At 31.2% G+C, this 85,330-nt stretch carries 88 protein-coding genes (1 of these 88 running past the window's edge); 5 read left to right on the plus strand and 83 right to left on the minus strand.

The genetic code is table 11. The features are described 5' to 3' along the window. On the plus strand, positions 1–504 hold the 3' end of the coding sequence (locus RR409_RS06280; RefSeq protein ID WP_332556878.1) for an NFACT RNA binding domain-containing protein. Its footprint begins 1,242 nt before the window's first position; the window shows 504 of its 1,746 coding nt (coding positions 1,243–1,746); the start codon falls outside the window, past its left edge; the stop codon is at positions 502–504. Between the two features lie 495 nt (positions 505–999). Here the strand turns inward: RR409_RS06280 and RR409_RS06285 are convergent, their stop codons facing one another. The 25 genes from RR409_RS06285 to rsmH form a co-directional block, all read right to left on the minus strand. Further along, a complete protein-coding gene (locus tag RR409_RS06285; RefSeq protein ID WP_332556879.1) occupies positions 1,000–2,112 on the minus strand; it encodes a class I SAM-dependent RNA methyltransferase in 1,113 nt (370 codons plus the stop codon). An 11-nt stretch (positions 2,113–2,123) separates the two neighbouring features. Then, entirely contained in the window at positions 2,124–2,663 is a 540-nt protein-coding gene (gene pyrR, locus RR409_RS06290) for a bifunctional pyr operon transcriptional regulator/uracil phosphoribosyltransferase PyrR (protein WP_332556880.1), read from the minus strand. Between the two features lie 116 nt (positions 2,664–2,779). Then, complete coding sequence (locus RR409_RS06295) at positions 2,780–3,694, minus strand: RluA family pseudouridine synthase (protein WP_332556881.1); 915 nt, start codon at positions 3,692–3,694, stop codon at positions 2,780–2,782. Then, on the minus strand, positions 3,694–4,146 hold the full coding sequence (lspA, locus tag RR409_RS06300; RefSeq protein ID WP_332556882.1) for a signal peptidase II: 453 nt from the start codon (positions 4,144–4,146) through the stop codon (positions 3,694–3,696). The genes RR409_RS06295 and lspA overlap by 1 nt, the downstream gene beginning before the upstream one ends. Positions 4,147–4,352: 206 nt before the next feature. Next, on the minus strand, positions 4,353–4,967 hold the full coding sequence (locus tag RR409_RS06305; RefSeq protein ID WP_332556883.1) for a TraR/DksA C4-type zinc finger protein: 615 nt from the start codon (positions 4,965–4,967) through the stop codon (positions 4,353–4,355). Between the two features lie 75 nt (positions 4,968–5,042). Continuing rightward, the gene (gene aroA / locus RR409_RS06310) at positions 5,043–6,350 is read right to left on the minus strand and encodes a 3-phosphoshikimate 1-carboxyvinyltransferase (protein WP_332556884.1); all 1,308 of its coding nucleotides are present in this window, start codon (positions 6,348–6,350) and stop codon (positions 5,043–5,045) included. A gap of 18 nt (positions 6,351–6,368) precedes the next feature. After that, positions 6,369–7,169 (minus strand): 3-deoxy-7-phosphoheptulonate synthase, encoded by an 801-nt coding sequence (gene aroF, locus RR409_RS06315; protein WP_332556885.1) that lies wholly within the window; start codon positions 7,167–7,169, stop codon positions 6,369–6,371. A gap of 10 nt (positions 7,170–7,179) precedes the next feature. After that, on the minus strand, positions 7,180–7,872 hold the full coding sequence (locus tag RR409_RS06320; protein ID WP_332556886.1) for a 5'-methylthioadenosine/adenosylhomocysteine nucleosidase: 693 nt from the start codon (positions 7,870–7,872) through the stop codon (positions 7,180–7,182). 7 nt (positions 7,873–7,879) lie between these two features. Then, positions 7,880–8,965, minus strand: coding sequence for a 3-dehydroquinate synthase (aroB, locus tag RR409_RS06325; protein WP_332556887.1), 1,086 nt, complete (start codon positions 8,963–8,965; stop codon positions 7,880–7,882). Positions 8,966–9,190: 225 nt separating this feature from the next. Further along, entirely contained in the window at positions 9,191–9,802 is a 612-nt protein-coding gene (locus RR409_RS06330; RefSeq protein WP_332556888.1) for a DivIVA domain-containing protein, read from the minus strand. A gap of 16 nt (positions 9,803–9,818) precedes the next feature. After that, positions 9,819–10,592, minus strand: a complete 774-nt coding sequence (locus tag RR409_RS06335) for a YlmH/Sll1252 family protein (RefSeq protein ID WP_332556889.1) — start codon at positions 10,590–10,592, stop codon at positions 9,819–9,821. Between the two features lie 15 nt (positions 10,593–10,607). Next, on the minus strand, positions 10,608–10,871 hold the full coding sequence (locus RR409_RS06340; RefSeq protein WP_332556890.1) for a YggT family protein: 264 nt from the start codon (positions 10,869–10,871) through the stop codon (positions 10,608–10,610). 9 nt (positions 10,872–10,880) lie between these two features. Beyond that, positions 10,881–11,348, minus strand: coding sequence for a cell division protein SepF (gene sepF / locus RR409_RS06345; RefSeq protein ID WP_332556891.1), 468 nt, complete (start codon positions 11,346–11,348; stop codon positions 10,881–10,883). An 18-nt stretch (positions 11,349–11,366) separates the two neighbouring features. Next, on the minus strand, positions 11,367–12,029 hold the full coding sequence (locus RR409_RS06350) for a YggS family pyridoxal phosphate-dependent enzyme (protein WP_332556892.1): 663 nt from the start codon (positions 12,027–12,029) through the stop codon (positions 11,367–11,369). Between the two features lie 201 nt (positions 12,030–12,230). Further along, a complete protein-coding gene (locus RR409_RS06355; RefSeq protein ID WP_332556893.1) occupies positions 12,231–12,941 on the minus strand; it encodes a DUF881 domain-containing protein in 711 nt (236 codons plus the stop codon). Between the two features lie 9 nt (positions 12,942–12,950). Further along, positions 12,951–13,292 carry a small basic family protein gene (locus RR409_RS06360; protein ID WP_332556894.1) on the minus strand — a complete coding sequence of 114 codons (342 nt, stop codon included), beginning with the start codon at positions 13,290–13,292 and terminating at the stop codon, positions 12,951–12,953. Positions 13,293–13,302: 10 nt separating this feature from the next. Then, a complete protein-coding gene (locus RR409_RS06365) occupies positions 13,303–14,016 on the minus strand; it encodes a DUF881 domain-containing protein (protein WP_332556895.1) in 714 nt (237 codons plus the stop codon). An 11-nt stretch (positions 14,017–14,027) separates the two neighbouring features. Next, complete coding sequence (locus tag RR409_RS06370; protein ID WP_332556896.1) at positions 14,028–14,831, minus strand: FtsQ-type POTRA domain-containing protein; 804 nt, start codon at positions 14,829–14,831, stop codon at positions 14,028–14,030. A 239-nt stretch (positions 14,832–15,070) separates the two neighbouring features. Further along, positions 15,071–16,177 carry a stage V sporulation protein E gene (gene spoVE, locus RR409_RS06375; protein ID WP_332556897.1) on the minus strand — a complete coding sequence of 369 codons (1,107 nt, stop codon included), beginning with the start codon at positions 16,175–16,177 and terminating at the stop codon, positions 15,071–15,073. A 21-nt stretch (positions 16,178–16,198) separates the two neighbouring features. After that, positions 16,199–17,155: a phospho-N-acetylmuramoyl-pentapeptide-transferase gene (mraY, locus tag RR409_RS06380; RefSeq protein WP_332556898.1), complete on the minus strand. Its 957-nt coding sequence runs from the start codon at positions 17,153–17,155 to the stop codon at positions 16,199–16,201. Positions 17,156–17,168: 13 nt separating this feature from the next. Then, positions 17,169–18,545, minus strand: a complete 1,377-nt coding sequence (murF, locus tag RR409_RS06385) for a UDP-N-acetylmuramoyl-tripeptide--D-alanyl-D-alanine ligase (RefSeq protein WP_332556899.1) — start codon at positions 18,543–18,545, stop codon at positions 17,169–17,171. Beyond that, positions 18,546–19,994, minus strand: a complete 1,449-nt coding sequence (locus RR409_RS06390) for a UDP-N-acetylmuramoyl-L-alanyl-D-glutamate--2,6-diaminopimelate ligase (RefSeq protein ID WP_332556900.1) — start codon at positions 19,992–19,994, stop codon at positions 18,546–18,548. Between the two features lie 293 nt (positions 19,995–20,287). Continuing rightward, positions 20,288–22,486 (minus strand): stage V sporulation protein D, encoded by a 2,199-nt coding sequence (locus tag RR409_RS06395; protein WP_332556901.1) that lies wholly within the window; start codon positions 22,484–22,486, stop codon positions 20,288–20,290. 146 nt (positions 22,487–22,632) lie between these two features. Further along, positions 22,633–23,124 carry a septum formation initiator family protein gene (locus RR409_RS06400; RefSeq protein WP_332556902.1) on the minus strand — a complete coding sequence of 164 codons (492 nt, stop codon included), beginning with the start codon at positions 23,122–23,124 and terminating at the stop codon, positions 22,633–22,635. Between the two features lie 27 nt (positions 23,125–23,151). Further along, the gene (gene rsmH / locus RR409_RS06405) at positions 23,152–24,084 is read right to left on the minus strand and encodes a 16S rRNA (cytosine(1402)-N(4))-methyltransferase RsmH (RefSeq protein WP_332556903.1); all 933 of its coding nucleotides are present in this window, start codon (positions 24,082–24,084) and stop codon (positions 23,152–23,154) included. Between the two features lie 606 nt (positions 24,085–24,690). On the opposite strand from rsmH, the gene ychF reads away from it, so the two are divergent. Then, positions 24,691–25,788: a redox-regulated ATPase YchF gene (ychF, locus tag RR409_RS06410; protein ID WP_332556904.1), complete on the plus strand. Its 1,098-nt coding sequence runs from the start codon at positions 24,691–24,693 to the stop codon at positions 25,786–25,788. A gap of 107 nt (positions 25,789–25,895) precedes the next feature. Here ychF and RR409_RS06415 read toward each other — a convergent pair whose 3' ends face one another. Further along, entirely contained in the window at positions 25,896–28,277 is a 2,382-nt protein-coding gene (locus RR409_RS06415) for an AAA family ATPase (RefSeq protein WP_332556905.1), read from the minus strand. A 383-nt stretch (positions 28,278–28,660) separates the two neighbouring features. On the opposite strand from RR409_RS06415, the gene RR409_RS06420 reads away from it, so the two are divergent. Further along, positions 28,661–29,083 carry a hypothetical protein gene (locus RR409_RS06420; RefSeq protein WP_332556906.1) on the plus strand — a complete coding sequence of 141 codons (423 nt, stop codon included), beginning with the start codon at positions 28,661–28,663 and terminating at the stop codon, positions 29,081–29,083. A gap of 358 nt (positions 29,084–29,441) precedes the next feature. Here RR409_RS06420 and RR409_RS06425 read toward each other — a convergent pair whose 3' ends face one another. Beyond that, a complete protein-coding gene (locus RR409_RS06425; protein WP_332556907.1) occupies positions 29,442–31,985 on the minus strand; it encodes a cation-translocating P-type ATPase in 2,544 nt (847 codons plus the stop codon). 342 nt (positions 31,986–32,327) lie between these two features. Here RR409_RS06425 and RR409_RS06430 point away from each other — a divergent pair, with 342 nt between their 5' ends. Further along, positions 32,328–33,971: a putative manganese-dependent inorganic diphosphatase gene (locus RR409_RS06430; RefSeq protein WP_332556908.1), complete on the plus strand. Its 1,644-nt coding sequence runs from the start codon at positions 32,328–32,330 to the stop codon at positions 33,969–33,971. Between the two features lie 157 nt (positions 33,972–34,128). Here RR409_RS06430 and RR409_RS06435 read toward each other — a convergent pair whose 3' ends face one another. The 30 genes from RR409_RS06435 to RR409_RS06580 all read right to left on the minus strand — a co-directional run bounded on the left by RR409_RS06435 (position 34,129) and on the right by RR409_RS06580 (position 61,354). Next, entirely contained in the window at positions 34,129–34,926 is a 798-nt protein-coding gene (locus RR409_RS06435; protein ID WP_332556909.1) for a hypothetical protein, read from the minus strand. A gap of 343 nt (positions 34,927–35,269) precedes the next feature. Then, positions 35,270–36,055, minus strand: coding sequence for a flagellar hook-basal body complex protein (locus RR409_RS06440; protein WP_332556910.1), 786 nt, complete (start codon positions 36,053–36,055; stop codon positions 35,270–35,272). A gap of 20 nt (positions 36,056–36,075) precedes the next feature. After that, positions 36,076–36,867 (minus strand): flagellar hook-basal body complex protein, encoded by a 792-nt coding sequence (locus RR409_RS06445; RefSeq protein WP_332556911.1) that lies wholly within the window; start codon positions 36,865–36,867, stop codon positions 36,076–36,078. Between the two features lie 196 nt (positions 36,868–37,063). Beyond that, entirely contained in the window at positions 37,064–37,699 is a 636-nt protein-coding gene (locus RR409_RS06450) for a hypothetical protein (RefSeq protein ID WP_332556912.1), read from the minus strand. 8 nt (positions 37,700–37,707) lie between these two features. Continuing rightward, on the minus strand, positions 37,708–38,442 hold the full coding sequence (locus RR409_RS06455) for a FliA/WhiG family RNA polymerase sigma factor (RefSeq protein WP_332556913.1): 735 nt from the start codon (positions 38,440–38,442) through the stop codon (positions 37,708–37,710). Positions 38,443–38,453: 11 nt separating this feature from the next. Further along, a complete protein-coding gene (locus RR409_RS06460; protein WP_332556914.1) occupies positions 38,454–39,107 on the minus strand; it encodes a flagellar brake domain-containing protein in 654 nt (217 codons plus the stop codon). Between the two features lie 9 nt (positions 39,108–39,116). After that, positions 39,117–39,986, minus strand: coding sequence for a MinD/ParA family protein (locus RR409_RS06465; RefSeq protein WP_332556915.1), 870 nt, complete (start codon positions 39,984–39,986; stop codon positions 39,117–39,119). Beyond that, on the minus strand, positions 39,980–41,032 hold the full coding sequence (flhF, locus tag RR409_RS06470; protein WP_332556916.1) for a flagellar biosynthesis protein FlhF: 1,053 nt from the start codon (positions 41,030–41,032) through the stop codon (positions 39,980–39,982). Before flhF ends, RR409_RS06465 begins: the two co-directional genes overlap by 7 nt. Beyond that, positions 41,032–43,050, minus strand: a complete 2,019-nt coding sequence (gene flhA, locus RR409_RS06475) for a flagellar biosynthesis protein FlhA (protein WP_332556968.1) — start codon at positions 43,048–43,050, stop codon at positions 41,032–41,034. Before flhA ends, flhF begins: the two co-directional genes overlap by 1 nt. 245 nt (positions 43,051–43,295) lie before the next feature. Next, positions 43,296–45,137 (minus strand): fused FliR family export protein/FlhB family type III secretion system protein, encoded by a 1,842-nt coding sequence (locus RR409_RS06480; RefSeq protein ID WP_332556917.1) that lies wholly within the window; start codon positions 45,135–45,137, stop codon positions 43,296–43,298. Positions 45,138–45,148: 11 nt separating this feature from the next. Then, on the minus strand, positions 45,149–45,418 hold the full coding sequence (gene fliQ / locus RR409_RS06485) for a flagellar biosynthesis protein FliQ (RefSeq protein ID WP_332556918.1): 270 nt from the start codon (positions 45,416–45,418) through the stop codon (positions 45,149–45,151). A gap of 12 nt (positions 45,419–45,430) precedes the next feature. Then, on the minus strand, positions 45,431–46,240 hold the full coding sequence (gene fliP, locus RR409_RS06490; RefSeq protein ID WP_332556919.1) for a flagellar type III secretion system pore protein FliP: 810 nt from the start codon (positions 46,238–46,240) through the stop codon (positions 45,431–45,433). Then, the gene (gene fliO, locus RR409_RS06495) at positions 46,237–46,623 is read right to left on the minus strand and encodes a flagellar biosynthetic protein FliO (protein WP_332556920.1); all 387 of its coding nucleotides are present in this window, start codon (positions 46,621–46,623) and stop codon (positions 46,237–46,239) included. Before fliO ends, fliP begins: the two co-directional genes overlap by 4 nt. A gap of 8 nt (positions 46,624–46,631) precedes the next feature. After that, positions 46,632–47,117, minus strand: a complete 486-nt coding sequence (locus tag RR409_RS06500; RefSeq protein ID WP_332556921.1) for a flagellar basal body-associated FliL family protein — start codon at positions 47,115–47,117, stop codon at positions 46,632–46,634. Positions 47,118–47,130: 13 nt separating this feature from the next. Then, positions 47,131–47,838 carry a flagellar motor protein MotB gene (locus tag RR409_RS06505; protein ID WP_332556922.1) on the minus strand — a complete coding sequence of 236 codons (708 nt, stop codon included), beginning with the start codon at positions 47,836–47,838 and terminating at the stop codon, positions 47,131–47,133. Then, positions 47,831–48,640 (minus strand): motility protein A, encoded by an 810-nt coding sequence (locus RR409_RS06510; RefSeq protein WP_332556923.1) that lies wholly within the window; start codon positions 48,638–48,640, stop codon positions 47,831–47,833. Before RR409_RS06510 ends, RR409_RS06505 begins: the two co-directional genes overlap by 8 nt. Positions 48,641–48,651: 11 nt before the next feature. Next, positions 48,652–48,843, minus strand: a complete 192-nt coding sequence (locus RR409_RS06515; RefSeq protein ID WP_332556924.1) for a flagellar FlbD family protein — start codon at positions 48,841–48,843, stop codon at positions 48,652–48,654. Between the two features lie 289 nt (positions 48,844–49,132). After that, complete coding sequence (locus RR409_RS06520; protein WP_332556925.1) at positions 49,133–50,161, minus strand: flagellar hook-basal body complex protein; 1,029 nt, start codon at positions 50,159–50,161, stop codon at positions 49,133–49,135. Positions 50,162–50,508: 347 nt separating this feature from the next. Next, positions 50,509–51,132 (minus strand): flagellar hook capping FlgD N-terminal domain-containing protein, encoded by a 624-nt coding sequence (locus RR409_RS06525; RefSeq protein WP_332556926.1) that lies wholly within the window; start codon positions 51,130–51,132, stop codon positions 50,509–50,511. A 12-nt stretch (positions 51,133–51,144) separates the two neighbouring features. Beyond that, the gene (locus tag RR409_RS06530; RefSeq protein WP_332556927.1) at positions 51,145–52,593 is read right to left on the minus strand and encodes a flagellar hook-length control protein FliK; all 1,449 of its coding nucleotides are present in this window, start codon (positions 52,591–52,593) and stop codon (positions 51,145–51,147) included. Positions 52,594–52,598: 5 nt separating this feature from the next. Then, positions 52,599–53,039: a flagellar export protein FliJ gene (fliJ, locus tag RR409_RS06535; RefSeq protein WP_332556928.1), complete on the minus strand. Its 441-nt coding sequence runs from the start codon at positions 53,037–53,039 to the stop codon at positions 52,599–52,601. A gap of 19 nt (positions 53,040–53,058) precedes the next feature. Continuing rightward, positions 53,059–54,369, minus strand: a complete 1,311-nt coding sequence (fliI, locus tag RR409_RS06540; RefSeq protein ID WP_332556929.1) for a flagellar protein export ATPase FliI — start codon at positions 54,367–54,369, stop codon at positions 53,059–53,061. A gap of 51 nt (positions 54,370–54,420) precedes the next feature. Continuing rightward, the gene (locus RR409_RS06545) at positions 54,421–55,200 is read right to left on the minus strand and encodes a flagellar assembly protein FliH (protein WP_332556930.1); all 780 of its coding nucleotides are present in this window, start codon (positions 55,198–55,200) and stop codon (positions 54,421–54,423) included. Further along, positions 55,148–56,161 carry a flagellar motor switch protein FliG gene (gene fliG, locus RR409_RS06550; protein ID WP_332556931.1) on the minus strand — a complete coding sequence of 338 codons (1,014 nt, stop codon included), beginning with the start codon at positions 56,159–56,161 and terminating at the stop codon, positions 55,148–55,150. The genes RR409_RS06545 and fliG overlap by 53 nt, the downstream gene beginning before the upstream one ends. Before the next feature lie 3 nt (positions 56,162–56,164). Then, positions 56,165–57,736 (minus strand): flagellar basal-body MS-ring/collar protein FliF, encoded by a 1,572-nt coding sequence (gene fliF, locus RR409_RS06555; RefSeq protein ID WP_332556932.1) that lies wholly within the window; start codon positions 57,734–57,736, stop codon positions 56,165–56,167. A 15-nt stretch (positions 57,737–57,751) separates the two neighbouring features. After that, entirely contained in the window at positions 57,752–58,060 is a 309-nt protein-coding gene (gene fliE / locus RR409_RS06560) for a flagellar hook-basal body complex protein FliE (RefSeq protein ID WP_332556933.1), read from the minus strand. Between the two features lie 10 nt (positions 58,061–58,070). Continuing rightward, entirely contained in the window at positions 58,071–58,502 is a 432-nt protein-coding gene (gene flgC, locus RR409_RS06565; protein ID WP_332556934.1) for a flagellar basal body rod protein FlgC, read from the minus strand. Positions 58,503–58,504: 2 nt separating this feature from the next. After that, entirely contained in the window at positions 58,505–58,906 is a 402-nt protein-coding gene (gene flgB / locus RR409_RS06570) for a flagellar basal body rod protein FlgB (RefSeq protein WP_332556935.1), read from the minus strand. 513 nt (positions 58,907–59,419) lie between these two features. Continuing rightward, complete coding sequence (locus tag RR409_RS06575; protein ID WP_332556936.1) at positions 59,420–60,244, minus strand: flagellin; 825 nt, start codon at positions 60,242–60,244, stop codon at positions 59,420–59,422. Between the two features lie 915 nt (positions 60,245–61,159). Further along, on the minus strand, positions 61,160–61,354 hold the full coding sequence (locus RR409_RS06580; RefSeq protein ID WP_332556937.1) for a hypothetical protein: 195 nt from the start codon (positions 61,352–61,354) through the stop codon (positions 61,160–61,162). 368 nt (positions 61,355–61,722) lie between these two features. On the opposite strand from RR409_RS06580, the gene RR409_RS06585 reads away from it, so the two are divergent. Continuing rightward, complete coding sequence (locus RR409_RS06585; protein WP_332556938.1) at positions 61,723–61,863, plus strand: hypothetical protein; 141 nt, start codon at positions 61,723–61,725, stop codon at positions 61,861–61,863. 116 nt (positions 61,864–61,979) lie between these two features. On the opposite strand, the gene fliB is transcribed toward RR409_RS06585, so the two are convergent. The 26 genes from fliB to RR409_RS06715 all read right to left on the minus strand — a co-directional run bounded on the left by fliB (position 61,980) and on the right by RR409_RS06715 (position 85,246). Continuing rightward, the gene (gene fliB, locus RR409_RS06590) at positions 61,980–63,221 is read right to left on the minus strand and encodes a flagellin lysine-N-methylase (protein ID WP_332556939.1); all 1,242 of its coding nucleotides are present in this window, start codon (positions 63,219–63,221) and stop codon (positions 61,980–61,982) included. A 282-nt stretch (positions 63,222–63,503) separates the two neighbouring features. Continuing rightward, complete coding sequence (locus RR409_RS06595) at positions 63,504–63,698, minus strand: hypothetical protein (RefSeq protein ID WP_332556940.1); 195 nt, start codon at positions 63,696–63,698, stop codon at positions 63,504–63,506. Positions 63,699–63,839: 141 nt separating this feature from the next. Next, positions 63,840–65,090 (minus strand): flagellin, encoded by a 1,251-nt coding sequence (locus tag RR409_RS06600; RefSeq protein ID WP_332556941.1) that lies wholly within the window; start codon positions 65,088–65,090, stop codon positions 63,840–63,842. Between the two features lie 131 nt (positions 65,091–65,221). After that, positions 65,222–65,551, minus strand: a complete 330-nt coding sequence (locus RR409_RS06605; RefSeq protein ID WP_332556942.1) for a flagellar protein FliT — start codon at positions 65,549–65,551, stop codon at positions 65,222–65,224. Positions 65,552–65,558: 7 nt separating this feature from the next. Continuing rightward, on the minus strand, positions 65,559–67,628 hold the full coding sequence (gene fliD, locus RR409_RS06610) for a flagellar filament capping protein FliD (RefSeq protein WP_332556943.1): 2,070 nt from the start codon (positions 67,626–67,628) through the stop codon (positions 65,559–65,561). Between the two features lie 15 nt (positions 67,629–67,643). After that, complete coding sequence (gene fliS / locus RR409_RS06615; RefSeq protein WP_332556944.1) at positions 67,644–68,030, minus strand: flagellar export chaperone FliS; 387 nt, start codon at positions 68,028–68,030, stop codon at positions 67,644–67,646. A gap of 67 nt (positions 68,031–68,097) precedes the next feature. Next, positions 68,098–68,445, minus strand: a complete 348-nt coding sequence (locus RR409_RS06620; RefSeq protein WP_332556945.1) for a flagellar protein FlaG — start codon at positions 68,443–68,445, stop codon at positions 68,098–68,100. A 23-nt stretch (positions 68,446–68,468) separates the two neighbouring features. Further along, complete coding sequence (gene csrA / locus RR409_RS06625) at positions 68,469–68,684, minus strand: carbon storage regulator CsrA (protein ID WP_332556946.1); 216 nt, start codon at positions 68,682–68,684, stop codon at positions 68,469–68,471. A gap of 4 nt (positions 68,685–68,688) precedes the next feature. Continuing rightward, entirely contained in the window at positions 68,689–69,114 is a 426-nt protein-coding gene (fliW, locus tag RR409_RS06630; protein WP_332556947.1) for a flagellar assembly protein FliW, read from the minus strand. Positions 69,115–69,223: 109 nt separating this feature from the next. After that, positions 69,224–70,165, minus strand: coding sequence for a flagellar hook-associated protein FlgL (gene flgL / locus RR409_RS06635; RefSeq protein WP_332556948.1), 942 nt, complete (start codon positions 70,163–70,165; stop codon positions 69,224–69,226). Between the two features lie 14 nt (positions 70,166–70,179). Further along, a complete protein-coding gene (gene flgK / locus RR409_RS06640; protein ID WP_332556949.1) occupies positions 70,180–71,949 on the minus strand; it encodes a flagellar hook-associated protein FlgK in 1,770 nt (589 codons plus the stop codon). A gap of 11 nt (positions 71,950–71,960) precedes the next feature. Then, positions 71,961–72,371, minus strand: coding sequence for a flagellar protein FlgN (locus RR409_RS06645; RefSeq protein ID WP_332556950.1), 411 nt, complete (start codon positions 72,369–72,371; stop codon positions 71,961–71,963). A gap of 3 nt (positions 72,372–72,374) precedes the next feature. Continuing rightward, the gene (locus tag RR409_RS06650; RefSeq protein WP_332556951.1) at positions 72,375–72,662 is read right to left on the minus strand and encodes a flagellar biosynthesis anti-sigma factor FlgM; all 288 of its coding nucleotides are present in this window, start codon (positions 72,660–72,662) and stop codon (positions 72,375–72,377) included. Positions 72,663–72,832: 170 nt separating this feature from the next. After that, positions 72,833–74,008: a flagellar motor switch phosphatase FliY gene (gene fliY, locus RR409_RS06655; protein WP_332556952.1), complete on the minus strand. Its 1,176-nt coding sequence runs from the start codon at positions 74,006–74,008 to the stop codon at positions 72,833–72,835. Further along, on the minus strand, positions 74,001–74,996 hold the full coding sequence (gene fliM / locus RR409_RS06660; RefSeq protein WP_332556953.1) for a flagellar motor switch protein FliM: 996 nt from the start codon (positions 74,994–74,996) through the stop codon (positions 74,001–74,003). The genes fliY and fliM overlap by 8 nt, the downstream gene beginning before the upstream one ends. 27 nt (positions 74,997–75,023) lie before the next feature. After that, complete coding sequence (locus RR409_RS06665; RefSeq protein WP_332556954.1) at positions 75,024–75,422, minus strand: chemotaxis protein CheW; 399 nt, start codon at positions 75,420–75,422, stop codon at positions 75,024–75,026. Between the two features lie 11 nt (positions 75,423–75,433). Continuing rightward, complete coding sequence (locus RR409_RS06670; RefSeq protein WP_332556955.1) at positions 75,434–75,793, minus strand: response regulator; 360 nt, start codon at positions 75,791–75,793, stop codon at positions 75,434–75,436. Positions 75,794–75,806: 13 nt separating this feature from the next. Then, the gene (locus tag RR409_RS06675) at positions 75,807–76,406 is read right to left on the minus strand and encodes a chemotaxis protein CheC (protein ID WP_332556956.1); all 600 of its coding nucleotides are present in this window, start codon (positions 76,404–76,406) and stop codon (positions 75,807–75,809) included. Between the two features lie 11 nt (positions 76,407–76,417). Beyond that, positions 76,418–78,520 carry a chemotaxis protein CheA gene (locus RR409_RS06680; protein WP_332556957.1) on the minus strand — a complete coding sequence of 701 codons (2,103 nt, stop codon included), beginning with the start codon at positions 78,518–78,520 and terminating at the stop codon, positions 76,418–76,420. 11 nt (positions 78,521–78,531) lie between these two features. After that, a complete protein-coding gene (locus RR409_RS06685) occupies positions 78,532–79,296 on the minus strand; it encodes a protein-glutamate O-methyltransferase CheR (RefSeq protein WP_332556958.1) in 765 nt (254 codons plus the stop codon). A 1-nt stretch (position 79,297) separates the two neighbouring features. Continuing rightward, positions 79,298–80,434, minus strand: coding sequence for a chemotaxis response regulator protein-glutamate methylesterase (locus RR409_RS06690; RefSeq protein WP_332556959.1), 1,137 nt, complete (start codon positions 80,432–80,434; stop codon positions 79,298–79,300). Positions 80,435–80,458: 24 nt separating this feature from the next. Continuing rightward, on the minus strand, positions 80,459–80,947 hold the full coding sequence (locus tag RR409_RS06695) for a chemotaxis protein CheD (protein ID WP_332556960.1): 489 nt from the start codon (positions 80,945–80,947) through the stop codon (positions 80,459–80,461). 14 nt (positions 80,948–80,961) lie between these two features. Next, entirely contained in the window at positions 80,962–81,405 is a 444-nt protein-coding gene (locus RR409_RS06700) for a chemotaxis protein CheW (RefSeq protein ID WP_332556961.1), read from the minus strand. Between the two features lie 14 nt (positions 81,406–81,419). Next, a complete protein-coding gene (locus tag RR409_RS06705; RefSeq protein WP_332556962.1) occupies positions 81,420–83,420 on the minus strand; it encodes a FapA family protein in 2,001 nt (666 codons plus the stop codon). A 256-nt stretch (positions 83,421–83,676) separates the two neighbouring features. Then, complete coding sequence (locus tag RR409_RS06710) at positions 83,677–84,495, minus strand: aminotransferase class IV (protein WP_332556963.1); 819 nt, start codon at positions 84,493–84,495, stop codon at positions 83,677–83,679. A 112-nt stretch (positions 84,496–84,607) separates the two neighbouring features. Next, the gene (locus RR409_RS06715) at positions 84,608–85,246 is read right to left on the minus strand and encodes an HAD-IB family hydrolase (RefSeq protein WP_332556964.1); all 639 of its coding nucleotides are present in this window, start codon (positions 85,244–85,246) and stop codon (positions 84,608–84,610) included. Positions 85,247–85,330 lie beyond the last annotated feature (84 nt).

Consider the following 85,330-nt stretch of genomic DNA (forward strand, 5'->3'; position numbering starts at 1 on the left):
GATCAATATCTTCAATCTGTATTATCAAATATTTTAAATGCTGATAATTATACTGAAATTCAAGATATTAGAAACGAGCTTATAGAAACAGGGTATATTGCCTTTAAGAAGGCTGCAAAGGATAAAAAAGCAAAATCCTCAAAACCCCTACATTTTCTTTCTACTGATGGCATTGAAATTTATGTAGGAAAGAATAATATTCAAAATGATTACTTAACACTAAAATTTGCAACTAAAAATGACCTTTGGTTTCATACAAAAAACATTCCTGGATCTCACGTTATTGTTAAAAGTAATGGAGAGATTCCTGAAAGAACACTACTGGAAGCAGCTACTCTAGCCGCTTATTATAGCAAAGCAAAAAATTCTTCTAATGTACCAGTGGATTACACCGAAATTAAAAATATCCGTAAAATGTCTGGGGCTAAGCCTGGAATGGTTATTTATTATACTAATAAAACTATCTATGCTACCCCTGAAGAACTTAACTTAAAGACAATTTAAATCTTATATTTTGCATAACTATCACTGATAATTTTATAGTGTGATTTTGCAATATATGTAATTTTATTAATGGCATAATTTATTTTGCCTCAAAATATTAATTACTTAATCATTAATGTAAGTATTAAATCCACAATGTGAAAGATAATTAAGCTTATAAATGTTTTTGAAAGTTTCAAAATTACTATAATACAGCTTAATATATAGAACACTATAATATTATTAAAAATTCAAAGAAATATTAGATAATCCTACAATTTCTTAGTTTTTCTTGCAAATAATAAGAACCTATAAATATTATTTAGAATAATATTTATAGGTTCTTATTATTTTAGAATACGTTAACTTTGATTTTGAAAACAAATCTTACAATAAAATCCTTATAATCTATTTTATCTTATACATATCCCTTATAATGCTTGAAAATTCTTTGAAATCTTTATAGACATCATAGAAGCATTGAAACTTTGTATCTTATGACCTTTTTCAATGAAGTTATTTTACATTATATTGATAGTAATAGCATTGAATTCTTCCATTGTATAACTTTCTGTTTTTATCGGCTTTTTTACCGAAGGTCTTCTCAAATTCTTCAAAGGAAGTCAACACGTAACAAGACCAATCATCTAGCTTGGAGTACATAGTTGAAAACTCTTTATATAAAGTCTTAATTTCTTCACGTTCTCCTAATCTTTCTCCATATGGTGGATTAGTGATTATTAATCCATTTTTCTTTTTCGAACTAACACTTTGCATTGGAAGCTTTTGAAAATTTATATAATCACTCAATCCAGCTTTTTCAACATTATTGTTAGCAGTTCTTAATACCCAACTATCAATATCTGAGCATTGAATTTTAAATTCTTTATTATTAATTGCTGCTTTAGCTCCATCTCTCACTTGCTCCCAAGTTTCCTTATCCATAGTTGGCCAAGTTTCACTTATAAAGGTTCTATTCAATCCTGGTGCTATATTTTTTGCAATCATCGCAGCCTCAATTGCTATAGTTCCTGATCCACAAAATGGATCAATAAGCTGTCTTGAACCATCAAACTTTGTTAAAAGTACTAACGCTGCTGCTAGTGTTTCTTTTAGTGGTGCTTCTCCTGAATGTTCTCTATAACCGCGTTTATGTAATCCTGTTCCTGAGGTATCTATAGAAAGAGTAACTACATCTTTTAAAAGAGCTACTTCTATCTTGTATACTGGTCCCTCTTCAGTAAACCAGTCAGTCTTATATTTTTCCTTCATTTTTTCAACAATAGCTTTCTTAACAATTCCTTGACAGTCTGGCACACTATGTAATTGAGATTTTATTGATTTTCCATTTACATGCATTTTACCATCTACAGGTATTAATTCTCCCCAGTTCACAGCTTTTGTCCCTTGAAATAATTCTTCAAAAGAAGTTGCCTTAAACTCAGCCATTTTTATAAAAACTCTCTCAGCAGTTCTAAGATGAATATTGCATATTGCTATATCCATTTCATCCCCCTGAAAGATCACTCTCCCATTTTCCACTATTAAATCTTCATAACCTAAATTTTTAAGTTCTTTAGCAGTTATTGCTTCAAGACCAAAAGTTGTAGTTGCAATTAAATTATACATATATTAATCTCCTAATTACTCTCATATAAGTTTACTAAGTCTTTACCATCAACCTCTTCAAGTTGCACAGAAATTATTTCTTTTTTCGAAGTTGGTATATTTTTTCCCACATAATCTGCTCTAATAGGTAGTTCTCTATGCCCTCTATCTACTAGTACTGCTAACTGAATCATTTCAGGTCTTCCCACATCGATGATAGCATCAATTGCCGCCCTTACAGTTCTTCCAGTATATAATACATCATCTACTAAAATAATCTTTTTGCCTTTTATTTCTATTCCAAGTTCTTTACTATTTAGGGTAGGCTGCTCTCCTAGAGTGGTTAAATCATCTCTATATAAAGTTATGTCTACACTTCCTACTTCTAATTTTTTCTCCTCAAATTGCTCGATTAAATCTGCAATTCGGTTAGCAAGAGGAACTCCCCTACTTTTTATTCCAATAAGGACTAAATTTTCTGTTCCCTTATTTTTTTCTATAATTTCATGAGAAATTCTAGTTAAGGTTCTTTTTATTGCTTTATCATCTAACAAAACTGATTTTAATTCCATATTAATTTTCACTCCTAAATTCAATACAATAATAATTAAAATTTATCAAATCATTTTTTACATCTAAAACTACTTTCAAGTCTTAAAATGTAATATATTAATTACATAGAATGTTTTTACAGCTTATTTCTAAGTTTGTCTAAAAGATCTTGAAAGTATTCTGGAAGCTCTGAATCAAACTCAATATATGCTCCTGTTGTTGGATGCATAAACCCTAGTTTTCTAGCATGAAGTACTTGGCCTAAAACCTTGAATTTTTGTTTTTTACGGCCATAAACATTATCTCCCACTAGTGGATGTCCAATATGCGCCATATGGACTCTTATCTGATGAGTTCTTCCTGTCTCTAAATTACATTGAATTAAAGTATATTCACCAAATCTTTCTAAGACCTTGAAGTGAGTAATAGCCTCCCTCCCATCTTTTATAACAGTCATTTTTATTCTATCTGATGGATGTCTACCTATAGGGGCATCTATTGTTCCTTCATCAGATTTCACATTACCTTCTACCAATGCATAATAGGTTCTTGTCATGGAGTGATCTTTTAATTGTAGTGCTAACTTATTGTGTGCATTATCATTTTTAGCAATTACAAGTATCCCTGTAGTATCCTTATCTATTCTATGAACGATCCCTGGACGAATTACTCCATTTATTCCAGATAGATCCTTGCAATGATAAAGTAATGCATTTACTAGGGTTCCATTATAATTCCCAGGTGCAGGGTGCACCACCATATCCTGTGGTTTGTTAACTACTATAACATCACTATCTTCATAAACAATATTAATAGGAATATTCTCAGGCTCCACTTGCAATTCTACTGGACTAGGAATATCTATACTAATTTCATCATTAAGTTTCATTTTATAGTTGCTTTTTTTTTGCTTCCCATTAACTCTAACCGCATCTTTCTCTATAATTCCCTGGACATAAGATCTAGACATTCCCTCTAAGTTCTCACTTAAAAATAAATCTAATCTTTTATCAATGTCTAATTCACTAACCAAAAATTTTTCTATTGCCATTAAATCTCATCCTTTAATATACAAATTATTAAAAAGAAGGTTCCTACACTTACTAATATATCTGCTACATTGAAGGTAGGAAAATAATAAACCTCTTTATAGTGAAATAAGATAAAATCCACTACAAAATTGTAATTTATTCTATCTATAAAATTTCCTATAGCACCAGATATAATCATAGCGAGCCCAATTCTAAGAATTTTGGATTTAGGTTTGTGTTTAATTAAATAATAAACCATGCCACCAGCTACTAACACAGTAGTAATAACTAAAAACCAAATTTTGTTTTGAAGCATTCCAAAGGCTGCTCCTCTATTCTCAAGATACTCAAAAGCAAAAATATTTTTAATGACTTCAATTCCTTCCGTACCTTTTAAGCTGCCTAAAGCCCACAACTTACTTATTCTATCTAATATTAATCCTAAAATTATTATTACCAATTCAAGTAACATATTTATCCCCCTACCACAATAAATAAATTTCTGACATAAAAACTGTCAGAAATTTTTTATATTTAAAATAAATAATCTGATTTTTCATTAATAGTTGTTAAAGAATTCTATTTTAATACTAAATTAAAATTATGGAAGGAAACTCCTATCTGTTAAGATAGGAGGCTTTTCCCTTTGTGCTGCTTTATAATTTTATTTACCTTTTGCTAATCAGGAAGCTGACTCTTATATTGATCATTACTAATTAGTTCAACAGGCTCTACGTATCCGCTTTCAAATTCATCATCATCATAGCCATCATAATACTTTGAGTTATAACTTGCCACTGCTTGATAGCTATCTTCTGCATCAAATCCCACATAATCTGTGTGGTCATTAAAGCCCCTTCTAAATGGCCTTCCTAAAACCTCTTCTTCTACAGGTCTACTTGCATCGGAAATATCCTCTGGCATAGCTGCATTAATGCCATTTTGGCAACCAACACAATGCTCAGCATAAGGTATAAATTCTAGTCTCTCTTGAGGTATTTCCTTGCCACAGATTTTACATACTCCATAATCTCCATTTTCAATGTCTCTTAAAGCACGGTCTATTTTGCTTCTTATAGATTTTTCATTTCCTTCTAGTGCAAGGCCTCTCAATAAATCGTTTAATTCTCCTCCATTTTCAGCACCGTGATTGTCATAGTATGAGAGCTCCGTATTTCTTTCAACAAGAGGAGTAGTGGTATCATTATCGCTCATTTGCTTAATTAAGTTATTAACATCATTCTTTTCTTCTAACAATTTTTCTTTAAAGTAATTAAGTTTATTTTTATTCATAAAAACAACTCCTTAAATTAAGGTTAATATTTATGTTACCTAATTATTTTCTACCTTATAGAAAAATTTATTACACTATTCTAAGAAATTTATAAATTTGTTGAAATATTCCTTTGCATCTGGGAAAGATATTTTAGTACACTCCCAATTATCAATAACCAATTTATTATTTAACTTCATTGCAGCTATAGAAAAAGCCATGGCTATTCTGTGGTCATTAAAAGTATTTATTTCAATAAACTCATAGTTTAAATTTATTTTTGAGCTGCCTATTCCTTTAATCGCTAGATTATTATCTTTATACAATACTCTAATATTTAATTTTTCAAAGTTTTTAACTAATGCCTCTATCCTGTCACATTCCTTAACCTTTAGTTCCTCTACTCCTTCAAATAAAGTGTTTCCTTCGCTAAATGCCGCTACTATACTAAGTACCGGAATTTCATCAATAATTCTTGGAGCTATATCCTTGGATATTTTTATACCTCTCAACTTACTACTTTTAACTATAATATCACCAATAGGTTCGTTATTCTTCTTATCCTTAGAAATTATTTCAATATCTCCACCCATATCCTTTAGCACTTTTAAATATTCAATTCTGCCATGATTTAAAAGCATATCCTTTATAGTAAGCTTTATATTATCTCCTAGCAATGCACAACCTACCAAAAAACACGAGGAGGAACTATCCCCTGGTACAAAAATATCTTTACACTGAATTTTAGAGTTAGAAATAGTAATTTCATTATCTAAAGTATCTATTTCAGCCCCAAGAAACTTGAAAAGTCTTTCTGTATGATCTCTAGTCGGCATAGGTTCAATAACTTTAGTTATGCCCTTAGCTAAAAAACCAGCAATTAAGATTGCAGATTTAACTTGAGCTGAAGCTACAGGAAGTTTGTATTCTATCCCATTTAAACCATTATTTTTTAAGAATGCAAGAGGTAAGGTTTCGTTGGAATGAGCAATATTACCTCCCATTCTCTTTAGGGGATCAATTATTCTTCTCATAGGCCTTTTACTTAAGGATTCATCTCCAGTCAAACTAGTAATTATATTTGCACCACAAATAAGCCCACTTATTAGCCTAGCAGTGGTTCCAGAATTTCTACAATCTAATTCTTTAACTTTGCTACTGAATTTGCATACACCAGGAGAATTTACCATTAATTTGTTTTCATGTGAAACAATGGAAACCCCTAACTTTTTTACTACCTCAATGGTTGCTTTACAATCTTCTCCCATAGGATAGTTTTCTACGGTATAACTTCCTTTTGGCATAGCTCCAATAATTAAAGATCTATGAGCTATAGATTTATCTCCCGGTAGGGTAAGTTCCACATTAAAATTGCTTTTACACCCTCTCAAAACTACCTTCATAAGCTTCCCTCAAAACTTTTAAATTATTTCTCTAATAATTTTTGATTTATTAACTATTCTTTCCAAGGTATCCATGTTAATGGTTTGTCTTGCATCCGATATAGCATTATCTGGAGTAATATGACTTTCAATCATTAAACCATCTGCACCACAAGCAATGGCTCCCATACTCATAGCTTCCACAAGTTCTCTTTTCCCTGTGCCGTGGCTTGGATCTACGATTATGGGAAGTCGATAATTTTGTTTAATAACAGCCACAGAATTTAGATCTAAGGTGTTTCTAGTATAAGTTTCAAAAGTTCTAATTCCTCTTTCACATAATATTACTTTTGAATTTCCCCCACTCATTATATATTCTGCGGCATAAAGCCACTCTGAAAGGGTAGCGCTCATTCCTCTTTTTAAAATGACTGGAACATCATATTTTCCTAGTTCCTTCAATAATGTATAGTTATACATATTTCTCGATCCTATTTGAACTATGTCTATATAGGGAATACATTGTTCAATATCTCTAGCATCCATAATTTCAGTAACTATGGGCATGTCGTATCTTTTTCCCACTTCATGAAGAATATGAACTCCTTCCATTTTTAGCCCTTGGAAGTCATAGGGTGAAGTTCTTGGTTTAAAAGCCCCTCCCCTAAGAACATGAATTCCAATCTTTTTTAAATCATGTCCTATAGCCATCATCTTATCATAATCTTCCACGGAACAAGGTCCAGATATAAAAACACTTTCACCTTGACCTATTGTAATTCCTTTAATATTAATAGTAATTTTAGGTCCACTATTATTATCAACTAGTAACCTTTCCATATAACATCACCTACATTGATTTTAACATACTTCGTAAAATAATATTAGAATTTTTAACCGCAATATGCTTAAATTTTTCATAGTCCATATGAGCACCGTTATTTGCATTATCTGATATTGACCTAATAATTATGAATGGAATATCATTAAGGTATGCCACATGAGCTATGCTGGCTCCTTCCATTTCACAAGCCAAGGCATTAAATTCTTTACCTAACCATTTAATCTTATCTCCACTTGCAATAAATTGATCTCCTGATACAACTCTTCCTACAAAAGTATTTACTTCACTTAATTCAGCACAGGCAATTTTAGCATGTTGAAGTAAAGTTTTATCGCATTTAAAATCAAATATATCCATTCTAGGAATTTGGCCTAACTTTTCACCAAAAGCTGATGTGTCTACATCGTGTTGAATTAATGTGTTTGCGATTACAATATCTCCTGGATAAATATCTTCGCCAATTCCTCCAGCAATACCAACATTTATAACATAGTCTACTTTAAACTCATCTACTAATATTTGAGTGCAAACAGCAGCATTAACTTTTCCAATGCCACTAGTCACTATAACCACTTCTTTATTAAAAATATTCCCTGAATTAAAAACCATTTTAGCTTTAGCAATTTTATGGTTTACTTCCATTTCATCTATTAAAGATGTTACTTCTTCTTCCATAGCTCCAATTATTCCAAATTTCATAAGTTTTTTATCTCCTCTCAATGCTTTCCCTTATTGATTCTCTAATAACTTTATCACTAACAATTACCTTTGTAATAGGTTTTTCCACATCTTCTAATAAGGAAAAGTTTATGTTGTTATTCGTATTTTTCTTATCATGGTTAATAGCATACATAAACATATTCATATTGTCAACTTTGTACTTAGTTGGAAATCCTATGGTATGAAAAAGCTTCTCCATCTCATTGTAGACTTCTTCATCCAAATCCATCATATATTCTGATATTTTTAGTTCCACAAGAATCCCCAACGCTACTGCATAACCATGAGAAATCTGATGATTCGATATCACTTCGATACCATGACCTATAGTATGTCCGAAATTTAAAACATTTCTAAAATCATTATCTTTGTAGTCTCTTTTCACAATTTCATTTTTTATATCTATACAACGTTCTATAATATAAATCAATTTATCATTTTTTACCGCAACAATCTCATTTAAGTTATCCTTACAATACTTAAGGAGATTTTTATCCTTAAGTAACCCATGTTTTATTACTTCAGAAAACCCATTTATAACTTCATTTCTAGGTAGGGTTTTTAAGAATTCAACACTTATAAAAATAAATATTGGATTGTAGAAAGTTCCAATGAGATTTTTGATACCATTAAAGTTATAGGCTACCTTTCCACCAATAGAACTATCCACCATAGACATCAAAGTAGTAGGAATATTTATATACTTAATTCCCCTCATATAGGTGGCAGCTACATAGCCAGATATATCACCAACTATTCCTCCCCCAAAAGCAATAATTATACTATTTCTATCACCATCATTTTTCAGTAGAAACTCATAGATATCTTTTACAGTTTCATAACTTTTATAATCTTCACCATGTTTCATAATAAAAATCTTATAATTATATTTTTTCAATATACCTTCCAGCTTTTCCTTATAAGCCCCATAAATATTATCATCAGTTATTACAAAAAACTTATGATTAGTTGTTATTTTATGTTCACCTAATGCACTTTCAAGAGTTTCAATATTATGATCTAAGTATATCTTGCATGAGCTATTGTCAGCATTTACAATTAATTCTTTCATCTTATTCTCCTTATAAATAATGGATTTCATTTTCTATTATGCACTACATTAGAAACTTTTAAATGAAAAATAAAAAACCTCACTCCAAGAGTGAGATTTTTGGGTATTTCCTTTAAACATCTTGAAAAAACAACAAATTTTCACCATACCATATCAACAGAACACATCTTAACTTTCGATGCAAAACATCCGTGGCTTTTTTAACTCATTATTTTGTTTCTAAGGCTAATTTGACTCTGTTGCGAAGAAACTTTTAATTTCTTCAAGTTCAGCTGTATTATAATCAAATTTTTCTATTTCTTTTACCTTTTTATCATTTAACTTTGTATTTAAAATTGCTGCATTATTTGTTTCTTCTACAACCGTTGAAATATTATAGTTTTTGTCAAAATCTTTTTCTAAAGCTTGAAACATCTCCATTTGGCTTAGCATGAAATTTCTAAACTTACTTCTGAATTTCGCAAATTCTTGTTTTGTTCTTTCATATTCATCATTTATATGTAGTACATCACTATGAGCTTTATCAATTATTCTTTTAGCACTATCATTAGCATTTCTAACAATTAATTCTGCTTCAGTCTGCGCACTTGCTTTAGCTTGCTCTGCTGCGTTTTGTGCTAGTAATAATGTGCTTTGAATAGTATTTTCTATCTTTGAATAGTGATCCAATTTATCTTGGAATACACTTAGTCGTTCTTTTAATGTAGTATTTTCTTTATATATTATCTCATAGTCTTCTGCAACTTTTTCTAGGAATTCATCAACTTCATCTGCACTATAACCCCTCATTACTCTTTTGAATTCCTTATTGTTAATATCCATTGAAGTTATTTTCATACTAATCACCCCTATATTAAATATATTTCTTTATAGCAATCTTCAACCTATTTTTCTGAGTTTCACCAACAATCTCTTCTATTTTATACTTTCCGTATCCCCTAACTGTAACTATATCTTGGGGTTTAACTAGCTTATCTCTTTTCGAAGATTGCACATGATTTATCATAATAGATCCATTATTAATCAATGTATTTACTTCGTTTCTAGATAGATTACAAATCCCACTAATAGTATTATCCAATCGCAGAGAAGTAATAATTATAACTTTTTCCTCATACTTCACTTTAGGAATATTATCAGGATTTTTATCTAAGATTTCTATTTCGCAGGGACAATTTCCTATGGTCTCCAAATTATTAAATATGTAGCTTGTTATGTCCTTTATTACTGGCACATAACAATAGTCATTTTCAACTAGTAGATCTCCTAAGACTTCCCGTTTCACCCCAAATGACATTAGAGTTCCAAGAAAATCCCTATGAGTTAAAACCTTGAATTTTGATTTATTTACGATTTTTATTAAATCAATAGGATAATCCTCAGGTTCTTCATACAAATCAAAAGCTAACATTTTTCTTTCAGCTTCTTCAAAAACTCCATAGCAAAAGGTTTTTACCCCTAATTCATGTTCCATCAACATCAATTTATTATAAATATAAGGTGAAACAAATTCCTTTGTAAAAATAGTCCTACGAATCTTTTTACAAAGCATTATGTTATCATAAATATTAGATATATAATTTTTATCCCATTGTGGAAAGGAATTAATGAATGAATTTTTTTCCATATCCAAATACCTTTTTTATATATTTCCCAATATGCCTAAAATAATTCTTTGTAAGAAAGAAATTATAAAGTAAGCAATTATAGGTGAAAAATCAATTGGAGCACCAGAAAAAATTTTATTATTAATTTTTTCACAAGGTTCCATTATAGGTGCAGTAAATGCCCTTATAGCATAGGAAATCTTCGATTGCCTTCCACTTGGCACCCATGAAAGTATTACTTCAATTAAAATTGCCATCTTTAGTACTTCAATTAAAGTATTAATAATTCTTATAACCATTAGATCCTCCTATTTAGACCAACTAAAAATCCCTTTATTAGTTAACTCAGTTTTTAATTCACTCGTAACTTCTACATTAGATGGAGTTAGTATAAAAACGCCCTTCTCAACTTGTTGCAATCCACCCTCTAAAGCATAAATTGCACCTATAAGGAAATCTAAAATTTTATGTCCAACCTTTTGTTCTACGGCATTAATATTAACGATAGCTATTCTTCTATTTTTAAGATTGTCTACTATAGCAGTTCCTTCGTCATAATTCATCGGCTTTATAATTACAACCTTCGCAGATGATGCAGTATGAATGTTTACAATCTTATTTTGCTTTTTCACATTTGCCATAAAAGGTTCAATTTCTATATCATCTTGCGCTTGTTCATCTTTTTCAGCTTCTTTTTCAAGTACTTCATCATCTTCATAATCATCTTCATCAAATCCAATAATCTTTCCTAAACCCTTTATAAACTTGTTTTCCATAATTTATCCTCCCAAAAATTATTTATTATAATTTCTTTTTCCAAAGATACCTTCTCCAATACGAATCATATTAGATCCTTCTTCAATGGCAATAGTATAGTCTCCAGTCATTCCAATTGACAAAAATTCCATATTAATATTGTCGAAGTTCTTTTCACTTAATTTATCGTATATTTTTTTCATTTCTTTAAAATAAAATCTACAGCTTTCCTCACCACCAATTGGTATTGTAGCCATAAGCCCTTTAACCTTCACAGCGATGCATTTCTCACAGGAATTTAATAATTCTTCTAACTCGTCTAAATGGATTCCTGTTTTTGAGGATTCATTTCCAATATTAATTTGAATCAATACATTTGCAATTTTATTCTTTGCTGCAAACTGCTTTTCTATTTCTTCCAAAAGTTTTATGCTGTCAAGAGAATGAATTAAATGCACTTTACCAACTAAATATTTAACTTTATTTCTTTGTAGATGACCAATTAAATGCCATTTAATATCTTTCGGTAATTCATCATATTTCATTGTAAGTTCCTGAACTTTATTCTCTCCAAATTCTCTTGCTCCAGCGTGGTATGCCTGTAACACTTCCTCTATACTTCTAGTTTTTGATACAGTCACTAAATTAACCTGACTTGGAATTTGCTTCAATATGATTCTGTAATTTTCTTCAACTGACAACTTTACTCCTCCTTGCATACCCTAACATCTGTAGATTGGTATACATAAGTTATTCCAGGAGTTAGGGTACTTTACATTATTCTTCACAAGTTTATGAAATTCCTTCAATAATTAGCAAATATTTTAACATTATTACAGATTTTCACTTTTAATTTTCGTTACTTTAGCAAATAAAATTCACTAACTAAAATGCTATCTCCTTTATGTGTCTGGAAATAAATATTTATTTTCTAAACTTCCATTGTATGCAGGAATTATTAATTCCGAAAGTGACTCCACTTCAACATAGCATTTTCTCATCTTTAATCTTTTAACTTGATTTTCTTGAGTTTCTAAAAAGTTTTCTAACACATTTTTATTCCCAATTGCAGTAATATAAAAAGGTGCAATTACTTTTATTCCATCAAAATCTATAGTTGTCCCCCAACATAGTCCTGCAGAGTTAAAAACTATTCTATGATCGTTTATTGCTATAGCTTCCGCACCAGCATTCCTTAAATCATTAATTACTCTGACTAAATCTTTATCATGGACTAACATATTATTAGTGTAATCGCCTCCAAACATTACTTCAGGAGCATCATTTAGTGTAATTTTAATTCCTTCCCCAATAACAGGGACAGAGCCTAAAATAATTCTATTTCTTTTTAGTTCATCTGTAATTTCTTTTAATACATCATTTTGATTTTTTGAATTTGTATCAAAACCATTAACTTTATTTTGTAATTCCAAATATTCCTTTTGAAGTCCTGAAATTTCACCTTGAAGCTTAGTTCTCTCACTATAAGCAACTTCGTACTGTTCTACGTCTAAAAGCATAGCTCCCTTTCCTAAATCCATATTCATTGCTATTAAAAGCCCAATAATAATGGAAGCTATAAATAAAAATATATTTGCCTCATTGGTTTGCATCTAATCACCTCAATGACGGAACTTTGTTCGTTCCATAAGTAATCTTCTTATTATTGCGAAATTTGTAAATACCCTTCCTCCAAAAACTATAATGGCGGCTAAGTATATTGGAATACCTAATTTATCACCTAGGTAAACCATAAGAGCTGCTAATACTGCATTTCCGAAAAAACCAGAAATAAATATATCTGGTCTAAAATCCTTATTTAAGGTAGACCTAACAGCCCCTAGCATAGAGTCTATACATGCAAATATTGCCACAGATATATATGGCGAAAATTTTAAAGGTATATTAATGTTCCAAACAAGACCTAAGACAATTCCAAGGATAAGTCCAACAAACGCAACCATTTAAACACCTCTATTCACTAACTTGCTTAGCATATTCATACTTTAAAGTATTTTGTCCTTTTTTAATAACTATATTATCATTAGTTTCAATAACTACTTCACAACTGTTTGTAAGTCTTTCTGGTATTGTTCCTGGAAAGTTCATAGCTCCCTCCAAGTTCTTCTTACTTCCAATAGCTTTTATAGTAACTCTCTTCTGCGGAGAAATTCTTTCATTATTTATAATAATACTATTACCTGCGGTTCTAATACCACTTCTTCCCATTAATCTTATATCATTTATTGAAATAGCCTCAGCACTGGCTGCATTTAGTTCATTTACAATATTTAATAAATCTAAATCAATAATAGGTTGATTATCGATTGTGTTTCCAAATAGATTCGCTTTAGGTGTTATATAAATAGTAATACCCTCACCCTTTACATCAGATAATCCTGCTCTTAATCTAGTTTCTTGTAATTCCTGGAGTATTAAATTGGCTTCATCAGTTCTTCCCGCTGCAGCTGATTCAAACTCCTCAGTTTTTTTAGTAAGTTCATCTATTTTTTTCTTTAATTCATCTCTTTGCTTTTTTAATTGTTCATTCTCAACAAGAATTTCTGGGCTTTGCTTATTTTCAGCAGAAGCCACTTGTTTATTAAGCATGTTCATTTGAGATGTTATCATAAATCCAAATAATAAAAATATTAGTCCTATAGTCAATTGAGAAATAAACTTTTTCAATGTATTTCCTCCTATTCTTCTCTATAAATTACTGGATTACCATCAAAACTTACATCAACATAGCCCTTTATTCCAGCAAACTGTTCATCTTTTATAATGCTAAAAGCCCTTGTGAGCTTTTCCTTTACCTTTTCACTTGTTCCCAGCTTTACGGTTAAGTTATCTACCACAATATTTATATCTATAAAATCATTTAATTGTATCATTGAAATAACATGTTCCCCCACAGCATTATCGTTGTAAATAAACTCACATAGTTCTGTCAAAACTCTTTTCTTTTCTTCTCCATTTAGAGGTATAGATTTTCCAATATCAACTGTTGATAAATCAACACCTTCTAGTCTTACCAAATTCATTCCTTCAACTGTATCTCTTTTTTCCAAAATTATAGCATTGTTATCTATGACATAGAAGCTATCATTATATGAAATATAGAAGGTTGCCTTTCTTTCCACCACCTCAATATTTATGTTGCTCGGGAATACTCTATTTACTTTCAAGTCTAAAATGTATGGATTTTTTAGAACATTTTTTCTAACGTTGCTAACTTTAAATTTAAATATATTATCCCCTTTCTTTAACTGTGAAAGTGCAATTATTTCATCAGATGTAACATTGGAGTTCGCCGAAACCTTAATTTCAGTTGTGTTAAAATAGTCCAGATTAAAGCACAAAGTGACTAATATAGAAAATAAAACAACTAAGGTTAATATACTTCTTTTTATAGTTCTTAGTTTTCTTTTCTTTTTTAAAATTGCATCTTTATTTTGAAGTATATACTTTCCATACTCATTTTTCTTTTCAACTTTTTTCATTATTTCACCACCATAAATAACTTGTAAAAAATAGTACAATAATATATTACCATGATATCATTAAATGGAAGTAAATTCATTATAATTTACATAAATAAAATATTTTTAATTGTTTTTTTATTTATATTAAAATTACTGAAATTAATTCAAAAACTTCAAAAAACAAAATGATATGTTTAAAACATATCATTTTTGTTTAAAAGACTTTTTAAGTTGAAAATCTTTATTCTTAATAACTTTTATGACTTATTGTTGTTTTGCCTTGTTATATTTAGTAGTATTCCCATAAACATCATATTGATAACAAGCGATGAGCCTCCATAGCTAATAAAGGGTAGCGGCACACCTGTAACAGGCATTGATCCAGTTACTACGGCAATATTGATTAAGCTCTGTAGTATTACTACAGCGGTTATTCCAGTAGCTAAAAGAGAACCATATATATCCTTAGCTTTAGCAGCTGCCATTATTCCCCTCCATAGAAACACTATGAATAAAATAATAATGAAGATACAACCTATAAATCCAAGTTCTTCTCCTATTACTGAAAAAATAAAGTCATTATGTGGCTCTGGAATATAGAAACATTTTTGTCTCGACTGTCCTATTCCAACTCCAGTAAGTCCACCAGAACCGAGGGCCAAAAGAGATTGAACCAGTTGATATCCTGTAGCTTGAGAATCAGACCAAGGATCTAAAAAGCCTGTAATTCTTCTCATTCTATAAGGCTCTAAAATTATGGCTGCTACAACTAGTCCTATTAATCCTAAACCCATTTCAGCAATATAAGAAAACTTAGTTCCTCCAATAAACAACATTCCAACGGTAACTAGCATAATTACTGTTGCTATACTAAGATTTTTTTCTAAAATTACCATACCTGCAAAAAAACCAGCGAATGCAAGATGAGGTACAACTCCTTTAAAGAACAGCTTAATTTTTTCACCCTTTGATTCTATACTTTTAGCTATAAACAAAACTACAACATATTTTGTAATTTCTGAGGGTTGAAAGGATGCTGGTCCAAGTCTTATCCATCTTTGAGCTCCATTTACAGGTGGAAATGCAAATACAAGGCATAGAGCAATAAAAGTAAATATAATTAATATTTTTGTATATCTTTTAAATAAGTGATAATCTGTGTTAAGGGTAAAAATCATAGCTACAAGTCCTATACTGGCCCATAATAACTGTCTCCAAAGAAAGTATTCTGCATCATCATATCTAAAAGCTGCAAAATAGGAGCTTGCACTATAAACCATTACTACCCCAACAGTAACAAGCATTAAAATTGTTGCGAAAAGAATAAAATCTACTTCACCCAACTTCATTTTGGGTTTTTTCATATTTAATCCCCCTATTGTATGTTAATGAGTTATGGATAAGAAACCTATTAAACATAGTACAACTGTAGTTATTGAAAAAACTGCCACAATCTTGCTTTCATGCCATCCACTTAGCTCAAAATGATGATGAAGTGGGCTCATTTTAAAAACCCTTTTTCCTGTTAATTTGAAAGAAATAACTTGGATAATAACAGATAAAGTTTCTACCACATAAATTCCACCCACTATAAGAACCAATAATTCTAATTTTAAAATCATTGCTATAGCACCCAAAGCTCCTCCTAATGCTAAGGAACCTGTATCACCCATAAAGATTTGGGCTGGATAGGAATTATATCTAAGAAATCCTAATAATGCTCCTGCAAGAATTCCACAGAATATAGATAGGGTATAATATCCCATTCCAAAGCTTACAAGTGCAAAGAAAGTCATTATTAAAAGTGTGATAGAGCTAGCTAACCCATCAAGTCCATCAGTTAAATTAACGGCATTGGAAGCAGCAACAAAATAAATTATTATAAATGGTATAAATAGTTTTCCTAGATCAAAGGTTGTTGAAGTTAGAAACGGTATCATTATATCAGTACCAATTCTATTTGATGCGTAGTATCCTAGAACTCCCGAGGCTAATATCAAAAGTATCATCTTTTGATAACTCTTTAATCCCTCGTTTTTCTTTTTAATAATTTTAAGTGCATCATCTATGAGTCCGATTACTCCAAATGCAACTAAGGAATATACTGCAACCATAGCTTCATCATTGGGATTCCTAACAATAATTACCATGGTTATGCAAGTTGCGATTATAAAAATTATCCCTCCCATGGTAGGAGTACCTTGTTTCTTCTTGTGGCTCTCTGGTCCCTCATCTCTAATGTTTTGACCAAATTTAAATTTATGAAGCATTGGAATAAGAAATGGAGCTATTAACAGTGCCACTAAAAACGCAACTAAAACAGAATATACAACTTTACTCATACTCTACCCCTCCCTAAACAGTTATCTTTTGTATTCCACTCACAATATCTTCGAACTTCATGGATCTTGAAGCTTTTACTAAAACAACATCGCCATCCTCAATAATAGTGGATAAATAATTTAATAATTCCTCTCCAGTATGGAAGGTGAAAATATTCTCTTTTTCAAAACCCTCTCTAAAAGCTTCATTAAATTCTCCAGTAGTGAATAATAAGTCAATTTCACATTTCTCAGCATAACTTCCAACTCTTTTGTGAGCATTGAAAGCTTCTTCCCCTAGCTCTTTCATTGTTCCAAGCACTGCAATTTTCCTTTTACCTTGGTAGTTTTTCAGCACTTCTAAAGCCGCTTCCATTGAGTCTGGACTCGCATTATAGGCATCATTTATAATTATATAATTTCCACAATTAATAATGTCTAATCTCATAGAAGTAAATTCTAACTTTCTTATACCTCTGGCAATTTCTTCATAGCTTAAACCAAGTTCCCTAGCACAAGCAATAGCAAGAAGAGAATTTAGCACATTATGTTTACCTGGAATTCCAACCTCAATGACATTTGATATTTCCGCTCCATTTTCTACTACATTAAATTTAATATTGTCATTATTAATAATTATTCTGCTTCCCTTAAAATTATAATCCTTTTCTACACCAATTTTTATAATTTTGTACTCAATGGAATAAATTTGATTTAAAAGATCATTATCCCCGTTCAAAATCAACGTATTGTTTTCATTAAAAAGTGTGGTTATTTCCATCTTAGCTTTCAAGATATTTTCCCTAGTTCTTAAGTTTTCTATATGTGATAATCCTATATTAGTTATTATTGCTATATCTGGCTTTGCAACCTTTGCTAATTTTTCAATTTCGCCTAGGTTATTCATTCCCATTTCTAATACAGCAATATCGAAGCTATTATCTAGATTGAATATCATTAGAGGTAATCCAACTTCATTATTGAAATTTCCTAGAGTTTTAAATACTTTATATTTTTCCCCTAAAACTGCAGCTACTAAATCCTTCGTTGAAGTCTTTCCTGTAGATCCTGTTATTCCAACTACCTTAATATTTAAGCTTCTTAAGTAAAATTCACTTAAATCTAAAAGAGCTTTTCTCGTATCTTTAACCATAATAATGGATACTTCTTCATTATAGTTATTTATGTGTAAAGGTTCTTTATGAACTATACAGAGAGATGCACCTGATTCTATAGCTTTTTCTAAATAGTCGTGTCCATCAAAATTCTCTCCAGTTAAAGCAAAGAATATATCTCCATTGCGTACTTTTCTGCTATCTATAGAAACATTATTAAAACTAAAATTCTTTCCCTTTTTTATAATCTTTCCATGGACACCCTTTAGTACCTGTTCTAGACTTATGCTTTCCATCTATAGTCCCAACTCCTTTATAATCTCTGCTACAATTTTTCTCTCATCGAAATCTATTGTTTTGTCTTTTAATATTTGATAGGTCTCATGTCCTTTACCAGCAATAACAACAATATCCCCTTTTTGAGCCATTGAAATTGCTCTCTTAATTGCATCTCTTCTACTTTCAATTAATTCATAATTGTCCGTTTCCACACCTACCACAATTTCCTTTAAAATCTCATAAGGATTTTCTGTTCTTGGATTATCAGAGGTTATTATCGCAAAATCACTTAAATTTGATCCTATGTTGCCCATAATCGGTCTTTTAGTCCTATCTCTATCACCGCCACATCCAAAAACACAAATTAGGTTTCCTTGAGTAAACTCTCTAACGTTATTAAGTATATTTTCCAAACTATCTGGAGTATGTGAATAATCTACAATTATATCAAATCCTAAATGGTTATTTAAAGTAACAATTTCACATCTGCCAGGAACTGTTACCTTTTCAAGAGCAGTTTTTATCTTATATATGTCCACTCCTTCATTTAAGGTAGCACCAATACATCCTAGGGCATTATAAACATTATATTTTCCTGGTATAGATAACTTTATTTCTACCTTGTCTCCCTTATGATCTAAAGTAAATTCTATTCCTCTGGAGTGTAAATTCAAATTGTACCCCTGCAAATTACTAGAATTATTTAATGAATAGGTAGTAGCCTTATCTCCTACCATTTCCACTAATTTTAATCCGTAACTATCATCTACATTTATTATAGAGTTTCTACTCATTTTAAATAATTTAGACTTAGCATTAAAATAATTTTCAAAGGTTTTATGAAAATCTAGGTGATCTCTTGTAAGATTTGTAAAAATACTTTGTGAAAATTCTACGCCATAAACTCTCTGTAGATCTAAAGAATGAGAAGATACCTCCATCACACAGTAATCAACATTTTTATCTACCATCTCTTTAAATAACTTCTGTAACTCTAAGGATTCTGGTGTGGTCTTGTCAGTATGAATTTCAACATCACCAATGTAATTAGCTATGGTTCCTATCAAGCCTACTTTGTAACCACTTTCTTCCAAAATAGCTTTAATCATAAATGCTGAAGTGGTCTTACCATTGGTTCCAGTAATACCGATAATTTTCATTTTTTCACTTGGGTTACCATAATAATTTGCTGCCGCTATAGCTAAAGCTTTTCTACTATCTTCAACCTTAATAAAGGTTATACCTTCTAACAATTCCACATCTCTTTGAACTATTATCACAGTTGCGCCTTTTTCTATGGCCTTTTTAATAAAATCATGCCCATCCAAGTTAAATCCTTCGATAGCAAAAAAGGCATCTCCCTGTTTTATTTTCCTACTATCATATTGTACTGAATTTATTATAATACTATCTTCTCCACTTACTAAAGTATAGTTAATGTTCTTAAAAAGGTTTTTAAATTCCATTTTTCCACTCCTTTTATTAATTGAATTATTCGATGTCTATTAATAATCAATAATTTTATTTAAATTAATCATTCTTTACATAGCACTTTAACCTCTAAGATAATGTCTCAAATGCGAATGCCACTTAAATACAATTGTAATTTTCTACTTGCAAAACAATTATAAAATGTGCCTAAACATGGCAAATCCGGTAGCACAGTAAAAACTGTAAGCTACCGGTTTATAAATTTAAACATATTATATTTATACACCATATCGGTATGATGTGCAATAAGCCACAGTTCAGTATATTATTAATCTGCAATAATTTGTAGGTGACAAGTTACTACAGTTCCTTTTTTTACATGTTGCCCAGCCCCCACACTTTGCTCTGCTACTACACCCTCTCCAACAAATTCTACTGATAAACCCAAGTTTTGTAATAACTTTCTCACAGCCTCTGGGGTTGATCCTCTTAAATCGGGCACTACAACAGTTCTATCAATTTGGGACTGTTTGCCTGTGTAAAGAATTATTTCACTTCCTTCTTTAACCATGTATCCTGGTTTAGGACTAACGTCAACCACATACTCTCCGTCTCCTTCAATTCTGTAGTTTAATCCATTTTCCTTTAAAATCTTAATTCCATCAGCATTTTTTGAACCTCTAAACTCAGGAATTACAACATCCTTCTTTAAACTGTGTTGAATATCTTCTGCACTTGCATCTGGTTTTAAAGCATAGTAGTTAAATATATCATTGAATAAAACTTTTCCTACTGGAGCAGCAATTTGACCTGCATAGTATAATGAAGGATTCGGTTCATCAATGGATATAAATACAGTAACTTTTGGGTCATTTGCTGGAGCCATCCCCGCAAATGAGGAAATATACTTACTCGCTGCGTATCCACCATTAACAGGATCAATCTTCTGCGCAGTACCAGTTTTTCCTGCAATATGATATCCTGGAATATAAGTCTTAGAAGCTCCTCCACTACTAACAGTGGCTTCTAAATGACCCCTCATCCTTTCCATAGTTTCTGGTTTGATTTCAGCTCTCTTATTTAAATTAGAGAAGGTAGCATCTATTACTCTATTGCTATCTCCATCATAATGTATAACTTCCCTCATTAAATGTGGTGTAATTAGAGTACCTCCATTAGCAATACTATTAAAGGCTTGCATATATTGAATAGCTGATACCGTATTACTTTGTCCGAAGGATATAGTGGCTAAATCCGTAATAGATATTTGATCTGTAGGTTTAACAATTCCCTTTGCTTCACCTGGCAAATCTATACCTGTCTTTTGGCCGAAGCCATACTTATATATATATTCATTTAATGATTCTTTTCCCATTCTATCAGCTAAGATCATAAATCCTACGTTACAAGAGTTTTTAATAATTCCTTCAAAATCTAGTGGGCCGTGTCCTATGGTTTTCCAACAGTGAATTGTTCTTCCGCCAATGGTTAATCCTCCACCACAATTAAAGGTCTCACCTTCTTTTAAAATTCCTTTTTCGATTGCTGCTGTAGCCGTAACTACCTTGAAAATAGATCCTGGTTCATAAGCATCACTTACAGCTCTATTTCTCCAAGTTTTCTGTGTCTCTTCATCACTTAAATTTTCCGGCCATGGATTATTAGGATCATAATCTGGTTTATTAACCATAGCTAATATTTCACCATTTTTAGGATCCATTACGATGACAGAAACAGCTTTTGCATCATTATCTTTTAAGGCCTGTGAAGCTGCTTTTTCAGCAAAGTATTGTATATTCTGATCAATGGTTAAAATTACGTCTCTTCCATCTACAGGCTCTGTATACTCTGATATTTTATAAGGTAAATCTTCACTTTTTTGGTCTGTTTCTGCAATTTTGATTCCAGGTACTCCAGCTAAATATTTATTATATTGAAGTTCAATCCCTGTAAGCCCTTCCCCATCAGAGTTAGTATGTCCTAATATATGCGCAGCAAAGCTTCCATTAGGGTAATATCTCTTAGTATCCGGTGAAATTACAAGTCCTCGAAGTTCAGTTTCTTCAGAGTACTTTTTAATTGCATCAGCCATATCTTTTTCAATTCTTCTTTTTAATATGGCAGAACCTCTTAATTTACCATTTGGCAATGGTCTAGTCAAAATATCTAACACCTTAGCAGGATCCATTTGCAAAATTTCCGCAAGCTTAGGCGATATGCTTTCCATTTTTAATGTTTTGTCTTCTAGGGATTTTCTTAGAGCATTAAGGTCTAAGTCTACCCTATACACATTAGCACTTACTGCTAGTTCTTTTTCATTTCTATCTAGAATTCTTCCACGTTTTGCATTAATTTTAACATCACTTGTCCATTGTTGAGTGGCTCTTGCCTTATATGTATCTCCTTTAACAAACATAATAAAGCTAAGCCTTATCATTAATCCAATAAAGATTATAAATATTACACCAAGGACAAGTAGCATCCTTTTTTTCATAATTACTTTGTCTCTAAATTCTTTTTTCGCCACCTATACTCCCCCACTAACTAAAATTAAATAATCAACTAGTGATTTACTTACACCACTTCTTGGAAGGAGATTTAACCTTCATGAATATTCTCTTCAAGTTGAAACTCTAAAGAAGAACATCTTACACTTATACCCCAAAAACATGGCTAAAATAAAAAACCTTTTATCTTCTTAAACAAAGCTATTGATGTGCTTTCTGCCTTTTTTTCTTCAAGAGGTAATTCAATAGATTTTAAATTACAGTAAATTGCATTTCCAGCAATTGGATTCACCATTTTTAATTCCTTAGTAGCAACTTCCTCAATGTAACTAATATTATTGTACTTGATAAGTTGTACTTTGAGCGCCTCATTCTCTTCAGTTAAGTTATAAATAGCACTATTTACTTCACTAAGTTCCTTTTGCGTTGTATAAATTGCGCTGTATCTAAAGAGGATAGTAAATGCCAGGGTAAATCCAGTAGCTAGAGTACCTGCAAATTTTAACGCTCTAAAAAGCCTCTCCTGTTGCTCCTGTTTTTGTTGTTGTTTTTTCTTAACTTCTTCCTGTTTTTTAACTTTCTCTTTTGGCAAAGCACTTCCTTGAGATGCTAAAACCGTATTTCCATAAATTGAATTACTCTCATTCTCTAATAACATTTTACGACCCCCATACCATTTTTAGAACTAAATTTTCTCAGCGATTCTTAGTTTGGCACTTTTACTTCTAGAATTAAGTTCTAATTCTTCTCCAGATGCTTCAATCGGTTTTCTGTTTATAAGTTTTATTATTGGCTTTTTGTTGCACATACACATAGGGAATTCCTTTGGACAAGTGCAAGGATCTTGTAGATCTCTAAACTTATTTTTAACAATTCTATCTTCAAGTGAGTGAAATGTTATTATAGCCATTCTCCCGCCTGAATTTAATGAATTTATACCATCAGTTATCGTTTTATCTAAAATATGTAATTCTTTATTAACCTCAATTCTAATAGCTTGGAAGGTTCTTTTGGCTGGATGCCCACCTTCTCTTCTAAATTTAGCAGGTATTGATGCTTTTATTATATCCACAAGTTCAAAAGTAGTTTCTATTGGCTTTTTCTTTCTTCTATCCACAATTATCATGGCGATCTTCTTTGCGAACTTTTCCTCGCCAAAGCTCTTAATAACATCATGTAGTTCAGCTTCACTATATTCATTTACCACATTGTAGGCTGAAAAATCACTACTACGATTCATCCTCATGTCTAATGGTGCATCTTGCATATAACTAAATCCTCTTTCAGCTTCATCCAATTGGTAAGAAGAAACACCCAAGTCCATTAGTATTCCATCTACCTTATCTATATTAAGTTCTTGAAGAATTTCATCTATGTTATAAAAATTGTCATGAACAAAGGTTATATTCTCAAAAGAGTTTAATCTTATTTTTGCTGCATTTAACGCATCCAAATCTTGATCGATACCAATAAGCCTTCCTTCCTTAGACAATTTTTTTGCAATTTCTAAAGAATGACCTGCCCCTCCTAGTGTACAATCTACGTATATACCGTTAGGCTTAATATTCAAACCCTCAATGCATTCTTGAAGCATGACAGATATATGTTTAAATTCCATGTTCATCTTCTCCTTCTGCGAATAGTTCTGTGTATATTTTTAACATTTTTTCAAATTAATTTCATAAATCTAAAAATAATTGCATATATTATATATTCTATCATAATTATTCTATGCATGGTTAAAAATTCCTTCAAAAAGGTGAAGGATTTATTGCTTTTTTTTGTGATTTTATGTTTTATATTTCAACAGTGTTTTCGCTTACAAATATTGTAAATTGCTGTATTTCATAACCTTTTTATATTACAGCATATTTTTATTTATAAACCCCAATTTTGCAATTTTTTATTCATCTTTAACTAAACTTTATAAATTAATAAAACATGTCTTTTCGTGTATTCTTGAAATATATTAATTTGTAGAGTATAATTTAAAAGGATTAAATTGAAAATTATATTGTAACAATTAATATTATTTGCTCACAACGTGTTAGGTCTGTAAAATAACTTTTTAAAGTTTATGTTTTGCTTTGGTTATTCTGATTACAGATTTCATTAATAGATCTGTAATTAACAGAATCTAACCTTATAGTATTGCACAAAATAATTTACCATACTATGTAGTTATTTTACTTGAGATGCCTTATATAGAAAGGAAAGAAAACATATGAAATTGGGAATTGTAGGTCTACCAAATGTAGGCAAAAGTACGTTATTTAATGCTATTACTCAGGCTGGAGCAGAATCTGCTAACTATCCTTTTTGTACCATTGAACCAAACGTGGGTGTAGTAAGTGTACCTGATACACGTCTAGATGTACTTCAAAAAATTTATAACTCAAAAAAACAAGTTCATACCGCAATAGAGTTTTACGATATTGCAGGTCTTGTTAAAGGTGCAAGTAAGGGTGAGGGACTTGGAAACAAGTTTTTATCTCACATAAGAGAGGTTTCTTCTATTGTTCATGTAGTTAGATGTTTCGATGATGATAATATAGTTCATGTTGAAGGTTCTGTAGATCCAATAAGAGATATTGAAACTATAAACCTTGAGTTAATATTCTCTGATCTTGAGGTTCTTGAGAGAAGAATGGAGAAATCACTTAAACTTGTAAGATCAGGTGATAAGACTGCTAAGGCAGAATATGACATAATGGAGAAAGTTAAAAATCAGTTAGAAAACAATATGCCAGTTAGAACTTTGGAATTTACTGAAGAAGAGGACGCCTTTGTAAAAGGATTATTCTTAATAACTTCTAAACCAGTACTGTACAGTTGTAATGTAAGTGAAGAAGATTTGATGTCTGGTAATAGTGAAAATGAATTGGTTCAAAAGGTAAGAGCTTACGCTGAAGCTGAAGGTTCTGGTGTAATAATAGTTTGTGCAAAACTAGAGGAAGAACTTTCAACACTTGATGATGAGGAAAAAAAGGAATTACTTAGTGAGTACGGCTTGAATGAATCAGGATTAGATCAATTAATAAGAGAAAGTTATAGTCTTCTAGGACTTATGAGTTTCTTAACTGCTGGTGTTCAAGAAGTGCGAGCATGGACAATTAAAGTAGGTACAAAAGCACCTGCAGCAGCTGGTAAAATTCATAGTGACATAGAAAGAGGTTTTATACGAGCTGAAATAGTTTCCTATGACAAGCTTGTAGAATGTGGCTCTGAAGCCGCGGCAAAAGAAAAAGGTCTCTATAGACTTGAAGGTAAAGAGTATATAATGCAAGATGGAGATGTAGTTAACTTTAGATTTAATGTATAAAAAAAAGGGGGATACCCCTTTTTTTATTTAGTATTAAATTCTTAAGAATCACTTTTGGTAAAATTATTTTTCTTCAAAACTCTTACACTAGGTTATTTTGTTCAAATCTATTTTCTTGTTCTTCTTGTTTTTTCACCTTTTAACACATCAGTACATTTTTCTAGCTTAGAATTTTCTGCAGGAACTTTTTGAACCTTTGGTTTTTCAATGTATTTTTTGCTTTCTTTCTCAATTGTCTTAAGAACCTTTTCTAAGGAACAATCTTTCAAATTAAATAGAACCTGCATAGCATCTTCCACAGTTTCCATAGTATAAAGTTTCAATTGCCCTCTTAAAATTGCCTCTTCAACTTCCTCACAGAGAACTAAATCATCCTTGTTTGACGCTGGTATCAGCACTCCTTTGCCTTCAACTGAATCAAGCTCCTTACACACTCTAAAGAAACCTTCAATCTTCTCATTTACTCCACCAATAGGTTGAACCTCTCCAAACTGATTTATTGAGCCAGTAACAGCTATATTTTGTTTAATTGGCAATTTTGTTAGCGAAGATATCATACAAATAACTTCTGCCACAGAAGCACTATCACCATCAACAATTCCATAAAGTTGTTCAAAACTAATATGAAAATCTACAGGCAACTTTTTGTAGCCTCCATTTATAGAATTTATATATCCTCGCAAAATGCTTACTGCCTTATTATGAATTCTACCACTTAAGTTAGATTCTCTCTGAGTATCAATTATATGACCATCGCCCTTGTAACAAGTACAAGTTATTTTTAAAGGTTTACCGAAGCTCACGTACCCCGTATCTATTACTGAAAGTCCATTAATTTGTCCTACCCTACTTCCAGTTACATCAATGAGCATTTTCTTTTCTTTGTAGGTATTTAATATTTCTTCCTCAATGAGCTCTTTCTTATAAGCTACCTCTATTATATCCTCGGCATCAATAGTTTCTTTTTGCTTTTCTATCACTCTATCATTAGCTAAGATAATCATATTTGTTAGGTCATAATCATCGAAATAGATTTTATTTTTATTCTCAGCTTTTCTTGATAATATTTTTGCAATTTCCTTTATTGCCTCATTACTAAGGGGCTTAATCTTATTTTTAGTACAAAATCTATTTATTTCACTTACTAAAGTTCCCTTAATACTCTCATCAATATCCAATACAGTTTTATATTCTGTTCTCATTTTGAAAATCTTTTTAAAGTCATCATCATTGGTATATAGTAGATCATAGGTTTCATAATCTCCAATTAAGATGATTTTTTGATTAATTTTTATTGGTTTAGGTTTTAACCCACTTAGGGCTAAAAGTTCAAAGTAGCCTTTATTGTAGTCTAAATCAACCTTTTCAGTCATTAATACTTTTTTTAGATAATAGTATGATTGCACATTAGTTAAAAGGCTATTTACCCTAATGATCAAACATCCCCCATTAGCCTTTATCATACTACCAGCCTTAATTTGTGATACATCTGATACATAAACATTATTATGATTTTCATACTCTATATTTCCAAGAAGATTAGTTACACTTGGATCTTCTTCAAAAATCACTGGAGGACTTTCCAAATTACTATTATCTACAATCACATTAACCATATATTTGTATATTATTTCATTGATTTTCTCTTCATCATCATCATAATTAATAGTATAATTTTCCACTAAATTATTTTCTATAGCATTACAAATATACTCAAAATATTCTACTGCTTCTGGAGTGTTTCTAAATTTTGATCTAAACTCCTCTTTTTTAAATTCTATTTGGTCATTTAAGTACATTACCATAAGCTCTTTAATTTTTTTCAATTCATTTAGTTCCATGTTTTTTAGCTCTTCTAAAATGTCTTTTGCCTTAAGTTTTAGTTCATTAACTTTTGTGATCATATCATCTTTTTCATCTACATCTAATCCCTCATATTCTTCCTCTGTCATTTCTCTCCCCTCATTTAAAGGAATAAATGTAAATCCTCCATCGTTGGTTTTTATATCGAATCCATTAGTCTTTGAAACTTCAACTAAACTGTTTATTATTTCATTTCTGTTCTTTTGTATTTTATCCACCAAGCTATCTTTTTCCTTGTTACCTGAATCATTATAAAATTGAAAAGTATATTCAGCGTATAATCCTTGTAGCTCTTCTAATACTTCTTTAAAAGTATTCCCTAGCCCATTAGATAGAAAAATAGGTATGGGTTGTTTATCGTCATCCTTAATGACGTAGCAAATATCATCTGGAACCATCTTATCTTTAAAGATATCTTTTACATAGTCAATTATATGTTTAATTCTATCCTTAGAATAATCATCAACTAAATAAATGTTATATCCATCATTATCTATATGAAGAGCTGTTTTTATCTTTTTATATGCCTCTATATACTGAGGTAACATCCACTTTTCCTCAGTAGAAGATACTCTTTGAATATCAAAATCATAAATTATGTCCTTTGGAGTTAATTCTTTATACATACTCTCCTCCTTGAAAATCACTTATTATATTAATATTCTTTCAAAGTGGTTTTTGGAACAAAAATATAAAATTTTTAAATACCTTTCTTTTTATCAAAAATATCGAATTTATTTCTAATATATAAATCAAAAATTAAGTTATTTATAATGAGACATAAATAAATCTTTTAATATACAAGAAAACCTATTATTCTATATGCTTAAAGTTACAATAAACCAATTTATCTAAATGACTAGAAAATGATTTGTTGATTCTTCAATATAAACTTGTTATAATTAGGTAGTTATTATATAATAGTTCTAAAATCATAATAATATTTATAAATAAACATATACTTTAAGTAATTATAAGTTTATATTCTTCATGTAAAGGAGTCATTCATATGGGATTTAAAGAAAAACTAACACAAAGCTATACAAATAATTGGATGAAAAAATATGGTGATAGACTTACTCAACTTCAGGGTAGAGTTCTTTCTATCAAATCAGAAGAAAAAAGTTTCTTAGGCATTATTAATTGGCTTACTGTGACATTAGTGTTAAAGCAAGAAAACAGTAAAGCTGTATCTACTTGTGTTTATAAAAAGAGAAGATGGTTTAAAAAACCAGAATTTATTGATATAAAGCAAGGTCATTCTTTGGTTGTTCAAGGTTTGAAACCTGATAGAAAGAAAAAGAATAAGAAGGACATAAAAGAATTTATTTCTATAATGAACGTTATGAACTTAACTACAAAAAAAGATTTAATTCCGGTAGAAGGTGGTCTGAAAACTCAAAGAGTTAGAGCAGATAGAAGATTTAGATAAAATTAAATTTAATAACAAATAAAAAAACAACTGTAAATTAATAAAATTTACAGTTGTTTCTTTGTTAAAGCCATATTTTCAAAGGTTAATTACCCCCTCCTCACTAGTGCTTAAACAAGTTTGAGCTTAATTACTTTCCAAAGTTATTGAACAAAATGAATCTTTTCATTACTTAAAAAATAATAGTTTTCAATTATTTACTGTTCATAGCACTGATTTAGTTAGGGTTTCAGCATAAAACTTATTTTACTATTAAATATATTGACTACCTATAGCGTTTTAAATCAATGTATAAACTAAGTTTTAATAGGAAAACCCCAAAAATGTTATATTATACATTTTTGGGGTTTTGAATGAACTATTGTTTATGGCTTACAAAGATGTAAACACTATTAATAAGGGAAATTATTCCTGAGAAGAATACAATAATCATCCATTGACCGAAATTAATAGCAGAAGTGTGGAATATACCTTGGAGAACTGGTAGGTATATAATGGAAATTAATGCTAAAATAGAAATAGACACAGCTCCTATTAAATATAAGTTACTAAAAGGATTAATCTCAAACAATGATTGTTTTTCACTTCTACACTCAAAAACGTGAACTAACTGGGAACAAATTAAAGTTCCTAGGGCAAGGGTTCTACAAGTCTCTAAGTTGAATCTATAATATTTACCTACTAAAAATGCCAAAACAGTACAAATACCAATTAATGAACCTCTTAATAGTATTTTTTCTTTTAATCCTCTTGAAAATACTCCTTCATTTTTATCTCTTGGTCTTTCATACATGATATTCTTATCTGCTGGATCTACTCCCAAAGCAATAGCTGGGAGACCATCTGTAACCAAGTTAACAAAGAGTATTTGAATTGGTAAAAGTGGTACTTCCAAATAAAATAAGGAAGCAAGAAACATAGTTAGAACCTCACCTAAGTTACAAGATAGTAGATATCTTATAAATTTTCTAATATTGTCGTAAATAACCCTTCCTTCTTCTACTGCAGCTACAATGGTTGCAAAGTTATCATCAAGAAGAATCATGGAAGCAGCTTCCTTGGTTACGTCTGTACCTGAAACACCCATTGCAATACCGATATCTGCTTCTTTCACAGCAGGAGCATCATTAACTCCGTCACCAGTCATGGCAACAATTTTATTTTGCGCTTTAAAGGCTTTAACGATTCTTAACTTATGCTTAGGACTTACTCTAGCGAAAATTCTATATTTATCTATATTTTTATTTAATTCCTTATCACTAAGTACATCAAGCTCAGCTCCAGTTATTACTTCTGAAGCATCGGAGCAAATATCCAATTCCTTACCAATGGCAAAAGCAGTATTTTTGTGATCCCCAGTAATCATTACAGGTTTAATTCCTGCAATCTTACATTCCAAAACTGCATCCTTAACTTCTCTTCTTGGTGGATCAATAATTCCTGCTACCCCAACAAAAATTAAATCACTTTCCACCTTTTCGCTTTTTACTAAATTGCTATCCTTATATGCTCCAGCAATACATCTTAAAGCTCTAAAAGACATATCGTCGATATGTTTCTCTATACTTTTTCTATATGCTGTAGTAAAAGGCTCTACTCTACCATTGATCAAAATATGAGAACACCTTTCAGTAATTCTCTCAGGAGCTCCCTTAACATAACAAGTTTCTCTGCCATTATCCTTCATGATAACCGTCATCATTTTTCTTGTAGAATTAAATTGAATATCGTAAACTCTTGTAGCGGAACCAACAAATCTTTCAATGTCCTTGGTCTTATTGAAAAATCCTTTAATAAGTGCTGTTTCAGTTGGGTCCCCCATTAATGCTTTCTCTACTGAATTACTTGTAAAATCATAATTACAGTCATTACAATAGGTAAATATTTTCTTTAACATATCTTGATTAAACTCTTTTTCCTCATCTAAATTATGAATTTTACCATCATAAAGTAGAGCCTTAACTGTCATTTTATTTTGTGTTAGCGTTCCAGTCTTGTCACTACAAATAACAGAAGTACAACCTAAGGTTTCTACTGCTGGAAGCTTTCTTACTAAGGCATTTCTGTTTAGCATTCTTGAAACTCCAAGGGCTAGAGCAACAGTAACAATAGCAGATAAGCCTTCTGGAATAGCAGCTACTGCTAAGGTTACACCTGATAAAAACATTTCATATGCATTTTGTCCACGCCAAATACCTAATAAGGTAACAAGTGAGCAAATAGCTAGACATAGTATTACTAGTACTCTACCAAGGGAGTTTAATCTCTCTTTAAGAGGTGAAATTTCATCTTCTATGTTACCAAGCATATCAGCAATTCTTCCCATTTCTGTATTCATTCCAGTGGAATAGACCTTTGCTTTACCCTTACCAGTAAGAACTATGGTACCCATATATAAATTGCTGTTGTCATCATCACAGTTCTTATATACACCTACTGATTCTCCTGTAAGTAAGGATTCATCTACCATAATATTGTTCTCTTCCACTAAAATACAATCTGCAGGTATTCTATCACCACTTTCCAATAACAATAAATCACCAGGTACAAGATAAATGGAATTAATTACTTCAATCTTCTCATTTCTTATTACCTTAGCAGTAGGTGATGCTAATTCCTTTAACGCCTCAAGCGACTTTTCTGTCTTAAACTCTTGGACAAAACCTAAGATTGCATTCATAAATACAATTATAAGGATAGTTATTGCATCAGCCTTGTCCCCCATAATACCTGAAATTAAAGTTGCCACAATTAATATCCAGATGATTAAATCATTAAATTGTGAAAGAAAAATCTTAATGGCAGAAATCTTTTTCTTGTTTTCTAACAAATTAAGGCCATACTCTTTTAACTTTCTTTCCGCTTCTTCATTAGTAAGCCCTCTGTATTCTTTAGCTTTCACACTTTTTCCCCCTTTTCATATATTTTTTCTTTTCTAATTAAATACATTTCTATAAAATATATGTACTAGCTTTATAGGATATGAACTATATGTACACATGAAATGTTATAATTTATGATATTCTTATAAGTAAAAATTTTAGTAACATTACATAAACGGCGTTGAAATTTCACTAAAACTAATGTAATAACTGAATTAATTCTTAAATTTTCATTTAACTTTAAGAGTTATATCTGAGATTTATAACTTTTACCTTTACATACCGGAAATAAAATTATAAAATACTAAATATGACTAAGAAAAATTAAACATGTATTGAAAAATATTTTTAAGGAGGCCTCTATGAAAAATACCATATATATTACAGGACATAGGAATCCAGACTCTGATTCAATTTGTTCTGCTATTGCTTATGCTGAGTTTAAAAACAAAACTCAAAGAGTTCCTGCTATTCCTATAAGACTTGGAGAAATTAATAGGGAAACAGATTTTATATTAAACTATTTTGGTGTAGAACCTCCTCAGCTTATTCAAACAGTTAAAACTCAAGTGTCAGACTTAGATATAGATACAGTGGCTCCAATAGCCCCTGACATTTCTCTAAAGATGGCTTGGTCTATTATGAAGAAAAATAACATTAAAACTTTACCTGTTATTGATTCTTCGGATAGATTATCTGGGATTGTTTCAGTATCTAATCTTGCATCAAGCTACCTTGATATTTGGGACAACTACATATTGGCTAAGAGCAATACTTCTCTAAATAATATATTAGAAACCTTGTCTGCGAAAACTGTTTACTTATCAGATGAAAATCTTTCACTGTCAGGTAAAGTTGTAGTTTCTACCATGGAACCTGATAATGATAAAACTATTATTGAACCTGGAGACATAGTAATTTGTGGCGATAGAGAAGATACTCAGCAGTTTATTGTGGAAAAATGCGCACAACTTATGATTATTTGTGGAAACAAACTTCCATCTGAAAAAACTATCGATATTGCAAAGGAAAATGGTTGTTCTATAATAACTACACCATTTGATTCATTTACCTCTGCAAGGCTTATTCCACAAAGTATTCCAATAAGTTACGTAATGACTAAGAATAACGTGATCTCCTTTAATTCTAGTGATTTTATTGAGGAAATTAAAGACATCATGCTAGAAACTAGATATAGAAGTTACCCAGTTTTAAATGAAGATGGAAAAGTAATTGGAAGTATTTCTAGATACCACTTAATTACTCAGAATAAAAAGAAAGTTATTTTAGTGGATCACAATGAAAAAGCCCAATCTGTAGCAGGCCTTGAAGATGCTAGTATCTTAGAAATTCTAGATCATCACAGAATTGCAGACATTCAAACAGGGCTTCCAATTTACTTCAGAAATGAACCTGTAGGTAGTACTTCAACTATTGTATCGTCGATTTTCTTTGAAAATGGCATAAGACCTAGCAAAAAAATTGCTGGAATTTTATGTGCTGCAATAATTTCAGACACACTTTTATTAAAATCTCCAACTGCAACTTTAGTGGATGAAATAATGCTTAAGAGATTAGCTGAAATTGCTAACCTTAATATTGAAGACTTTGCCAAAGAAATGTTCAAAGCTGGAACCTCACTTGAAGGAAAAACTGCTAAGGAAATCTTTTATCAAGATTTCAAGACATTCTTAATTAGCAATTACAAGGTTGGAGTTGCTCAAGTTACAACTACATATATCGAAGGTTTCAACCCACTGATAGAAGATTTAAAAACTTTGATGGCTAAAAAAGCAGCTTCCAGTGGCTTTGATATTATTCTTTTAATGATTACCGATATATTTAGTAGCAGTTCACTGTTCATTGCTGCTGGTGAGCATAAAGAATTATTTTATAGAGCCTTTAATGTGAAAACTAAAGATGATACCGTTTATTTAGATGGAATCGTTTCAAGAAAGAAACAAGTGATTCCACCAATTACAGAAATAATTGGTCAAACTAAGTAAGTAATATTAAAAACTTTTAATCCATAATCAAAACAGCTGTACGAATACAGCTGTTTTTTATATTCTTTATTAAATTTTTATAGCGTTTTCATGCTAAATGTAGTTCTTGGAGAAAATTTCATTTAACCTAATGTAACTTCCTGACATAGTCTCAATATTAAAATAAATTTAATACTAGAAAACTAACTATTTCAGCCTTATATAACCAAAATGCCACAAATACAATAAAGCACACACTATATATTAATGATAAAAAGTCTTTTATAGACACATCATTAATCTTATTAGTATAGACTCCATAGCTTTTAAGATAGTGGACATTTTTCTTTTCTATATGATAATAAAAATTAACAGATTCAATATAAGCAGAAAGTATATATACATTAAGCAATGGTTCGTAAATTATATTTGTTGAAAAATCTCCTTTAAAATCTATTTTAAAAGTTTTATTTCTTGGCACATATATAACATATAAAATCGCAACGGTTATCAAAGAAGGTATAATGTTCAGAATACGGTTTAAGAAGTTAAATACTGATAGTGTGCTATCAAAACTTATATAATAAATTAAAGTATAGGCAATTCCTCCCACATTTCCAAAGCATATTATATAAACTATAGGTGCAATAAAGCCGCAAACTAAAGATCTTGAAATAATGGATAAGGTGTCATAAAAGTGCTTTTTATCTATAGTTTTGTTAATTAAGGTTTTTCTCTCACTATTACTCACTTCGATTACTAAAAATGCTACAACACCATTTTGTAACTCCTTATTACTTATTAAGGAAATTAAAAGGCATAAGACTCCAACAAAAATTAAGTAAAATAACTGTATATAAGCGTTGTTCTTTAACCTTTTTCTTAATAGTGTATTGAATTTGTAAAATAGTTCATGTCTATCAACTTTCCACATTATTATGCTAAGCAAACACCCAAAAAGATATCCTACACCCATAAATTCTCCCCCTCAAAATAAACATTTAATATATAATACTGTTGCATAACTAATTCCTACGAATATATTAGACATGAATCACCACTATATCATTAGTGAATTAATTTATTGCAATGTTTAAATATAGTTAATTCACAAAAGCAAAAATATAATTTAAACTTTTGTATTAACATTTTATACATTATATGTAGCTACTCCATAATTTAGAATTAGACTGAGGGTTTAACCTTTTACTTAAAAATGGCAGGCAAAAAAACAAACTGCTGACAAATAATCTGTCAGCAGTTAAAAATCACCATTTTTATTATTAAGATTTACTTTCTAGTAAATTGGTTTATCTTTTCTATCTAAGGTTATTAATCATTTGCCACATTTCATCTACAGTTTTTAGCCCTGTAGAATTCAATTGAAAAGCTCTTTGAGTTAAAATCATATCTGTCATTTCCTGGCCAATATCAACATTAGAATTTTCTAAGGAACCTACATATATACTTCTATCAGTGACTTCTTCCATAGTAACCCCTTCCATAGGGATAAATAAGTTTTCTCCCGAAGAAAGTAAGCCATTTCCCCCTACAGAATCAAAAGTTTTTACTTGTCCAAGTTTTTCAAACTCAGCATTATTTTTAACATAAAAGTTTCCTTCTTTATCTACATTAAAATTATCCCCAGAAAGGTTTAAGGTTCCACCATTATAGTTTAATTCATTGCCTTCATTATCAACAATGCTTAATCTATAACCATTATTGTCTACTAAAACTCCAGAGGCATCCACATTAAAATTACCATTCCTTGTGTAAGCAGATGTCCCATCATGCTTATAAACCTTAAAAAGCCCTCTACCATCAATAGCTAAATCAGTAGATAACCCTGTTTCATGAATGCTTCCTTGTGAGAATTGCCTAAGTGCAGTAGTGCTTTTAATTCCGCTTCCAGCATATAAGTTTTCTGCTCCCTCAGAAGTGGGATATCCAAGTCTTTCTAGTGAATTATTGTATAAATCTTGAAATTGAATATTTACCTTCTTATAACCAACAGTATTAACATTAGCTATATTATTTGATATGGCATCTATTTTATTCTGCTGTGCCGTCATTGCACTTCTATTTGTATATAATAATGTATACATTTACTCCACTCCTTATAGCTCTATCTTACAGTACCTATTTCATTAACAGCTTTACCTAAGGTTTCATCCAAGGCCTTTAAAACTTTAGTATCACTTTCAAAGTTTCTCATCACGGCCATCATATCTGACATTTCTTTGATTATGTCTACGTTTGAACCTTCTAATGCACTTTGATGAATTGAATAGTTGGTGGCTATAATTGGATTTTCTCCCGAATATAAGTTATCACTGGCTTTAACGATATTTTTAAAATCACCATTTTCCTTGGAAAAACTTGCTATTGCTAACTTTCCCTTTTGTACTCCATCTACAGTGATTATTCCTTCTTTACTACAATTAATATTTCCACTACCTACGTATACTGGTTCTAGCACTCCATTTGCATTGGTACCCAAGACCCTATCTCCACTATTTGTAACTAAGTATCCATTAGCATCAATATTAAAATGCCCATCTCTAGTATAATAGTTTTTAGTTCCATTTGCTTCATTTCTTTGAACCACGAAGAATCCTTCTCCCTCAATGGCAAAGTCTGTCTTAAAACCAGTGTCCTTAATTAATCCTTGTGTGAAGTTTGTATTTCTATCATTTATCTCTGATCCATTGCTAAGATAACCAATATCATTACGGACATTTTTATCACCTTGAAACTTATCTCTATTTGAAATCATTACCTCATCAAAGCTCTTTATTGATATATTTTCAGACTTAAAACCTGATGTATTAGAGTTTGCAATATTATTCATTATAACATTTTGCTTTGCTTCGCTAGTAATTAGCCCAGAAGCTGCAGTATATAGTCCTCTTATCATTACTTCACCTCATCCTTAATCATTATCTTGATTTCATCAGGATACTTCATTCCTAATTTCCTAGCTCTTATTTCTACTTGACCATCACTGAGCTGGTAGCTAAAATCATTGGCTAGTGAGAAAAATGTACCAATTACTATTCCGATTCCTATTCCTAATAAAATCTTTCTATCACTTAGAAAATCTACAACGAATTTTATCTTAGATATAATTCCTTTATTAATAGTACCTCACCCTTTCCAATGTTAAGTTGAGATGCAATTTCATCTACATTTAACCCCTTATCAAACAAATTCCTTACATCTTCAATTTTTAAATTATTTGAGCTAGGCTCCATGTTTTTTTCAACACGGTGTGATTCTTTTATTTCTTTATTTTCATCTTCATATTTATCAGATGATGAAGAAGTTTCAGTATTTTCTTGTTTTTCAACAGATAGGTTTTCTAGTAATATGTTCTTATTATAACTTGTTTCGAGATTTTCTGCATTATTATAATAAAATTCTCTAAGATCATCCATTATACTATCTTTTAATTCAGTGTTTACTTCTGTTTTCCCTACTACTTTTACCTCATAATTATTACTGTTATGTAGTTTTGAATCATTGCTTTGAAGACTTTCTACTAATTCTTTCAAATATATAATTTCACTTTGAAGTTCAGTTATAGTTTCTGCAAATTCTCTTCTTAGTTCACCTATTTTGATGTCAGTCTCCGTAATATCTGATTCTGCTATTTGAAAGGTATTCTTAAAAGATCTTTTTTCTCTTTTTATAGCCAGTGCATTTAAAATAACTAGTGAAATTCCAATTGTAAAAAGCATAATATACATAAGTTCACCTATTCATTAATATTATATTTTAATTTTTCTATTGCTTTTCTTAGGTTCAGAATTGCCTTACTATGTAGCTGACAAACTCTAGATTCTGAAACCTCTAAAACTTCACCAATTTGTTTTAAGGTTAATCCTTCGTAGTAATAAAGGTTTAAAACTAATTTATCCTTATCTCGAAGCAGTTCTAGGGCTTTAAGCAAATATTCATACATTTCTTTATCCTCTAAAGTTTTCTGAGGACTTGGACTATTCACATCTTCAATTGAATTTAAAAGTGCTACATCATCATCTTCACTGAATAACAATGAATCTAAAGACACCATTGACATATAGTTAACATAGCCTTCTATTTGCCCTAATTCTTCTAAATTAATTTCCATTGCCTTGGCAATTTCCATATCTGTTGGGTCTCTAAGTAGCTTGTTTTGAAGGCTTTCTACTGCCGCATTATATCTATTAAGTTTATCCATAGATCTCTTAGGAATCGGACTATTTCTTCTTAACTCATCAATCATTGAACCCTTAACTCTTATAGATGCATAAGTGGAAAACTTCATGCCCTTACTTTCATCAAATTTACTTAATGCATCCATAAGTCCAAGCATTCCATAGCTCACTAAATCCTCATACTCCACATACTTAGTCTTGCCAACTATTATTTTTGACGCAATATATTTTACTAAAGGCAAATATTTCTTCACTATTTCTGTCTTTAAATCTAAATGATGTGCTACAGACATATTAATTCCTCCTATTTTGATCTAATGGTTTTCCTCATATTTTTAAAAATGTATTCTATAATTTTTTCCCTTGTATTATTATTAAGTTCTTTAAATGCAATTCCACAAATTAAGAACTTATTTTCCAAATCTCTTTCTACCCTTACCACTTTACTTACAGCTAAGAATATCTCATCTCCTATAGGCACCGAAACCATTAAATAATCTCCGAGCTTTACTTCTGTAGAGATTTTAATCCTCATTCCTCCGCCACTTATATCAAGGGCATATCCCTTAATAAAATCCTCTTTTAAAACTTTTTTAGTTGGATTTTCGATGACTTCTTTAATAGGAGCATAGCTAATATCAAAAAGATGATCGATTCTTACAAATGTTCTTCTTTGAACCTTATAAACTTCTGATGGCATTTCAATCATTAGTAGTGGAATTTTATCAAATTTTCTTCCTGTTACTACAGTATTAAACTTGTATACATTGCCTCTATTATCTTTATAGTAGGCTTCAATAATATCTCCTTTATTCAGAGGATAATACATCCCACCATTCATAGGAACCCCAATATAAATGCAATGTTCTTCGATTTCTTGGATAACACTTTTAGCTATAGCGCCATCCTCACACATTATTTCTAGTTTTTGATTAATTTGGAAAGAAATATTATTCATTTTGACCCCCTATGAAAAAATCTTAAATATCTTCTTGAACAAGCCCTGAACCCCTTCACCGCTTGATTTTAAATTAATGCCTTCTATTTGCTTTGCGAGGCTCTCAATATCCTTAGCAGCATTTGAGTTAGGATAAGCTATTACTAAAGGGGTTTGCGCTCTAACTGCCTGAGTAAGCTTTCTATCATCACTTACATTACCTAAATGATGTAGCTTAACTCCTAAAAATCTTTCTGCAGCATTGTTAAACTTATTAAAAGTTGTCTTACCTTCATTTAAATCTATTACTCTGTTTATAATCACTTTTGCAGTATTCTTAATTTTAAAATGGCTTACTGCCTTTAATAAACTATATGCATCTGTAAGGGCAGTTGGTTCAGGGGTTGTCACTATAAGTAACTCATCACTACATGCTATAAATCCAAGAACGCTCCTGTTAATTCCTGCACCAGTATCAATGAATATATAATCAAAACCTTCTATAGACTCAAGCTTGTTTAGAAAAATTTTTCTTTGAACATCCGTTAAGTCATCCACCTTTGAAAGTCCTGAGCCTCCTGGTAGTAGCTTTATACCATAAGGACCTTCAATTAAAACCTCGTGAATTTCTTTTCCTGAAAAGATAGTATCAAACACACTATATTTTGGTATACATCCAATTAACACGTCATCATTTCCCATGCCTAAGTCGGCATCAAAAATCATTACTTTTTTACCTGATTTTTGAAGGGTTATGCCTAAGTTCACTACTATATTGCTCTTCCCCACTCCACCTTTTCCTGAAGTTATTGTAAAAATTTTAGTATCTCTAGGGGCGTTTTCTTTCTCTGATAGGTTTCCCTCTGCCATTTTCCTTAATTTAGCCGCCTGATCTAACATATGCTTATCTCTCCCAAAATTAAGTTTATAACTTCATTTTCAGTTGGGGTCTTAATGTCCTCTGGAACATTTTGTCCTGTGGTTATAAAGCTAATTGGAGCCTTTGCTTTATAACAAATATTTAATATAGATCCATAGGTTGAAGTCTCATCCAACTTGGTGATTATTACATAATCATAATTTAGTGGTTTATAACCTTCAGTTATAATCTTGATATCTTTATTTTTTGTTGTGGCGCTTATAACTAGATGGGTTTCACTAGCCTTTGCCTTATCTATATAAGCTCTTAACTCTGAAATTTGCATAGTGTTTTTACTACTTCTTCCTGTAGTATCTACAAGTATGACGTCACAACCCTTCATACTGTCTACAGCGCTTTCCATTTCTCCAATAGAAAATACTACTTTAAAAGGTATGTTCATTATTTCTGCATAGGTCTTCAGTTGATCTACAGCACCTATCCTATAAGTATCTACGGTTATTAATCCTACCTTCTTTTTATCTATAAGAGCAAGTTTTCCAGCCATTTTAGCTATGGATGTAGTTTTTCCTACTCCAGTGGGACCAATAAGTGCCACAGTGCCTTCCATGGTTGGAACCTGCACACTTAACATCCCTTTAAATATTTCAGTTAAGTTATCCTTCCACATTTCCTTTGATTCTGATTTTGACAAACTATCCATAATGCTTTCAATAATTTCATCTTCCACATCAAGATCTTGTAAAAGATTATGAATTTCAGTTTTTTCCTCAGAACCTTGGAAAGCCACTTTATTGCTATTTACCATTAAGGTGCTCATCATTGACTTCATTTCTTCTACTTCTTTTAAAAGTACTGAAGAACCTGTATCTTGTTTTTCTTTTATCGAAGTTTCCTTGGAATCATTTGCAGCAGTAACCTCAAATATTTTACTAGAAAAGAAGCCTTTAATTCCTGGTCTTTTAATCTTCCGTTGGCTAATAATCACTGCTTCTTTTCCTAGTTCTTCACCAATTTTATTTAGTGCTTCCTTCATAGTTCTTGCTAAGTATCGCTTTATTATCATTACACTGATACAACTCCTTCAGTTCTTATCTCAATGTCATTTGGTATCTCATTAAGTGAAAGCACTGCAACATTTGGAAATACCATTTCAATTAATTTCCTAAAAGCTGGCCTTATCCTTGGGGAAACTAAAATTACTGGTACATTGCTTGGGAAATAAGTTCTATCTAAAGAACTTTTAATTGAGTTGAAAATTTCAGTAGTCACATCAGGACTCACAGCTGGGAAAGAACCTTGCATAGATTTTTGAATATTGCTACCGATGATGTTCTCAATTTCTGGTGATAAAGTTATTACTGTAATAGCATTATTTTCATCTACTAACTCATTACATATATTTCTTCCAAGGGAAAATCTTACATATTCAGTAAGAAGTTCTATATCCTTAGTCCCTCTAGAATTATCTGCAAGACACTCTAAAATGGTTACCATATCCTTTATAGATACTTTTTCTTTTAGAAGATTTTGTAGCACCTTCTGAATTTCTCCTATGGTCATCAAATCAGGAATAAGTTCCTCAATAACCGTGCTATATTTTTCTTTTACAGAATCTATAATCATCTTAGTCTCTTGACGTCCTAGAAGTTCATAGCTATGAGACTTAATGGTTTCTGTCAAGTGAGTAACCATTACCGTAGTTGGATCTACCACTGTTAATCCCTTTATTTCTGCCTCTTCTCTTTGGTCCTTATTTATCCATAATGCTTCAATACCAAAGGTTGGTTCAATAGTTTTAATACCTGGCATTGAAAGATTATCATTGCTCGGATCCATGCATAGGAACATATTTGGCATTAATTCTGACTTCGCAATAACTGTTCCCCTAATTTTAATTACGTATTCATTAGTCTTTAATTGCAAGTTATCTCTTATCCTTATAGGTTGAACTACAATTCCCATTTCAATGGCACATTGACGTCTTACAGAAGAAATTCTTTGAAGTAAATCTCCTCCAGTAGACTCATCTGCTAATGGAATTAATCCGTAGCCAATTTCTATTTCTAGAGGCTCCACAGCAATTAAATTCATTACATTTTCTGGTTCACGACTTTCAGTCTCAATAATCTCTTTTTCCTGAAGTTCAATAGTTGTTGCTGCCTTTGTCTTTTCTTCTTTAAATAGTAGGTAAGCACTAAAACCTGTAGCTCCAGATAACATTAAAAAAATTAAAGTTGGCATTCCTGGTATAAGTGCAAAGATAAACAATACAAAGGAAGCTATAGCAATAACCACTGGAAAAGCAGTAAGTTGCCCTGAAACCTGTGTACCAAGACTTTCATCACTACCTGATCGAGTAACTAAAATACCTGATGCTGTAGAAATTAACAGTGCAGGAATCTGGCCTACAAGTCCATCTCCAATAGTAAGTTGAGTATATGTAGCAGCTGCCTCAGCAGCATCCATATTCATCATTAGAATTCCAATAACTATACCACCAATAATATTTATTATAGTTATAATAATACCTGCAATGGCATCTCCCTTTACAAACTTTGAAGCTCCATCCATTGCTCCGTAAAAATCAGCTTCACTTTGAAGATTCTTTCTTCTCTGTCTTGCCTGATCCTCTGTTATCATTCCTGCATTTAAATCAGCATCAATACTCATTTGCTTTCCTGGCATAGCATCGAGTGTAAATCTTGCTGTAACCTCAGAAACTCTTCCTGCTCCATTGGTGATAACAATAAATTGAATAATCACTATGATTAAGAAAATTATAATACCAACTGCATAATTTCCACCAATTACGAAGTCTCCAAATGCCTGGACAATTTTTCCAGCATCCGCCGTTGACAAAATAAGTCTTGTGGAAGATACATTCAGTGACAATCTAAACAGTGTTGTAACCAATAACAAAGTTGGAAACACAGATAATTGCAATACATTTGTAGTAAACATAGAAATAAGTAATATTACTATAGAAACTGATATATTTATTGCAAAGAAAATATCCAGTAACCATGGTGGAAGTGGAATAATTATCATAAGTACAATAAGAATTACTGCAAAAGCAACCATTATGTCTAAATTATTTTTTATCTTAACTGCGCCGTATTCTGCCAAGTCCATCATCCTTTTTCTTTATTTCTTTAATTTAAACTTCTTAAGCAAAATAATAAGTCAAAGATGAGACAAAATATTTTGCGTTCACAAGCAACCTTGTGTTGCAAGCTTTCTTGTGATGACGAGGAAACAAGTATATTGATCTTTTTTACATATAAGGTTCTGCTGACACGATATGCCATAAACTAACATACTGATAGCTACCTTTTTGAAGATGCCTTTAAAACTAATACAAGAATTTCTGCTATTGCTTGATACATCTCATAAGGCACTTCTTCATCTATTTCCACATTACTAAACATGAGTCTTGCAAGTGGCTTGTTTTCAATGATTGGAACTTTATTTTCTATGGCTATTTCTTTTATTTTAACTGCAATATTATCACTACCCTTTGCTACAACCATAGGTGCTTTTCCATTTGCTTCATCATATTTTATAGCTACTGCAATATGAGTTGGGTTAGTGATAACAACTGTTGCATCTGGAACAGACTGCATCATTCTCTTCATTGCCATATCTCTTTGTTTTTGTCTAATTTTAGATTTAATTTGAGGATCTCCTTCTTGTTGTTTATACTCTTCTTTTATTTCTTGTTTACTCATTTTTAGATCTTTATTAAATTGATATCTTTGGTATACATAATCTATAATTCCAATAGCAATTAATACTAGTGAAACCTTACTAAATATATTTATAATTAAGCTAGAAAGCTCTATAATTATCGCATCTATTTTAAAATTGCTATAGTTTGTCATTGAATAGTAGTTATCTTTTATAAAATCATAGCCTACATACCCAACAATAGAAACTATAAGTAAATTTTTAATTAAATCCACAAAGGCCTTCATAGAAAACATTCTCTTAAATCCACTAATAGGATTTATTTTTTCAAGTTTTGGTTTTAGGGTTTCTGTAGTTAAAACCTTACCTGTTTGTGCTACATTAGCAATAATGCCAATTATCATGATTGGAATTGCTATTGGTAAAAAAATCATCATGATTCTTATAAAAGAATTTATTAAAATACCCTTAAAGCTTTGGTTATTTAATACGAAGTTAGGATAGTAGTGTAAAAATAAGATTAGAGTTTCCTTTAACTTATCTATAGCAAAGCCACCGACTACTATTAGAATTAAAGTAGTTGCAACTAAAGTTATAGAAGAGGTTAATTCCTTACTTTTAACAACCTGTCCTTTTTCCTTTGCATCCCTTTTCTTTTTAGGAGTAGCATCCTCAGTTTTTTCACCACTATCACTGGCTACAAACATCACAAGAAAGGGTAAAATGTTGAAGTATTGGATAAAAAAATCGTCAAGTCTTCCAAAATTTGCAACAATTACCTTCATAATCATAGGTAAAACAACACCAAAAGCTGAAAGACCTACAAGCAACTTAATGGGCATACCAAGTATCATTGCATTAAGCTGTGGCATTACTCTTGATACTAACCCAAGTACAAATTCAGTAATAAGTAAAATTAATATTATTGGTATTGCAATTTTTATTCCAATTACAAAGAGCTGGAAAATAACATGAATCATATAGGTAGCATGTTCTGGCAAAAATGTGAAGCTACCTATTGCTATTACCTTAAAGCTATCTATTAATGACTTAATTACCAGTAAATGACCATCCACTAATAGAAATACCATAAGACATAACCAATATAATACTCTTCCCATCACAGAGAGATTTTCACTTGCGATAGGGTCAAATAAAGTCATCATAGAAAACCCAATGGAAAAGTCCATTAATTGCCCCGCCATTTGAACAATACCAAATATTAAATTAATTATAAAACCCATGGATAATCCTACAATTACTTCTTTAAACATCAGTGGTACTAACTGTAAAATACCACTTATTTCCCCTACTGCATTTAAATCTACCAAGGGTGCAATTATCATGGAAATCACCATAGAAAATCCAATTTTTAAGAGTACTGGAGTATCACTGGGGAAAAAAGCTTGTACAGAAAAGATTAATGATGTAATTCTAATAAATATCATTAAAAATCCTATGAATAATGCTAAGTTTATCAAGTTTATCCCACCTAAGCTCCCATATTAGTAATAATTGAAAAGATTTGTTTTGTAAAACTTACTAATTGATTACCCATCCAACTAGCAGTGAGAAGTCCTACCACAGCTACTGCCAATATCTTAGGAACAAAGGTTAAGGTTTGCTCCTGTATTTGGGTAGTAGCTTGAAAAATACTTATTAATAATCCTACCAAGGTGGCAGTAATTAAAATTGGCGCCGAGGCCATGAGAGCCACTTTAATCATATCTTTTATCAGTGCAATTACCATGGTATCTGTCATATTTTCACCTCATTACTTAAAGCTTAAAATTAAAGATTGACTTATTAAGTTCCATCCATCTACTAGTACAAATAAAAGCAACTTAAAAGGTAATGAAATCATAGCTGGTGGTAACATGAACATCCCCATAGACATTAGAACACTAGAAGCTACAATATCGATAACTAAAAATGGTATAAAGAGCAAAAATCCAATTTCAAAGGCTGTTCTAAGTTCACTAATAACAAAGGCTGGAAGTATTACATGAATTGGAACTGCGTCATAGTTAGCACTTTCAATCCCACCTTCTCCAACTTCCGTTGTCACGGTATCTTGAAGATTCCCTGCTTCTAAAAATAATTTTAAATCTTTAACCCTAGTTTGTCTTAGCATAAAATCTTTTAAAGGCCTCGTACCTTTATCCATTGCTACTTCAGTTGTGATTTCACCATTTAAGTATGGAGTCACCGCATCTTTAGTAATGTTATTGAAAGTAGGTGCCATGACGAAAAAAGTTAGAAACAGTGCTAGTCCAACAGTTACCTGTCTTGGAATGGATTGCGCAGCACCAATAGCATTTTTTAAAAAAGATAACACTGTAACTATTCTCACAAAACCTGTAGTCATAATCAAAATTGAAGGTAATATTGTAAGAACAGTTAATATTAATAGCAGCTTTATATTATCTACGTACTCAACTGGTGAGGACGGATTATCAAAGGTTATATCTACATTAGGTATTGGAATAGTAGTATTTGTAGCATAAACTATATTTTCATTAAATAGTACAATTAATAGTAGAGCTCCTAATATAATAAATGGTTTAAGCTTTATTTTCTTCATTGTTCACTTTCCTTCTTTAATTGACGTTTTGAAAGACTAGAAAGATTTAAACTCTTTAAATTTATATTCTTAATAGTTTTATTAAGCTGTTCCAAATTTACTTCATTAATATCTTTTATAGTTTCAATCTCAACACTATCTAATTCTTTCAAAATTTCTATCTTTCCTGTGGATGAACTCATAAGATATCCCTTGTCACCCACCTTTACAATTGCCAATGAATTTTCCTTTGAAAGAGGTAATCTTTCAAGAACCTTCATATACTTGTTACTGGTTCCTAAATTAAGCTTAGTTCCTAGTTTTCCAAAAATAAGAATAAGTGCTATTATAAAGGGGAAAAAAATCAATATTTTTAACAACGTAACCCAAAATTGTCCATCCATTTTTTCACCTACTGAATTAAGATTTCTGAAAAATAAACATTAGTTATCTTTCCTGTGGTTAAGAGGTCATTTATTTTTTCTGAAAGTACATTTTTTAGAACTTCTTCTCCTTCTGCTGTTAGATCTGTGGTTTTCTTTGTTCTTAAAGTATTATTAATTGTATCTCTGATGATTGGTTTTTTTGTTGTTAATTCACTTTTTAACTCTTCATTATCCGTATGACCAATGAAAATTTTTATCTTAAGGTACCTTGGTTTTCCTTCATCTGCTAAGTTTACTAGTATTTCATCAACTTCAAAGGTTAGCTCTTGTCCCGCACTTCCCTTTTCACTTGAAGCATGTTCATTACTAGGGGAAGGAGCATTTTTAGCTGCAATATAATATCCTCCAAAAGCAACTCCACCAATTAGAAGCAATCCTAAAACCACACCAAATATTATTAAAACAACTTTTGACCCTTTTTTTGCTTTCTTTTCTTTCTTCTCAACTGCCATATTACTACTCCTTTTATTGTTCTGTCTTACTTGACACTATTATTATATTAACTCGTCTATTTTTTGCTCTATTTTCTGGTGTATCATTAGATACTATAGGACTATATTCTCCAAAGGCCTGCACTGAAAATCTTTCTGGATTTATTTGACCCTTAGTTATTAAGAAATAATCCAAAACACTAATTGCTCTAGCTGAGGACAAATACCAATTACTTGGAAACTGAGCTGTTTTTATTGGCACATTATCCGAATGTCCTTCAATAATAATTCTACTTGACACTTTACTCACTACATCATTAACCTTATTTAATAATCCCAAGCTATCACTGTGCAAAATTGCCTTTCCTGTATCGAAAAGAACGGCTTCCTTTAGTTCAATATTAACACCTTTATAATTTTCGTATACTTGCACATCATCTTCTAAATTATTTTCTTTTATGAAATTAACAATTTCATCATACATGGTTTCTGGCTTTGAAGCTTCTGCTGAAGGTTGTGGTTCCCCAACTACTGGTACTTCTCCATTAGCAATATTAAAATCTAATATTTGCGAGGCAGCATCTCCACTAAACATACTTTGAAATGAATTTGAGATTTGCCTAAACTTTTCAGCATCCACAGTAGAAAATGAGTATAAGAGCACAAAGAAAGTTAAAAGTAAGGTTACAGTATCTGCATATGTGGCAAGCCATGCATCAGTTTTAATTTCTCTTTTAGCCATTTTGTGCAACTCCCTCACCACTGGCGGATACTGTATGGTACTGCTTTCTTTCATCTGGAGATAGGTATGCCACTAGCTTGTCTTCTATTATCCTTGGATTAACACCTGATTGAATGGCTAAAACACCTTCAATGATCATTTGTCTTGTTCCAACTTCTTTAGCACTTCTATATTCTAACTTTGCTGCTATTGGTATAGCAATCATATTGGCAACTATAGATCCATAGAAGGTAGTTATAAGTGCTTTTCCCATACCTTTTGCAAGGTTTGAGGCATCTGATAAGTCTGCTAGCATTTGAATAAGACCAATTAGGGTTCCAAGCATACCCATTGCTGGTGCATATGCTCCCAAGGTTTTAAATACTGCAGCAGCATCACCATGACGTTTTTCCATTTCCTCAATTTCAAGTGTCATAATTTCCTTTATAGACTCTGGTTCAATTCCGTCTACAACCATCCCCATAGCTTTCTTTATAAAATCATTTTGAATTTGAGATATTTCATCCTCTAAAGAAAGTAATCCTTCTCTTCTTGCCTTTCTTGACAAAGTTGTGAACAAAGTGATGGTTTCAAGTTTAGACAACTCTTCTGTTTTCATAACTTGTATTGTTACTTTACCAAGTCTTTTAAATTCATCCATTGGGTAAGCCATCAATAAAGTTCCTATAGCTCCACCAACAGTGATGTAAACTGACAGAGGATCCCAGAAAACAAGGTAACCTGCATTACTCTTCATTCCATATATCATAAGAGCAACTGCAGCTATAAACCCTATTATGGTTAAAAAATCATTCTTCTTCACGTCACATCCTCCTAGACATTCAGATTGTAAATTCTATTTTTGTACCGGATTACTCTCCTTATGATTTCTTCCACATCTTCTTTTACTAAATATTTCTTTCCATTAGTCAATGTAATTATTGTTTCAGGTAGTTGTTCTATTTTTTCAATATGTTCACAATTAAGAACAAAGGGAGTGCCAGTTAGTGTGCTAACCTCTATCATATTTCCTCCTCATAAATTGTGTAAAATTATTTTAATAAAACTTAAACCTATAATATGCTTAAGATTTTATATTTTACACAAACCTGATTAAATTAGTATTTCATATAAGACAAATACTTTTTTAGTTTAAGTATTTAACTTACCTATAAAATGTTTTAATATCATTGCTTTTTTCCATGCATTAATTTTTGATAAACAAGCTCTATACTCGCCTTAGTTCTTCATGTATTAAGTGAGAATATAAAGAAATTTCTATTACTATATCATAGAGCTTGTATATCATTTATAGCTATCTCTTTAAATTAACTAACTCTTGAAGTATTTCATCACCAGTGGTGATAACTTTACTACAAGCTTGGAAAGAACGGCTAGCAACTATCATATCAGTAAACTGAACTGCTAGGTCTGTGTTTGACATTTCTAGAGCTCCTTGAACCATATCTCCATAAGCTTTACTATTGTCATTAGTCGAACCTTTTCCTGCTCTAAGCACCGGCTCTCCAGAGTTTGTAGATGGTGAATACATATTTTGACCAACTTGCTTAAGACCTGTTTCATTATTAAAAGATGCTATAGCAACTTGACCAAGAGCAGTTGTACTACCATCAGCAAGTACTGCCTTAATCATTCCATCCTTTTCAATAGAAAAACTTTGTACCTTCACTTCAACAGCTGGTGTTCCCTTTGTAATAGATTCTGGTATCCTTAATGGTACTAAAGACTCACCAACTGACTCAAAACCTGCATTATCAGGATCTACATATGAAAAAGTTTCTATAGTTGTTACATCATCATTATAACTTGGAGCTGTTTCCGTTCCATCAGTAACAGCATATCCCATTATTCTAAGTCCATTTGAGTTTAATAAATTACCATTTGGATCTAACTTAAAGGATCCATCTCTTGAAAAAAATGTTTCTGTCATTGCTAATGCAGGAGTAGTTGCTTTATCAAAAATATTTTTAGTACTATCTACTGGTATTTCACCTTCAGAAGGTCCTTTTGCAATTATGAAATATCCCTTTCCATCTATTGCCATATCAAGTGGTCTTCCTGTAGGTTGCAAACTTCCCTGTCCCATATTTACATTTATCCCTTGAACAGATACACCAAGACCAACTTGAGAAGGGTTAGTTCCCCCTAAGTTTAAACTTGCACTAGATGCTGATTTTATAGTTTGATACATGCTATCCTGAAAAGTTACAGAGGATGCCTTAAACGCCGTAGTACCTGAGTTTGCTATATTATTACCTATTACGTCTAATTTTTTTTGATTTGCATTTAACCCTGAAATACCTGCATACATTGAATTTAACATGTTGTTTCCCTCCCATAATAAAGTGTATTTTTAGTTGACTTATATTTTTTTGGTTTATTGACACACTAAAACTATTTTTAATAAAAGCTTTTATATATTGTCTATTGATGAAAGCCTTTATAAAACAAACAATTTCGATAAAAACCTTAACAATATTAACTATGTAACTGAAAACGATTATCAATTATTCTATGTAGTCACATTTTATATGGTGAATGAATGTATTACAATGGATTAAAGTACTCCACTTTAGTTCATCAAAGGGTTAACTTCATTTCATTCCCATATTAAGTAAATTATTAATTAATTTTGCTAAGATTTTATTAGTAGTTTTATGATTTTGAACTTTATTTTATTTTTATAATATTGCTATATAAATAATCCTTAATTTCGCCATTACTTTCAATCTTAACTTTAATGCCTTCATTACTTCTAAATACTTCCTTTACCACTCCTTGAATTGGATTTTCATTATCTTCTCCAGGAACCTCAACGGTTTTTCCAATTAAGGAAGCAGTGTTGATAAAGTTTATATTGTCCATATTATAATCAGGCAGATCCATTATGTCTGTTACTTGATCAAAACCATATTCTTTTAAATTTCCATAGCTATCTTCCACAGTAATATAAACTTCATTATTTCGTTTAAATACTGATTTCACCACTCCAGATTCTTGGTATCCACTGCTGTTATAAACATCTAATGCCACAAATTTACCTGATACATTTTGAGCTGAAGACATTCTCATTGTAGTATTTAAGTTCGACATCTGCTCCAAGGAAGCAAATTGTGATAACTGAGTGATGTAAGCCGTAGTATCTTGAGGCTTAGTTGGGTCTTGATTAGCCATTTCTGCTGCTAAAATTTGTAGAAATGAGTTTTTATTCATTTCCTCGCCAGGTTTAACAATAGGAGTTCCCCTATCTGTGGTCTTCGTTGTCTGTACCGTACTTTTTGTTGAAATTTCCATATAATCCCCCTCTTAAACTAACAGGTTCACTGCACTGTCATTAACCGTTTCTTCAGTATTTTGCTCCTCATCTACAGATGTATAAGACTTATTTGCAGTCTTTTCCTTAAATTCCTGAGAAGCTTGTTGTTGCTGCTCAAAGCTACCACTTGAAAAATAAGTGGTATCGTCTTTATAAAGGCCAATGTCTACTGATTCTATTTTTACATTATTTAAGTTTAACTTTTCATTTATATCTCTAAGTCCTAAATTTAGAATATCCACTGCATCTTTATTAGTTGCTTTAATTACTGCTTTTAGGGCACCTTGCTCCATTGTTACAGAAATTAAAACTTCTCCTAATTCCTTAGGATAAATTTTCACACTTAAATCCTTAATGCTATTTACATCCATAAATTTAATTGCTTTAATAACATCTTCGTTGAAAGTTGATTTAGAAATATACACAGGTGCTTTATTAACTTCACTTACATTGTTTAATTCAAACCTATTCCCACTTATAGAGTTCATTAAGCTGGATACTCTATCTATTTTAGAATCAGATTTATCACCGTCAATAAATTTTTCCAGAATTCCATTCTCTTTAGTGAAATTTCTATTTTCTAATAAATTATTTTGTGATACCCCATTTTTGCTATGTTCATTTACGAAATTATTATTTAGTGACTTAACATTGCTTTGTGGTTCAGAACTAAGATATCTTTCAGCCACATTATTTTCCGAAACTAAGGTATTTTTGATTCTAGATGTAATTCTGTCAATTAAATCTTTTTCTACACTGTTTTCATTGCTAGAATTATTTACGTTATTTTGTTCTATATTTTTTGCAACACTTCTTGATTCACTCAAGGTTTCTTTTAATAAGGAAGCTATTTGAGATTTGAAGTTACCATCTATTGTAGCATCTTCAACTTTTTTCATTAAGGCAAGCAGAGGATTTGATTTAATGTCTTGTTTATTTACTTTTAGTTCACCATTTGATATTAAAGCCTGAACTAAACTCTTTAACTCTTCTTTAACTTCTGGTTCTAGTTGAAGATTATTAATTAAGTTAGCTAAATCAATACCGTTTAAGTTTAGATATTCCAATAGAAGTGTATCCGTATCTTTATTGACTTCACTAGAATTCTTTGTTGAACCTTCTAGTGCTACTTTTTCTTCTGAAGATAGATTGTTTTCTTCGCTTGAATTTGCGCTTACTTTCTTTTCTTCAGTGTTACTTTCGTTTGATGAAACAGTTTTTTTACCATCAGTGGCTTCTGACAAGTTAGCTTCTTCTTTATTCTTAGTTGGCTTTTCTTCTACAGCATGTCTATCGTCTATCTTTGAAGAACTTTTCTCATTAGTTTTCTCTTGAAGAACCTTAGAAAAGTTATCTTTGCTTTGGGTAACGCTTTTATTAAACTTGTTTTTACTATTAATATTATTAGTTGTTGCAAAATCTAAATTAGAAATGTCCAAATGCTTCACCTCCTGGTCTGTCTTATAAATCCATAGAGCGCAAACTCATCATTTTGTAACTGCTCTATTCTATCTTGCTCTTGTAAGAACTGGGATTTCTTTTTTTCTTTTAGTATTTCAACAGTTTTTCTATTCACTTGAGCCAAAACTAAATCTTGTCTTTTATTTTCTAAGATTTTGCTTAGTTCTTCTAAAGTTGTTGTAGTGGCTTCTATTGTACTATTTAGAAGTGATAAATAATTTTGTTGTATTTTTCTTTGAAAAGTAGGGGCTAAGGACACATCCATGGAAGAATATTTTAAATAATTATCCTCCAAATTTTCTAAGGTCTTCTCAATATTCTGCTTTTCACTATTGGCTTTCATAAACTGTATTTTCTTATTTTCTTCTTCATGCTCTCTAATTTCTAGAAGCTTTTGAAGTTTAAATTTATACCCTAATGCCATTTAATTACTCCTTTAGAAATTATTTTGAAAACATCTTTAGAAGTGAAAGTACACTTTCCTCAAAGTTTGTATGTTCATCAACTTTTTGCTTTAAAAATCCATTGATTCTGTCAATATACTCTATGGACATATCTACTCTCTTGTTTGTGCCCTTTACATAAGCACCAAGATTTATCAAGTCTTCTGAATCCTTATAAGCAGCTAGTAAGTCCCTTGCCATGGATGCAACTTGTTTATGGTCATCATTGGCTATTTGTGGCATCAGCCTTGATATACTACTTAAAATATCAATAGCTGGATAATGATTTTTTGCTGCAAGATCCCTTGACAGTACTATGTGGCCATCTAAAATACCCCTAACTGCATCCGCTATAGGTTCATTAAAATCATCTCCATCAACAAGAACAGTATAAAAAGCAGTAATGGAACCTTTATCAGACATACCACTTCGTTCCAAAAGCTTTGGAAGCATTGCAAATACCGAAGGAGTATATCCCTTAGTTGCTGGTGGCTCTCCAATAGCTAGTCCAATTTCTCTTTGAGCCATAGCAAAACGAGTAACTGAGTCCATCATTAATATTACTTTAAGTCCTTTATCTCTAAAATACTCAGCAATGGCAGTAGCTGTAAATGCTCCTTTTAGTCTTACAAGGGCTGGTTGGTCTGAGGTGGCACAAACTACCACAGATCTTTTAAGACCTTCTTCTCCCAAATCATTTTCTATAAACTCAAGAACTTCTCTACCTCTCTCACCAATAAGAGCAATAACATTGATATCTGCTTTTGCTTCCCTTGCAATCATTCCTAGAGTAGTACTTTTACCAACTCCAGAACCTGCAAATATACCTATTCTTTGTCCTTCTCCGCAGGTTAAAAAAGAATCAATTGCTCTAACTCCTGTTGAAAGTACTTCCTTAATCCTTCTTCTTTTTAAAGGGTCTGGTGGCATGGCTTCTAAAGGATACGGTGAATATCTAGAAATTTCTTGCTCTCTAAGTGGATTTCCTATACCATCTAGTATTTTCCCTAAAAGGTCATCAGAACACTTTACACTAAGCTGCTCTCCACTTGGAACTACTCTGCAACCCGGTGATATTCCAACTAAATTTCCAAGAGGCATTAAAATTATTTTATTAGACTTAAAACCTACCACCTCAGAAATTATAGGTTCATTTTTCTCGTTGTAAATAGTGCAAATTTCTCCTACAAAAGCTTTAATTCCTTCAACTTCTATGGTGAGCCCTATTACATTTGTAACCTTACCTTCTATGTATTTAAAATTAGTATTTTTTATACTATGAGTTAATTTTTCAAAATCTAAGGTTATCATTTCTTCACCTGTTTCCTTAATGACATGTCTTACTATTAAACTTCCTCAAGTTTAACTTTCCATTAAAAGTGCTTTAAGTTTTTCGATGCTATAATCTATACTCAAGGTAGTTTTTCCACTATTTTTTTCAATGATCACAGTTCCATCTTGAAGCAAATTATCTTCAACTACAAAAATATCGCCTCTGAATGCCAATTTGTTTTTAAAATTAAAGATTTCACCTTGTATAGAAGGATAATAATTTGAATTACACTTTATTATAAAGGCTTTTTCTTGCTTTTCTTCTTCCAGCACCTGAAATATTAAGGAATTTAAACTTTCTGAATCTTTAACTTCGCTTTTCAAAATTGATTCTACAGTAGTAATTACTAAGTTTCGAAAATGTACTTCTTTATCTTTTATGAACTTATTGTACTCTTCCTTAGCTTGAAACAGCATAAAGTTTGCATTTTCTACAATTTCATCACCTTGGGCTTTTCCTACATTGAATCCTTCTTCATAGCCATCATTATATCCAATGTTTCTTCCTTCTTCATAACCTTGCTGAAAACCTTGCTCCTTGGCATCATTTTCAATAACCCTAGCCTTTTCATAAGCTCCAAACAAGATATTTTTACTTTCTCTTTGAGCATTTTCAATAATTCCTGCTGCTATCTTTTCTAAGGATTCAAACTCAGCATTGCAATTTTTTGTTTCTACTACAATTTCCTTCGGCCCAACAAAATTAGATACAATTTCTTTATTTCCTTCATTTACTATACTGTTACTTTTGATAACCTTATAGGACGATTGCATCATGTCCACCTCTTGAAACTGTAATTTCTCCTGCATCCTCTAATCTTCTAATTAAGCCAACAATTTTTTGTTGAGCTTTTTCTACATCTACAAGTCTTACCGGTCCCAAGAATTCCATATCTTCCTTTAAGGTTGCTGCTGCTCTCTTTGATTGGTTTTTCATAATAGTTTCCATTACTTGCTCTGAAGACCCCTTAAGTGCCAGGCACAATTCTTTAGAGTCCACTTCACGTAAAATTCTCTGAATTGCCACATCATCAAGAGTAATAATATCTTCAAATACAAACATAGATTCCTTAACCTTTTCAGCAAGCTCAACATCTTCTCTTTCTAAGCCTTCTGTAATATTCTTTTCTGTACCCCTATCTACTTGGTTTAGAATATTAACAAGTGATTGAAGTCCACCTACTACACTGCTCTCAGAGCTGATAACATTAGATAATTTATCATTAAGTACTGATTCAATTTCCTTTACTACAACAGGGTAAATATTGCTCATTGTAGCAATTCTGTATGCAACATCACTTTGTAAGTCAGCTGGCAGAGAAGATAAAATTTGCCCTGCTTTATCTGATTGAAGATGACAAAGTATTAGGGCAATGGTTTGTGGATGCTCATTGACAATTACATTCATAAGTTGTGCTGCATCTGCTTTTCTAGCAATTGAAAAAGGTCTGTACTGCTGGGAATACTCACTAACCCTATCCAATATTTCACTGGCTCTTTGAGTACCCAATGCCTTGGAAAGAAGGCTTCTTGCATATTCAAGTCCACCCTCTAGGATGTAGTCTTTAGCTTTATTCATTTCCATAAATTCATCTAATATTTGTTGTCTTTCCTCTGATTTAACGCTGCTCATATTTGCTATTTCATAAGTGATCTTTTGAATTTCCTTTTCAGGTAACTTTTTTATAATTCCAGAAGCCGCTTCGGGGCCCAAGGTGATAAATAAAATAGCTGCTTTTTGAACTCCAGTTAATTTTTCTGTTTTTGCCATTTACTATCTCCTCTCATCCTCAGCTAGCCATGATTTTATAACATCAGCCACTTGTTCTGGTTTTTGTTCTGCATATTTTTTAACTTCTTTTATAACATGGTCTTTTTGTGTTTCTGTTTCTAAATCTAATTCTTCGAAAATTTCCTTAGGTTTTGGAGTTATCGTCTCTCCAATTACCATGTCAAGGCCCTCAAAATCTAGAAGTTCATCTGCATCTGCATCTGCTTTTGTTTTTCTTCTTCTAATAGAAGATAAAATTATAATTAAAATAATAAGTGCTGCACCTGCGCCTACTCCAAGGGCTATAAGCCTATCTCGTTTAGCTTTTGCTTCTTGTGCTTTCATTTCCTCAATACTCTTTTGTGCTAAATCTTGAGCATCAGTGTTAAAGGCTAAACTTTCAACAGTAATAGTGTCGCCTCTTTTTTGATCATATCCAATGGCTTCACTGACAAGATTACTTATTGCTACACGAGTTTGATCATCTAATTCTTTGTTCACAACTACAGAGGCTGTAACTCTTTCAACTTGACCTGGAGCCTTAACTGTAGTTTCAACCTTTTTAGTAGGCTCATAATTTTTTGTAGTTTCCTCATGATTAGTTGTTTCACTATTATTCCCTGGATTTTGATTGTTAGTTAAATTATTATCAACTCCACTGCCAGAAGTATTCCCTCCAGCTGAAGTTCCTGTTTTAATCTCATGTTCACTAACAACTGCTCCGTTCTCATAAATAGTATTATCTTCTTTTTTTGCATCAAAGTTTACCTTAGTATTCACTGAAACTCTAATGCCGTCCTTATAGATTGGTTCAAGGACATTTAAAATCTTCTTTTGATATTCATCTTCTATTTCCTTTTTTACAATTAACTGCTTATCTGAGGATGCAGTATAGTCATCTTTATCTTCATCAAATATTCCTTCAGTTAATAGCTTAAAATTATCCGATACTATTGTTACATTTTCTTTTGGTAAATTTTCTACACTTCCAGATACTAAAGAAACAATTGCTCTCACTTGATCTTCACCTAGTTGCTTACCTGCTGCTAGTTTTAATGTAACAGAGGCTGTTGCTGGGCTTGGTTTTGTCACAAAGGCTGAATTATCAGGCAATACTAAATTCACCTTGGCCCATTCAACGGCACTAAAAGATTTAATAGTTCTTTCAAGTTCACCTGATAGTGCTCTTTGATACATAATCTTTGCTTCTGAATCCGTGGGTGCCACCTTTCCACTGTCGAAAAGTTCAAAGCCTTGACTTCCTTCTTTTAAAGGAACTTCCGATAAAAGCTCCATCCTTAGCTTATCAACTTGGCCTTTTTCTACTAATATAGAATCTCCATCTACTTTATAGCTTACTTTTTTACCATCTAATCCTTGAATTATTGCACCTGAATCTTCGGAGGTCATATTAGAAAATAAAACCACATACTTTGGTGTAAGATTAACATATAATAAAATTCCAAGAGTTAAAAATGAAACAGTAGCAATGATGGAATAAGCTATCTTTTTGGACTTGCTCATTTCTTTCCATTTAGTAGTCAAATTTTTTATTAGGTCGGATAGCTTGTTCAAATATTCCACCTCCTACTATACCTGCATTCTATTAAATTCCTCGTAGACACTGATTAGTTTATTTCTAACTTGTATAGCAAGTTCTAGTGATAAACTAGCTTCTTCACTAGCCACCATCACCTCATGAATATCTTTTTCTCCATTTATGTATCCTTGAATAGTATTTTCAGAATTTATTTGTTTATCGTTTACCTTTTGTAATTCATCTTTTAAAACATTGCTAAAAGATACCCCTTTATTATCTTGACTTTTGTTTTCACTTTGCAAATTATTAAAATTATTCTGAAAAACCTTCATATTAGGTATGTAAGTATTTACTATCATAAGTTAGCTCCTATCTTCCTATTTCTAATGTTTTCATAAACATACTCTTTTGTGCATTCATAGTGTTTATATTTGCTTCATAAGCTCTTGTAGCTGCAATTAAATCTACCATCTCATTAAGCACATTAACATTTGGCATGGTTACGTAACCTTCTTCGTCAGCATCAGGATGACTAGGATCATAAACTTTTTTTAGAGGTGATTTATCATTCTCAACTCCAACTGCTTTTACTCCTAGATTTTTATCCTGAACTTTACCTGTGGCTTTATCAAGTTCTGACTTCATACTTTCTTGGAACACAGCTATTTTTCTTATGTAGGGCTGTCCATCTTCTCCTCTAGTGGTAGATGCATTCGCAATATTAGAAGCTATGGTATCAAGTCTAAGTCTTTCTGCTGAAAGACCACTAGCACTAATTCTAAGTCCTCTGAAAGCTTCCATTATTATTTACCTCCTCCTTTAATTACGCTACTAGTAGCATTTAGCTTACCACTTACTAATCTAACTAAGGATTCATACATCATAGTATTGGCAGCCTGACTTGTCATTTCACTTTCAATATCTACGTTGTTTCCATCTTCCCTCATGCTTGTACTGTTATCTCTTTTAATTGAAACATCTTGAGAAGAATTAGTAATGTGCTTTTCTCTCGTGGTCTTTATAGGCGCTTCACCTATGTTGTTTTTCAAAATTTCATCGAAAGGTACGTAATATCTCTTGTATCCCTTTGTATTAACATTTGCTATATTATTTGCTATTACCTTATTACTAGTTACTGTAACATCCATAGACTTCTTAATAAGGTTATAGGTTGACTTACTGATTGAACCTATTTCATTAGCCATTTACTCACCTCGACTTATATAATTAGACAAATTTTTCAAAATTCCTTCTTTTTATGCAAATAATTATAGTTTTTTTAATTTCATTTACATTTTTATTCAAATTCAGACAACACTTTTACTATTTTAATTTTAATATAAATCAAATCCAAATTCAAACATTACTTTTATGTACATTTATCCAGTATTGGTGGAATACTCACTAGGTTTGTTAAATAAAAATCTTATCTCACAAAAGTTTATTACTCAAAACTAAAACAAACTATGATTTAAATCAAATTATTCATAAAAATTACTTAGAAATTGAATGAAAATTCAAGAACCATAAAAATAATATGGAAGTTAATTTCCATATACTTACTATTAGGCGAAAAATACTTAATATAGATTGTTAAGTAACAACAAATTTCGCCTATATTATTTTTACATAAAAAAAAAGCAACTACAAGATTTTTCATCATGAAAGTTACTTTTAAACATGTTTATTTTTAATATGTATTATTTTCTAATATAATTTTATCTAGATTTAACATTTTCAAGAATTCTAAGAATATCTTGTGGAAATTTGTTGGTTTGTGCTATTAAAGCTATACCTGAATCCACAAGTAAAGATGCTCTAGTATATTCCATCATTTCATAAGCAATATCTGCACCTGTAAGTTCTGCTTCTGCACCTTCAACTCTTATAGACATTTCATTTGCATTGTTATAGGTAGTTTCAAGTCTATTTGAAATTGCTCCATATTTTCCTCTATATTCACCAATAGTGTTTATGGCTTCATCAAGCTTGCTTAAGGAAATATCTATATGAGTGGTTTTAACATCCTTTATTTCAAGACCTTCAGCACTTAAGTTGTACATTGGTAATTTTAATTCTTCCTCAGCCATTGCGCCTATAAGAATTGATGTCATGTTACCTATTCCATTAGCTTTACTTAAAAGCTTTACTCCATTGGTTTCAGTGGCTTCTGCTATTGTATTAATATGTTCTATCATTTGGTTTACTTCACTTTGAATAACTTGTTTATCTTCATCAGAAGTGACTCCACTAGCCTGAACCATTAGTTCTCTAATACGCAGCACAGAATCATTAATATTTTGCATTGCACCATCAGCAGTTTGAAGCATACTCATGCCATCCTGCATGTTTCTTGATGCCATTTGTAATCCCCTAATTTGCAATTTCAGCTTTTGACTCTCAGCCATAGCATTGGGATCATCTTTTGAGGATTGAACTTTGACCCCTGAAGAAACTCTTCCATGGGCAATACTTTGAGCAGATAAATTGTCTTGATATTTTCTATATAAATTCATAGATGCTAAATTATGATATAATCTCATATAATTCACTCCAATTATGTATAGTAATATAGTTTCTTAATCGTACTAAATAATTTAAACTTTAGAGGTATAGTTTTATCATTTCCCTTTTTAAATAAAACTCACAAATATATATTTTTTATGTTCTTATATTCTTAAAAATATAACAATAAAAGAATATATAGTATTCATGCCACTTTGGAGGGTTTCTTCATGATTTTTCAGTGTATCCATGGAACGAATATCCACATGAAACCCCAATAATCAGAGGTGTATCTATTAAGAGTACTGAAAGCTCTATATTGCTTACGCTTATGAGGAAAAAGATTTTCATTATGTATCTTAATGCTTACTAATATAGTTTTTAACTTTCGCATGCGACAACTTGTCCTGTGCGAATTTTTAAGCTCAGCCTCTTTCACGCCTTGTAAGTGTCAAGCAAAGTACTAATTTATATGAACATAAAGTAAGTTGTTTTTATAGCTATTAGTGAGGATTAAAGTGTACCTTTTGCAATGGCCACTTTAGATTCATTAATGGCTTTTTATTTTTATTAACTAATCCACTACTTCTAATGGATACTATGGAAGGTATGGATACTTATTTAAACTTTTATTAGAGAGATTTTCCTATGGAAACTTCTATAAGGTATCCATAGTATCCAAGTCTCCATAATCTTTGAGTCACGCCTTTGTTTTCAAAGGTTTGTGCTAAGCTTCGTTTCTTTTTAAGTCTTCACAAGGTATCCATGCAGCTTCCATAAAGTCTTTTTAGTCCTTTATATTTTGAAATTTTAGTTCAATTAATATTGAGTACCTTATTTTAGTTCAATTACACCAAAGGTATTGGCATGGATTCTTTTATTCTTTTAAAAGCTTTTTCCTGCCAGCTTCAGGCTCAATTTCATTTGATGAAATCCATAGCTTAAATTCTGGCTTAAGCTGAAATTCTCTGCCATAGTTTTGCCTTACAGCATAGGCATTTTCCCCTGTTAGGATTCTTGTCCTTATCTATTTTGTACTCCAGGCTTTGGGACGAAACCTTATCATTATAAGCTGAGCAATGGACCATGCACTTAATGCAATAATCCATTGTAACTTTAAATTTACTCTTTATATCATTTAAGTCCATGGTTATTCCCCTTAGTTTGCTCATGTTTAAATCTAAAAAATTGCTCTTAGCTATGTAGTAAATTATTTTTTTCTATCCATATAAGAAATATGCCTATGAGGGGTACTTTTACAAAATCCCTAAAATTCTTTTGATAAATTTTTAGATGGAAAAATTATTCCTTAAACACCATGAGGTCTTCAGTTTTTTATTTTCTATTAGTCTACATTAGAGGGAAGATTTTTCATAATCCAAGTTTAAAAGGTACAATAGCAAGCTTAGTCCCTTGAAATCCTCGCTACACCTCCGGGAGGCTGTGCGAAAATCAAACTTATATAGTTTAATTTTGTATGTAGATATAAAATTGTGTCAAAAATGATTGTTAAATAATGAACTATACTTGCAGTGATGCTAGAGAACAGATTAGAGTAGAGTCATTAGAAGATTATGTAGAAATTGATAGCGAAGTTAGAATAATTGATAAAATTAAATCGCACTCCCTAAAGATGTTAGCGAGGGACAAATCCTGAGCTTGTTATTTTCGCTTATAATGTAATTTCCAGAAAATTATTATAAAATCAGCCTCTAGAAACGTCTAGAGGCTGGCATCTTATAAGCATGTCAAGTAAGATCAAACTTGATAGTATTAATTCTTAATAAGGATAGCCATATAAGGCATAGTAGTCATATTACTTTTTTCTAATGTATCTAAAATATGCTTTAAAAACACGTTATTATGGTCTATTGTTTTAGAGAAAGATTGGACAAGTTTAACTATATTTTCTTCATTAAAGTCTTCTTTGTGGTAACCAGCTATTCCTATTAAATTCATTTTAATCCATGCATAATGAATAACCAACATAATATAGTTGTCAAACAAATTTTTATATGGTCTTGTAGGGAAAAGATTAGTAAATACATAATTAACTAGATAATTTTCAAATATATATTCCTTATCCTTCATAAATGGTTCATAATACTTTTCATAAACATATTTGTAATTTTCTCCAACTTCTTCTATTGTTGTTTCATTTGTATACTTTAAGCCTTCCAATGTTTCAAAAATACATTCTAAATATCTTTTATTGCTTATACCCTTAGAAAACTTTATATCCACCAATTCCTTAAGTATCTCCATTTGAATTATTGAATGAGTTGGAATACTTTTTAAAGCTTCTATAACCACGTTAGAGTTCATCATATTACTGTATGAATCTATAATACTTGCAACATCTTTTATCTTATTATCTTCTATAGCTTCCTGAACTTTTTGATAAAACATTCCTAATATAATTAGTCTTTCCCATATTTTATAGTTTCTATTTTGTAACAATTGAATAGTAAAAATACGAAGCTCCCAAAAATATCCTTCTACCTTATTTAAAAAATTATTGTTCCCTGTATTAATTTCATTTCCAATATAACTTCTACCAGAGAACTCTTCATAAATCTCATCAAATTCAATTAATTGTGGTTTTAGTAATACTAATCGCACAACTTCTGGACAGGATAATGTAGCTGATTTTTCAATAACTTTATTAACCACATTATATAATCTAGGATACATAGAACATGTTTGGGATAAAGCTTCTTCCCCCAATTTACAATGAATATTACACAATTTTTCTTCAGTTAAAAATGGACATTCATTTTTATCGTTTAATTTGATTTTTGCATAATTTCCTTCAGTAGGATTAGCTCTATTACGGCTAACATTTTTATTAAAAGCATTTTTTAACTCTATATCATTATTTTTCTTGTATTTTTTATAAGTTATTTCATCTATAGGAATAGACCAACCCGCACAACATGTATCTTCACAAGCTGATCCCGTACATTTAAAATCATTCATATACTTTGGTATTAGTAACTTTTTTCTATTATTCATTTTTCCCCTCCGTTATTTTTAAATATTAACTGTATCGCTTATGGAAAATACCTACTTTTAAATAATGAATTTCAAAAGGGTAAATAAATTAATTAAAATTTTATATTTTCACTTCTTTCAATAACCTTTAAACCTTCATTTATATTATGCATTTATTTTATCATTCTATAGAATTATTTTAAATAGGATATTTTCAGATTTGATAAATCAAGCAACTTATGTAATGATGTTTTTTCAAACTAATATTGAGAATCATTTAGATATATTTAATAAAATCAGACTCTAGAAACAGCTCATGTCTTGAGACTGATATCCATTGTCTCTTTGATAAATTATTTCTATTATGTCTTTGTTTACTCCTAATCTCTTTGCTATATCCTTAATCAATGAATCTTCAGAATGATATTCACTATTATCTATTAGTTCTTGATGGTTAGTTTCAATACCATTCTCACCTTTAGAATAATCGTTCCACATCTTATAATGCCGCTCATGCATTCAGGTATATTATCATCTAAATAAATCTCAAGTTTTTTAATCATTATAATAATCCTCTGACTTAATAAAGAGCCAGAGTTTTCACCCTGGCTCTTTGTTATCTTTTTATAAGTTTATCAATTATCTTAGTAATTGAAGAACTCCTTGAGGTTGTTGATTAGCTTGAGCAAGCATAGCTTGTGCAGCTTGGCTAAGAATGTTATTCTTTTGGAATGCCATCATTTCTTTAGCCATATCAACGTCTCTAATTCTGCTTTCAGCAGCAGTTAAGTTTTCACTTGTTGTTCCTAAGTTGTTAATTGTATGCTCTAATCTGTTTTGAGTTGCTCCTAATTTAGCTCTTTGAGTAGATACAGTGTTTATTGCATCCTTAACCTTATCTATAGCTGCAGTAGCTGCACTTTGACTTGAAACATCAAGACCACCTACTTTTAAAGCTGATGAACTCATGCTTGATATATCAACAGAAACTTTTTGAGCTGAATCTGTTGAGTCACCAACTTGAAGTTGTAATGCTCCGCCACCTGCTCCAGCACCTGCTGTAAATGCAACTGGTGCGGTAAATGCAGTTATTAAATCAGAAACTAAATTAGCTGATGTTGCACTAGCGTTGTCGGAAGATGTAAACTCTATCCTACCTAATCCAACAGATGTAAGGTCTAAAACTCCTTGTGTACCTGCAGGATCAGCTGGATTCCATGCTCCACCTGTAGTTTTATTTGTAAGAAGCTCATCTAAATCAAGAACTGTAGTAGTTGCATTACCATTAGCGTCTGTAACTGTAAAATCTAATTTAGTAGTATCTGCAGGAACATGTGCTATTGCAGTAACCTTTGAACCAGCGGCAACATCTACACCTGTAACAGAAGTTGTAAATACTTTTGCAGTTGCTGATAAATCTACTAGAGCTGCACCGTTATAAGCAGCATTAGAAGTACTTCCTGCACCAATAGAACCATCTAAAAGCTTTTTACCATTAAAATTAGTTGTCGAAGCTATTCTATCGATTTCTTCATTTAACTTAGTAACTTCTGTTTGTATAGCTGCTCTATCAACACCATCATCTAATGTTCCATTTGATGATTGAGTTGATAATTCTTTCATTCTTTGAAGAATTGCTTGTGTTTCATTTAAAGCACCTTCAGCTGTTTGAATTAAAGAGATACCATCTTGAGCATTTCTTGAAGCTTGGTCTAATCCTCTGATTTGTCCTCTCATTTTTTCTGATATTGCAAGACCTGCAGCATCATCTCCAGCTCTGTTTATTCTTAAACCTGAGCTTAATTTTTCCATTGACTTTCCACTGTTAACAGTGTTCATCCCCATATTTCTATGAGAATTCATAGCATTCATATTGTGATTGATTATCATAATAAATTCCTCCTTGAATTTTAATTTAGACATCCTTGTCTTTGATTTTTAAGGACTGTTCATCCTTATATTATAATTATCGTGCAAGCTTTTAAAACTTTATATTTTATTTTAAAGTTTTTTATGTTTTTTTAAATCTTTTTACTAAAGATATTAATGGTATTTATATTTTTTCCATAAATATTGTTGGCATTTTTCTTTTCATAGAGACTTCTTATTTCTTCTTTTACTTTTGCTTGTTCCTCTTTTATTATAAGCTTTAATTTTTCATCTAGCTTTAATAATCCCATTGATAAATAAACGTCTTTTATATAGTCTTTATTTATCTTTTCATCTTCAAATAATTCTTTTATTAAGTCTTCTCTTTTATCCATAAGTTTACTTATATCAATATCATTTTTCAAATTTTCTATTGTTTCTTCTGTTATTTTTTTATAACTCTCTAATATACTTTCTACCATTATACTTTTAACCCATTCCTAATTGTTGAGTTAAATAGCTTTGTTGTGAAGTGTATTTATTCATCATTGTTTCTAAGTATGCATACTTACTATACAAAGCTTGTTCTCTTCTTGAAAAGTCTGTTTCCATTTCCTTCATCTTTTGCTCATATTTTTCTATTGACTTACTTATTTCATTATTGAAAACAGTAGAAGAACCTTCAATACCTGCTTTTTTAAGCATAGAAGAAGCCACTGTTACAGTTTCGTTATATAAAATATCATTCAATCTTTGTGCTAAGCCAGTTTGGGAATATTTTTTATCATTTGAAAGACTAGGATCAGAAGGCTTTGCTTTTATAAATAAGTTCATTACTTCTTCTGAATTTTCTTCTAACGCTTTTGTTAATTTGCTTTCATCGATTGCAAAAGTTCCATTTTTAGTTCCTTGGTAATCTGCTACAGGCTTAATCCCTATTTTTTCAAGGTTTAGTCCAGAACCTTCTACAAGTGTTCTCATAGCTTCTTTCATGTTATTTGCTATTCTAGTTACATCATTATCCCTACTAAGTTGTCCCTTTTGTACTTTTTCATTCCAAAGCTTTATTTCATCCTCAGACATTTCCTTCTTTTGGTCTTCAGTTAATGGCATAAAGTTTTTATTTCTTTTTTCAGAAGTTAAGGTATTTAACTTTTCAATTAATTTATTATAATCGTTAATAAACTTAACTAATTTATCTTTAGTTTCTGTAACATCTTGTTTACCATTTATAGTTATAGAACTACCATCAGGTATATCACCATTAACCTTAAAGGTTACCCCATCTACAGTAATGGAATTTGATAATCCAGTATGAGTATAAATTCCACCCTTACTATTTTTAATTACCATTTCAGCATCTTGACCATTTGAAACAATCTTAATAGGTTCAACATAATCAGGATCACCCAGTACTTTAGGTAACTTAACATCAATATTTTGACTTGCTCCAGCCATATTAGATGTTAATATTATTTCACCTGTGCCTAATTCCCCAGTAGCTGTAATAGCAATTCCGCCATCTTTTAATACTTTATTTATATGGTCAGAAATTTCTTTTTCAGTTGTTTTACCTGTTAAATCTACTAAATTTCCATTTATAGAAATTGTCTTTCCTGAAATATCACTTAAATCAATAGTATTTTTTGTGAATGTGGCGTTTTCTCCTTCAGTGAATATACCATCAACACCATTTATTGATATTTTAGGATCTGCTACACCTTTACCTAAAACTATAGTTTTAAATACAATTTCATTGCTTCCATTAATTTCAGCTGTTAATTTGAAATCTTTCAATTTATCTTGAAGGACTTTTTCTATATCTGAATTCGTTAATCCATCTGTTTTTATCTGGATTTCTGTCCCAATCCCTATTTTTATTTTCCCACCTGATGATTTAAAATTATCAATTGTGAAACTTGGATTAGTTATAGTTGATGCTGTTGCATCAGTACCTTGTAAAAGGATTCCTATCTTATCACTAAATCCCCCGCCAATAGTAAACTTACTGTCTTCTCCCAATACAGTAGATTCTAAAACAAATCCACTTTTGTTCTCTCCACCAGTTGCTGCAAAATCAGTATATTTTACACTTACATTAATTCCTTTTACCTTAAGTTCATTATTTAAATTAGTAGCTCTTTCTTTTGCGCTTTCACCTTTTAATGTAAAAGTCTCACCATTAATCACTAATTTATCATCTTTATTTATGCCTTCTGTAATTGCTATTTGATTAGCCTTTGCACTTTTACCTGTTATGGTATAGGTATCTACCTTTGCATCACTACTCCCTGTAACTGAAACTAAGTTTTCATTAGAAGAAGTAAATTTAGTAGTTGTCCAACTTTTGCTAAGAATCAAACTATCTTTATTAGTTACATCAAAATACTTATTGTAAAGTTCTCTAGAATCTTTTACTACTTCCCTATAAAGTTTTTGTTTTATCTCAAGAATTTCTTTATCTTGACCTTTTTGTTGTATTTTTATCCTATAAGGTTTCATGGACTCTTTAACTAACTGTTCCATATCTAGTCCTGATCCTAGACCTGTTATCCTCATTTAAACACCCCCATTTTATTTACTTCCTTTTGAAACCTTGTAAGCTTCATTCCAAGTATCTCTAATATCCTCTATAAGAGGCATAATTTCATCTAAAACTTTAATATCCTTTTTCATATTAATCTCAACTAGCTTATCTAAAATAAATCTATAAATATCCATCAGATTATTAGCCCACTCTCCACCGTTAGTAACATCAAGACTTATTATTAATTCATAGTAAATATTTTGAGTTTTAACTAAGTTTTCATGTGCTTTTTTTATATCTTTCTCTAAAATAGCTTGTCTTGCTATTTTAGCAAACTTTATTGATCCATCTAAAAGCATAAGTAAAAGTTGCTCCTTCGAAGCAAAGTTTACACTATTATTCTTGTATGCATTGTATGCATTATTTCCATACATACTGTCTCCTCCTATTTTCTTATACCTAAAAATGGTCTCTATGGTGATTTAACTCTATTTCTACAGCTTAACCTTTTTTGTCTATTAAAATCCCAACCATTTCACACATTTTTGCCACCATATCTAGTATTTTTTTTGGTGGATACTCTGCAATTACTTCTTTTGTGTCATTATCTACAATTTTAATCATAATTTGATTGAATTTTTCATGACGTTCATATACAGCATGTACCTTTTCATCTTCTAGAAATTTATTTAATTTTTCTACAGATTTCTTGATATTTTCTTCCGAAAAGTTTCCTTCTGCATTTTCATTGTGATTAAGATTTTTTACCTCATCATTATTAATTACTTTCTGATTTAAGCCGTATTCCATAGAATTCTGTCTTCCTTGACTAATCCCTATAACATCCATATTAATAACACCCCAACCTTAAATTACTTCTTTAAATTTTTAAGTATCTCTAAATTATATTCTGTTGATTTTTGATTTTCTTCTTTTACTTCGTTATAAAGTTCTTTACGAAGTATTACTAATTCTTTCGGTGCATTTATCGCTAACTTTACACTTCCATCATCTAATTTAACAACTGTAATCTCAATATTATCACCTATAAGGATTGAATCACCTTTTTTTCTTGTTATAACTAACAAAATATCACTCCCTTATTAAAGGATGTTTTATACCGTATTTTTCATTATCTAGTATTATTTGTTCCCCAAGTCTCTTGTTTATATTTATAATTATAGGTGCTTTTAAGTTGGTGGTTATTTTTTTTATATCTGAGTTTAGTGTAACTGTATTTAATATCAGAACGTCCTCAGGTTTTTCTATTGATAATTCCTTCTGCAATTCATTACTTAGATTTACTTCATATTCACTTATAAAATCGAAGGGATTTATGGTTACTAATCCAATTTCACTTTCTTTATTGGATTGGAGAATTCTAAAGCATGGATTATCCTCTAAGGGAAATGAAATAAATTCATGAAGCTCTTCAAACCCTGGCAATCCTTTTTTAAAGGTAATTATATCTTTTTCTTCATATTTCACAGTTCCATGATACTTTGTTGTAATTTCCATAGAAACTTCTCCTTTTATTAGTCTAATTAGCAATATAGAGAAATAACCTTAACACTATTATTGTGTAATAAATTATTTCTCTTAAACTAAATTAATATAATATTTATTTTTATCTTAGATAATCTATCAAGCTTGGTTGTAAAACTTTAGCACTGGTTTGAAGCGATGCCATGTAAATAGTTTGCATAGTTGCAAACTCCATGGTTTTCTCTACGATATCTATATCTTCGTTGGCAGATAGGATCTCTGTCATGTTAAAGTTCTGTTCTACATTTAAATCCTTGGCACTTTCCATTCTGTTTTGCACAGTTCCTACCTTAGAGGAAAGCTTTAATAGATTATTTATTGCTATGTCCATTTCTTTCAAGTCATCACCTGTAACTTTACTCTTATCAGCTGAGTTGCTTAAATGAGTTAGAATGTTGTTAAATAGTGTAGATAAATCATTTTCGTTAGTATTTCCTGTTGATTTATCATAATTTAATACATCACCTGCAGTTACATTATATTCTGCTGTTACTCCAGGAGATATCTCTACTGAAAGACTTTTGTTTACGTTAGTTGTATCAGTGTTTGTGTAATCTAACACATTAGTTCCAGCGGTGTCCGTAACCTTCATAGGTTTTGTAGTTCCTTCAGTACCCCCAAAGATATACTTCCCATCAAAGCTAGTATTAAGAATTTGTCCAAACTCCGCCACTTTCTCATTTATTTCATCTTTAATTGCGCTAAGTTCTGAACTTCCATAAGCAGCGTTTCCTGCAGATACCATAAGTTCTCTTACTCTTTGAAGAGTATTTGTTGCTTGACCTAAAGCCGCATCTGTGGTGTCCATCCAGTTTATTGTATCCTTAATGTTTGAGTTATATTGTTTATTTGCATAAATCTCACTATACATTTGCATTGAACGCGCTACCTTAAAAGGATTATCGGAAGGTCTACTGAACTCTTTACCTGAAGTTAATTGCTTTTGTATAGTTTGCATACTATTTAAATTTCTGTTCATGTCACCTAAAAAGCTGGTGCTTAACATTCCATTGGTTATTCTCATATTTTCACCTTACCTTATCTCTTTAATCCATTGATAACTACGTCTAACAATTCATCAACAGTGGATATCATTTTTGCATTAGCTTGATAAGCATGTTGGAATTGAACTAGATTTACCATTTCCTCATCCATGGAAACCCCGGATACTGAAGCCCTTCTTGTTAATAATCCTTCAAGTAAAGTTTCTTGATTCTTAACAATTCTTTGTGCTTCTTGAGCTTGGATACCAAGTTTATTTATTGAGTTTTTATAAAAAGCTTCTATTTTCATTCCTGAGCTTGAGTTGTTCCCCTTTAATATCGTTTCTCCAGCAGGCAATGTAAATTCATTGCCTTTAAAGGTGGCATAGGTTGTATTTTTATCTATATTCTGAATTCCCATTGCTAAATCTCTTAGTTGTGCAATTGCTAAAGCTCTTGCTCCATCTGTGCTTCCTGAAGTTCCACTTACCCCAGTTTGGATTTTCATTGCATCACTTAAAATATCTTCATTAACTTTTATTGTCCCTGCAGTTATTTCATCTATATTTCCATTACTGCTTTCAAAGAAATTAATGCTTGTACCGCTTGCAGGTACATATCCTTCAGTATGAATTGCGTTAACAGAGTAGGCTAGTGCTTTTGCAAGGGAATCTAATTGTCCTATATAAGCATCTACATCCTTGTAGATTGAAAGAATACCTCCAAAGGCTCCGGAGGATGGTGTGAAATATGAACCATCAAGATTTTCCTTAGTAATTGCCACAGGTGTAGTTGTTGGTACATTTATGTCTATTTTACCTGTTCCAAAGCCAATGGAAATAGCTCCTGACCCATCACCTTTTTCTTCTGTCCACAAGTTTCTTGTTTTTTCAATATTTTCTAGTTGTTTTAATGAATCTGAATCAAGTGGTGCTCCAGCTGTTCCTGAAATTGTTAATTCAAACTTATTTTTAGGGGATGTAACATCACCATTTTTGTAGCACTGAATAGTTGCAGAAGTTATATTTCCCGATGCATCTTTTATGTAATCTATTTTATTAACAAAGGCTAATTTTTTAACTGGTGTGCTTCCATCAGTGTTTATTAGATTTATATCGTTTAGACCGTCTGGAGTCAATTTCATAGAGTTGTAAGTTTCATTTTTTGTGTTAATTCCAAATTTTGAACTTAATTCATCTAGTAGTAAATCTCTTCTATCCATTAAGTCATTTGGATTATTTCCTGCCACTGTAACTGTTTTAATTTCATCATTGATAGAATTTAATTGATCGAATATATTATTTATATCAAACAAGCTTTGTTGTATTTCAGCTTTGGAATTTTCTTTTATAGCATTTAATTTTCCATGTGTACGATTAAGTTCATCTGCAAGAGTTTTAGCTTTCTGAGCTACTATAGTTCTTGCATCCGATTTTTCTGCATTGGTGGAAAGACTCTGCCAACCATCAAAAAACTCAGACATTAGTTTTGATATTCCTGAATCTGAGGGTTCATTAAACACGCTTTCAATTTCTGTTAAGTATTGCTCTCTAATCCCATATTGCCCTTTGTGACTCGATTCTTTTCTTATTTGGTAATCAAGGAATATATTTCTTGCTCTTTGAACTTCACTAACCACAACCCCAGTACCTACTTGTCCAGCTCCAGTTACCGTTTGAGGTCTACCCGTTTGAAGTATTAAATTTTGTCTTGAGTATCCTGGTGTGCCAGCATTAGAAATGTTATGACTTGTTACGTTTATTTGTTGTTGTTGAGCAAACATTGCCCCTTTGGAAATATTTAAAGTGGAAAATAGTCCCGACATGATTTCACCTCTTATCTTTTAAGTTTCCCATATCCGTTATATGTATTTGTTTCTTTTCTTGGCTTTAACATATTAAGCATAGAATTGGTATAACTTAAACTTTGCTTAATAAGTAAATCGTTACTTTCTTTCTGAACTGAAGCCTCTTGTAGTAATCCTAGTAAATTTTCATGTAATTCTTGTAATTCTATGTCTTTAAATTCATCAACAATTAAATTCATAGACTTACTTCCTACAAGTTTTCTTCTTTTGCTTTCTGAAGCTGCAACTAACTTGCAACCTTCCTCAATTTTAGGAATAATCCCATCAAGGTTAAAAACCTCCTGATTAACTAAGTAGCTGTGCTGCTCTTCAAGGAGGTTTAGTAGGGATTTTACAGTATTTATTTCTTCATTTAATATTTCTTTTAATAAAGTCAACATAGGCTAAGCTTTTCCTTTCATAGCTTCCATAAGTTTTGTAGCTAACACCTTAGTGTCTACTTTATACTTACCGTTTACTATTTGGTTTTTTATAGCTTCAATATCCTTTGTTCCTTTTAAGTCTAATTTACTTTCTTCTATAGAGAAGTTGTTTAAAGCTTTCCCTATAGAAGAAATTTCTAATTTATCATTGTTATTTGATTTCTCATTACTTTTTAGTTTTTCGTTATTTGCTTTATAGTTATTTATATACTTAATGTTATTTAAGTTGTTTGAATTATTTATTTTCATATTTACACTCCTGTTTAGCCTATATTTAGGCATCTAAAATATTTGTGTAGTAAAGATGCCTAACTACTCATAAGATTATATTCGTATATTTATCTTAAAAGTTTAGGGTGACATTGTGAACTTTACATGAAAAAATAAAACCAAAATTGCCATCACATGCATTTTAAACATTATTTTGCTAAAGTTTTAATTCTCTCTTCACCACTAACAATGCCTGTAATTTTAACACCGAAGTTTTCGTCGATGACTACTACTTCACCGTAAGCTATCTTTTTGCCATTTATAAATATATCTACTGGTTCCTCTGCCAGTTTATTTAACTCTATTAGGGAACCTGCAGATAAGGCTAATATGTCCCTGATATTCTTCTTTGTTCTTCCTAGTTCTACCGAAACTTCTAAAGGTACATCTAATATTAAATCAATATTCTTCGGCATAGAGTTTACTGCCACTTCATTTAACTGTTGGAAAGCAGCTTGTTTAACCTGTACTGGCTCTGCATAAATTTCTGGCTCTTTATAGCTATAACCAGCCATGGAATTACTACTATTTTCATGTGACGGTTCTCTATAAGATTGACCCTCATTTCCACCATATGTATTATTGCTTACAGGTTGATGACTATGACTTTGCATTTCCGGCTGCTTAGGTGTTGCCATAGGCTCATCCTGTTCTTCTGTACCCATCATTATAGATACTATTTTCTTTCCTGTATCATAAGTTAAAATTTGCAGTATATTACTATCTATTAAATCACCTATGGTCATTCTAAAAGATATAGGAATTATTTGCTCATCCTCATTAATATCCTTAGCAATTGGTGATGTGTGTTCATCAATAATAGATGACACCGGTGGAGAAATATTAACTTCGCGTCTAAACATAGTAGCCATTGAAGTTGCTGCTGAGCCTATCATTTGGTTCATAGCTTCTTGCACAGCACTTATTTCTATTTCAGATAGTTCCGAATGAGGTTCTACTTCTCCATTCCCCCCCATCATTAAGTTTGCAATAACTGCTGCATCTGTGATTTTCATTATTAAAAGGTTTCCACCAGATATACCACTGGTAAATTTAACATCCAAAATAACATTAGGTGTTTCAAAGCTACCTTTTAATTGTTTTAATGTAGTAACACTTACACTTGGTGTTGTAATATTAACCTTTTGTCCTACTATGGTGGACAGGGCTGTAGATGCTGAGCCCATGGATATATTTCCAACCTCTCCAAGCAAATCTTTCTCTAAATCTGAAAGCTGTTCTACATCAGGAGCAGGTTCTTCCGCGGTGAAGCCACCATTTAATAAGGAATCTATTTCTTCTTGTGAAAGGAACCCATTACTCATTATTCTCCACATCCTTATCTATATAGTCTATTATTTGAATTGCTTTATTTTTGCCATGTAATCCTGGCTTTGCCATAAAAGTTAACTGTTCCTCTACAAAAACTTCAATAGGATTCTCATACTTATTATCTAAAGTAATAACATCTCCCAGTTCTAAACTCAAAAAGTCCTGAACGGTAATTGCAGAGGTTCCAAGCATAGCTTTCAACCCCACATTCACCCTTTTCAAATTCTTATTGAGTTTTTCTCTTGATTCGAGTTGTAGTCCATCATCACCTTCACTAAACCAATACTGTACCACTAATTTTTCTAGTATTTTTTCTAAACTTAAGAATGGTATACAAATGTTAATAAACATATTGGTTTCTAACATTTCCACGGTAAAGGTAATTAGCGCTACTGGTTCGTTTGGCGCAAGAGTTTGATTTAGAGCTGGATTTGTTTCAACAGATTCAACTTCTGGGTTTACCTCAATGACATCTTCCCAAGCTAGCTTTAAGTTTGATATTAATCCTGTATTTACATGTTTTATTAGATTCTTTTCTATATCTGTAAGTTCTTTAAACTTTGGTTTTTTTATACCTCTTCCACCAGCCAATACATCAAATATCCTTAACACAAATTCTTCATTGGTTTCCAGTAAAATTTGCCCGCTTAAAGGTGGCATTTTAAACACTGTAAGAACAGTTGAACTTGGTATAGAATGAATGAACTCCTCATAAGTTATTTGCTGAACACTTTCAATTTTAACTTTCACGTTGTTTCTAAGTTGTGCCGTTAAATAATTTGAAATTATTCTAGCATAGTTGTCATGAATCAATTCTAAAGTTCTAATATGATCCTTTGAAAACTTTTGAGGTCTTTTAAAGTCATATAATTTTACCTTGGCTTTAGACTCATCAGCTTGGAGCTCATCCGGCTCTATATCACCAGAAGACAAGGCAGATAAAAGAGCATCTATTTCATTTTGGGATAAAACTTCTGGCATACTCTACCTCTTTTCTACCTCTAGGTGTTATTGTAGCATCTTTTCGAAATCAATTAATGTTATAATTCTATCTTTTAAATTTATAACTCCCTTGATATATGATTTATCCATCTCACTATGAAGTTTTTCCAATTCTTCTTCATTAAATTCCATAACTTCATCAACATTGTCTACAGTTATTCCCACAAGCTCATCTTGAAGCTTTAAAATTATAATATTATCATTTTTATCGTCCCCAACAGTCATACCTAAAAGTAAATTAATATCAAGAATGGAAATAATGTTTCCTCTTAAATTAATAAGCCCTTTGATATAGCTTGGAGCCTTTGGAACCTTAGTAATTTTCATTAAATCATTTATACTTTGCACGTTACTAGTTTCCACTGCAAACTGTTCATCGCCTATATTAAAAACAACAACTTGCACCTAAACTCCCCCTACCCAATTACTTTCTTTATTGCTTCTAAAACTCTATCTGCTTGGAATGGTTTAACTATAAAATCTTTTGCTCCAGCTCTTATAGCATCCATAACCATGCTTTGCTGTCCCATAGCACTACACATTACTACTTTTGCATTTGGATCAAAAGCCTTAATAGCCTTAACTGCTTCGATTCCATCCATCTCTGGCATAGTGATATCCATAGTTACCACATCTGGTCTTTCTGCCTTATAAAGTTCTACAGCTTTTGCTCCATTTGCCGCTTCACCAATTACTTGAAATCCATTTTTCTCTAATATATCTTTAATCATCATTCTCATAAAAGTCGCATCGTCTACAATTAATACTTTAGCCATTTTAAAACCTCCATTATTTCAATCCTAAGGATTCTAATATTTTTTCTAAGGAACCTGGCATAGGAATAAAATAAAAATTCCCCCTAAGTTCTTCTTTTTCTTGTATAAAGTCTGTTTCAATATCTAATACACTATCACTATATTGTCCTGCTTCTATAAAGGTTGTAGAAAGTATAGCACAAAGCATATCCTTTGTCACTGCTGGAACAGACGGGAACAAACTAAGATTAGTAAGTTTTCCTATAGCATTCATATATGTGGCAAAAATAATGTTACCAATTTCACCTAAAACAGAAAAACCTATTTCACTTAATTCTTCTCCTGTTTCTCCAACTAGAGATTCTACAATTTTAAAAATAGTGTGTTTATCAAATACAAATAACATATTTCCTGGACAATCTCCAAGAACCCTAGCAACTACTGCATAAACTACTTCTTCACCATCAATTCTAGAAAATATATCTTCCAGACCTATAACATTTACCTTAGGCACTGTGATTTGAATTTCACGTCCTAAAAGTTGTGACATAGCTGTTGCTGCATTTCCTATTCCAATATTTCCAACTTCTCTTAGGGCATCAATTTGTATATCATTAAACTCAAGATAACTCACTACTGCACCCCCTAAATAAGTGCAGCTACATCAAGAATTAAAGTAACAAGACCATCACCCAGTATTGTAGCTCCTATATATTCATGAGTAGATTTTAAAGTTTTTCCAAATGGTTTTATTACTATTTCTTGTTGGCCAAGTAACGAATCTACAACTAGACCCATTTCACGTTCTCCAACTTTCACAAGAATTATATATTTCTTACCATGATCTACTGAATCCATATTAAGCTTTTGGTTTAATCTCACAATACTTATCACATTGCCATTATATAAAACTACTTCCTTATTATTAGTTTTTCTTATATTCTCTGGTTTATATTCAATTACTCTATCAATAAACCCTAAGGAAATAGCCATAGTTTCTGATCCTACTTTAACTAGTAGGGCTTGAATAATTTGCAGAGTTAATGGAAGCCTTATTATGAAGCTTGTACCTTTACCCACTTCACTAACAGCATCTACAGTTCCTCCAAGTGATGAAATTTTTGTTTTAACAACATCCATTCCAACTCCTCTACCGGAGATATCTGTAACTACTTCATTAGTACTAAAGCCTTGAGCAAAAATTAAGTTTTTAATATCATTTTCACTCATTCCATCAGTATTTATTCCTATTTTTTCAGCTTTTGCCTTGATTTTTTTAACATCAAGTCCTTTTCCATCATCTTCAACCTTTATAACTGCTTTTGTTCCCTCAGAATAGGCAATTAATTTTACTTTTCCTACTGGGTCCTTGCCCTTTGCTATTCTTTCTTCTGTTGATTCAATACCATGATCAGCAGCATTTCTTAAAAGATGAATTAAAGGCTCACCGATTTCTTCAATTACTGTTCTATCAAGTTCTGTATCTTGTCCTTGAATTACTAGCTCAATTTCTTTACCAAGTTCTAAAGATAAATCTCTTATCATTCTTGGGAATCTATTAAATACTACATCTAAAGGTAACATTCTTATCTTCATCACTAAATCCTGAAGATCTGTAGTAGTTCTTGCCACCTGTTCAAGAGTTTCGTTAAGTTCAATAATCTTATGGTTTGAACTTATTTGTTCTAATCTAGTTCTATGAATAACAAGCTCTGATACCATGTTCATAAATTTGTCTAATCTATCTAACTCTACTCTTACTGATTGTCCAATTCCTTTTGACTTAACTTTCTTTTCATTACCATTAGAAGCTGGCTGCTCTACTGGTTTATTTTTAATTTCGTTAGCTACAGGTTCTTTCTTTTCAATTGGCTTTTCAGAAATAACTTCTGCTTTTACTTCCTCCACCTTTATAGATTCTATAGCCTTCGGTTTATCTTCTTTATTATCCATCTTTGGAATTTGCGAATTAAAGTTACCATTTATTGCAGTAACTACTACTTCGTTAATTTCAGAAATTCCACTGATTTCATGCTGAACTTCATCATGAGTTTTACTAGATATATACACTAATTCGATATCAAAATCAAAATTCTCTGTTTCAAGATCTTCTAGAGAAGGCACAGATTTAATTATCTCTCCGTTTTGCTCTAAGGTTTGGAATAAAACAAAGGCTCTTGCCGATTTTAATATTGTTCCTTCATCTAAAGTTACATGAATATGATAAGCATTAAAGTTAGAATGTTTTGCTTGCTTTACTATATTAAGTTCATATTCATTTAACCCAATACTATCTTCTTTTATCACAATTTCTTCATTTGCTTCTAGATTTACTTCGGCTTCTTTAATGTTTAAATTTTCTATTTCTTCTCCATCAGCTATGGACTCTAATGAATGCACAATTTTATCTATTGCCATATCACCATTATTACCTTGAGTTATACTATCAACCATAGCTTCAAGGGTATCCAAACATTTAAATAACACTGTTACCACATTATGAGTAACTTTAAGCTTACCTTCTCTAAAATTGGAAAGTACATCCTCCATTTTATGAGTAAGTTCTGCCATTTTAGTGTATCCCATAGTTGCAGCCATACCTTTTATAGTATGTGCAACTCTAAATATTTCATTTAACTTTTCTCCATCTCCTGGATCACTTTCAAGTGCAAGTAGACATTCATTTAAGGTCTGCAAGTTATCACTTGATTCTTCAAGGAACATTGAAAGGTATTGAGAAGTATCCATTTTAACCCTCCTTAAATTTTCTTATAAATAAATGTAGATAGTTTCTCAAAGTTATACTTTTTATAGTTGTAAATACTTTCAGTAGCACCTATAAAAAACAATCCGCCTTTATTTAATGAAGTACTAAATTTCTCATATATTTTTTCTTTTATTTCGTTTGTAAAGTAGATAACAACATTTCTACAAACAATAATATCGAAGTTACCTTCATAACTATCTAATATTAAATCATGCTTTTTAAAAGTAACCATTTCCTTTATTTCATCTTTTATTTGAAATTTATCTCCCTGTTTTATAAAATACTTATCAAGTTGAGAAGAAGGAACATTTTTAACATCACTGCCTACATACACTCCATCTTTAGCTCTTTTTAATATGGTATTATCTATATCGGTTGCTATAATTTTATGCCTCACAGAAGGAGATATATCTTTAAGCATCATTGCAATGGAATAAGGCTCTGCTCCAATGGAACAAGCTGCACTCCATATTTTTAATGGCTTATTATAACTTAAATTTGATTTAATAAAATTATTTAATTCTCTAAAAATTTCAGGATTTCTATAAAATTCAGTAACATTTATAGTAATATAATCGAGAAATTTTTGTTTTTGTTCAGCACTGGACTTAAGCATACTAATATATTCTTCCACAGAATTTGCTCCTACCCTTGACATAAGGGTAAGGATTCTTCTATGAAGTTGATTGGATTTATATGCAGATAAATCTATGCTATATTCTTTTAAAACCCACGTTTCAAAGTATTTCAAATCCATATTAAACTTTTCCCTTTCCTGCAACTATGCTTACAACTTTCTCACTGATATGATGCAATGGTACAACTTCATCTACTGTATTAGTTTCATAGGCAGCTTTTGGCATACCGTAAATGGTACATGTTGATTCATCTTCCGAAATATTATATCCACCAAGGTTTTTAATTTCTATTACACCTTGTGAACCATCTTTGCCCATACCGGTGAGCACTACTCCTAGAATTTTTCCATTGTACACTCTAGCAGCAGATATAAACAATTTGTCTACAGCTGGTCTCACACCCCATATAGGTGGATCCTGTGTAAGCTTTATGGTGTTATCTAGTGAAACTTCCATATGACTGCCACCTGGAGCAATATATACAACATTATGTTCAATCTTTTCACCATGGGTTGCTTCTACCACTTTAATCTTGCTAAACTTGTCCAATCTTTCTGCAAAGGCTTTTGTAAAACCTACTGGCATATGCTGAACCACTAGCACTGGAACCCCTAGATCTTGTGGAAGACTTGTTATAACCTCATAAAGAGCTTTAGGGCCTCCTGTTGAAGCTCCTATCACTACACAATTAACTCTTCCAGATATATTTTTTCTACTTACAGGATTTTTTGCAGTGATAATTTCCTTTATTGCTATATTTTTTGCTTTAGATGCAGTTTCATTAACTGCCCCTTTAACTTCTTTTTTAGCTTCTTGAATATCTGAACTTCGAGATATTTTAGTTTTTATCCCGATTCTATTGGCAACCCTGATTTTATTTACTAATTCTTCTCTAACTGTATTTACATTTAATGAAATGGAACCGCCTGGTTTTTGAACAAAATCTACTGCGCCACTTTGCAGGCATTCAATAGTTATGTTAGCTCCATCCATTGTTAAACTACTAAGCATTATCACTTTCACAGGAATCTTAGCTTCAATTATCTTTTTCAGTGCCCCGATTCCGTTAAGCTTTGGCATTTCTACATCAAGGGTTACTATATCTGGAACTTTATTCTTTAGTTTATTTAATAAATCTTCACCATCACGTGCTATATCAATAACTTCCATATCACTTTCCATGTTTATCATATCAGAAATCATTCGTCGCATTAGTGCTGAATCATCTGCAACCATTACTGTAATTTTCGTTAACATATAATCACCCCCGCTTAGCACCAGTTATATTGTCTTCACACCTTCTCCTACAGTTTTCACAAAAAGTTCTCCTGTTACTGTGTCAAAGGTAATGGTTCTTCCTTTCGTTCCTCCTATATCTTCACTTTCAATAGGAATACGAAAGCTTTTTAAAACTTCTTTTACTGCTTTACCATTTCTGTCTCCAATATCCATATTTATTTTACTATCAGAAAAAGTAAACATGGAAGCTCCACCAGCAATCTTTGCTTTAAGATTGTTTGCATTAGCACCCATTTCTTTCATTCTAGTGATTAGTATTGGTATAGCTAAATCTGCAAATTTAATGTCATTGTTTACTTTGTTAAACTTTGTGCTATCTGGTAACATGATGTGAGCCAAGCCTCCAATACCCGACATCTTATCAATTAATGCTATACCTATGCAAGATCCTAATCCAATGGTTATCAACCTATCTGGAACTTTTGCTACTTTTAAGTCCGCAATGCCTACTTTAATTTCTTTGTACTCCATATTTCCCCCAAAAGTTAAATTCTTTCTTTTTCTTCATCTGATAAAACATTACTTAAATGGAGTAATATAATTATTTTATCATCAGTTTTCACTAATCCCTTTATATACCTTTTAGCAATATTAGAAGAAATCTCTGGTGCATCTTCAATAGCATCCTCATAAACAGATTTCACTTCATTTACCGCATCCACAATAATACCCACAGCTTTTTCATTATATCTTGTAACTATAATACAACTCTTTTTAGCATCAATAGATGATGCCTTATTAAAACGTTTTGCCAAACTAATTACTGGCAAAATTTTACCTTCATAATTAATAACACCTTCTAAAAACTCTGGTGAGTCTGGAAGTTTTGTTGAAACTTCATATGTCAATATTCTTTCAATCTCCATAATGTCTCCAGCAAAATATTGATCTCCTAAATTAAATACTAATAATTTAAACTCTTTAGCCATGTTATATTCCCCCCTTATAAGTTAAATTTATCTAATACTATTTCTAAGTCTTCATTTAGATAGCAATGTACATTTCTATAAGATTCATCAAGAACCAGTTCTCTTTCACCTACAATTAACTTTGTGTTGTGGTGAGCTAAATCACTATATATGTGTCCTTCTTTGGAAACTGAAACTATTGTACCTACTCCTGCAGTGGATCCTATAACTTTTGCTCTTATCTGATTTAAGGCTTTTAAAACCCCACCTCTAACAATACTGTTTTCATTACCAGTAAAATAAATACTGTCCATTGCGGTTACATAGGACTTGTACACTCCTTTTCCTGTAATGAAAATATCCCCAGAACATTCGATACTAGAATCTTGTATATAGCTAAATGTAGCACTTGATTTTGAATCTTCACTCACACTTACCTCAGCATGTTTTTCCCTGATCAAGCCTTCCACAATTTTTAATTCCTCAAAATCTTTAATATTTGAAAAATATATATCTGTGAACTTATCATGTAAAATCCTAAAAACTTTATCATCAGTGCTTCCAAAGATTCTTATATATTTTAATGTATTATTCAGATCACTTCTAAAATTTTTAAATTTATTTGTAATTACTGTTCTTATTATGTCGCTATCTGAGACGCCTTGCATCATTTTTGCTTTATGCTTAATCATGCCTACAGAACCATATATGTATTTTAATAAGTCTGCTAATGTATCTAGTGAATTTACATATTTTATATATTCCACATAGCTACCTCCAGCAACTATAGATGAAGTGATAACATTTCCTCTTATATTAACATCTCCATTAGCCTTTAAAACGGATCTATAAAAATTCGAATTAATATTAACAGAATTTCCTGACTGAATTTCCATACCTTCCTTTACATCACCATGAACAATTACATCGCCGATAAAATGAATATTTCCAGTTTTTATATCAACATCTGAAAAAACTTCATGGATAATATGTACAGAAAAGGTTAATCCCTTTGCTTGAGGTCTGCCATCAATAGATGCAATAATTGTGTTTTTATCTTTAAACTCACAACCCTCTTTAGGTATTAAATCCTTAATCTTTCTTTTTTTTGCTTCAATAGCTTGTCCAAATATATTTTTTCCTGAAACCCCTTCTTTGCCTTCTATTCTCTCACAAAGAATATCTCCTTTTTTTACTCCTGTTACATTGCCTATGGACTTAAAGTCCATATTTCCATTATCATCTATTTCATATTCATGTTTGTCATATTGCTTAAAATATATCTTAACGCTATCATGCACTGCAGCTTCCACCGCTTTGCCTTTTGCTATTAATATATCAGTACCTTTAGTGTCCTCTATCACTTTTTCTATGTTTTCCTCTACTAATCCATACACTATACCCTTCTCTTTAAGCATTGTGATTATATTATCTTTAGTATACTTCGGTGGATATTCTTCTTTTATTATCACCGCATTTAAAACTATAGATTTGTCTTCCTTAGCATCCTCTAGTCCATAAATTATCTCTGGCGAATAGGTTATTTGAAGAGATGCACTGAGTTTATCTTCTGATACTTTTATATTTGCTTCCCGTTTTGCAACTTTGTTTTCAAATATAATTTCCACTTTACTTCCAGGTGTAACTTTAGCTTTTTGTGCTACTTCTACTTCATCCACATGTAAAGTAACTCCAGTTCCCTTTACTATAGTAGCTTCTTGTCCACTATTTTTACCTTCACTAATTATTAAGCTTCCCTTTTCAACTTTTGCAGTGCCCCAATTAGTGTTTGATACAGTTTTTCCCATTTCACCATTGTTTTTAGTTTCTTTAATAGTGTTCTTTTCTATATCATTATATGTGTCATCATTTGAACCCGCTTCAATATAAACTACAATATTAAAAGTTTTTTTAAACAAACTTGTCTTATTACTTATAATTTTATAATTTAATTTATCTTTAGGTAGGTTCAGCTCATTTTTTGCATGTTCTAGGCAATGTTCAAGATTCTTTCCCCAAAATTCAATCTCTTTCACACTTGATTCCCCCATTTTCGTTCATTTCTATAGGAACCATTAAAGAAAAATATTATATATGTTTAATTATCGTCAAATTTCGCCTTTACTTTATGATTCTTTAACGAGATTTTGGAAGGATTAGCTTCTCTTGTAAGTTTTTCAAAGTTTATTTAATAAAAAACTTTGTAGATAACAACTTTCCCTTCCAGAATATTAAATAGAAAGAACTTATTTTTCTAATAAATTTGTTACTATTAGGAAGACTGCTCTAAAATTAAACCTCATCCCTAAGAGCTAAATCCTCGTTTATTATTTCGTTGAATTCCCCCATAATTCCTTTTATAATTTCATTATTTTCAGAATAAATTTTATCATTAGCTATTGAATTAACCGGTAAAACTTTTGGAGATGTACCAGAAATGAACACTCCGTCAAAATATTTTATTTCACTATATTTAACATTTTCTTCTAAGACTTCTAAGGCTAATCGTTTACAGGCTAAAATTATTTTTTCTCTTGTAATTCCTGGAAGCACATTTTTAACAGGCGCTGTATATACGATTTTTCCCTTTAGCATAAAAATATTTGACCTACTTCCCTCTGTTATATTTCCTTCATGATCAACAAGTATTGCCTCATAAGCGTCTGCTTTTCTAAGTTCTTCATTAACTATCTCTCTAAAACTATTATTTATAACCTTAGCATTAGGGTTTTCTCTTTCTCCAAAATAAAAGATAGTTTTTACTCCTTTTTCATACATTTCATTAGAAGGATAACTATGTTTCACACTGTATACTAAGGTGTTATTTGCATCTATTATTATTTTTATATTACCATTAACTATTTGGTTTTCTTGAATTAATTTTGTTATATACTGACTTAATTTTTTTTTATTTAAATCTATTTCTACATTAGATAGCTCAGTTGAGTTCTCCAATCTTTTTATATGTTCTTTTAAGAATAGTGGTTTTTTTTCAATTATTCTTAAAACTTCATATAACAGCTTTGTAGATTTTGGATATACCTTTTGAAATTCACTAGAGTTTTTAACTTCACCATTATGAATAAAAAAATCATTTATACACTCACTCATGTTAATACTCCTTTTAACTTTTAAACAATTATAATTTTTTAATTACTGTAAAAATATTTTAATTAAAATTTGGGACTTAGTTAATAAACAATCATCAATGGGATAAACACCTTTATTTCCATCTTAAAATCTCAAGTTCATGGGTTCCTTTATAATTGATTAAGTATCCTTTTCCTACTAGTTTTAATAACGGCAAATCCGCAAGTGAATCAGAAAACATGTAAGAATTTTTAAAATCCGCCTCAATATTATCTTTTTTCAACTCTTCCATTAATCTTTTTATCTTTTCTTCCCCCTTACAATTTGCACCTTCCATTAGTGATTTAAATACTCCATTTTCAACTTTAAACTTTGTTCCAATAATTTTATCCACTTCTTTTATATTGTATAATTCATTAAGGTAAAACTCTCCCGAAGCAGAAATCAAGTATACTTTATATCCTTCATTTTTGAGTTTTTTTATCATATTAATTGCATCTTCATAGATAATACTACTGAGTTTTTCTCTATAGAAACTTTTCACGATTCTCTGTACTTCTTTTTCTTCTACCCCATCAAGAAACCTCAAGAAAGCTTCTTTAGATTTTTTTTCATCATAAAACTTTATTCCATAAAGTAGCAAGGTAATCAAATGTCTTGGTAAATGTTTAATCAATTTCGGATCTTTTTTTAACATATATTTATATAGTTCTATAGAGGTTTCTTTTTTTGTAAGCGTAAAATCAATATCAAAAATAGCTAGTTTTTCCATATGCATGACCATCCTTTAATTGTTTTCCATATTATTATTTAATAGAAAAGAGTCGCTGCAATACAACGACTCTTAGTGAAAAGA

It is taken from the genome of Clostridium sp., from assembly GCF_036642255.1.
GTDB lineage: Bacteria > Bacillota > Clostridia > Clostridiales > Clostridiaceae > Clostridium_J.

What these genes read in the sequence shown, in the direction of transcription:
- RR409_RS06285 (WP_332556879.1), bottom strand. Translation starts at nt 2,112, where the DNA reads ATGTATAATTTAATTGCAACTACAACTTTTGGTCTTGAAGCAATAACT.
- pyrR (WP_332556880.1), bottom strand. Translation starts at nt 2,663, where the DNA reads ATGGAATTAAAATCAGTTTTGTTAGATGATAAAGCAATAAAAAGAACC.
- RR409_RS06295 (WP_332556881.1), bottom strand. Translation starts at nt 3,694, where the DNA reads ATGGCAATAGAAAAATTTTTGGTTAGTGAATTAGACATTGATAAAAGA.
- lspA (WP_332556882.1), bottom strand. Translation starts at nt 4,146, where the DNA reads ATGTTACTTGAATTGGTAATAATAATTTTAGGATTAATATTAGATAGA.
- RR409_RS06305 (WP_332556883.1), bottom strand. Translation starts at nt 4,967, where the DNA reads ATGAATAAAAATAAACTTAATTACTTTAAAGAAAAATTGTTAGAAGAA.
- aroA (WP_332556884.1), bottom strand. Translation starts at nt 6,350, where the DNA reads ATGAAGGTAGTTTTGAGAGGGTGTAAAAGCAATTTTAATGTGGAACTT.
- aroF (WP_332556885.1), bottom strand. Translation starts at nt 7,169, where the DNA reads ATGGAAAGGTTACTAGTTGATAATAATAGTGGACCTAAAATTACTATT.
- RR409_RS06320 (WP_332556886.1), bottom strand. Translation starts at nt 7,872, where the DNA reads ATGAAATTTGGAATAATTGGAGCTATGGAAGAAGAAGTAACATCTTTA.
- aroB (WP_332556887.1), bottom strand. Translation starts at nt 8,965, where the DNA reads ATGAAAGAATTAATTGTAAATGCTGACAATAGCTCATGCAAGATATAC.
- RR409_RS06330 (WP_332556888.1), bottom strand. Translation starts at nt 9,802, where the DNA reads ATGAAAATAACTTCAATGGATATTAACAATAAGGAATTCAAAAGAGTA.
- RR409_RS06335 (WP_332556889.1), bottom strand. Translation starts at nt 10,592, where the DNA reads ATGGAAAAAAATTCATTCATTAATTCCTTTCCACAATGGGATAAAAAT.
- RR409_RS06340 (WP_332556890.1), bottom strand. Translation starts at nt 10,871, where the DNA reads ATGGTTATAAGAATTATTAATACTTTAATTGAAGTACTAAAGATGGCA.
- sepF (WP_332556891.1), bottom strand. Translation starts at nt 11,348, where the DNA reads ATGGAAAACAAGTTTATAAAGGGTTTAGGAAAGATTATTGGATTTGAT.
- RR409_RS06355 (WP_332556893.1), bottom strand. Translation starts at nt 12,941, where the DNA reads ATGCAAACCAATGAGGCAAATATATTTTTATTTATAGCTTCCATTATT.
- RR409_RS06360 (WP_332556894.1), bottom strand. Translation starts at nt 13,292, where the DNA reads ATGGTTGCGTTTGTTGGACTTATCCTTGGAATTGTCTTAGGTCTTGTT.
- RR409_RS06370 (WP_332556896.1), bottom strand. Translation starts at nt 14,831, where the DNA reads ATGAAAAAAGTTGAAAAGAAAAATGAGTATGGAAAGTATATACTTCAA.
- spoVE (WP_332556897.1), bottom strand. Translation starts at nt 16,177, where the DNA reads ATGAAAAAACCCAAAATGAAGTTGGGTGAAGTAGATTTTATTCTTTTC.
- mraY (WP_332556898.1), bottom strand. Translation starts at nt 17,155, where the DNA reads ATGAGTAAAGTTGTATATTCTGTTTTAGTTGCGTTTTTAGTGGCACTG.
- murF (WP_332556899.1), bottom strand. Translation starts at nt 18,545, where the DNA reads ATGGAAAGCATAAGTCTAGAACAGGTACTAAAGGGTGTCCATGGAAAG.
- RR409_RS06390 (WP_332556900.1), bottom strand. Translation starts at nt 19,994, where the DNA reads ATGGAATTTAAAAACCTTTTTAAGAACATTAACTATACTTTAGTAAGT.
- RR409_RS06400 (WP_332556902.1), bottom strand. Translation starts at nt 23,124, where the DNA reads ATGTTATTAGAGAATGAGAGTAATTCAATTTATGGAAATACGGTTTTA.
- rsmH (WP_332556903.1), bottom strand. Translation starts at nt 24,084, where the DNA reads ATGGAATTTAAACATATATCTGTCATGCTTCAAGAATGCATTGAGGGT.
- ychF (WP_332556904.1), top strand. Translation starts at nt 24,691, where the DNA reads ATGAAATTGGGAATTGTAGGTCTACCAAATGTAGGCAAAAGTACGTTA.
- RR409_RS06415 (WP_332556905.1), bottom strand. Translation starts at nt 28,277, where the DNA reads ATGTATAAAGAATTAACTCCAAAGGACATAATTTATGATTTTGATATT.
- RR409_RS06420 (WP_332556906.1), top strand. Translation starts at nt 28,661, where the DNA reads ATGGGATTTAAAGAAAAACTAACACAAAGCTATACAAATAATTGGATG.
- RR409_RS06430 (WP_332556908.1), top strand. Translation starts at nt 32,328, where the DNA reads ATGAAAAATACCATATATATTACAGGACATAGGAATCCAGACTCTGAT.
- RR409_RS06435 (WP_332556909.1), bottom strand. Translation starts at nt 34,926, where the DNA reads ATGGGTGTAGGATATCTTTTTGGGTGTTTGCTTAGCATAATAATGTGG.
- RR409_RS06440 (WP_332556910.1), bottom strand. Translation starts at nt 36,055, where the DNA reads ATGTATACATTATTATATACAAATAGAAGTGCAATGACGGCACAGCAG.
- RR409_RS06445 (WP_332556911.1), bottom strand. Translation starts at nt 36,867, where the DNA reads ATGATAAGAGGACTATATACTGCAGCTTCTGGGCTAATTACTAGCGAA.
- RR409_RS06450 (WP_332556912.1), bottom strand. Translation starts at nt 37,699, where the DNA reads ATGTATATTATGCTTTTTACAATTGGAATTTCACTAGTTATTTTAAAT.
- RR409_RS06455 (WP_332556913.1), bottom strand. Translation starts at nt 38,442, where the DNA reads ATGTCTGTAGCACATCATTTAGATTTAAAGACAGAAATAGTGAAGAAA.
- RR409_RS06460 (WP_332556914.1), bottom strand. Translation starts at nt 39,107, where the DNA reads ATGAATAATATTTCTTTCCAAATTAATCAAAAACTAGAAATAATGTGT.
- RR409_RS06465 (WP_332556915.1), bottom strand. Translation starts at nt 39,986, where the DNA reads ATGTTAGATCAGGCGGCTAAATTAAGGAAAATGGCAGAGGGAAACCTA.
- flhF (WP_332556916.1), bottom strand. Translation starts at nt 41,032, where the DNA reads ATGATAATAAAGCGATACTTAGCAAGAACTATGAAGGAAGCACTAAAT.
- flhA (WP_332556968.1), bottom strand. Translation starts at nt 43,050, where the DNA reads ATGGTTGCTTTTGCAGTAATTCTTATTGTACTTATGATAATTATTCCA.
- fliQ (WP_332556918.1), bottom strand. Translation starts at nt 45,418, where the DNA reads ATGACAGATACCATGGTAATTGCACTGATAAAAGATATGATTAAAGTG.
- fliP (WP_332556919.1), bottom strand. Translation starts at nt 46,240, where the DNA reads ATGAAGAAAATAAAGCTTAAACCATTTATTATATTAGGAGCTCTACTA.
- fliO (WP_332556920.1), bottom strand. Translation starts at nt 46,623, where the DNA reads ATGGATGGACAATTTTGGGTTACGTTGTTAAAAATATTGATTTTTTTC.
- RR409_RS06500 (WP_332556921.1), bottom strand. Translation starts at nt 47,117, where the DNA reads ATGGCAGTTGAGAAGAAAGAAAAGAAAGCAAAAAAAGGGTCAAAAGTT.
- RR409_RS06505 (WP_332556922.1), bottom strand. Translation starts at nt 47,838, where the DNA reads ATGGCTAAAAGAGAAATTAAAACTGATGCATGGCTTGCCACATATGCA.
- RR409_RS06515 (WP_332556924.1), bottom strand. Translation starts at nt 48,843, where the DNA reads ATGATAGAGGTTAGCACACTAACTGGCACTCCCTTTGTTCTTAATTGT.
- RR409_RS06520 (WP_332556925.1), bottom strand. Translation starts at nt 50,161, where the DNA reads ATGTTAAATTCAATGTATGCAGGTATTTCAGGGTTAAATGCAAATCAA.
- RR409_RS06525 (WP_332556926.1), bottom strand. Translation starts at nt 51,132, where the DNA reads ATGGAAATTTCAACAAAAAGTACGGTACAGACAACGAAGACCACAGAT.
- fliJ (WP_332556928.1), bottom strand. Translation starts at nt 53,039, where the DNA reads ATGGCATTAGGGTATAAATTTAAACTTCAAAAGCTTCTAGAAATTAGA.
- fliI (WP_332556929.1), bottom strand. Translation starts at nt 54,369, where the DNA reads ATGATAACCTTAGATTTTGAAAAATTAACTCATAGTATAAAAAATACT.
- RR409_RS06545 (WP_332556930.1), bottom strand. Translation starts at nt 55,200, where the DNA reads ATGCAGGAGAAATTACAGTTTCAAGAGGTGGACATGATGCAATCGTCC.
- fliG (WP_332556931.1), bottom strand. Translation starts at nt 56,161, where the DNA reads ATGGCAAAAACAGAAAAATTAACTGGAGTTCAAAAAGCAGCTATTTTA.
- fliE (WP_332556933.1), bottom strand. Translation starts at nt 58,060, where the DNA reads ATGATAGTAAATACTTACATACCTAATATGAAGGTTTTTCAGAATAAT.
- flgC (WP_332556934.1), bottom strand. Translation starts at nt 58,502, where the DNA reads ATGGAAGCTTTCAGAGGACTTAGAATTAGTGCTAGTGGTCTTTCAGCA.
- flgB (WP_332556935.1), bottom strand. Translation starts at nt 58,906, where the DNA reads ATGGCTAATGAAATAGGTTCAATCAGTAAGTCAACCTATAACCTTATT.
- RR409_RS06575 (WP_332556936.1), bottom strand. Translation starts at nt 60,244, where the DNA reads ATGAGATTATATCATAATTTAGCATCTATGAATTTATATAGAAAATAT.
- RR409_RS06580 (WP_332556937.1), bottom strand. Translation starts at nt 61,354, where the DNA reads ATGGACTTAAATGATATAAAGAGTAAATTTAAAGTTACAATGGATTAT.
- RR409_RS06585 (WP_332556938.1), top strand. Translation starts at nt 61,723, where the DNA reads ATGAACTATACTTGCAGTGATGCTAGAGAACAGATTAGAGTAGAGTCA.
- fliB (WP_332556939.1), bottom strand. Translation starts at nt 63,221, where the DNA reads ATGAATAATAGAAAAAAGTTACTAATACCAAAGTATATGAATGATTTT.
- RR409_RS06595 (WP_332556940.1), bottom strand. Translation starts at nt 63,698, where the DNA reads ATGTGGAACGATTATTCTAAAGGTGAGAATGGTATTGAAACTAACCAT.
- RR409_RS06600 (WP_332556941.1), bottom strand. Translation starts at nt 65,090, where the DNA reads ATGATAATCAATCACAATATGAATGCTATGAATTCTCATAGAAATATG.
- RR409_RS06605 (WP_332556942.1), bottom strand. Translation starts at nt 65,551, where the DNA reads ATGGTAGAAAGTATATTAGAGAGTTATAAAAAAATAACAGAAGAAACA.
- fliD (WP_332556943.1), bottom strand. Translation starts at nt 67,628, where the DNA reads ATGAGGATAACAGGTCTAGGATCAGGACTAGATATGGAACAGTTAGTT.
- fliS (WP_332556944.1), bottom strand. Translation starts at nt 68,030, where the DNA reads ATGTATGGAAATAATGCATACAATGCATACAAGAATAATAGTGTAAAC.
- RR409_RS06620 (WP_332556945.1), bottom strand. Translation starts at nt 68,445, where the DNA reads ATGGATGTTATAGGGATTAGTCAAGGAAGACAGAATTCTATGGAATAC.
- fliW (WP_332556947.1), bottom strand. Translation starts at nt 69,114, where the DNA reads ATGGAAATTACAACAAAGTATCATGGAACTGTGAAATATGAAGAAAAA.
- flgL (WP_332556948.1), bottom strand. Translation starts at nt 70,165, where the DNA reads ATGAGAATAACCAATGGAATGTTAAGCACCAGCTTTTTAGGTGACATG.
- flgK (WP_332556949.1), bottom strand. Translation starts at nt 71,949, where the DNA reads ATGTCGGGACTATTTTCCACTTTAAATATTTCCAAAGGGGCAATGTTT.
- RR409_RS06645 (WP_332556950.1), bottom strand. Translation starts at nt 72,371, where the DNA reads ATGTTGACTTTATTAAAAGAAATATTAAATGAAGAAATAAATACTGTA.
- RR409_RS06650 (WP_332556951.1), bottom strand. Translation starts at nt 72,662, where the DNA reads ATGAAAATAAATAATTCAAACAACTTAAATAACATTAAGTATATAAAT.
- fliY (WP_332556952.1), bottom strand. Translation starts at nt 74,008, where the DNA reads ATGAGTAATGGGTTCCTTTCACAAGAAGAAATAGATTCCTTATTAAAT.
- fliM (WP_332556953.1), bottom strand. Translation starts at nt 74,996, where the DNA reads ATGCCAGAAGTTTTATCCCAAAATGAAATAGATGCTCTTTTATCTGCC.
- RR409_RS06670 (WP_332556955.1), bottom strand. Translation starts at nt 75,793, where the DNA reads ATGGCTAAAGTATTAATTGTAGACGATGCGACTTTTATGAGAATGATG.
- RR409_RS06680 (WP_332556957.1), bottom strand. Translation starts at nt 78,520, where the DNA reads ATGGATACTTCTCAATACCTTTCAATGTTCCTTGAAGAATCAAGTGAT.
- RR409_RS06685 (WP_332556958.1), bottom strand. Translation starts at nt 79,296, where the DNA reads ATGGATTTGAAATACTTTGAAACGTGGGTTTTAAAAGAATATAGCATA.
- RR409_RS06690 (WP_332556959.1), bottom strand. Translation starts at nt 80,434, where the DNA reads ATGTTAACGAAAATTACAGTAATGGTTGCAGATGATTCAGCACTAATG.
- RR409_RS06695 (WP_332556960.1), bottom strand. Translation starts at nt 80,947, where the DNA reads ATGGAGTACAAAGAAATTAAAGTAGGCATTGCGGACTTAAAAGTAGCA.
- RR409_RS06700 (WP_332556961.1), bottom strand. Translation starts at nt 81,405, where the DNA reads ATGGCTAAAGAGTTTAAATTATTAGTATTTAATTTAGGAGATCAATAT.
- RR409_RS06710 (WP_332556963.1), bottom strand. Translation starts at nt 84,495, where the DNA reads ATGAGTGAGTGTATAAATGATTTTTTTATTCATAATGGTGAAGTTAAA.
- RR409_RS06715 (WP_332556964.1), bottom strand. Translation starts at nt 85,246, where the DNA reads ATGGAAAAACTAGCTATTTTTGATATTGATTTTACGCTTACAAAAAAA.